This is a genomic window from Nonomuraea sp. NPDC049158, assembly GCF_040648335.1.
In the GTDB taxonomy this organism is placed as follows: Bacteria; Actinomycetota; Actinomycetes; order Streptosporangiales; family Streptosporangiaceae; genus Nonomuraea.
In genome coordinates this window covers 1-85,104 of sequence record NZ_JBEZDM010000044.1, presented here as the reverse complement: position 1 = coordinate 85,104, position 85,104 = coordinate 1, and the positions used below count along the sequence as shown (strand labels likewise).

Annotated in this window: 78 protein-coding genes and 1 tRNA gene; 41 read left to right on the top strand and 38 right to left on the bottom strand. The window is 67.4% G+C overall.

Annotation, left to right across the window (positions count from 1 at the left end):
* The 3 genes from AB0B61_RS50015 to AB0B61_RS50005 all read right to left on the bottom strand — a co-directional run.
* On the bottom strand, nt 1-1,067 hold a 1,067-nt coding region (locus tag AB0B61_RS50015), incomplete at its 3' end, for a GTP-binding protein (protein ID WP_358448180.1).
* On the bottom strand, nt 1,067-2,461 hold the full coding sequence (gene selA / locus AB0B61_RS50010; RefSeq protein WP_358448178.1) for an L-seryl-tRNA(Sec) selenium transferase: 1,395 nt from the start codon (nt 2,459-2,461) through the stop codon (nt 1,067-1,069). The genes AB0B61_RS50015 and selA, both read right to left, overlap by 1 nt.
* Nucleotides 2,462-2,476: 15 nt before the next feature.
* A tRNA-Sec gene (locus AB0B61_RS50005) sits at nt 2,477-2,569 on the bottom strand.
* 72 nt (nt 2,570-2,641) lie between these two features.
* On the opposite strand from AB0B61_RS50005, the gene selD reads away from it, so the two are divergent.
* The 5 genes from selD (at nt 2,642) to AB0B61_RS49980 (ending at nt 6,781) form a co-directional block, all read left to right on the top strand.
* A complete protein-coding gene (gene selD / locus AB0B61_RS50000; protein WP_358448176.1) occupies nt 2,642-3,646 on the top strand; it encodes a selenide, water dikinase SelD in 1,005 nt (334 codons plus the stop codon).
* 593 nt (nt 3,647-4,239) lie between these two features.
* Nucleotides 4,240-4,782, top strand: coding sequence for a UTRA domain-containing protein (locus AB0B61_RS49995; protein ID WP_358448175.1), 543 nt, complete (start codon nt 4,240-4,242; stop codon nt 4,780-4,782).
* Between the two features lie 14 nt (nt 4,783-4,796).
* Nucleotides 4,797-5,513 (top strand): GntR family transcriptional regulator, encoded by a 717-nt coding sequence (locus AB0B61_RS49990; protein ID WP_358448173.1) that lies wholly within the window; start codon nt 4,797-4,799, stop codon nt 5,511-5,513.
* Nucleotides 5,514-5,599: 86 nt separating this feature from the next.
* Nucleotides 5,600-6,433 (top strand): TIGR02452 family protein, encoded by an 834-nt coding sequence (locus AB0B61_RS49985; RefSeq protein ID WP_358448171.1) that lies wholly within the window; start codon nt 5,600-5,602, stop codon nt 6,431-6,433.
* Between the two features lie 84 nt (nt 6,434-6,517).
* Entirely contained in the window at nt 6,518-6,781 is a 264-nt protein-coding gene (locus tag AB0B61_RS49980; RefSeq protein WP_358448169.1) for a hypothetical protein, read from the top strand.
* Nucleotides 6,782-6,842: 61 nt separating this feature from the next.
* Here the strand turns inward: AB0B61_RS49980 and AB0B61_RS49975 are convergent, their stop codons facing one another.
* From AB0B61_RS49975 to AB0B61_RS49955, 5 genes are all read right to left on the bottom strand, one after another.
* A complete protein-coding gene (locus AB0B61_RS49975) occupies nt 6,843-7,517 on the bottom strand; it encodes an SDR family NAD(P)-dependent oxidoreductase (protein WP_358448167.1) in 675 nt (224 codons plus the stop codon).
* A gap of 129 nt (nt 7,518-7,646) precedes the next feature.
* Nucleotides 7,647-8,558, bottom strand: a complete 912-nt coding sequence (gene nrfD, locus AB0B61_RS49970) for an NrfD/PsrC family molybdoenzyme membrane anchor subunit (protein WP_358448165.1) — start codon at nt 8,556-8,558, stop codon at nt 7,647-7,649.
* A 37-nt stretch (nt 8,559-8,595) separates the two neighbouring features.
* Complete coding sequence (locus AB0B61_RS49965; RefSeq protein ID WP_358448163.1) at nt 8,596-9,414, bottom strand: 4Fe-4S dicluster domain-containing protein; 819 nt, start codon at nt 9,412-9,414, stop codon at nt 8,596-8,598.
* A complete protein-coding gene (fdh, locus tag AB0B61_RS49960; RefSeq protein WP_358448161.1) occupies nt 9,407-12,673 on the bottom strand; it encodes a formate dehydrogenase in 3,267 nt (1,088 codons plus the stop codon). The genes AB0B61_RS49965 and fdh overlap by 8 nt, the downstream gene beginning before the upstream one ends.
* Nucleotides 12,674-12,702: 29 nt before the next feature.
* Nucleotides 12,703-13,884 (bottom strand): cytochrome P450, encoded by a 1,182-nt coding sequence (locus AB0B61_RS49955; protein WP_358448159.1) that lies wholly within the window; start codon nt 13,882-13,884, stop codon nt 12,703-12,705.
* A 166-nt stretch (nt 13,885-14,050) separates the two neighbouring features.
* On the opposite strand from AB0B61_RS49955, the gene AB0B61_RS49950 reads away from it, so the two are divergent.
* Nucleotides 14,051-15,301 carry a P-loop NTPase fold protein gene (locus AB0B61_RS49950; RefSeq protein WP_358448157.1) on the top strand — a complete coding sequence of 417 codons (1,251 nt, stop codon included), beginning with the start codon at nt 14,051-14,053 and terminating at the stop codon, nt 15,299-15,301.
* A 3-nt stretch (nt 15,302-15,304) separates the two neighbouring features.
* On the top strand, nt 15,305-16,372 hold the full coding sequence (locus tag AB0B61_RS49945; protein WP_358448155.1) for a hypothetical protein: 1,068 nt from the start codon (nt 15,305-15,307) through the stop codon (nt 16,370-16,372).
* A gap of 3 nt (nt 16,373-16,375) precedes the next feature.
* Here AB0B61_RS49945 and AB0B61_RS49940 read toward each other — a convergent pair whose 3' ends face one another.
* On the bottom strand, nt 16,376-17,560 hold the full coding sequence (locus AB0B61_RS49940; protein ID WP_358448153.1) for an MFS transporter: 1,185 nt from the start codon (nt 17,558-17,560) through the stop codon (nt 16,376-16,378).
* A gap of 310 nt (nt 17,561-17,870) precedes the next feature.
* Here AB0B61_RS49940 and AB0B61_RS49935 point away from each other — a divergent pair, with 310 nt between their 5' ends.
* The 6 genes from AB0B61_RS49935 to AB0B61_RS49910 all read left to right on the top strand — a co-directional run bounded on the left by AB0B61_RS49935 (nt 17,871) and on the right by AB0B61_RS49910 (nt 22,970).
* On the top strand, nt 17,871-18,302 hold the full coding sequence (locus AB0B61_RS49935; RefSeq protein WP_358448151.1) for a hypothetical protein: 432 nt from the start codon (nt 17,871-17,873) through the stop codon (nt 18,300-18,302).
* Nucleotides 18,302-18,661: a hypothetical protein gene (locus tag AB0B61_RS49930; protein ID WP_358448149.1), complete on the top strand. Its 360-nt coding sequence runs from the start codon at nt 18,302-18,304 to the stop codon at nt 18,659-18,661. The genes AB0B61_RS49935 and AB0B61_RS49930 overlap by 1 nt, the downstream gene beginning before the upstream one ends.
* Nucleotides 18,662-19,083: 422 nt before the next feature.
* Entirely contained in the window at nt 19,084-20,337 is a 1,254-nt protein-coding gene (locus tag AB0B61_RS49925; protein WP_358448147.1) for an ATP-binding protein, read from the top strand.
* The gene (locus AB0B61_RS49920) at nt 20,337-20,636 is read left to right on the top strand and encodes a hypothetical protein (RefSeq protein ID WP_358448146.1); all 300 of its coding nucleotides are present in this window, start codon (nt 20,337-20,339) and stop codon (nt 20,634-20,636) included. Before AB0B61_RS49925 ends, AB0B61_RS49920 begins: the two co-directional genes overlap by 1 nt.
* Before the next feature lie 508 nt (nt 20,637-21,144).
* Nucleotides 21,145-21,624 (top strand): SDR family oxidoreductase, encoded by a 480-nt coding sequence (locus AB0B61_RS49915; protein ID WP_358448145.1) that lies wholly within the window; start codon nt 21,145-21,147, stop codon nt 21,622-21,624.
* Between the two features lie 206 nt (nt 21,625-21,830).
* Nucleotides 21,831-22,970, top strand: a complete 1,140-nt coding sequence (locus AB0B61_RS49910; protein WP_358448143.1) for an RICIN domain-containing protein — start codon at nt 21,831-21,833, stop codon at nt 22,968-22,970.
* 60 nt (nt 22,971-23,030) lie between these two features.
* Here AB0B61_RS49910 and AB0B61_RS49905 read toward each other — a convergent pair whose 3' ends face one another.
* Nucleotides 23,031-23,417 carry a hypothetical protein gene (locus AB0B61_RS49905; RefSeq protein WP_358448141.1) on the bottom strand — a complete coding sequence of 129 codons (387 nt, stop codon included), beginning with the start codon at nt 23,415-23,417 and terminating at the stop codon, nt 23,031-23,033.
* A gap of 181 nt (nt 23,418-23,598) precedes the next feature.
* On the opposite strand from AB0B61_RS49905, the gene AB0B61_RS49900 reads away from it, so the two are divergent.
* Nucleotides 23,599-24,816 (top strand): hypothetical protein, encoded by a 1,218-nt coding sequence (locus AB0B61_RS49900; protein ID WP_358448139.1) that lies wholly within the window; start codon nt 23,599-23,601, stop codon nt 24,814-24,816.
* A gap of 163 nt (nt 24,817-24,979) precedes the next feature.
* On the top strand, nt 24,980-25,945 hold the full coding sequence (locus AB0B61_RS49895; protein ID WP_358448137.1) for a nitronate monooxygenase: 966 nt from the start codon (nt 24,980-24,982) through the stop codon (nt 25,943-25,945).
* Between the two features lie 161 nt (nt 25,946-26,106).
* On the opposite strand, the gene AB0B61_RS49890 is transcribed toward AB0B61_RS49895, so the two are convergent.
* Nucleotides 26,107-27,567, bottom strand: coding sequence for an alpha/beta fold hydrolase (locus tag AB0B61_RS49890; protein ID WP_358448135.1), 1,461 nt, complete (start codon nt 27,565-27,567; stop codon nt 26,107-26,109).
* A gap of 82 nt (nt 27,568-27,649) precedes the next feature.
* On the opposite strand from AB0B61_RS49890, the gene AB0B61_RS49885 reads away from it, so the two are divergent.
* Complete coding sequence (locus tag AB0B61_RS49885; RefSeq protein WP_358448134.1) at nt 27,650-27,820, top strand: hypothetical protein; 171 nt, start codon at nt 27,650-27,652, stop codon at nt 27,818-27,820.
* Here the strand turns inward: AB0B61_RS49885 and AB0B61_RS49880 are convergent.
* Nucleotides 27,813-27,998: a hypothetical protein gene (locus AB0B61_RS49880; protein ID WP_358448132.1), complete on the bottom strand. Its 186-nt coding sequence runs from the start codon at nt 27,996-27,998 to the stop codon at nt 27,813-27,815. The two genes, AB0B61_RS49885 and AB0B61_RS49880, sit on opposite strands and share 8 nt — an antisense overlap.
* 390 nt (nt 27,999-28,388) lie before the next feature.
* Here AB0B61_RS49880 and AB0B61_RS49875 point away from each other — a divergent pair, with 390 nt between their 5' ends.
* Nucleotides 28,389-28,817 (top strand): hypothetical protein, encoded by a 429-nt coding sequence (locus AB0B61_RS49875; protein WP_358448130.1) that lies wholly within the window; start codon nt 28,389-28,391, stop codon nt 28,815-28,817.
* Between the two features lie 71 nt (nt 28,818-28,888).
* On the opposite strand, the gene AB0B61_RS49870 is transcribed toward AB0B61_RS49875, so the two are convergent.
* Nucleotides 28,889-30,424, bottom strand: coding sequence for an alpha/beta fold hydrolase (locus AB0B61_RS49870; protein ID WP_358448128.1), 1,536 nt, complete (start codon nt 30,422-30,424; stop codon nt 28,889-28,891).
* Nucleotides 30,425-30,549: 125 nt separating this feature from the next.
* On the bottom strand, nt 30,550-30,939 hold the full coding sequence (locus AB0B61_RS49865) for a PPOX class F420-dependent oxidoreductase (RefSeq protein ID WP_358448126.1): 390 nt from the start codon (nt 30,937-30,939) through the stop codon (nt 30,550-30,552).
* A gap of 130 nt (nt 30,940-31,069) precedes the next feature.
* On the opposite strand from AB0B61_RS49865, the gene AB0B61_RS49860 reads away from it, so the two are divergent.
* Nucleotides 31,070-31,195 (top strand): hypothetical protein, encoded by a 126-nt coding sequence (locus AB0B61_RS49860; protein ID WP_358448125.1) that lies wholly within the window; start codon nt 31,070-31,072, stop codon nt 31,193-31,195.
* Between the two features lie 144 nt (nt 31,196-31,339).
* Nucleotides 31,340-31,870, top strand: coding sequence for an AfsR/SARP family transcriptional regulator (locus AB0B61_RS49855; RefSeq protein WP_358448183.1), 531 nt, complete (start codon nt 31,340-31,342; stop codon nt 31,868-31,870).
* A gap of 53 nt (nt 31,871-31,923) precedes the next feature.
* On the opposite strand, the gene AB0B61_RS49850 is transcribed toward AB0B61_RS49855, so the two are convergent.
* Both AB0B61_RS49850 and AB0B61_RS49845 read right to left on the bottom strand, forming a co-directional pair.
* Nucleotides 31,924-32,385: a hypothetical protein gene (locus AB0B61_RS49850; RefSeq protein WP_358448123.1), complete on the bottom strand. Its 462-nt coding sequence runs from the start codon at nt 32,383-32,385 to the stop codon at nt 31,924-31,926.
* Between the two features lie 97 nt (nt 32,386-32,482).
* A complete protein-coding gene (locus AB0B61_RS49845) occupies nt 32,483-32,839 on the bottom strand; it encodes an antibiotic biosynthesis monooxygenase family protein (RefSeq protein ID WP_358448121.1) in 357 nt (118 codons plus the stop codon).
* A gap of 139 nt (nt 32,840-32,978) precedes the next feature.
* On the opposite strand from AB0B61_RS49845, the gene AB0B61_RS49840 reads away from it, so the two are divergent.
* Nucleotides 32,979-33,701, top strand: coding sequence for a TetR family transcriptional regulator (locus tag AB0B61_RS49840; RefSeq protein WP_358448119.1), 723 nt, complete (start codon nt 32,979-32,981; stop codon nt 33,699-33,701).
* 15 nt (nt 33,702-33,716) lie between these two features.
* Here AB0B61_RS49840 and AB0B61_RS49835 read toward each other — a convergent pair whose 3' ends face one another.
* Nucleotides 33,717-35,090 carry a serine/threonine-protein kinase gene (locus AB0B61_RS49835; protein ID WP_358448117.1) on the bottom strand — a complete coding sequence of 458 codons (1,374 nt, stop codon included), beginning with the start codon at nt 35,088-35,090 and terminating at the stop codon, nt 33,717-33,719.
* A 187-nt stretch (nt 35,091-35,277) separates the two neighbouring features.
* Here AB0B61_RS49835 and AB0B61_RS49830 point away from each other — a divergent pair, with 187 nt between their 5' ends.
* The gene (locus tag AB0B61_RS49830) at nt 35,278-36,102 is read left to right on the top strand and encodes a hypothetical protein (RefSeq protein WP_358448115.1); all 825 of its coding nucleotides are present in this window, start codon (nt 35,278-35,280) and stop codon (nt 36,100-36,102) included.
* A 209-nt stretch (nt 36,103-36,311) separates the two neighbouring features.
* Here AB0B61_RS49830 and AB0B61_RS49825 read toward each other — a convergent pair whose 3' ends face one another.
* The 14 genes from AB0B61_RS49825 to AB0B61_RS49760 all read right to left on the bottom strand — a co-directional run bounded on the left by AB0B61_RS49825 (nt 36,312) and on the right by AB0B61_RS49760 (nt 51,313).
* Nucleotides 36,312-37,073 (bottom strand): ABC transporter permease, encoded by a 762-nt coding sequence (locus tag AB0B61_RS49825; RefSeq protein WP_358448114.1) that lies wholly within the window; start codon nt 37,071-37,073, stop codon nt 36,312-36,314.
* Nucleotides 37,074-37,082: 9 nt separating this feature from the next.
* Nucleotides 37,083-37,826 carry an ATP-binding cassette domain-containing protein gene (locus tag AB0B61_RS49820; RefSeq protein WP_358448112.1) on the bottom strand — a complete coding sequence of 248 codons (744 nt, stop codon included), beginning with the start codon at nt 37,824-37,826 and terminating at the stop codon, nt 37,083-37,085.
* A gap of 100 nt (nt 37,827-37,926) precedes the next feature.
* Nucleotides 37,927-38,820, bottom strand: coding sequence for an alpha/beta hydrolase (locus tag AB0B61_RS49815; RefSeq protein WP_358448111.1), 894 nt, complete (start codon nt 38,818-38,820; stop codon nt 37,927-37,929).
* A gap of 510 nt (nt 38,821-39,330) precedes the next feature.
* The gene (locus AB0B61_RS49810) at nt 39,331-39,657 is read right to left on the bottom strand and encodes a DUF1048 domain-containing protein (protein WP_358448110.1); all 327 of its coding nucleotides are present in this window, start codon (nt 39,655-39,657) and stop codon (nt 39,331-39,333) included.
* Between the two features lies 1 nt (nt 39,658).
* Nucleotides 39,659-40,015 (bottom strand): DUF1048 domain-containing protein, encoded by a 357-nt coding sequence (locus AB0B61_RS49805; RefSeq protein WP_358448109.1) that lies wholly within the window; start codon nt 40,013-40,015, stop codon nt 39,659-39,661.
* Nucleotides 40,012-40,338, bottom strand: a complete 327-nt coding sequence (locus AB0B61_RS49800) for a PadR family transcriptional regulator (RefSeq protein ID WP_358448181.1) — start codon at nt 40,336-40,338, stop codon at nt 40,012-40,014. Before AB0B61_RS49800 ends, AB0B61_RS49805 begins: the two co-directional genes overlap by 4 nt.
* Before the next feature lie 1,004 nt (nt 40,339-41,342).
* On the bottom strand, nt 41,343-41,633 hold the full coding sequence (locus AB0B61_RS49795) for a hypothetical protein (RefSeq protein ID WP_358448107.1): 291 nt from the start codon (nt 41,631-41,633) through the stop codon (nt 41,343-41,345).
* Nucleotides 41,634-42,157: 524 nt separating this feature from the next.
* On the bottom strand, nt 42,158-43,582 hold the full coding sequence (locus tag AB0B61_RS49790) for a serine hydrolase domain-containing protein (protein WP_358448105.1): 1,425 nt from the start codon (nt 43,580-43,582) through the stop codon (nt 42,158-42,160).
* Nucleotides 43,583-43,836: 254 nt separating this feature from the next.
* Nucleotides 43,837-45,816 carry a sugar transferase gene (locus tag AB0B61_RS49785; RefSeq protein ID WP_358448103.1) on the bottom strand — a complete coding sequence of 660 codons (1,980 nt, stop codon included), beginning with the start codon at nt 45,814-45,816 and terminating at the stop codon, nt 43,837-43,839.
* A gap of 616 nt (nt 45,817-46,432) precedes the next feature.
* Nucleotides 46,433-47,152 carry a zf-HC2 domain-containing protein gene (locus AB0B61_RS49780; protein ID WP_358448101.1) on the bottom strand — a complete coding sequence of 240 codons (720 nt, stop codon included), beginning with the start codon at nt 47,150-47,152 and terminating at the stop codon, nt 46,433-46,435.
* Complete coding sequence (locus tag AB0B61_RS49775) at nt 47,152-47,673, bottom strand: sigma-70 family RNA polymerase sigma factor (protein ID WP_358448099.1); 522 nt, start codon at nt 47,671-47,673, stop codon at nt 47,152-47,154. Before AB0B61_RS49775 ends, AB0B61_RS49780 begins: the two co-directional genes overlap by 1 nt.
* A gap of 12 nt (nt 47,674-47,685) precedes the next feature.
* Complete coding sequence (locus tag AB0B61_RS49770; protein ID WP_358448097.1) at nt 47,686-48,462, bottom strand: enoyl-CoA hydratase-related protein; 777 nt, start codon at nt 48,460-48,462, stop codon at nt 47,686-47,688.
* A 32-nt stretch (nt 48,463-48,494) separates the two neighbouring features.
* Entirely contained in the window at nt 48,495-49,775 is a 1,281-nt protein-coding gene (locus AB0B61_RS49765; protein ID WP_358448095.1) for a hypothetical protein, read from the bottom strand.
* The gene (locus AB0B61_RS49760; RefSeq protein ID WP_358448093.1) at nt 49,772-51,313 is read right to left on the bottom strand and encodes an amino acid adenylation domain-containing protein; all 1,542 of its coding nucleotides are present in this window, start codon (nt 51,311-51,313) and stop codon (nt 49,772-49,774) included. The genes AB0B61_RS49765 and AB0B61_RS49760 overlap by 4 nt, the downstream gene beginning before the upstream one ends.
* A 229-nt stretch (nt 51,314-51,542) precedes the next feature.
* Here AB0B61_RS49760 and AB0B61_RS49755 point away from each other — a divergent pair, with 229 nt between their 5' ends.
* Both AB0B61_RS49755 and AB0B61_RS49750 read left to right on the top strand, forming a co-directional pair.
* Entirely contained in the window at nt 51,543-51,965 is a 423-nt protein-coding gene (locus AB0B61_RS49755; RefSeq protein WP_358448092.1) for a DUF3592 domain-containing protein, read from the top strand.
* A gap of 116 nt (nt 51,966-52,081) precedes the next feature.
* A complete protein-coding gene (locus tag AB0B61_RS49750; RefSeq protein WP_358448091.1) occupies nt 52,082-52,960 on the top strand; it encodes a DUF1963 domain-containing protein in 879 nt (292 codons plus the stop codon).
* A 174-nt stretch (nt 52,961-53,134) separates the two neighbouring features.
* Here the strand turns inward: AB0B61_RS49750 and AB0B61_RS49745 are convergent, their stop codons facing one another.
* The 3 genes from AB0B61_RS49745 to AB0B61_RS49735 form a co-directional block, all read right to left on the bottom strand.
* Nucleotides 53,135-57,289: a discoidin domain-containing protein gene (locus AB0B61_RS49745; protein ID WP_358448089.1), complete on the bottom strand. Its 4,155-nt coding sequence runs from the start codon at nt 57,287-57,289 to the stop codon at nt 53,135-53,137.
* Between the two features lie 83 nt (nt 57,290-57,372).
* Nucleotides 57,373-59,577 carry a glycoside hydrolase family 36 protein gene (locus tag AB0B61_RS49740; RefSeq protein WP_358448087.1) on the bottom strand — a complete coding sequence of 735 codons (2,205 nt, stop codon included), beginning with the start codon at nt 59,575-59,577 and terminating at the stop codon, nt 57,373-57,375.
* The gene (locus tag AB0B61_RS49735) at nt 59,574-59,744 is read right to left on the bottom strand and encodes a hypothetical protein (protein ID WP_358448085.1); all 171 of its coding nucleotides are present in this window, start codon (nt 59,742-59,744) and stop codon (nt 59,574-59,576) included. The genes AB0B61_RS49740 and AB0B61_RS49735 overlap by 4 nt, the downstream gene beginning before the upstream one ends.
* A 286-nt stretch (nt 59,745-60,030) precedes the next feature.
* Between AB0B61_RS49735 and AB0B61_RS49730 the strand changes: the two genes are divergently transcribed.
* Nucleotides 60,031-61,050: a LacI family DNA-binding transcriptional regulator gene (locus AB0B61_RS49730; protein WP_358448083.1), complete on the top strand. Its 1,020-nt coding sequence runs from the start codon at nt 60,031-60,033 to the stop codon at nt 61,048-61,050.
* Between the two features lie 57 nt (nt 61,051-61,107).
* On the opposite strand, the gene AB0B61_RS49725 is transcribed toward AB0B61_RS49730, so the two are convergent.
* A complete protein-coding gene (locus tag AB0B61_RS49725; protein ID WP_358448081.1) occupies nt 61,108-61,821 on the bottom strand; it encodes a hypothetical protein in 714 nt (237 codons plus the stop codon).
* Nucleotides 61,822-61,987: 166 nt separating this feature from the next.
* Between AB0B61_RS49725 and AB0B61_RS49720 the strand changes: the two genes are divergently transcribed.
* From AB0B61_RS49720 to AB0B61_RS49700, 5 genes are all read left to right on the top strand, one after another.
* Nucleotides 61,988-63,973 carry a histidine kinase gene (locus AB0B61_RS49720; protein WP_358448080.1) on the top strand — a complete coding sequence of 662 codons (1,986 nt, stop codon included), beginning with the start codon at nt 61,988-61,990 and terminating at the stop codon, nt 63,971-63,973.
* Nucleotides 63,970-64,608 (top strand): response regulator transcription factor, encoded by a 639-nt coding sequence (locus AB0B61_RS49715; protein ID WP_358448078.1) that lies wholly within the window; start codon nt 63,970-63,972, stop codon nt 64,606-64,608. Before AB0B61_RS49720 ends, AB0B61_RS49715 begins: the two co-directional genes overlap by 4 nt.
* 424 nt (nt 64,609-65,032) lie before the next feature.
* Nucleotides 65,033-65,584 (top strand): sigma-70 family RNA polymerase sigma factor, encoded by a 552-nt coding sequence (locus AB0B61_RS49710; protein WP_358448076.1) that lies wholly within the window; start codon nt 65,033-65,035, stop codon nt 65,582-65,584.
* The gene (locus AB0B61_RS49705) at nt 65,581-66,441 is read left to right on the top strand and encodes a hypothetical protein (protein WP_358448074.1); all 861 of its coding nucleotides are present in this window, start codon (nt 65,581-65,583) and stop codon (nt 66,439-66,441) included. The genes AB0B61_RS49710 and AB0B61_RS49705 overlap by 4 nt, the downstream gene beginning before the upstream one ends.
* Before the next feature lie 121 nt (nt 66,442-66,562).
* Nucleotides 66,563-66,955, top strand: a complete 393-nt coding sequence (locus tag AB0B61_RS49700) for a hypothetical protein (protein WP_358448072.1) — start codon at nt 66,563-66,565, stop codon at nt 66,953-66,955.
* Between the two features lie 205 nt (nt 66,956-67,160).
* Here the strand turns inward: AB0B61_RS49700 and AB0B61_RS49695 are convergent, their stop codons facing one another.
* The gene (locus tag AB0B61_RS49695; protein WP_358448071.1) at nt 67,161-68,207 is read right to left on the bottom strand and encodes a class I SAM-dependent methyltransferase; all 1,047 of its coding nucleotides are present in this window, start codon (nt 68,205-68,207) and stop codon (nt 67,161-67,163) included.
* A gap of 622 nt (nt 68,208-68,829) precedes the next feature.
* Between AB0B61_RS49695 and AB0B61_RS49690 the strand changes: the two genes are divergently transcribed.
* Genes AB0B61_RS49690 through AB0B61_RS49680 form a run of 3 tightly spaced genes read left to right on the top strand, consistent with a single transcriptional unit; the run spans nt 68,830 to nt 71,715 of the window.
* Nucleotides 68,830-69,063 (top strand): hypothetical protein, encoded by a 234-nt coding sequence (locus AB0B61_RS49690; protein ID WP_358448069.1) that lies wholly within the window; start codon nt 68,830-68,832, stop codon nt 69,061-69,063.
* Nucleotides 69,060-71,126, top strand: a complete 2,067-nt coding sequence (locus AB0B61_RS49685) for a hypothetical protein (protein WP_358448067.1) — start codon at nt 69,060-69,062, stop codon at nt 71,124-71,126. The genes AB0B61_RS49690 and AB0B61_RS49685 overlap by 4 nt, the downstream gene beginning before the upstream one ends.
* A 1-nt stretch (nt 71,127) precedes the next feature.
* Complete coding sequence (locus AB0B61_RS49680) at nt 71,128-71,715, top strand: hypothetical protein (RefSeq protein ID WP_358448065.1); 588 nt, start codon at nt 71,128-71,130, stop codon at nt 71,713-71,715.
* Nucleotides 71,716-71,889: 174 nt separating this feature from the next.
* Here AB0B61_RS49680 and AB0B61_RS49675 read toward each other — a convergent pair whose 3' ends face one another.
* Entirely contained in the window at nt 71,890-72,171 is a 282-nt protein-coding gene (locus tag AB0B61_RS49675; RefSeq protein WP_358448063.1) for a hypothetical protein, read from the bottom strand.
* 1 nt (nt 72,172) lies between these two features.
* Nucleotides 72,173-72,355, bottom strand: a complete 183-nt coding sequence (locus AB0B61_RS49670; protein ID WP_358448062.1) for a hypothetical protein — start codon at nt 72,353-72,355, stop codon at nt 72,173-72,175.
* 165 nt (nt 72,356-72,520) lie between these two features.
* Between AB0B61_RS49670 and AB0B61_RS49665 the strand changes: the two genes are divergently transcribed.
* From AB0B61_RS49665 to AB0B61_RS49625, 9 genes are all read left to right on the top strand, one after another.
* On the top strand, nt 72,521-72,775 hold the full coding sequence (locus AB0B61_RS49665) for a GntR family transcriptional regulator (protein ID WP_358448061.1): 255 nt from the start codon (nt 72,521-72,523) through the stop codon (nt 72,773-72,775).
* An 886-nt stretch (nt 72,776-73,661) separates the two neighbouring features.
* A complete protein-coding gene (locus AB0B61_RS49660; RefSeq protein ID WP_358448059.1) occupies nt 73,662-76,142 on the top strand; it encodes a Z1 domain-containing protein in 2,481 nt (826 codons plus the stop codon).
* Complete coding sequence (locus AB0B61_RS49655) at nt 76,139-77,125, top strand: PD-(D/E)XK motif protein (protein WP_358448057.1); 987 nt, start codon at nt 76,139-76,141, stop codon at nt 77,123-77,125. The genes AB0B61_RS49660 and AB0B61_RS49655 overlap by 4 nt, the downstream gene beginning before the upstream one ends.
* Entirely contained in the window at nt 77,122-79,032 is a 1,911-nt protein-coding gene (locus AB0B61_RS49650; protein WP_358448055.1) for a hypothetical protein, read from the top strand. The genes AB0B61_RS49655 and AB0B61_RS49650 overlap by 4 nt, the downstream gene beginning before the upstream one ends.
* Before the next feature lie 139 nt (nt 79,033-79,171).
* Entirely contained in the window at nt 79,172-79,909 is a 738-nt protein-coding gene (locus AB0B61_RS49645; RefSeq protein WP_358448053.1) for a hypothetical protein, read from the top strand.
* 125 nt (nt 79,910-80,034) lie between these two features.
* Complete coding sequence (locus tag AB0B61_RS49640) at nt 80,035-80,622, top strand: hypothetical protein (protein ID WP_358448051.1); 588 nt, start codon at nt 80,035-80,037, stop codon at nt 80,620-80,622.
* 404 nt (nt 80,623-81,026) lie between these two features.
* Nucleotides 81,027-82,127 carry a DNA cytosine methyltransferase gene (locus AB0B61_RS49635; protein ID WP_358448050.1) on the top strand — a complete coding sequence of 367 codons (1,101 nt, stop codon included), beginning with the start codon at nt 81,027-81,029 and terminating at the stop codon, nt 82,125-82,127.
* A gap of 139 nt (nt 82,128-82,266) precedes the next feature.
* Nucleotides 82,267-83,568: a restriction endonuclease gene (locus AB0B61_RS49630; protein ID WP_358448048.1), complete on the top strand. Its 1,302-nt coding sequence runs from the start codon at nt 82,267-82,269 to the stop codon at nt 83,566-83,568.
* Nucleotides 83,569-83,825: 257 nt separating this feature from the next.
* Complete coding sequence (locus tag AB0B61_RS49625; RefSeq protein WP_358448047.1) at nt 83,826-84,806, top strand: NaeI family type II restriction endonuclease; 981 nt, start codon at nt 83,826-83,828, stop codon at nt 84,804-84,806.
* Nucleotides 84,807-85,104 lie beyond the last annotated feature (298 nt).

Sequence of the window (85,104 nt, the reverse complement as noted above, 5' to 3'; positions counted from 1 at the left end):
CGGCCGAGCGCGGGCGGGCGCACGTCGAGCACGCTCGCCCCTGCCAGCACCCGCACCTCGGCCCGGTCGCGGCCGGGGTCACGCAGCAGCAGCACGTCTCCGAGATGGAGCGGGAGCGGGCGGGCCAGGCGCAGCCGTACGACGCACCCGCCGAGCGTCCGCACCTCACACGTCACCGCCGCCGATCCGATGTGCGCGGTCAGACGCCGGGGTAGCCGCCACTCCTCCCCGCCCGCCGAAACGACCCCCCTTTCCGGCCCCACAGGGGAGATCCGGACGTCGACCAGGTCCGTCCACGTCCACCGGCCGGGTGTGACCAGGGCCCGGCCTCGCTCGGGGTAGCCGTGGCCGCGCAGGTTGACCGCCACTCTGGCGACGCCGGTCACCGAGGACACCGGCTCCTTCAGGGACTCCAGCGCCCGCACTCGTACCGGCTCGCCGTCCAGCGCCAGCTCGTCGCCCACCGAGATGGTGCTCGCGGGCAGGGTCCCGGTCACGACCGTGCCGCTGCCGATCACACTGAACGCCCGGTCGATCCACAACCGGACCGGCGCCGCCGGATCGGGCGCGGGCAGCGCGGCGACCAGCCGGTCCAGCGCCGCCCGCAACTCATCGAGTCCCTGCCCGGTCAGCCCGCTCACCACCACCGCCTCGACCACGCCAAGACCTGCGGTCAGGCGAGTGCGCGCCTGGTCGAGGGCCGGGGCGGGGTCGGCGAGGTCGGCCCGGGTCACCGCGAGCAGGCAGTGCCGTACGCCGAGCGCTTCCAGCGCCACCACGTGCTCCTCAGACTGCGGCATCCAGCCCTCGTCCGCCGCCACCACGAACAGCACCGCCGGCACCGGACCAACCCCCGCCAGCATCGTGCTGAGAAACCGCTCATGCCCCGGTACGTCCACAAAGGCGAGGCGCCGCCCCGAAGGCAGCGTGGTCCACGCGTACCCCAGCTCGATCGTCAGCCCCCGCCGCCGCTCCTCCTCCAGCCGATCGGGCTCCATCCCGGTGAGAGCCCGCACCAGCGTGGACTTGCCGTGATCGACATGACCCGCCGTGGCCACGACGTACATCAGCCACCCGCCCCGAAGCCACTCACCCCGAAGTCGCTCACCCCGAAGTCGCTGGGCCCGAGACCACTCACCCCGAAGCCACTCCCCTCGCAGCCGCTTGCCACGGGGCCGCTCGCCCCCAGGATCGCGCGGGCCACGTCACCGTCGCGATCACCGGGAACGGTGCGCAGGTCCAGCAGCAGCCGCCCACCCTCGATCCGGCCGACCACCGGGGGATCACCGACGCGCAACGGTGCGGCGAGCCGTTCGGGCAGGCTGACGGCGGCGCTCGGCAGCGTCACCCCGGGCGCCCCGCCGCCCCCGACGGCGGCCTGGCTCGGCACCGCCCGCGCGTCGACTCCCGCCTCGGCGAGCCGCCCGGCGAGGGCCGCGGCACGATCGCCCAGCGCCGCCGGGTCGGCATGCAGCGCCAGTCGGACGGGGACGACAGGACCGCGGAGCGTGGCCTCCAGTGCGGCCAGCGTCAGCTTGTCGACCCGCAGGGCGCGGGCGAGCGGGTGCCGCCTGCAGCGTTCGACCAGGTCACGGCGTCCGAGAAGGAGACCCGCCTGTGGTCCGCCGAGCAGCTTGTCGCCGCTGGCCGTCACCAGGTCCGCCCCGGCCGCCAGTACGGTCGCCGCGTCCGGCTCCTCGGGCAGCAGCGGCTCGCGCGCCAGCAGCCCCGAGCCGATGTCGACGATGACGGGCACACCGAGCCCGGTCAGCTCGCGTACCTCGACGGAGCCGGTGAAGCCCTCGATCCGGAAGTTCGACGGGTGCACCTTGAGCACGCATCCGGTCTCCGGCCCCACGGCCGCCGCGTAGTCGCGATAGGAGGTGCGGTTGGTCGTACCGACCTCGCGCAGCCGCGCCCCAGTGGAGACGAGCAGGTCAGGGATGCGGAACCCGTCGCCGATCTCCACGAGCTCGCCCCGGCTGATCACGATCTCCCGACCGGCGGCGAGTACGGTCGCCACCAGGACGAGCGCGGCCGCGTTGTTGTTGACGACGTGCACGTCCTCGGCGCCCGGCACGGCACGCGCGAGCGCGTCCAGCGCGCCCCGCCCGCGCCGGGCCCGGGTGCCGGTCTCCAGATCGAACTCCACGTCGGCGGCACCGGCCGCGGCGACCATCGCCTCGATGGCGGCGGGCGACAGGGGCGCCCGGCCCAGGTTGGTGTGGACCAGCACGCCGGTCGCGTTGATCACCGCACGCAGGCTCGCGGCCCGCGGCGGGAGCGCCGCCACCGCCGCGTCGGCGACCTCCTCGGGACCGATCTCACCGCTCCGCGCCCGCTGCTGCGCCCGCGCCACCGCCTCCTTGACGACCGAGCGACCCAGCCGCCCGCCCGCCGCGACCAGCCGTGGATCGGCGAGTACGGCATCAGTACGGGGTACGTGCCTGCGTGGGTCCACTCTTCGAAAATAGAACGGAGGCGGACGGGAATCGAACCCGCCAGGCCGAGGACCTCGGCCTCGTCGGTTTTGAAGACCGCGGGGGCCACCAGGCGCCCAGACGCCTCCAACGCAGAACCTACCCGTCACAGCGGGTATGACCTCAAACGCCACACCCGTCGCGAGCCACCCGAGGGCGCCATGACACGCACCACCGAGACGGTCCGGCTGACGCAGTACGCGCACGGAGGCGGCTGCGCCTGCAAGATCCCACCAGGCGAACTGGAGGCCGTGGTGGCGGACCTCCACACACATGGCCCCGGAGCCACAGGGGAGCTGATCATCGGGTTGGACGACGGGGACGACGCCGCCGTGGTCCGTATCGACGGCGGCCGGGCGATCGTGGCCACCGCCGACTTCTTCACGCCCGTGGTGGACGACCCCTACGACTGGGGCCGCATCGCGGCGGCGAACGCCTTGTCGGACGTCTACGCGGTCGGCGGGGAGCCGCTGGTGGCGGTCAATCTGCTCGGCTGGCCAAGGGAGAAGCTGCCCATGGAGCTGGCCAAGGAGGTCCTGCGCGGCGGCCTGGACGTGGCCCGCGCGGCGGCCTGCCACGTCGCGGGCGGCCACAGCGTCGACGACCCGGAGCCGAAGTACGGCATGGCCGTCACCGGCCTGGCAGACCCCGCCCGGCTGCTGCGCATCGACGGCGGCCGGCCCGGGCTGCCGATCTCCCTCACCAAACCGCTCGGCATCGGGGTGCTCAACACCCGGCACAAGGCGACCGGCGAGGTGTTCCCCCAGGCGATCGCGGCCATGACCGCCCTGAACCGCGACGCCTCCCGGACCGCGCTGGCCACCGGAGCGAGATGCGCAACGGACGTGACCGGGTTCGGCCTGCTGGGCCACCTCTACAAGCTGGCCCGGGCGAGCGGCGTCACGGCCGTGGTGGACGTGGCGGCCGTACCGTACCTGGAAGGGGCCCGGGAGGCGGTACGCGACGGCTACGTCAGCGGTGGCACCCGCCGCAACCTCGACTGGGTCCGCCCCTGGCTCGATCCCGGCGGCTACGACGAGGACGACCTGCTACTACTCGCCGACGCCCAGACCTCCGGCGGCCTGCTGGTGGCCGGCGAGATCCCGGGCGCGCCGATCGTCGGTGAACTGGTCCCCCTGGCCGGCCCGCACCTGCGACTCCGCTGACCACACCGGACGGCGGCTTCTCAGGCCCGTTCACCCCGAGTCGATCTGCAGGTCGTCCCAGTGGACGGACCGAGGAGACGACATCGGCGATCAGCCTCGGGGGCGGGTAGTGCTGGAAAACCTCTTCGTACCGGAAAGCCACCCGCCGAGCGGCTCTAACGGGTTCGTCCGCTGGATGCCGGGCGTACAGGACTCGCTTGCGCTGGTCGTTCCAGCCCACCCGCCACCAGAACCAGTTGCCGTCGCACCACACAACGAGGCCGACCCACACCGACACCAGAGCAAGCCCGTAGCCGACGTGAATGTCAGAGGCGATGTCCTGATCAGCCAGGGCATCCCGAAGGGCATGTGCGCTCTGAGCAGGACTGAACGCGATTACCGACGGCTTGAGAAGCATGCATTCCCCATCCCTTCGGCCTCTTCGAGGGCCGCCGATCCCAGACTCGATCGACTTGCGATAACCTTACTGTGATTCGCGAAAGGCAGCAAGGATCACGGCGTCCGCCAGCCATAGCTTCCCTTGATCGGTCCGGGCTGCCACCGACCCGGTACGGTGGCTCCTGAATGGCCTTTCGTGACCGAAGGAGGAGCGCATGGAAGACGCGGGCTGGGTCAGCGTTTCCGCGCCCTACGTGCGGCCGCGGCGTCCCGGAGAGCCTGATGCATGGGCGGAGGAAGCCGCCCAGCACGGCAAGGTTGGGACGCATCGCCTTCAAGCAGTGGAAGAGGTCCATCCGCCGAAGGAAGTCGTGCGAGCCTTCGGACTGGCGGCGGATCAGACCGCCTTCGTCCGCCGCCGTCTCGTGCTCGCGGACGACCGGCCAACGGAGCTCGCCGATTCCTACTACCCGGCGACGATCGCCCGTGGCACTCGGCTTGCCGAGATGCGGAAGATCCCTGGCGGGGCTCCCACCCTTCTCGCCCAGCTCGGCTATCACCCACACAGCGCGGAAGAAGCCGTCCAAGCCCGCCCCGCGACCGAGACAGAGCGACAGGCTCTCGGCCTTCGACCAGAGGACTGGGTTCTGCTCCTGACCCGCATCGTTCGAACTGACGACGGAACGCCGATTGAGGTCAGCGTGATGACGATGGTGGCCCACGGTCGCGAGTTGCGCTATCAGATGATCATCAAGTGAGGAGACCCGCAATCGTGGGTACGCGGCTGGATTCTCGTCCGCGCCATCAGCAGATCGCAGCAGAACTACGCGCGGAGATCATGTCTGGTGACCTGAAGGCGGGCGAGCAACTCCCTTCCACGCCACACCTGGTGGCACGTTTCAACGCGGCGAACGCGACGATCCAGCGGGCCCTTCAGGCACTGAAAGACGAAGGATTCGTACGCGGCCACGCGGGAAAGGGCGTGTTCGTCCGCGACAGACGGCCGCTCGTCGTCAACGCCAGCACGTATAAGACCCCAGGTCCTCGCGAATACAGCTATGAGCTGCTGAAAGTCGGGGAGGTAACGCCTCCCAGCGATGTCGCCGCCGCGTTCACCATCAGCGGTGACGATCTAGTCGTCCTGCGCCACCGGCTGCTGTTGCATGACGGCGCTCCCGTTGAGTTGTCATGGTCTTACTACCCGGTGAGCATTGCGGCAGGAAGCCCGCTGGCCGCCAGGGGAAGAATCCGCGATGGTGCGCCACAGGCGTTGGCCGACCTCGGGTTTCCGCAGCGCCACTTCACGGATCGCATCTCTGTTCGGCAACCCACCGAGACGGAGGTGCAAGGTCTGGATCTCCCACCTGACGTGCCGGTGTTTCGGCAGTTCCGGGTTGTCTACAGCGACGGTGAGCGGCCGGTCGAAGCGTCGGTGCTGATCAAGGGCGGACACCTCTACGAGTTGTCGTATCACCAGACCGCAGACTGACGGACCCCGGACGCGAGTCGACGGCAGGGACTCCGTGGACAAGCCCCCACGCCGTTAAACAGCGGTCGCGATTTACGATGGGGCGCGTGAGCGGAAGATTGCGTCAGGTCGCGATCGACAACGAGCGGATCGCCGCCGAGAGTTGGTACTCGGCCGCCGACGGCGCGGCCGTGGATGTGGGTCCCGCGCTGCGGGCCGCGGTGGCCGCAACCGTGAGCCACCCACCAGACGGCCCCATCGAATGGCCGAGAGCCGGTGCGTACCGGACGGTCTTCGAGGTCACCGGCGAGCGCAGCCTGCGGGCAGCGCGGCGGCTGCACCTTGACGGGGCGGCCGGGATCGCCGTGCTGAACTTCGCCTCTGCCCGCAACCCGGGAGGCGGCTACCTCGGGGGCGCCAAGGCGCAGGAGGAGGACCTGTGCCGCCAGGCCCTGCTTTATCCGTGCCTCCTTCAGGCACCCGACTACTACGCCGCGCACCGGGCCTCGTCCGACCTGCTCTACAGCCACCGCGTCATCTGGTCGCCCGGCGTGCCGGTGCACCGCGGCGAGGACGGCCAGCTGCTGGCCGAGCCGTACCTCGTCTCCTTCCTCACCTCACCGGCGCCCAACGCTGGGCAGGTGCTGCGCCGCGACCCGGGAGCGGGCGAGCGGATCCGGCAGGCGCTCCACCAGCGGGCGGGGCGTGTCCTGGCTGTGGCCGCACATCACGGTGCTCGCACGCTGGTACTTGGGGCGTGGGGCTGCGGCGTGTTCCGCAACGATCCGCGCGAGGTCGCCGGGGCCTTTCACGCCCACCTGGTCGGGGATGGAGCCTTCGCGGCGGTGTTCGAGCGAGTGGTGTTCGCCGTGTGGGATCGGATGCCGGACTCGGCGAATCGCGCCGCATTCGCCGATCGGTTCGCGATGCCGCGGCCTTGAAGGCGCCAAGGTGAACGGTGAATCTGGGCTGGCGACGACGTCGTTCTCGTCACGTACTCCGAAGCCGATCATTACTATCCTGGCATGCCACCGGACCAGAACCTCCAAGCCATCATGAACCGGGCCGGATACCTCAAGCGCGAAGGACACATCGACGAACAGCTCGGGGACGACGGAGCGCCACACATCGATTGGACGGCCGACTCGCTTCCATCTTTGGCACTGTCGGGCGAACCACTTCCGCCCGGTCACCCGGTCACCGACGCGTCACGGATGACAGTCATCCCTTACGGCCACACCGATGGCGCTTCCTCTGGTTGGCAGTTCGGCACGATCACTCCCGCTTGAACCCGGGAAGCGATCTTCGTGGCCGCATGGAAACCCAGGCCGGGCCTACTCGTGAACACCTCTAGAGAGAATCTCCCGGCGGAGTTGGGCCGGCGTGCAGTATTTCCTGCTGCCACTGGTGTCGCGGCTGTGTGTGCAGCTGCCAGTAGTGCTCGGCGATGTCGTCCGGGTCGAAGTCGGTGCCAGGGGCGACCCGGCCGGCCACGGTGATGCTCGCCACGTGTACTCCGGAAGGTCCGTACTCCTCGTCGAGCAGCGTGACCAGGGCTCGGACGCCTGCCTTGCCCAGGGAGAGGCTCACGTACCGGGGCTTGGGCTCGGGCATGCCGCCCGTGATGAGGAACGTTCCGCTGCCGCGTTCTGCCATGGCGGGCGCGATGTGCGCCGCGGCGTTGACCGCGCCGACCACGTTCACCGCCCAGGCCTCCATGTGACCGCGTACGGACAGCTCGCCCGGCGCGTCCGCCTGGATGATCGCGGCGTTGTACACGACGGCGTCCGGCACGCCATGCTCGCTGACGGCCTGGTCGAGGGCGGCGTTCAGCCCGGCCTGGTCGGTGCTGTCGACTGCCAGCGTGACAATCGGGACGCCGCTGGGAGCAACCGCCTCGGCCGCGGTGCGCAGCGTCTGCTCGCTGCGGGCGATCAGCGTGATCGGCAGTCCCTCCCTGGCGAACCGGCGGGCCACCGCCTGCCCGATCCCCGGACCCGCACCAATGATCACTGCGCCTGACATCGGCATCTCCTCGCTTTTCTTGATCAGCAATACTTGGGACGCTAAGAGTTCACATCCATGTGAAGGTCAAGGGGAGCAGGCGGACGCGGATCGGTGGCCTGGCTCACGTGACCGGGTGAACACGCGACATCAACGCGGCTGCCCTTGCCGCTGCCGCTGGGGGACGATCGTGTACTTCGGGTCGGCGGCCGAGGCTCTGCCCGCCTCCAGGACGCCGAACCGGGTGCACAAAGCGCCCGCCGTAAGGGCCAGACCGGACAGGGCGGTGAGCGTACGGCTGCGCCCGGCGACCGACGCGAGCAGCCCGCCACCGGCCGTCAGTACGCGGGCCGCGCGCATCCGACCCCCCGCCTTCCCCAGCCGGTACGGCTCGCCCACCAGGCCGAGCCGCCGTTCCATCACCACGCTCGCGACGCTCTCCACGGCGGCCCCCATCACCGCCATCACGCGAGCCGGCCCCGCCTGCGCTCTCGGGGTGGCCAGCATGCCGACTGCCCCGGCGCTGGCCAGCGCGCTGCCGGCAAACAGGAAGGGCAGTTCCCGGTATGCCTCGTGCCAGGCCGGCACGGCGGTGTCGGCGACCACGACGGCTGTGTAGGTGGCGGTCAGCGGGCCGGTCAGGCCCGTGGCGAGGGCCGCCGCGTCTCCCACGGCGGGCAGGATCCTGGTCAGCTCGGTCGTGGCAGCGACCGCCGACAGCCCGCCCTGTGCGGCCAGGAGCCAGGAGCCCATGCTCATCGGCGATGTGGGCTTGAACACGCGGAACATGTTGAGGAAGCGTTCGGGCCTGCCCAGTTCGGCGATGAGGAACCCGGTTCCGGCGGCGGCGCCGATCGCCGCCGCGACCCGGGCGGTGCGCTCCAGCCGGTCGTTCCCGGTGAACCCGGCCATGACCGCCATAGCCGACGAAACCCCCGACAGACCTCCAGCGTAGAGATATGCCGGCATATGGGGTTCGTGCCAGACGGGGGCCTTGATCACTGGCCGCCCGTAGTAGGACCGGAACTCCGCCTCCGGCACCATCGACCGCTCCCGCGTCACGGCCCCATCTCCTTCGGCATCGTCGGTCCCTCCCGCGTCACCGCCGCCTCCCCTTCCGTGAACCGGTGAAGGCGCCCGAGCCCGCGAATGCCACCACCACCGCCCCGGCCACGGACAGCGCCGCCGCCCCCGCCCAGCGCCACATGGACGGCAGGTCGCGAGTGGTCACCACGGGATCCGGCGGCAGCCCGTACACCTCAGGCTGGTCCAGCAGCAGGAAGAACGCCCCCGCCCCGCCCACCCCGTCGTCCGGGCTCTCGCCGTACAGACGGGCCTCGGCCTGCCCGTCGGCGTGCAGCCGCTCCACCCGCTCCTCGGCCCGCTCCCGGAGCTCATCCAGCGGGCCGAACTGGATCGAGTCGGTCGGGCACGCCTTGGCGCACGCCGGTTCGAGGCCGCCGCGCTGCCGGTCGTAGCACATCGTGCACTTCCACGCCCGCCCGTCGTCCTCACGCCGCTCGATCACGCCGTACGGGCAGGCCGACACGCAATAGCCGCAGCCGTTGCAGATGTCCTCCTGGATCACCACCGTGCCGAACTCGGTACGGAACAGCGCACCGGTCGGGCAGACGTCCAGGCAGGCGGCGTGCGTGCAGTGCTTGCACACGTCCGACGACATCAGCCACCGCTCGACGCCGTCATCACTAGAGCCTTCCAGAGGCACCGGGCGGGACTGCTCGATGAAGGCCACGTGCCGCCAGGTGTTCGCTCCGAGCGCCCCGGTGTTGTCGTAGGAGTTCGCCTCGAACACGAAGCCGTCGTCGGGCAGCTGGTTCCACTCCTTGCACGCCACCTGGCAGGCCTTGCAGCCGATGCACACGCTCGTGTCGGTGAAGAAACCCATCCGCTCAGCCATGGCGGTACACCTCCAGCAGGTCGAGCATCGCCTGCCCCCTCGGCCGTCTACCGGGCCGTACGTCGCAGGTCACGGCCTTGCTCTCCTGAATGTAGACATTCGGGTCGAGCACCAGCGGGAGCAGGTCGTTGGCGACGTCGCCGGTCACCAGGCCGCCGCCACCCCACCCCCAGTGGTACGGCAGGCCGATCTGATGGATCACCCTGCCCTGGATCCGCAGCGGCCGGACCCGGCCGGTGACCAGCACCCGGGCCTCGATCACGGTACGGCTGGTCACGATCGTGGCCCAGCCGCCGTTGACCAGCCCCACCTCGGCGGCGAGCTGCGGCGACACCTCGCAGAACAGCTCCGGCTGCAGCTCGGCGAGGTAGGCCAGCGGCCGGCTCATGCCACCCGCCGTGTGGTGCTCGGTGAGCCGGTACGTGGTCAGCACGTACGGGTAGCGCGGCGACTCCGGCGGGTTGTAGGGGCTCTCCGGTCTCAGGTAGATCTTGCGCGCGGGGTTGGCCTGCTGGCCGTACAACGGGTTGCCGACCGGCGACTCATGCGGCTCGTAGTGCGCGGGCAGCGGGCCGTCGGCCAGGCCGGCGGGCACGTACAGCCAGCCCTTACCGTCGGACTGCATGATGAACGCGTCGGTCCCCGAGAGCGCGGCCTCGGCCCGGGCGCCCTCGGGCGGTACGTAGTCCGGCGGCTTGTTCGGCTCGAAGTCGGGCACGTCCTGCCCGGTCCACTTCCCCTGCTCCGCGTCCCACCAGACGTACGCCTTGCGCTCGCTCCACGGACGGCCCTCGGGGTCGGCGGAGGCCCGGTTGTAAAGGATGCGCCTGTTCGCCGGCCAGGCCCAGCCCCATTCGGGCGCCACGGGCGACTGCTCCTGCCCCGGCCGGCGCCGGGCGGCCTGGTTGACCTCGTCGGCGTACACGCCGCAGTAGATCCAGCAGCCGCAGCGGGTGGACCCGTCCGGTTTGAGCTGGGTGTAGGCCGACAGCGCCCGCCCGTCCGGGCCGACCCCGTTGATCTCGCGGAGCACGGCCGACGCCGACGGGTCCCGGTGCTCGCCCAGCTCGGGGTAGTCCCAGGTCAGCTCGCGCAGCGGCCGGTCGATCTCGTCGTCGGTCAGCCGGCGCCTGACCAGCTTGCCCAGGTGGTAGTAGAACCACAGGTCGCTGCGGCAGTCGCCCGGCGGGTCGAGCGCCTTCTCCCGCCACTGCAGCAGCCGCTGGGTGTTGGTGAAGGTGCCTTCCTTCTCCACGTGGCTCGCGGCGGGCAGGAAGAACACCTCGGTGGCGATGTCCTCGGTACGCATCTCCCCGGTCTCGAGCTCCGGGCCGTCCCTCCAGAACGTGGCCGTCTCCACCAGCGTCAGGTCGCGTACCACCAGCCAGTCGAGGTTGGCCAGGCCGAGGCGCTGCGCCCGGCCGCCGGAGGAGCCGACCGCGGGGTTCTCCCCCACCACGAAGTAGCCCTTCACCGTCCCGTCGATCTGGCCCATCACGGTGGTGTAGTGGCTGTGGTCGCCGGTCAGGCGCGGCAGGTGGTCGAAGCAGAAGTCGTTCTGCTCGGTGGCCGCGTTCCCCCACCACGCCTTGAGCAGGCTGACCAGGTAGGCGCGCCGGTGGCCCCAGAAGCCGACGTCGCCGCCCTCCCGGGCGAGGTAGTCGTCCAGGCCTTCGTGCCGGTGGGCGTGCGGCATGGTCAGGTAACCGGGCAGGAGGCTGAACAGCGTCGGGATGTCCGTGGAGCCCTGGATGCTGGCGTGCCCGCGCAGCGCCAGGATGCCGCCACCGGGCCGGCCCATGTTGCCCAGGAGCAGTTGGAGGATCGAGGCGGTGCGGATGTACTGCGCGCCGACGGTGTGCTGGGTCCAGCCGACGGAGTACACCCAGGCGGTGGTGCGCTCCCGGCCGGAGTTGGCGGTGATCGCGTCGGCGAGCTCGGCGAAGTGCGCCCGCGAGATGCCGCACAGCTGCTCGACCAGCTCCGGGGTGTAGCGGGCGAAGTGCCGCCGGAGGATCTGGTAGACGCAGCGCGGATGGCTCAGCGTCGGATCCGTCGCCGGGGTGGGATGCGCGGCGGCGCCCCCGGAGCCGTAGGTATCGGCCCCCGCGGCCTCGGCGTGGACCCGTCCGCCCTCCAGTCGCTCACCCTCCACCGGCTCACCCGACGCCTGCTCGCCCTCCAGGTCCTCGCCCGGCGCCTGCGCGCCAGGCGCCCGCGCGCTCGGCGTCTCCTCCTCCGTCCCCTTGCCCGTCGCCTCGTACGCCCAGCTCCGCGGATCGTACGAGCCCGTCTCCGCATCGAACCCGGAGAACAGCCCGTCGAGATCCTCGGTGTCCCGGAAGTCCTCGGACACGATCACGGCGGCGTTGGTGTAGGCCAGCACGTACTCACGGAAATCCAGCTCATTGGCGAGCACGTGGTTGATCAGCGCCCCGAGCAGCACGATGTCGCTGCCCGCGCGGATCGGCAGGTGCCGGTCGGCCAGCGCGCTGGTCCGGGTGAAGCGCGGATCCACGTGGAACACCTTCGCGCCCCGCGCCTTGGCCTCGACCACCCACTGGAAGCCCACCGGGTGGCATTCGGCCATGTTCGAGCCCTGGATGACGATGCAGTCCGCACCCGCCAGGTCCTGCTGGAAGGTGGTCGCGCCGCCACGCCCGAAGCTGGTCCCCAGACCGGGGACGGTGGAGGAGTGTCAAATACGCGCCTGGTTCTCCACCTGGATCGCGCCGAGGGCGGTGTAGAGCTTCTTCATCAGGTAGTTCTCTTCGTCGTCGAGCGTCGCCCCGCCCAGTCCGGCGATGCCCATGGTGCGGCGCACGACCTTGCCCTCATAGGTCTGCTGCCAGGTCTCCCGCCGGGTCCGTATCACCCGGTCGGCGATCATCTCCATCGCGGTGTCGAGGTCGAGCCGCTCCCATGCGGTGCCGTGCGGTCTGCGGTACAGCACCTGGGTCTGGCGGCCGGGATGGGTGACGAGCTGCTTGCTCGCCGAGCCCTTGGGACACAGCCGCCCGCGCGAGATGGGCGAGTCGGGGTCGCCCTCGATCTGCGTGACCCGGCCGTCCTTGACGTAGACGAGCTGGCCGCAGCCGACCGCGCAGTAGGGGCAGATCGACCGGGCGACCGTGTCGGCCTCCTCGGTGCGCGGGGTGAGCGCGTCCGTACGGGCGGAGCGCACGGCGTCACTCCTGCCGTCCGCTCCCTTGAGCTGCCGGATCACCGGCCACCGGGAGAACCACCCCTTACCGGACACAATGCAGGCCCTGCCCCGATCGGTCGAAGCTAACCACCCCGGCGGTCGAAGGTCAGGTACAGCTCGGAAGGGCTGCCGAAGGGCTCCCCTGCCTGGCGCGGGATGTCGGCGCCCGCTTGGAGGCGGAAGTTCGTCGCCTGCTTGAGCAACTCCTCGAAGGCGATCACGAGCTGGATCCGGGCGAAGTTCTGGCCGATGCAGCGGTGCACCCCGGCACCGAACGCCAGGTGCGGGTTGTTGCGCCGGTCGAAGACCAGCTCGTCGGGCCGGTCGAAGCGCTCGGCATCGCGGTTGGCCGAGTAGAACTGCAGGACGACCCGGTCCCCCGCTTTCAACGGGGTGCCGGCGAGCTCGGTGTCCTCAGTCACCGTACGGGCCATGAACGCCACGGTCGTCTCGAAGCGCAGGAACTCATCCAGCGGACCGCGCCACCAGTCCGGGCCGCGCAGGATCGGCTCGACGTCCGCGCGGGTGGCCAGATGGTAGGCGATGTTGACGATCACGCCGCGCGTGGTGTCCAGGCCGCCGAGCAGCAGCGTGGTGACGATCGCCACCTGCTCCTCGGCCGTCAGGGGCCGCCCGTCGACGCTCGCCCTGGCCAGGGCGCTGAGGACGTTCTCGTGCGCCGCGGCCGGCCGGTCGCCGGCCTCGGCGATCGCCTCCATCGCGAGCAGGGCGACCGCCTCGAACGTCTCGGGCGTGCTCTCTATGGCGCACCGCTTGACCGCCGCCACCCCTCGGCGTATCAGGTCCATGTTGTCGGTGGCGAAGACGACCCGGGCCAGCGAGCCGGCGCTGAAAGGCACGGAGTAGTCGCGCACCATCTCCACCTGGCCTTTGTCGATGAACCCCGCTATGGCGTCCCGGGCGATCTCCCGCATCTGCTCGGCGTACCGGAGCAGGAACGAGCGCGAGAAGTACGCGTCGAGGAATTTGCGATATTGACGGTGGTCCGGCGGATCGACGTCCAGCGGGATGAGACGGACCGGCACGCCGCGCACGCCGGGCTGCGCCGAACTGAAGATCGCCGGTCGCATGCACACCGTGCGGACGTCCTCGTAGCGGGTGACCATGTAGTAGCCGCCGTCGGTCCGCGTGTGCACGACCGGGCATTCCCTGCGCGCGATGGCCAGCGCGTCGAGCAGGTGCTCGCGCTGGTCGTCGGCGAACAAGTCGACGTTCGCCAGGATGTCCGCGGCCGGTGTGTCCATCTGTCCTCCATTCCGAGAAGTCCTCACAACCGTCATTTGACCTCGCCGCGGCTGTTTGACCAAAGGACCGACCAAAGGGACACAAGGGACAGAGGGCGCACGTCACATTTCGATAACCTGAAGTATCAGGCGGCGCCAAGGATGCATCCTCATCCTTGGAGGGACTATGCCCGATATCGCGATGCTCTCGGATGCCCCGGCCAATTGGCGTGGAGATCTACTCCAGTTTCGCCGCTACGTCGATCCCCTCGTTTCGATCATCACCAATCCCGACACCGAGACGCCTTTCACGATCGGCGTTTACGGCGCGTGGGGAAGTGGGAAATCGACCCTGCTCGAAATGGTCGACAGGCGCTTACTCGATCGGCATGGCGAGGAGTTCGTCCGGGTGCGGTTCAATCCCTGGGTGCACCGCCGCGAGCCGGACATGCTGCTTCCCCTGCTGAACGCGCTCCACACCGAGCTCGACGAGGACCCCGAGCATCGTTTCGCCGGCACGGTCCGCCGTCTGGGCACGATCGTGGCGAAGCTGGCCGCCGACGAGATGCTGAAAAGGCTCACCCTGAGCTCCATGAGCGTGGAGAAGATCGACAAGCTCGCCCAGCAGTACGCCGCGATGCGCGGCCAGGTCGACAGCCAGACCGGCCGCCTGCGCGGACTGCTGCAGCAGGAGGCCGACCGCCTGGCCGCGCAGGGCAAGAAGATCGTCTTCTTCGTCGACGACCTCGACAGGTGCGAGCCCGACCAGATCATCGACCTGCTGGAGTCGATCAAGCTCTTCCTCGACCTGAAGCACGTCTTCGTGGTGATCGCCCTGGCCAAGGACGTGGTCGACCGTGGGGTCCTGGTGAAGTACCAGCCGTTCGGCTTCCCCGACCACGTGGCCATCGGCGACGACTACCTGGACAAGATGATCCAGCTCCCGCTGCACCTCTACCCGCTCGGCCCCGCGGAGGTGGGCCGCTTCATCCGCGCGTCCCGTCCGGGGGAGCTGGCCAGGAAACACGTCGGCACGCTGGAGAGGGTCCTCACGCCCAATCCCCGGAAGATCAAGCGCGTGCTCAACCTGCTGCGCGTCACGGAGGCCATCATCGAGGGCACCCCCGGCCTGGCCGGCCTGCGTACCGATCTGGTCGTCCGCCTGGTGGTGCTGCGGGTGCAGGCCCCGGAGCTGTTCGCTAGCGTGCTCCGCCAGCCGGCGTTGCTGGTGGCGCTGGAGCTCGTCCACCAGGACAAGCTGGCGGCCGACGTGCTCCAGGGTTTCCAGACGCGGTTCAAGACGCGGGCGGAGGCGCTGCCGAAGCTGACCCTGGCCTTTCGCGGCAAGCACGACTTCCTGGCGCCGATCTTCGCCGACTCCGCCTTCGAGGCCGCCGCGGACGACCTGCCCGTCTACCTGACGATGATCGGCGGGTGAGGCATGTCCGACGACCTGCGTTACGAGTTGTACGGGCTGTCCGCCGGAAATCCCTACGCCGCTCGCCCGCTGGACCCCCTCGCGCTGCCGGCCGATCGCGAACTCGTCCTCGAACTGGCCGGGATCAGCAGGGCCACCGTCGCCCTGCTGGTGACCCGACGCCTCCTCCAGGCCGACCAGCACATGGGCGAGAGCTCGTACGAGCTGGCGTACGACCGCCTCTTACAGCCGCCCGCGCAGGAGGACCACCAGCCCCGCGCCTACCCGGACCGGCTGCCGACCGAGGACCACCTCCGCGCGGCCGAAAGCGCCCTGCGCGAGGGCGATCTCGTGCTGGCCGAGAGGCACGGCGAGGAGGGCCTGGCCCGGTCCGGGCATGACGATCTCCGGGTGCGAGCGCGGATCGAGTCGCTCCTGGGCAACATCGCGCTCGAGCGGGGAAAGCTTGGTGACGCCGTCTCCCGCTACAGCGCGGCCGCCAAGAGCTTCGAGACGGCCGGCGAGGTGGCCGCCGTCGGTCCCATGCTCACGGCCATCGGACGGCTGCGGCTCACTCAGGGGTCTCCCATCGAGGCCGTACGCCACCTGCGGGCCGCGATGGTGCGCGTGCCCGCCGATCTCACGATCCAGACCGAGCTGGCGTGGGCGCTGTGGCACGGCGGGCATCCGGACGCGGCGGTGGGCGTACTCAACGACGTGCTCGACCGTGAGGGCAACAACGCCGACGCCCTGCTCGGCCGGGGCCAGATGCTGGCCGGCATGGGCCGGGCCCGCGCCGCGCTGCGCGACCTGGACCGAGCCCGGCCGCTGCGGTGGCCGTTCGCCAAGATCGCGCACGCGCTGGCCCTCGCCCAGACCGACAGTCTGGAGGAGGCCCAGCAGGAGATGATGGAGGCGCTGGCGGAGGCGGTGGACGATGGGCCGCTGCTGCTGTACGCGGCCCGGGTGGAGGAACTGGCGGGCAAGACCACCTCGGCGATGGACCTGGCCAAGGCGGCGATCCGCGCACAGCGGCCTGGGCTGCCCGAGCACATGAAGCAGGACGCGCACCGGTTGGTCGGCGCCCGGTGACGGTCATGCCATGTGGGGCTCACCGACAAAGTCAGGTAGCGGCGGAGTCAGCCATTTGCGCACTTGCGGGATCAGAACCGACAGCGCCAGGACCAGCATCGCGACGAACAGCAGCATCGACCCGCCCGTCACGCCGTGCCAGGTGACCAGAAAGGCACCGAGCGGCGCGGCGAAGGAGAGCGCGCCATAGGACGACAGTCGCGAGACGCCGACCACACGGGCCAGTGTTCCCGGGTCGATTCTGGCGACCTCCACGGCCCTGATCGCCACATTGCTCATCGCGCCGCCGATTCCGGTGGTGAAGAAGGCCATGGCGAAGAAGAGCGGTTGCGATCGGAGCACCGACCCCAGCATCGCGAGGAACATGGCCACCAGAAAGATCCACGTGTGGATCAGCAGGGTCAAGCGCAGCGGCCGCTGGAAGAAGGTCAGGGTGGCGCCCAGCGCTCCGCCCACTCCGCCGGCCGCCAGGACGAGCCCGATCGTCAGCGACGGCATACCGTCGGACCCCGCGACGAAGATCATGATGAGCGTGTTGACCATCAGGTTGGTGATGGTGACGAGCATGATCGCGCCCCGCAGGAAGTCCTGCTTCATGAGCACGTGGAACCCCACGGACAGATCGCTGAGTTGCAACGAATGAGCGGGCCGCCGCCCGGAGCCCGGGCTCCCCTTCCAGAACAAAACCCATGAAACGGGGAACAGTACGGCGTTAAGCACAAAAGGGATACAAGCTCCCACTCCAAACAGATATCCGCCGAGCGGCCGGCCGGCGAGCGAGGCGAGATGGCTGGCCCCCTCGCTCTTGGCCAGCGCGCGCCGCATCATGACCGGCTTGACCAGCGACGGGAGCAACGCCGTCTCCGCCAGGTTGCACATGACCCAGAACGTGCCCTCAAGCAGAGCCGCCGCGATGAGATGGCAGAGCGACGGCCCACCGAAGGGCATCGCGAACGCCACACTCGCCACGGTCACCCAGCGGCCGAACTCCGCCCAGAGCATGATCGAGCGGTTGGACATCCTGTCGACCAGCAGCCCACCGGGGATATAGAAGACCAGGATGGGGATGGTCAAAGCGAACCCCGCCCAGCCGGCGGCGGCCGGCGATTTGGTCTGCGCGAGAGCGAGGAGCGGGTAGGCGACTCCGAGTGTCCGTGTGCCTACCGTGGAATGGTCGAACCAGCCCATACAAGGGCAAATCTAGTTGTCTTCGGTGGGCCCGATTTGTCGCCCGGCAAGCTTTGTGTCTTAGTCAACTCCCCCGCCCTGGCCGGTTCTTCCTGGAGCCCGACCTTAGGGTCACAAGTGGGGATGGCCACGGCGAACAGTCTGCCTCTTATGCATGGATGGAAAGCGCTGTACCGACTCTTGGGGCTTTTGAGACCCGTCGGAGTATAGCCCGGCTCCGGTAGACCCATCAGGGCTTGCGACCACGCGGCGGCGGAACGATTCCCTACGGGGAATCGCAAAGTCGCAGGCCGCACCGGACACTACTCACATGAACCAACTAGATGTGAAGCAGTGGGCCGACCGTTATATCGCCCAGTGGAACGAGCCCGATCCGGCGACGCGCAGCGCCCTCATCCGCGAGCTGTGGGCGCCCGACGGGATCCAGGTACTGGTCGACCCGCCCGAGGAGATCCGCGCCGCCGCCAAGGCACTCGCGTTTCCCGTGCCGCCCCTGGAGGCCCGCGGTCACGACGCCTTGGACGCCAGGGTGACCCGCGCTTATGAGATGTTCGTCGAGCCGGGCGAGCACGTCTTCGAGGCCGCCGAGGAGGCCTACCCCCTCATGCCCAACGTGCTCGCCATCCGGTGGTCGATGGTGTCGACCCGGACGGGCGAGGCCGTCGGCGGCGGCCTGGACATCCTGGCGCTGGACGGCGATGGCCGAGTGCGTACCGACCACCAGTTCATTGGAGCGAGCTGATGCGCTTCACCCGGATCGCCCGCACCGAGGAAGGCGGATCGGCGTTCGAGGACGGCGAGATCGCGCTCGCCCGCCGGCAGGTCGCCGATGGAGTGCCGGCCATGGAGGTCGGCGGGCTGCCGTCGAAGGGCGGCGTGCAGTTCGTCCGCAGCGCCGCGTTCGACAGCGCCGCTCATCCGGCGCCGCGCGAGCAGTGGGTGATGATGCTGCGCGGCACGATCGAGGTGACGGTCACCGACGGCAGCCGGCGCCGCTTCGGCGCGGGCGACCTGGTGCTCGCCGCCGACACGACGGGCCTGGGCCACATCACCACCGGCGTCGGCGAACCGCCGTTCGAGGCCCTGTTCATCCCGCTCTGACCGCCGAGTACTCGGGGATCTACGGGCAGGTCTCCCGGGTACGCCACGTCACCCAGGTACCGGCTCCACTCCGCCTCGGTGAGCCGGCGGCCCGCGCTCCCGCACACCAGCGCGGCGACCCGCTCGGCGCCCACGGGCATCTCCAGGATGTCGCCGCCAGCCGAGAAGTACAGCGTGCCGCCGTCGGCGCTGAAGGTCAGCGAGTCGACGTCCTGGATCGTCCGGGCGTCGAAGGAGCCCCCGATGTGCTGCGGATCTCCCCCGCTGAGCGATTCCACGGCGAACCGCAAATGGCCACCAGTGAGTTGCGACACTTCTCGCCTCACCCTCCAACACCCGAGGATCGCGTCTCGCCATGCTGCGTAGATAATCTTCATGCATTAACCTAGAATCGATCCAGACCATGGATTAGAGGGTGTGCGGTGCTTCTTAGATTCAGAGGGGCCAACCATAGATCGTTCCGTGACGAGTTCGAGGTCTGGCTGGCGGCGAGCAAGTTCAACCAGGGGGCAAGCCGCCCTGCCGGTCTGACCGAAGACCCCGACTTGGCCTATCTACCGGCGACCGCGATCTACGGCTCGAACGCGTCCGGCAAATCGAACGTCCTGCATGCCATCCGCTGGATGCGTCAGGCGGTGCTCAACTCCGTCCACGGCTGGTCCACCCTTGACGGCATCCCGCGCGAACCGTACGAACTCGACCCGGACGCCCGTGCGGACGCCTCCCTCTTCGAGGTCGACATCGTCCTCGGCGGTGACCGGTATGTCTATGGTTTCGAGGTCTCCGACCAACGAGTCGAGACCGAATGGCTGCACACATACCCCGGCGGACAGGCCCGTCGGCAGGTCTGGTTCGAACGCGACGCCGACATCGACGAGCCCTTCGCCTTTCCCGGCGAAGGGCTGAAGGGGCCGAAGGAAAGCCTTGTCTCCCAGACCCGGCCCGACGCGCTGTTCCTGACCGTCGCCGCAGCCTTCAATCAGCCCTACCTCAAGCCGATCCACGACTGGTTCCGGCACAACCTCTGGTGGATCAGCCCAGGTCGCGACTTCGAAGATCGGCAGAGCTTCACGCGCAAGATGCTCGACGACCCACGGCAGCGGGACCGCATCATCGCGCTTCTCAAGGTCGCGGACCTGGGGGTCGTGGGAACCGAGATCGACAGCCTGACCGGCGAGCTCCGACTCGTGCACCAAGGGCCCCACAGCCCTGTCGCGCTGAGCTACGAACGCCAGGAATCGATGGGCACCCGATCCTGGTTCGCCTTCCTGGGCCCCCTCCTCACCACCCTGGACCACGGGGCGGCCCTCCTCGTCGACGAACTCGACACCAGCCTGCATCCCCTCTTCGCCGCCGAAGTCCTCCGACTCTTCCAGGATCCCGCGGCCAACCCCAATAACGCGCAATTGGTGTGCACGGTCCATGACGCCACCCTGTTGGGCCGCACCCACCTCTTCCAGCCGCTGGAGCGGGACCAGGTGCGCATCACCGTCAAGAACCGGGACGGCGCCTCCGAGATCTATCCCCTGACCGACGCCCGCCCCCGCAAATCCGAAGCCCTCGACCGCAACTACCTGGCCGGTACGTACGGCGGCGTACCGAGGCTGACCGTCGGCGAGATCGCAGAGACACTCGCCGGCCCACTCACGGAGCCGACACCGGAGGTGCCTACCTGATGGCCAAACGCGGGGCACCCAGAGGAACCACGCTTCCGCGTCCAGGCCTGGGCAGCCACAGAAAGAACAACGTCCTTTTCCTAGTCTGCGAAGGGCAGACCGAGCGGAGCTACTTCCACCATCTCAACCACCGCTACGGAGCGGAGCACAACTTCCAGATCCAGCTCACCCCGCGCAAGGTCACCGAGGGGCAACAGTTCAACGGCTACAAGCCCGTCCCAGCGGTACGAGAGGCGATCCGGCTCAAGAAGTCCTCGAAGGGGATCCAGAACACGGTCTTCTGGGCGATCTTCGCTTGAGGTCCTCGGCATCGTCTCCTAACGATCTTTGTTCTTGGTACGACTGCTCTCTCCGGACAACGCGCGCCCGGCGGTACGACACCTCCACGGTGGCCGACCGCCCAGGCTGCGACGACTGTCGCGTCATCGATCTGGACCACCGCATATAAGCCTTACGGGCCCAACTTCCCGATCCGCGCTGGCCTGACCCGGCCATCCCGGTTCCGCGCCGCGTCGAAGAGGTCGAAGAGCGGGAAAACCCGCCAACCGACAGCCGAAGGGAACTCGCATGCGTACTGCCCTCAGGTTCGTGATCATGCTCGCCGTAGCGCTGGTCACCGTCGCAGCCGTACAGGCCGCGGCCTCCGCCGCCACGGCCATCGAGTACGGGCTCCTGCTCTAGGTGGATCAAGACCAACCCGGTGCGTGCGACCTGCGACCCTGTTGGGCCGCACGCACCTCTTCCAGCAGTTGCAACCAGACCAGGCGCACATCACCGTCAAGAACCGGTTCGCTCCTTCCTGCACGCATGGTGGGCTCACAGCCTCACCGCACCCAATGCCGCCACACCCGCACGAGCTACTCACGGTGTGCACCGAGGCCATTGCCATGCTCGACTTCGGACTCCTTCAGCAGCTCACGCCTCGCCACACGCGCGTTCTCCAACTGGTCGGTGTACGCCGCCACCAAGGGGGCCCTCCTCTCGATGGCACGGGCGCTGGCCATCGAGCTCGCACCCCGCGGCATCCGGGTCAACACCGTGAGCCCCGGCCCCATCGACACGCCCGCCCTGAACAAACAGGGTCTCCCCGCCGCCGCACTCGCCGGCTTCCGGGCGGATATGGCGTCCCGCGTGCCTCTGGGCCGCATCGGATCCGACGACGAGATCGCCCGTACGGTCGCGTTCCTCGCCTCCTCCGGCGCCGGCTACATCACGGGAGCGGAGATCGTCGTCGACGGCGGCATGTTCGCCGGCCTCGCGGCCGCACAGAGCGCCAACGACCGCTGAACCGGCGGCAGTGCCCGTCTCATCTCTCAGCAGTTTCCGAAAAGCATTTCGCAAGCTGCTCTGGCGTACGCAGTGCTGTCGCCCCCGTGACCTGCTGTCCTCGCAGCTCTCTCTGTAACGTTCACAAGATCTTGCCGAAAACCTTTTCGCGCGTCATCGTATCCACAGGCCTGCCCTCGCTCTCAGGACTCGGAGGACGCGTGTCGATGAAACGATTAGCCGCCGCCCTTACCTCGCTGACCACCGCCCTGGTCTTTGTGATCACGATGGTGGGCGCCCCACCAGCCAACGCCGCGACGACCTTCACCTCGACAGCCGTCAACCAGAACGGCGCCAACTGCCTGACCCTCCCCAACAGCTCCACCACCAACGGCGTCCAGCTCACGCAGGCGTCCTGTAACGGTGGCGGCAACCAGAACTTCACCTTCACCCCGGTGAGCGGCACCACCGACCAGTACACCGTCGGCACCTCGACCAGCGGCAGATGCGTGGACGTCTACGGCGCGTCCACCGCCGACAACGCCACGGTCATCCAGTGGAACTGCTCAGGCGCCAACAACCAGAAGTTCCGCCTGGTGACGGTCAGCGGCACCGACAAGACCTTCAGGCTCCAGGCGGTGCACTCCAGCAAGTGCGTCGTCCCCGCCGGCGGCTCATCGGCCGCCAACACCGGGCTCGTCCAGCTGCCCTGCGACGCGGTGTCCTCACGGACCTGGCGGCTGCCGAACTACACCAGCGGTGGCGGCAACCCCACCACACCTCCGGAAAAGACCATCCGGGTGTACTGGCTGAAGCCATCCGACGTGGCCTTCGACCAGCGGTGGCCGGACGGCATCGCCAACGTCCTGCGGGAGGCGCAGCGCTACTACAAGCAGGAGCTGGGCAAGACCTTCACCCTCAACAACCCCGTGGTGGAGGTCGTCAACGGCGACCACGTGAAGAACTGGTACGAGACCACCCCCAACGGGAGCGACCCGTACTGGTGGACCGTCTTCAACATGCAGCAAGAACTCCTCAGGAAGCTGAACCTGAGGGCACCCGACCCGCGCTGGATCAACGTGGGTGAGATCAGCGCGGAAGGCAACGGCGCGGGTGGCGGCGGCGGAGGTGGCTGGGTGATCCTGAACCAGCACGACGCCGATGGCGCCGCGGGCGTCAACGGCCCGATGAACCGCTGGTACGGCGGGATGGTCCACGAACTCGGCCATGCCTTCGGCCTGCCCGACTCGTCCTCCACCGACGGGACACCGATGTCCGCGTCGTTCTACGACTACCCGAACACGCATTTCAACCAGAGCCAGAAGAACCAGATCTTGTCCGGTCCGTACGGCAGCTTCCTGAGCTGACCTCGGCCAGACGTACGACCGGCCCGTCCCCGCTCGATCGGGAACGGGCCGGACCCACGATCACGGGCAGACCTCCCGGTACGGCACACCGGGCAGATACCGCTGCCAGTCGGCCCGCGTCAGCCCCCGCCCGGCGCGGGCGCAGATCGTGGCGGCCGTCGCCTCGGGCCCTACGGACATGTCGCGCAGCACGCCTTTGTCGTCGAGGGTGTGCAGTACCGCCCCATCGGATCCGAAGGCGGCTGACACGGAGTCCCCCTCCGCCGCCATCGATGGCCCGAGCTTGCGCGGAGCGGCGACGTCCCACAACTGGACCTCCCCGGCGCCGATGGACGCCGCCACGTCCCCCTTCGGGGAGAAGACGATCTGGGTGATCCCGACGCCGTCGTTGGGGTTCGCCCGGAATGTCGGGCCGCGCTTGCCGCCCGTGGCCACGTCCCAGAACACGAGCCTGCCCGTATGTGGGCCGACCTCCAGGAACGCGAACCATGTAATTGATCTATGCCGGATGGTCAATCCTTACCCTTCTCCGTCATGTCGATCAGCGTTCGCCCTATTGCGGTCCGTAATCATCGCAGTAGTCCGGCAAGGCTGCCGGATCACCTGTGCGCACCGGAGAGGGAAACGGATGAGCGAAGAGCAGGCAGTAAAGGCAGAGCAGGCCATCGGGCCGATCAGGCTGATCGCGCCACTGGAGGTCTCCGCACCGGCACCCACACCGGACAGGATGTGGGAGCTTCCCGGTGGCACCGCTTGGGTGTACTACGGAGAAGGCCACCAGAGCCTGGTCAATCCGGTCATCCTCGCCGACGGCTTCAACACAGGTCCGTCCAACCTGCACGAGTCCTGGCATTTCCTGGAGCGGGGTGACTACCCCCTCATCAGCGAGCTGCGCCGCCGTGGCCGCGACCTCGTCATCCTCGGCTTCGCCGAGCGCAGCGCGTCGATCCTGGACAACGCGCAGACCGCGATCGCCGCCATCACCCAGACGCTCGCCGAACGGTACGGGAACACGCCGCTCACCGTCGGCGGCTTCAGCATGGGCGGCCTGGTCACCCGCTACGCCCTGGCCAAGATGGAGCATGACGGCCTCGACCATCAGACGGCTCTCTACGTCTCCTACGACAGTCCGCATCGGGGTGCGTGGATCCCGATCTCCTTGCAGGCGTTCGCGCACTTCCTCAGGCCGGCCAACCCCGTCTTCTCCCGCCAGATCAACAGCCCGGCCGCGCGCCAGCTGCTGTTCCGTCACATCTCCGAGGTCGGCAGCGAACCCCAGCAGGACACGCTGCGTACCGAATTCCTCGACCACCTCCGCGCGGTCGGCTCGTGGCCCAGCGTCCCGAGAAAGATAGGGGTCGCCAACGGTATGGGAAACGGCACCGGCAACGGGGTTCCGGCCGGCGTCGAAGCGCTCAAGTGCACCGGCCTGGTGTTCAACGGCACCGTGCTCTACACCCAGTCCGCCGGAGATGACCAGCAGGTGGCCGTGCTCAGAAGCATCCTCGGCGCCAACAAGGACATCCGTACCAGCGGGCTGCCCGAGCTGGACGGCGCACCGGGCGGGACGCTGGAGTCCTTCGGCATTCTGGCCGACGCCCTGAACAAGCACGGTCAGGCCGAGGTGTACTACCGCTCCATCTGTTTTGTCCCCGCGGTCAGCGCCGTGGCGATCCGAGACCTCGACAACCAGGACGATGTGTACGCCAACATCGGCAGCCTGCGCCCGTCGCAAAGCGAGCTGGACGAGTTCCTGTGCGCGTCCGACAACGAGGCGCACACCCAGATCACCGCAGAACTCTGCACCTGGATCCTCGGTCGGCTCCCGGAGCCGGCGTCACCGTGAGCGATGCAGCCCACATAAGCCCTTTCTCCTGGCTGAGCATGTACTTGGTCAGGTGAATCAACCCTTCGCCGGCGCTGGCACCGCGGCGATCGTCTCCTCGTCCTGCGCGGCATGCGCAGGACGGTCGCCGCGTACAAGCCAGTAAAGGGTGATCATTGTAGTTATGGCGCTTTCGACAGCATTCACGAAGTTGTTCGGCGTGCAGCACCCCCTTGCCCTGGCGCCGATGGGCGGGTCGGCCGGTGGTGCGCTGACGGCGGCCGTCTCTCGCGGTGGCGGGCTCGGACTGCTGGGCAGCGGCAACGGCGATCCGGACTGGCTGGCCCGCGAGGTGCCGATCGTTGCCGAGGGCTCCGGCGGAAGGCCGTGGGGCATCGGTTTCCTGACCTGGCAGATCGATGTTGGGGCGGTCGAGCGTGCCCTGGAGTACGCCCCCCGGGCGGTGATGCTGTCCTTCGGAGACCCGAGCCCGTTCGCCGAACGCATTCGCCGGGCGGGCACGGCGCTGATCATTCAGGTCACCGATCTGGAGGAGGCCAGGCGGGCGGTGGACCTGGGCGCCGATGTCATCGTGGCGCAGGGGGTCGAAAGCGGTGGGCATGGCGCTCGGCACGGGCGCTCCACGTTGCCGTTCGTGCCGGTTGTGGTGGACCTGGCGGCACCGGTGCCGGTGCTGGCGGCCGGCGGAATCGCCGATGGCCGCGGCCTGGCCGCCGTGCTGGCCCTGGGGGCCGCCGGGGCGCTCATCGGCACCCGATTCCAGGCCACGACCGAGGCTCTGGTGGCCCCCTCGACCGCCAAGGCGATCGTCGAGGGACGCGGGGAGGACACCGAGCGCAGCAGCGTACTTGACATCGCCCGAGGTTCCCAGTGGCCGTCGAAATACACCGCGCGCACCCTCGGCCACCCCTTCCTGGATCAGTGGCGGGGCCGAGAAGCCGAACTCTCCACAAATGTTCAGGCCAAGCAGGCGTACCAGGATGGCGTGACACGAGGCGAGATCCCCGCACTGCCGATGTGGGCCGGGGAGGCCATCGATCTCATCAACGACCTGCCCTCCGCGGCCGACCTTGTCGGAGCCCTCGCCGCGCAGGCTGAGGACGCACTGGCCCGAGCGGGAAGCCGCTGACCGAAACGGAGCCGGACCACGGCGTGTGCCGTGGCCCGGCAACTCTGCTTACCTACTGGACCGTGGCGGGTGCCGTGGTCCGGCGGCTCTGGTTACCTACCGGTGCTGTTTGTCCGTTGGCCACGTCTTCCACGGCAACTGCCGCTGCTTGAGCTATGAGGTCACGACTTCGCCCAGCCGGGAAGGCCGGGAACGGGGCCGGGGAGTGGCTTGTACCTGGAAACTTTGGATGGGGTGGGCGGGATGGCGGGGCATCTGGCGCCCGCGGCCGGCAGTTCGAGGGAGACCAGGTAGCGGTCGATGCCGTTGACGGCGCACTCGCCATGGTCGTAGATGCGGTGGCCCCAGCCTTCGTAGGTGAACAGCCGTCCCGCGCGGCCAAGCTGCGCAGCCGTGCTGATCGCCCAGTTGTAGCCGGTGGCCGGGTCATGCAGGGCGTTGGCCACCAGGATCGTGGGGCTGGACACGCGCAGGCGGTGTTGCGGATTGGGGATCGGGGCCCGCTGTCCCAGGCACGCGGCCATCGTGGCCAGCGCCTCAGGACCGGCCCGCATGTCGGGAGCGATGCGGCGGGAACTCGCCAGGTGCGCCGCGTACTCGCGATAGTCGCGAACCGGCAGCAGGTAATCCAGGCAGAAGACCTGGGTCGCGTCGTTGACCACCTCCTGGTCGGGCAGAGGCGTGAGCAGCGATTTCGCCTGTCCCTCGCCGCTGTCGACCGCCACCAGGAATTCGGCCAGGTCGGACCAGTCGGGACCGAAGAACGCGCCCGTCGCCTCATAGATGAGCAGCAGCTTGGTGAGGGGGGTGTCCGGCTGGCCCGGGTAGTGCAGTTCGCCGCGATCGGCGCGCGCCAGCAGGTTAGCCCAGAAGGTGCGGATGTTCTTGCCGTGCAGGGCGCACGACGCGGTCTTGTCGCACCATTTCACGAATTCGTCGAAGGAATCCTGAGTCGTCCATGCCTGCGTGTCCAGGAAGCCCCTGGTGCCCAGGCTGTGGTCCATGTTGCTGTCGAGCGCCAGGGCGCGCACCCGGTTGGGGAAACGCTCGGCATAGATCTGGCCGATCAGTGTGCCGTACGAGATGGCGTAGAAGGAGAGTTTGTCGTCGCCGAGAGCCTCCCGCATGCTGTCCAGGTCACGCGCGACGCTGACGGTGTCCACATGGTCGAACAGCGGGCCGGTGCGGGCTCGGCAGTCCTGCTTGTACCGCTGGTTGAAGGCCAGCAACCGCTCGAAATCGGCCTGGCTCTTCAGGAACGGATCAGGCGCCTGCGACGCCAGTTCCTGCGAGCACAGGATGGGATGGCTGCCGGCCACCCCGCGCGGGTCGAAGCCCACGATGTCGAACCGGCTGGTGATCTCGGAGGAGAAGGGGAGCCGGTCACGCAGCACTATTTGCTTGCCCGAGCCGCCGGGTCCGCCGGGATTGACGACCAGCGAGCCGATCCTGGCCGAGGGGTTGGTAGCCTTGCGCCGCGCCAGCGCCAGCTGGATCTGCTCGCCACCGGGGTCGCCCCAGTCAAGGGGTACGCTCAGCGTTCCGCAATCGACCGCTGGATCTTCCGTACAGGGCTGCCACGAGATCGAGGTCGTGCCGGCCGCGGCCGACGCCGTGGGCACGACTGAGACGGTGAGCGCGAGTAAGGAAATCAGGAGTGCGATGTGTCTCCGCACAGTGCTCCAATCAGTGGGGATCTGATCGTTGATCGCGTTTGATGTCCGGGACATGGAACGCAGCCCCGATCCGGCCAAGCGCGGGGCGACATTCTTGATCAACGATCTGACGGCAAGCTTCGCAGCCGAGGCTTCCGTTTCTCTTCTCCTTCGCCGCTTCAAAGCGAAGGGGAATGCCCGAGGACGGGTGGTCAGCTGATGAGGCTGGTGAGAACCTGTCGTGCGATCCGTGCGAACAATGCCTCGGGATGGCGCGCGCCGGGCCTGCGTTCGGTTCGCGCGAACAGGGTCGCCAGCGCGTTCATGACGGCGACGGACGTCGCATCGCGGCCCGCATCCCCGGCGCGCGGTTTGTCCCCCTGCCGGGCGTCGCCCACGAACTCCCCGAACCCGTCTGGGACGAGGTTGCCGCAGAGGTTCGGCTCCTGGCCTCAGGCAGCCATCGCGAACCCGCGACCTGACTCATTCTTCGCGAGCGCGAATCAGCGGAGATGCCGCACAAAGAGGCACTTCCTTTACCGCCCCGATGACCACGCATCAATAGCCTTGAGCCTCACGTTCTGTTTTGCAGTACGTGATTATCGCGGTCGGCGAGGTGAGCCGGCTGGCGTCGCAGTACATTAAAGCGCCGCTCTTCCGTTTTTCTTCCGCTTGCCTTCCGTCGCAGGTGAGCGATGAGATATCCACCTGGAAAGCCGCTTTCCGCCGCCGATCGAGCGGAGCGCGCGCCGCCAAGGCCCCCGAGGCCGGCGAACTTAACCCGAGCGGTGTACGCGGCCATCGCCGCCGCGGCGCTCAACGTGATCAGCGCCATCGGACTCCTCGTCTCCGGCGCAGAGGCGATCAAAGAGCAGATCGCCGCGAATTCGAACGGGGGCTCTGCCCCCGTAAGCCTCGACGAGGTCGACATCCACAGCGACCGGTTCGAGTCGCTCCAGATGATCTACTCCGGGCTCGCCTACAGCACGATCTTCTGGTCGCTCGTGCTCGCCTGGCTGGCGCTGCGCGGCGGCGGCGCCGTCCGGATCTTCGCCACCATCATCGTCATCGTCTCTGTCCTGTTCAAGCTGGTGGACCTGTTCATCACCCTGCCCACCCTCACGCTGGTCGCCGACGTGCTCGTCGTCGTGCTGGGTCTGACCGCGACCGTCTTGTTCTTCGGCGCCGGTGGCAAGGCCGCCCGCCAGGGAAGGTGACGAGGTCCCACCCCCGCATGAGAAGGCCGCCGGACCGCGGCGTGTGTCGTGGTCCGGCGGCTCTGGTTTTCCTACCAGTGCTGTTTGTCCGTTGGCCACGTCTGCTGCGGCGACTGCCGCTGCTTGCGCATGCTCTCCTCAGGCGTGCCCACGGCGCAGCGGGTGCCGGGCGGAGGCACGGTCAGCGCGATCAGGTACTGGTCGATGATGTCCGTCTGGCATTTGTCCTTGCCGTAGATGCGGTGCCCCCAGCCCTCATAGGTGAGCAGCACAGCCTTCGGACCGAGTTGCCGCGCCGCGTTGGCGGACCACATGTACGGCGTCGCGGGATCATGCAGCGAGTTCCCCAGCAGGATCGGCGCGTCGCCCGTGTACTTCAGCTTGTGCGGCGGGTTGGTCGGCGTGGAGTTGAGACAGATGGGCAGGTCATCGATCGGGTACGGGTGGTACCGCACGTCGGGGGCCAACCGCTTGGAAACGCCCATGTAGAAGGCGTACTCGGCGTAGTTCCGCACCCGGAGGTTGTAGTCCTGGCAGAGGATTCGGGTGGGCAGTTCGGCGGTGTCGCCCTCCACCGGCCCCCGGCCCGGCAGCGGCGGCACCCACGACGGCTCGGGCCCACCGCTCAGCCAGTTGATGACCTCGCTCAGCAGGCGCCAGTCGGGCCCTTCGGTGCCGAGCGCCGCGTTGTAGATGACCTGCAGCTCGGTCATCGGACGATCCGGGGCGGTCGGGTAGTACAGCTCGCCGCGCCGGGCCTTGGCCCGCAGATCACTCCACATCTTTCGGACGTCACGCCCGTGCAGGACGCAACTCGTGTCGGCCTCGCACCAGCCCACGAACTGGTCGAAGGCGTCCTCGATGGCGATCGCCTCGGTGCTGAGGAAGCCCGCGACGCCGAGACTGTGGTCCATGTTGCTGTCCAGCGCGAGGGCCCGGATCCGGTTCGGGTACATCTCGGCGTACATCTGACCGATCAGCGTCCCGTACGAGATGCCGTAGTACGTCAGCTTCTCCTCGCCGAGGGCGGCGCGGAGGGCGTCCATGTCGCGCGCGACGTTGCGCGAGTCGACGTGGTCGTACAGGGGGCCGGTGCGTGCCCGGCAGTCCTGGTGCAGCTTCTTGGTGAAGGCGTCCCAGGCGTTGTAGTCGGCCTGGCTGGACATGACGGTGTGCGGCATCTGGTTGTACACCGAGGCCGAGCAGATCACCGGATGACTGCGGCCCACGCCCCGGGGGTCGAAGCCGACGATGTCGAAGCGCTTCCGCAGCTCCTCGGTGTAGGAGTCGGGAGCGCCGTACACGGCCTCGACGCCCGACCCACCCGGCCCGCCAGGATTGATCACCAGGGAGCCGGCCCGAGCCGCCGGGTCGGTGGCCTTGCGCCGGGCGATGGCCAGGTCGATGGTTTCGCCGTTCGGCTTGGACCAGTCGATGGGGACGGTCAGCTTGCCGCACTCGGCACTGGGTTCCTCCTCGCAGGGTGCCCAGGTGATGCTGCTCTGTCCTGCGGCTTCCGGCTCAGTCGCCGCGCCGGCCGCGGGAACAGGGAGAACCGCGGCCAGTGCTAAAAGCGCGGTAGCGAGCAGGGTCGTCTTTCTTCGCACGTTGCTCCAATCGTGGACGGCCTGCACGCCCCCCGTTTAACGAGCGTGCGGCCAGCCTCGATCATGGCTTGTGCGGGACTTTGATGAGACTTGCACTCATAAATTGGCACAAAGTCGACCTCCTCTCACACCTTGCGGCTCGACCTGGCCCCGTCAAGCCCCCAAGAGATGATCTGATGGGGGGTGATCGTGATGATCTCCCGTGAGAAGTACGGCACCGGCGGCTCGTGATCGGTCAGGGCCACCGCCGAGCCCCGGATCTCAATGCCGCGCACTACCCACGGGTCAACCGAGGCCAGGTCATCCACGACGAAGGACACGGTGCTGCCCTGCTGGACGTTCCTGAACTTCTTCGACGCCCCCAGCGCGTGCCCGCCGATGGTGATCGTGCCCGAGGCGGCGTCCAGGAAGAACCCCACGGGATTGTTCTGAACGTGACCGGCGGGAGAGACGGTGGCCAGGCGGCCAAGGTGCTGTCCGGTCAGATAGTCGAGTTCTGCCTGCGTGAAGATCATGCGGCCAGTATGCGACCTTGACATTGACGTCAGTCAACGCGAACAGCCTGCACGCCCGCCACACCGGGCCCACACCCGCGCTTCGTAGATTCAAGAGCGCCGAGTGATCCACCGCACGAAGGGAAACAGCATGCCGACTCAGACCGTGGAATTGCCGCAGTTCCCGCTGGCAGAGAACACCGCCCCCAGCGTGACGACCGACGCCGTGCACGAGCGCGCGTGGTACCCGCCGTTCTCGTCACCCCGCGCCCAGTAACGGAGAGCTAGCCGGCGCGCCGAGCTTCCAATGGCTGAACGAACACGCATGGCTGATCTACGCCCTGTGCGACGGCAGAGACCTGTCGTCGCTGCGCGACCGATACAAAATACGCTGCAGGGGTACATCTGGCGGTTGCGCCGGGTGCTGGGCGAGGACGTACGCACCCGAGGGGGGTTCTACGAGCTGGGCGGCGCCGCGCTGGAGACCGACGCGGCCCGCTTCCAGGGGCTGCTCGCCGAAGCCCAGCAGGCCGTTCGAGCACGTCAGCTGGAGCCGGCCCGCGGGCTGCTGGGCGCGGCGCTGGACCTCTGGCGCGGGCCCGCGCTGGCCGACGTACCCGCCAGCCCGATGATCCAGGCGTACGCCGACCGGCTGGAGGAGGCGCGACTCCTGGCCGTGGAGGTCAGGCTGAAGGCCGACGTCGAACTCGGACATCAGGCGACGGTCCCCGAACTACGCGAGCTCACCGCCACCCACCCACTGCACGAACCGCTGCACGCGCTGCTCATGCTCGCCCTGTACCGGTCGGGACGGCAGGCCGAGGCCCTGTCCGTGTACACCGGGTTGCGCGCGGCGCTGATCTCCGAACAGGGACTGGAGCCAGGGACGACCATCCGGGAACTCCACCAGCGGATCCTCACGACCGATCCCGCCCTCGATCCCGCGGCCTAGGCGACGCTTCACCGGATACAGCCAGGCAGGGCCCGCGATCGGCACCCGGCGGGTCAGCTGGCCGTTCCGTACGCGACGGCGAGTACCGCGAACAGGAACGCGGCGGTCGCCGCGGTCGATCGAAGCACGTCGATCCGCGCCCAGTGGTGGATCACGGTCTTCCAGTCGGCCGGTGGAGCATCCACCCGCCAGTCGTTGACCTTGATGTTGATCGGCACCGTACCCAGGAACGACAGCAGCAGGAACGCCACCATCGCGATCAGGGTCGCCCACCGCAGAGCCAGACCGGGACCGGTGACGGTGACCAGCCCGACCAGGGCGAGCGCTGCCGCCGGGAGCATCACGATCGGCACCAACACCCGCAGGCGGCGTATGAGGGCTTGCCGCGCGAGCAGATGCGCACGGTCGTCCAGACCGGACAGTACGGGATGGACGCCGTAGCGGACGATCAGCTCCTCGCCCGCGAGAACGCCGAGCAGGAACAGGCCGACGTACTGCACCACGTCACCGCTCATGCCGCACCGTCGGAGGTGAGCGGTTCGACGCGACTGCCGTCCGGGGCCCGTTGTTCCCACTCCGCCACGGTCTCCGCGAACAGTTCGCCCGACGGCGTCACGAGTGCGCGTCCGAAGAGGCCATCGGATCCGGCGTCACATGCGCGACCGAATACAGCGCCGGGTGCGCGGAGACCGCGCCCCAGCCGCCGTCCGCCTGCTCGGCGTCGTCGCGCCGGCCGGGGCCGGAGAAGTACTTGTCGAATGCGGCCTGCCAGTCCTCGACGCTGTCCCACCGGGCGATGTTGACGACGGGATAGGGGGCGTCGGGGTCGAGGGACCGGTGCAGGCGGGTGCCGCGGAAGCCTGGGGCGTTCTTCGCCGCGGCGATGCCGGCCTCCCATTGGCCGACGAAGTCGTCGACCATCTCGGCGGGCATCGAGAAGAGGTTGATCAGGACGAGGGGTTCACTCACGAGACAGCTCCGAGCGTCTTCAGTCGCAATATCTACTGGCGCTGAAAGATTATGGCGACTGAACTTATTGCCGCAAGGGCGTACCCGGCACTACTTTCGGCGACTGGAAGATTGCAGTCGCAGTAACTAAAGTTCGGGCATGAGCTCACCCACCGTGGACTGGCAGGCGCCCGACAGGTCCGGCGTGGTGGAGGGGCTGCGGGAGCGCAAGAAGCGGCTCATGCGCCAGCAGTTGACCGACACCGCCACCGCGATGTTCCTGGAGCGCGGATTCGACGCGGTGCGCGTCACCGAGATCGCCGCGGCGTGCGGGGTGTCCGAGAAGACCGTCTTCAACTACTTCCCCAGCAAAGAAGCGTTGATCGTCGACCTCCCCGAAGCGACGATGGCCGCGCTGCGCACCGGGCTGGCACGAGCCGACCGAACCCCCACCGACGCGGTGCTGGACATCCTGGCCGGCGAGTTGGACGCCCTGGTGTCCTGGTTGGGCGGGCAACCAGACCTGGCTCAGGCCAGCGCGAGAATCCAGGACTTCAACGCTCTGATCCTGTCCACGCCTTCACTGCGCGCGTACCACCGGGACATGACCGAGCAACTCGTCACGGTCGCGGCGGAGGCGCTCGCCGCCCGAACCGGGCGCGGCAGTGACGATCCGCTGTGCCAGATCGCGGCCACCGCGCTGCTTGGGCTCTGGCGTGTCCAGTTCAGCGCGTTGCGCCGGAGCCTCAACGGCGAACACACACCCGAACAGGTCCGCCACGCCGTCATCACCGACGTGCACAGCGCGGCCCGGCTCATCGACACCGGACTGGCGGGGTTGGGCGACGCGACGCAGGGCGGCTCTGCCGTTCGTTCCCGGTAAGAGTGGTCGCGTCCGTCAGCAGACCTTGATCGATATGGTCCTGGAGCGACGCGTGCCCGGCCTGAGCAGCCAGAAGGTGGCCGTGTGGGTGCCGGGTTCGGAGAAACCTTCACGGGTGACGACCTCGAAGGGCCCCTTGGGGCTGTAGCTGGTGGTCATGCCCATCTCACGACCGTCGAGCACCCAGCGGTGCCCTATCGGTTCGACGTCGTCGAGGATCCTCCCTCGGAACCGAACGCGGACGCCGCTCTCGTAGCAGGTTCCGTTCTTGCTGCCCTGCGCGACCAGGCTGCCGAACACGATGGCCTCCGGCGTCGGGGGCGGCGTGGACTCTGTGGGAGAAGGCCTCGTGGGGGAACTCGTCGAGGAATCCGGTTCCTGTTTCCCCTGGGACTCGGAGGCTTCGGCGCCCGGTGAGCTCGTGGCGCCGTCCGCGGCCCGGTTCGGGCCTCCCCCCGGAAGACCGAGCAGCAGTGTCACCGTGACGGTGACGGAGGTGACGACGACGGCGGTGCCGCCAACGAGCAGGCCGGTGCGCAGGGGCGTGGAACGGACCGTGGGCCTGGTGTCCGCGACCAGTTCGGACGGGGCGATCGGCCGTACGCGCTGCTGCCCCAGCAACTGGAGCAGCACGTCCTGCATGGTAGGGCGGCGGGACGGTTCCTTGGCCAGGCAGCTGGTGACGATGGAGCGCAGGGGCTCGGCCATGTCACCGAGGTCGGGGGCGGCGTACAGGATGCGCGAGATGACGGCGGGCAGGTGGTCGACGCCGAACGGCGGGCGGCCGGTGGCGGCGTAGACCATCACCGAACCCCAGGCGAACACATCGGTGGCAGGTCCGGTGTAGTGGCCGCCGAGTTGTTCCGGCGCCATGTAGGAGGGGGTGCCGACGATGCTGCTGGTGACGGTGAGGGATGCCTCGGTGTCGCGGGCGATGCCGAAATCGATGACGCGGGGCCCGTCCTTGGCGAGCAGCACGTTGGCCGGTTTGAAGTCGCGGTGCACGATTCCGGCCCGGTGGACGGCGGCGAGCGCCGTCGCGGTGGACACCGCCATCCGGTGGAGCGCGGGGCCGTGGTGTACGCCGGCCTGCTGCAGCGAGAGCCCTTCGACGAACTCGGTGACGATGTACGGTCGCCGGCCCTCGAAGGAGGCGTCGAGCACCTGGGCGACGCAGAACGGCTCAACCCGCCGGGCGGCGGCCACCTCCTTGGCGAACCGCTCGAGCACCTGGTCGGAGACCGCGTCATGCAGCACCTTGACCGCCACGTACCGCCCGTCCCTGGCCTGGCCCAGGAAAACGACACCCTGCCCGCCGGCTCCCAGGCGGCCAATCAGCCGATATGGGCCGATTGCTGGTGGGTCATCCGGATAGAGAGGCTCGGGCATGATCCAGGACCTTATTACAGGCTTTGTCGGACCGAAGGTCGTTCAAGGTGTTGGAGGAACGAGCGGTCGTAATGGAGGCGTGATCTCCTTCTGTGACGATCACTCCCGGAACGCCCCACGCCGTACGGCTCGGGCCTGGAGCAGGAGGAGACGAGCCGCAATGAGCCGATGGAGGGTGGCCCCGGCCATGGCGCTGACCGTAGCGATGCTGGCCACCGGCACTCCGGGCAGCGCGAACGCCGCTCTCGACCAGCACATCACAGCAGGCCAAGCCGCTGTCGCGCTCGACCCGGTCGCCGCGCTGAAACGCCAGTTCGTCAAGAGACATGGCGCGCGGATCACCGTCTATTCCGCCTCAACCACTGTCGCCTCAGACTCCCGCAAGCCGACCAAATGGTCCACCGGCGTCGTCGAGTTCGACAAGGGCGGGGTCATGGCGACCGACCTGACCTATCCATCGCCTGGAACCCGCCATATACAAACGCGCAAGCGCTTCTACGAGTACGACAAGGATCCAGCCCTGCGGCATCCCAAGAAGAAGTGGGTGTTGATAGATTTACAGCCGCCCTTCCTCATCGAGGTAGGGCACATCCGTGTCACCGATCCCGCCACGCTCAAAGCCGTACTCGCCACTACCGCCCGCACGCAGCCCGGCCCGGTTTATGACGGCACCCGCACCACGCTCTACGAAGGCGTGATCACCTTCGCTGAGTTGGGCAAGGCGTATCCCAAGATGAACATCGGCTTTGGCGCCAAGCCTGAGGACTACCCGGACTGGACGGTCTCCTGGAAGTTGTGGATAGGCCAGGACCAGCTCGTCCGCAGGGCGTGGAGCGCATGGCGTGAACCGAACAACACCAAGAATAAGAGCTTCCCGGACGAATACATCTCTGCCGAAATCGTCGACATCCGTCTATCCAGATGGGGTATGAAGCTGCACATCAGCCAGCCACCCGCCGACCAAGTGATCACCGCCAAGGAGTACACGAAATGGCGGGACGCTCACTCCTGACCGCTCTGCGGTGGTGAAAGATGCTGGGATGTCGAGCCCTCCGTTCGTCCGGAGTGACGGCAATTCCCGTGCCAAACGGCCATCGCAAGCGGATGAGCGTACGACGTTGGTGGCATTCCTGCGCTGGCATCGGGAAACCCTGGCACACAAGTGCGCCGGCCTGGAGCCGAACCAGCTCGCGGAGCGGGCGGTAGGTCGATCCGATACGCCTAGGAGATCTTGCGGCGGTAGGTGCTCATGGCGACGAAGTACGCGACGACGAGGATGCCGACGCACCAGCCGAGGGCGATCCAGATGTCAGTGCCGACCGGCTGCTGAGTGAACAGGCCGCGGATGGCGTTGACGATGGAGGTGACCGGCTGGTTCTCGGCGAAGACACGCACCGGGCCGGGCATGGTGGCGGTGGGCACGAAGGCCGAGCTGAGGAACGGCAGGAAGATGAGCGGGTAGGAGAAGGCGCTGGCGCCTTCCATGGTCTTGGCGGACAGGCCGGGGATGACGGCGATCCAGGTCAACGCCAGGGTGAACAGGATCAGGATGCCCGCCACCGACAGCCACGCCAGCACTCCCGCCCCCGAGCGGAAGCCCATGAGCAGAGCCACGAGCATCACGACCACGAGCGAGATCAGATTGGCGACCAGCGAGGTCAGCACGTGCGCCCACAGCACGGCCGACCGCGCGGTCGGCATCGACTGGAATCGCTCGAAGATGCCGCCCTTCATGTCCATGAACAGCCGGTATGCGGTGTAGGCGATGCCCGAGGCGACCGTGATGAGCAGGATGCCGGGCAGCATGTAGTTCACATACGAATCCGACCCTGTTCTGATCGCGCCGCCGAACACGTAGACGAACATCAGCATCATGGCGATCGGCATGATCGCGGTCGTGATGATGGTGTCCGGGCTGCGCGTGATGTGGCGCAGGGAGCGTCCCAGCAGGACGGCGGTGTCGGTGAAGAAATGCTTGCTCATCGTTGTTCCTTATGCCTTCGTGCCGACGAGGGTGAGAAAGACGTCCTCGAGGGTCGGCTGCTTTTCGACGTATTCGACCTTGGCGGGTGGGAGCAGTTGCTTGAGCTCGGCCAGGGTGCCGTTGACGATGATCCGGCCTTCGTGGAGGATCGCGATCCGGTCGGCGAGGTGTTCGGCCTCGTCCAGGTACTGCGTGGTGAGCAGCACCGTTGTGCCGTGGTCGGCGAGTTCCTTGACGGCCTGCCAGACCTCGATGCGGGCCTGGGGGTCGAGGCCGGTGGTCGGCTCGTCGAGGAAGATGACCGGCGGATCGCCGATGAGGCTCATCGCGATGTCCAGGCGGCGGCGCATGCCACCCGAATACGTCGACACCTTCCGCGCGCCCGCATCCGTCAGCGAGAAACGCTTCAGCAGGTCATCGGCGACCTTGCCCGGATCCTTGAGGTGCCGCAGCCGGGCAACCAGCACCAGGTTCTCCCGCCCGCTGAGGATTTCGTCCACGGCGGCGAACTGCCCGGTGAGACTGATGGACTCCCGCACGTCCGCCGCCTGCGTCGCGACGTCGAAGCCGTTGACGCCGGCCGTGCCCGCGTCGGCCTTGAGCAGCGTGGAAAGGATCTTCACGACCGTGGTCTTGCCCGCCCCGTTCGAGCCGAGCAGGGCGAAGATGCTGCCCCGCGCCACGGAGAAGTCCACGCCGCGCAGCACCCGCAGCTCCTTGTACGACTTCTCCAGACCCTGCACGTGGATCACAGGCCCTCGGACCTTATTGGCTGTCATTCGGATATCCGTTCTCTGTTTGGTCACGGCTTGTCGCCCGTGGCGCGATCGATGGTGTTGGTCAGCTGGTCAATCAGCGAGGATTCCCTTCGCGGTCGAGGGCGGCGACCTCGCGGACAGCGTCGGCGACAGCGCGGAAGTCTTTACGCAGGATCGAGCCGTGGTTGCTGGGGACCTTCGCGCTGATCTTGATGTTTGGGTTGCGCTCGACCACCTGAGTGAGGCTGGCGCGGATCAGTTCTTGCTCATCACCCTTGCTTCCGAGGGACGCCCCCGACGCGACCACATACCGGGTCGGGACGGTGATGTTGTCCAGCACGGGGCCCAGCTCGCGCTCGCGGGCGATCCGGCCGATCTCGATGTTGCTGTTGGCGATCTGTTCAGCGCTCATCCGCGGGGTCAGGCCCGTCGGGCGCAGCAACGGCAGGAGCCAGCTCATCCGCCGAAACAGCTTCCGGATCCGCTGCTCGATGGCGTCGTCGAGCCAGTCGTACGGCTGCGCGCCATCGACCAGGACCGCGCCCACGGTACGGGCGGGATTGCGGCTGGCCCAGTGCGCGGCGGCGAACGCTCCGTAGGACCAGCCCACCAGTAACGCCCGGTCCACACCCCTGGCCGCCAGAACGGCATCGACATCCCGCACGTTCGTCTCGAACGAATAGTCCGCCGAACGCTTCGATTTGCCGCGGGCCCGCATGTCGTAGGTGATGTGCCGCCACCCCGTCCCCAGGTCAGCGATGACCCGCCGCCAGTACCCCTGAGTGGCGGTGTGGCCATTGAGGTAGACCACAGGGATACCGCGGCCGCCGGTGTCGGTGACGGCCAGGGCTGTATCGTCAACCGGCATCATGCCGGTCCACTTCGCATGGGTCATGGCTCTTTGTTTCTTTCTTCGTTGTCCTGTGGGTTCGTCGGAGCTCTCGCGGATGTCGACCTCGCGGTTTCCGGCGCAGGCGAGGAGGAACACTCTCCGATTCGGATGGCGCCCGAGGCGGTTTTCGCGGTGAGCGCGCCGTGCGCGTGGTCGACGACGATGTCGCCTCTGGGCGGGTCGCCGGTTCGGGGTGTCCGCTGCAGTTCATTGATGGCCCCGCAAGCGCCGATCGCGCGGATGAGGAGCTCGCCGCTGCCCGTGGAGATGTCGATCGGGCCGCGCCAATGAGCGGGACGGTGAGGGGCTAGAGTTCAGATTCGATGATCGAGGTCGCGCTGGAGGCACCGACCGATACGGTCGAGGACCGCGGTGCCCGGCGGCTACAAGACTCTGGTGAGGCCGCTGCACGAGTAAAAGGCCAAGGGATCTTCGTACCGGCAGTACAAGCAGCGCGTGTTCAAGGCCTCCCGCACCAACCACTACCCGCACGGGCTTGATTCAGATCATCGAGGCGCTGGAGTTCGGGTCGACCAGCACCGTGCATGCGCCGTTGATGCAGACGCTGGCGCTGATCAAGTGGTACTCGGCCGGGGTCGAGGGGTGTTACTTCTCGGCCGTGCCGGATTCCCCTCTGATGGACTCCTGATAGACGTCCGCGTAGGTGCGCGAGTCCTTGATCAGGTCATCGCAGAAGGCGGCGACGTCGTTGCCGATGAGTTCCAGGACTCCCTTGCCGGCCGCGGCGCCCTCCTCGAAGAAATCGACGATCCCTGACAGCAGGGACCCGTCGAGCAGGTCGATCGGTCCGACCTTGAAGAAGTACCTCTGAATCTCCTTGTAGACGATCTGATAGTCCGGCGGGAGCGCCTTGACCCGCGCCTTGTGCGCCCGCCACTGCTTCTTGCCTTCGATGATGTCCTGGATGCCCACGTCAGCCTCCTAGCCGGCCCAATTTCCTGGCGACGTTCCTGTTCAACTGCTCGCGCCACCGGTCGCGATATCCTCGGGCCCTTTCTCCGCCGGCCAGCGCCGCGCAGAAGCCCGCGATGTCGTCACCCAGCACGTCGTGAATGCTCTGCCCATCGGCCGCTGTCTCTTCGAGCAGCCCCAGAGCACTGTCGAGAATCGGCATCAGGTTGCGACCCGTGAAGTCCGCGTAGAGGGAAAGATGACCCTTGATCTCTTCCCACGCCGCCCGGTAGTCGGCCGGCAATACCCCGGCCCGGACTTCGAACGCCTTCCATTCCCTGGTGAGATCGCTGCCCGTCATGGTCTCCCAGAAGTTCATCTCCCGCCCTCCTTGAGCTTGTCGATCCGTGATGTGATGTACTCCCATTTCGCCCAGAACGTTGCGAGCTCTTCGCGCCCCGCCTCGTTGAGCGCATAGAACTTGCGCGGCGGCCCCTGCCCGGACGGTCGTTTCGTCACCTGGACGAGCCCGTTCTTCTCCAGCCGCAACAGGATGGTGTAAACCGTCCCCTCGACGACGTCGGCGAAGCCGAGTTCGTTCAGCCGGCGCGTGATGGCGTACCCGTAGGTCTCCTCGCTACCGATGATTTCCAGCACGCAGCCCTCAAGCGTGCCCTTCAGCATCTCTGTCAGGCCGTCCATCATGGATCCTCTTCCGTCACCCGGTACTTTGTAGCACCGAGTACTTCTACAACGTACCACAGAGTAGTGGACAACGGAACGGGCGGCACGCCAGCACCACCGCATGGTGTAGACGCCTCGCCGAGAGGGGTCGTCTCCAGTAGGCGCGGAGGTCCCGCGAACCTGCACCTGACCGGCGATTATGGTGGTTTGTGATGCAGAGCGCTGCGGACACCATCCCCGTTAACGGCGCGCTGATCGACTGCTGGTACGGGTCCAGGGCCTGGCGGCGGACATTCGCACCACGGCGTTCCATCGAGTGGAACGCTGAGGAGCGCCCTCCAGGTGTCATCACCGTGACGGCGGCCCGCGTTCGCCGGCAATTGCACGCTGACCATCATGAAGAACTCCAGCGGCAACTATCAGGTGTTCGTCTCGTGCGGCAGGGACACCCCTCAGGGCTTTTCCCTGTGGGGCCAGGACGAGGTCTTCGACGAACTCCGGGGGCAATAGCCGGCGGGCGGGGACGCCTGGACTGCGAGGTGCTGACGGCGGGCGGGTTCATGGACTCCCCGCCCGAATCGCGCGGCGCGGACCACGCGCCGGGCGATGAGCACCGCGCAAGCCTTCCCCGGGACGCTCAAGCAGGATCTCGCGTCCTGGACGAAGAAGGACGTGACCACCTCGACCGGGCAGGTGTTCACCAACACGGCCTATCGCACGTGCACGACGACGACCTGGTGCCTGACCTACGCCCAGCCGTCTTCGGCGAGCGCGTGTCAGGCGAGCGGCGGCTGCCCCAACTACGGCGGCGGTACGGCCACCAATGACAGCTCGATCCAGTACTACTTCGGGCAGCGATCCGCGCTACTCCGACATGCTCGGCGTCCTCCGCCTCACCGACACCCGGTAGCGGCGAGAGACACCGAGTGGCCCTGCGGGATCGGTCACATACCGTCAGATATGCCCGCTATGGCCAGCAGTAGGGCCGATCCTCGCTCCCCCGGGCCTGGACGAGAGCCCGCCTACGCCCCGTCACGCAGCGCTCGGATCGCCGCGAGCACCTCGGCCCGGTTACTGGCCGCCTTCATCCACGCGGGCAGTCGCTCCAGCAACGTCTGCGACCCCGCCGGGCTGGGCCGCTCCCGCTGAAACGCAGCCACGTACGCCCCCAGCAGCTCCAGATGCGGCACGTTGTACGCCCACAACACCCGCCCGCAACAAGCCCGCCGCAACCACAACGGCAGCCGGAAGTAGGGGTCATCCGGCCCGCCGAACGTCGGCACCACGAGCGCGCCACGACCGCTGAAGTACACATCCCCAACACCACTACTCCACCGCCGCGGCACCCACTCGGCGACGTGCCCACAGCCAAGACAGGTCAGCCGATGCGGCGCCGTCAACCAGCCCATCGCGTACGCGTGACCGTCGCGATGATCAGGATGTACGGCCACCAACGCACGTCCGTCGCACTGCGGACACCGAACCAGAATCTCCTTGGCGAAATGCCACAGACGCACACCGGGATCCCGAAACCGACCCGCACCGGCTCCCTCGACTTCCACAGCACACATCCTGCCCCGCCCGCCAAAAGGCGCACACGGGGTCCGTTTCCCCGTTGAGGCCGAGCTGCTGGAGTTCGAGGAAGGCCTGGACTACCACTGCGGCCGGCGGGCTTCAGCGGGCCGACCCGACGAGGCGGCCGGCACCTCGCTTACGGAGCTTTCATCACACACGTGACCAGGCTGACGACGCGTCGGCCAGGATGCTGCCCACTCGATCAACGACTCCTGCCAGTCTCAACCCCGGCATCCGCATCGGCTACGCCCGCTGCTCCGCCTCATTCAGGATCTCCGACCCCCCGCTGGCCCACCAGCGTCAAGGTGAGCCGTTTCGCAAGATCTTGGAGATCCCATTTCCCGGCTTGGACGGCCTGGTTACTGATCCAGAACACCATCAGATCGCTGTGCACACCGTGCACGTTCACGCCATAGGACCAGCCGTTGCCGCCGGAGTGTGTCGCGAGAGCGCCATCGGGCGTGATGACCCACCCGTAGCCAGTGGCGTAGCCGTCATACCCCGGCAGTCCGATGGGGGCGTAGGCCTTGAACATCTTGGCCTTTGCGTCGCGATCCAGAAGCGTGTCGCCAGCCAGCGCACGGTGGAAGCGGTACATGTCGTTGGCAGTAGAAAGCAGGCCGCCGTTGCCGCGCAGATTCCAGTACGGGCCGTCTGCGGCCCACCGGTGGTCCAGCGGCCGACCCTGGGAGAGGCCCTTTTCGTTGTATTCCACCGCGATCCGGCCGGTGTCCCAGCGGGGCAAGATGTAGCCGGTGCGGGTCATTCCGGCAGGAGCAAGGATCTCCTTCGCCAGGAAGTGCTCGTAGTCCGTGCCGGCCGCTATCTCGATGATGGCGGCCAGCAGGCTGTAGCCCAGGTTGGAATAGGCGAACTTCGTGCCAGGTGGAGCGACCAGCTTGGACTTGGCGGCTCCGGCGATCATCTCCTGGCGGGAGATCGGATCGTAGTCGTCGCCAAGGCCCTCCGGCAGCCCGGATGTGTGGGTGAGCAACTGGTGAATTGTGATCTTGCGCTTGTCCGCGGGTACAGGGCCGACGTATGTGCTGATCGGGTCGCTCACCCGCAGCTTGCCTGTCATCTGCAGCTTCATGATCGCCACGGCGGTGAACGACTTCGTCATCGACATGATGTCGTACACCGTCTCGCAGTTCGCGGAGATGTGGTGGGCCCGATCGGCCATGCCGTAGCCGGCGCAGTGTACGACCCTTCCGTTACGGGCGGCGATCACCGTGCCGCTCCCGCCGCGGGGCAAGGCCTTGTCGAGGATCGCCTGGATCGACCGATCCACGACACCAGGCGTTGCCGAAGAGGAGCCAGGATCTGCCGGGCGGGTGTCGCTGTTGCTGCTGCTGCAGGCGGCCAGCACCAGCATCGACACCAATGTGAGCACGACAGGAACACGGAATTCGGGCAGCCGCATGAAGAGTCCTTGCGTAGCCGCCGACAACGGGCCCGCGAGTTCGCCACGGGACGTCCATGAGGCCGACCCGCAGATCATACACACGACGACACGGCCGACCGTCAGGACCGCATCGCCACCCGGACCCGGGAGCGGCATGCCGCCGTTCACGCCCTGCTGGAGCAAGGCCGAGGGCTGCGGGAGATCGCCCGCCCGCTGTCCCTGGGCGGCAACACCGTCCGGCGCTTCGCCCGTGCCGCCCATCCCGACGACCTGCTCGTTCACGGCAGCACCGGCCGACGGCCCAAGAATTTGGAAGCCTACGACTCCTACCTGCGCACGCGACATCCGTCCACCACGCGGCACCCCCGCGAACAATCGGCGCAGATCTTGCTGACGCCCTCGGCGAAGTCGTCGCGGAGGCTCGAGGTGGACAGGTCGATGTCTTCGCTGGGCCGTTGGAGTACGCCATAGGCCTGCACCGCCTAGCCGCCCGCCAGGGCGAACCCGTGTCCTGCTGGGCGCACGGAAGATCGAGCCTAGAGAATGCGCTTCCAGTAAGTGGAGAGGAATTTCCGGGCGATCTCCCGGTCCAGTTTCAGGCTCGCGTGCTGGTCATGCCAGAGGCCCGTGAAGCCTCGTTGAAGGTCGTATGCGAATGTCCCCTGCTTGAGATTGAGCTCAACGGTCTTGTTGGGGAAGGCGCCGAGCCACCCAGGCTTTCCGGCCAGATCCGCTTCGTTCCAGCGCGGCCCCAGGATGGGCCCGAGCGCCGCTACTGTTCTCTGTCTGTCGGGGGTCAATAGCGGTCGGTCGTTCACGACCGACATGTTTCCCTTGATGATGACGTTGTAGAGCATTTGGACGGTCTCGTCGAGAGTGGTTCGCGACCACCCGTTACCGACGCTCGTACGTTCGCCGCTACCGCCTTTCATGCCGTCGGTCATCTTCATCGTACGGCCCTTGGCCATGTCGAACTCGTGGTCGAACTGGCCAACCCGTTTCTGGAAGAAGAAGGGATTCCTTCCGTCCTCAGCGAACTTTGCGAGCGCGAAGATGGCGTTCGCAGGAGTGGTGATCATGACAATCCCGGTGGCCCATTTGACGTCATGCCACCGCTTGGCCGGGCTCTGCTTCCATTCTCTGCCCCTCAGGCTCGCATAGGGTGGGGCAGGCCAGGACCGAGCGGCGATACCCGCGCCGGTGCTGAGAGCGGCCATGCCGAAGCCCATCTCAGCGGCGTGCTTCCAATCCCAGCCGGCGCCGCTCGCCCATCCCGTGGTTGCCAGCACAGTTGAGCTCACCGCACCGCCGACCATGATCCGGGAGAATGCCCGCTCCCATGTGGCCGACTCCATGGCCTCGGCCAGGCCGGTGAGCGCGGGTCCGCCTCGGCGCAGCAACGCGGGCAGCGCGCCGTGCGCACCGGCCATCAACCCGCCGGCGAGCGCTCCGTGCACCATATCCCGAACCAGCTTCCCGACATTGATGGTGCCGGTGGCGAACAGCTGGTTGATCGCGCCCAGTCCGCCGGAGTACATCGCGCCCAATGCCGCCTGACGGATGATCAGCAAAGTGATCCGCAGTACCTGGCCCTCGGTTCGGAGCAGCTTTTTCACCACGGCGTCGAGGAGCGGGCCGAGCCGGGGGGCCAGCAGCTTCGCAATGAGCATCAGTGCCACCACGAACGCCGCAGATGCCAGGAACCGCCGTCTGGCCTCCACGATCGCGTCGTAGCCGATCTGGCCGCTGTCGGCGAGATGCGCGCACCGCCGATGCAGGTCAGCCAACTGCCCATTCTCGCCGTGCACCACCCGCGTGGTACGTCCGAACACAGCCGTGGCCAGCCCGGACCCGGCCCCGGTCACCCGCCCGGCCTGCCCGGCGACCTGCTCCTGGACGTCAGCGACCACGCGTCCCACCGCCGTCGCGGCATCCCGCAGCCGCGCCACACCGTCGAGATCACCATCCGGCCACGCGGACCCGACTCCTACAGATTCGAGGAACCAGATCGCCTGGCTCACGAGGTCAGGCGCTGGTGTGGTCGTCGGCAGACCGCTCGGGCTCAGCCCGGGCTTGTAGACATCCGGATCCGTCAGCCATCCCGGGTATCCCTGCGCGTACGGGATCTCGGTGGTCGCCTCCCCGGCCTCGGCGTACTTGCCCCCGGCAATCATCCTGGCGTTCAAGTCCTCGGTTGCGGCATACCCGCACCCGGCGACGACCATCCCGGCCGCCATCGCGCGTAGCAGGTTAACCGCTCCGACCAGGTCTTTCAGCAGGTCGTCACGTAGTCGGGCGAACCCCGGCATGCCCGCCTCGGGATCGCCCTCGAACAGCGCCCGGCCTAGATCGTCCTGACCGAAAGGGCGCTCATCCACCGCCCGGCAGAACTCGTCCACGCCCTCGGCCAGATCATCAGCGGCCTTCCGGACGCCTTTCCCCGCGCTGAGCCAGTTCTCCGGGTCGAATATCAGTATCCCCGCATGGGCCAGATCGTTGGCGGCGATGTTCCTCATCTCCATGATCTACAGCAACCGCTCGCAATCACTAACGGAGCATCTACGCCGACGGATGGCGGGACCGCCTTCACTGCCGGCCGGCAAGGCTCGATGCAGTGGTGGTCGATGCGCGTTCGGCAACGTAGCGCCCCCGCCGATGGCGAGCGCCTTGCGGGCCGGACGAAGCCGCGACTTACATTGCCCCCGCTGAACAAAGACCTCGTTCGACCAAAAGCCGATGCATTCGCGATCCCCATATCGGATGTCGATGTCGCCACCTGGGACGAATACCACATAAATACACCATTTATACAGTCAGCAAGATCACGAGTCAATGCCCACTTGGTCCGGTCGCTACTTGGCCGTGGTCCTCACCCATATGACCGCCCAGATGCCTTTGGCCAACCACGCCCCGTCAACCTATCGGACCACCGTCGACGCCGATTCGGTCACGTCCACGGGGGTATCACTTCGCGCCGCCGACCGGTAGATCGGCCAGGCAGCGCAGGTGGTAGCCATGCAAGCCGGATGAACTGCGCGGATGGCATTATCGGCCGGCCCGGAGCCATCGCCCCGGGAGCCTCGGGGCGAGGCTCACTGGAGCGTCGTCAAGCGTCGCCCTCGGAGTCGGCCGCTACAGGTGCCTGTCGAGTAGGACGCGCCCGTTCTTGGTAAGCCGGACGTCGATGCTCCTGATTTGCTTCATGGTCAGCCCGGTCGTGCCGACGGGCATGGTCGTGGTGCCGGGCGACGCCATCCAGGTGGCCAGTTTGGTACTGCTGCCCAGAAGGTCAGTGACGTACATGGCGTACTCGAACGTCTTGGGCGGGGCCGGGTCGGCGGGCACGGCGTAACGGCAGGTCAACTCCACTCGAGTGCCCCAGGGTTCCTGGATGACGCGCACCTCGGCGGTGACAGGGCTGGGAATCGTCTGCAGCATCGGCAGGGCGGCCTGCTGCCGCTCGGGCGGGAGCGGGGACGCCTGCATCGGCAGGGCTGCCTCCTGCCGGTCGAGCAGGAGCGGGGACACCATCACCCCGGCAAGGGCCGCCGCGATGGCGACCGCGGCGGCACGTACCCTGGCCCACCGCCGGGCCCGCCGGCTGGAGTCCATCAGCTCGGGCAGCAGGCTCGCCGGCACCTCGGCAAGCGAGGGGTCGGCGTGCGGCGGGCGCAGGGCGCGGTCCGCCGGGACGGTCGAGAGGATGCCGGGTATGCCGGCGAGCGAGGCGACCGCCTGCGAGCAGGCGGCGCATCCGCTCAGGTGCTCTTCGTACTCGAGTCGTTCGCGGGGTGACAGGGCCCCCATGACGTACGCCGCGTCCCACTCCGCGTACGGATCCGTTGAGGACATCAATGAGTGGTAACCCCCCTTTCCTGCAGCGCGAGTCGCAGGGCCCTGAGAGCGTAATGCAGTCTCGACTTCACCGTGCCGGGCGGCAGATCGAGCTCGTCGGCGAGTTCGGCGACGGATTCGCCGCCATAATAGGTGCGCACGATGACGGTTCTGTGGTTCTCCGACAGTTGCGCGAGGGCGTCGGTGACCAGCCAGGCGTCGAGTGTGGCGTCTATCTGGTCGGCGCTGGACGTTTCGGGAAGCCGGTCGGTGCCGACCTCCCGGCGTACCCGAGCGCTGCGGCTATGGTCGATCACCACGTTCCTGGCCACGGTGTACAGCCAGGCGCGCGACGCCGTCTCACCCTTGTGGAAGACCTCCGGGCTCTTCCACGCTCGTAGCAGCGTTTCCTGGACGACGTCATGGGCGAACTGGTTGTCGCCGGTCAAGCGGACAACGAAGCGCCACAGCGCGGGCGCGTGCTCGTCGTACAGTGCCCGCAGGAGTGCCGCATGCGCATCGGTCATGTCCACACCCATGTGAGAAGGGGGTTACTTTCCCGGGAAGACGGGCCTTCGCTTGCTCAGGAAGGCTTGGGTGCCCTCGCGCATGTCCTCACTGGTGAACGTGCGGCGGAAGGCGTGCGCCTCGATGTCGAGCGCGGCGCCGATCTCCCGGCCGCGCGAGTCGTTGACGGCCTCCTTGCACAAGGCCACGGCGATCGGCGAGTTCGCTGAGACCAGCGCCAACGACTCGTATGCCGCCTCCAGCATCTCCTTCCTGGTCACGAAGACCCGGTTGACCAGGCCGATCCGCAGGGCCTCCCCGGCATCGACGTTGCGGCCCGTGTAGATCATCTCCCGGGCCCGGCCGGGGGCGACGTGACGTTGCAGCCGCACGCATCCGCCGAAGGCGGGGATCAGCCCGAGCCGTACCTCCGGCTGGCCGAATACGGCGTCCGCCGTCGCGTAGATGTAGTCGCAGGCCATGGCCAGCTCACACCCGCCCCCGAGCGCGTACCCATTCACGCAGGCGATCACCGGGAACGGCGCCGCCTCGATCAGCCGGGTGACCTCCTGGCCCAGCCTGCCGAATTCCTCGCCCTCCTCCGGCGTCATCGCCGCCATCTCCCGGATGTCGGCACCGGCGACGAAGGCGCGTTCTCCCGAACCGGTGAGGATCATCCCGCGGAAGCCGGTCAGGCCGGTGAGGAAGCGTCGCAGCTCGGTGAGGGTCTGCCGGGACAGGGCGTTGAGCACGCCGGGCCGGTCAATGGCGAGCGTCACGATCTCGTCATTGTCGTCGACCGTCAGTGTTCGGAAAGCCATGGATCGTCCTCCAGAGATCACGCGCTGTCAGGTCAGGAATCCCAGATCGCTCCGTACGCGGGGACACCCCGCATCTCAAGCTGTTCGACGAGGTGCCATGTGGTCTTCTTGTTGGAGATGCAGATGATCGCCTCGGCGTCGAACTCCACATACACCCGGTAGGCCAGGGCCAGAAGGTCGGGCTTGCCGTTGGCATCGGTGTCCCAGACGACCGCGTCCGGCTGCACGGCGAGGATCTCCTCCACCAGTTCGTCGCCGTATGTAGTGCGGGGGCGCCGTGTCGACCAGACCAGCCGCGACGGCGTGTCGCGCGACAGCAGGTGCGGCAGGCACGGGCCGATGCCGCTGCCGGTGGCCACCCAGACGACGCGCGCGAACAGCTTGTCGATGTTGCCGACGCCGGCCGTCGGTATGCCCTTGACCCACAGGTGAGAGGGACTGTCGTCGATCAGCGACCCCGTCCAGTCGCCGGCCCGCGAGACGGTGAGCCGGAAGCCGTTCCTGCCGGGGGCGGGCACATTGGCGAAGGAGTGCCACTCGATCAGCGGGTTACGGCTCACGGTGGTCGACGAGCCCGCGAACGGCGTGACGCCGTAGTCGAACCCGAGCAGGGCCACGTGCGACGACGGCCTGGAGATCCGGACAGGCACGCGCCGCAGGCGCAGCCACGGCAGCGCGACGCTGAAGGTGATGGCCGTGAGCGCCCAGAACGTCGCCTGGTGGGCCGCGGTCAGCAGCGCATGCGCCCAGAACAGGGCGAGCACCGTCCAGCCGCCGAACCGGTGCACGACCTCGAACACGTTGTGGAGCCGCGCCCGCAGCGAGGGCAGCGCGAAGACCACCATCGCGAGCAGCAGCGCCAGGATCACGTACGCGAGCGTGAGCAGCCCCGCGGAGACCCCGGCGGGGCGCACGGTCATCACCCCGGTGAGGAAGGCGAACCACAGGGTGGCCGCGACCGCCCCGCCGACGTGTAGTCCACCGAAATGGTAGACCTTGCCCAGAATGCGGCGGACCGCCAGCGGCCAGCGGACGGGGGCATCGGTGGCCACGTGAAAGAGCAGGTTGATGACGTACTGCTGGCGGATCAGCACGGCCAGGGTGACATTGGCGACCACCAGGAGGGACAGGGTGCTCGGGTCGGCCCACCAGCCGGCGGTGATCGCGTGGACGAGGAACCCTGTGTTGACGGCCAACACGACGGCGGCGAGCCGGTTGTAGTGCATGCAGCGCCGGCCACTGCCGAGGATCCTGATCGCCGAGCGCGGCGGAGGCAGTTCGAGCGCATCCGGCAAGGAGCGCACGACCGTCATGCGACCACGTCGATCAGCGGGTCGATCAGGTCGGGCAGGGCGTTCTTGTCGACCTTGCCGCGGTCGGTCATCGGCAGCTCGTCCACCGCCACGACGAGAGAGGGCACGCAATAGTACGGCAGCGCCTGCTCGACGGACTTCCTCGCCGCCTCGACGTCCACGCTCGCCGGGCTGACGAAGCCGATCAGCTCGCCCTCGCGCAGGATCGTGGTGGCGCGGGCGCAGTCCGCGGTCAGCTCCAGTGCGCCGGTGACCGCGTCCAGCTCGACCCGGAAGCCTCTGACTTTCACCTGGTCGTCGGTGCGGCCGTGGTGTTCCAGCTCACCGTCCGGTGTCCAGCGGCCCAGGTCGCGCGTGCGGAACATCATGTGGCCGCCGCCACGGAAGGGATCGGGCTGGTACCTCTGCATGGTCACGACGTCGTTTCCAAGATAGCCCGCGGTCACGCAAGCGCCGCCCGCCCACATCTCGCCGATCTCGCCGATCGGGCACGGCCTGCCGTCCTGGTCGAGGATGTAGACCATGGTGTTGGGGAGCGGTCTGCCGATGGTCAGGACGCGGCGCCGCGGATCGTAGCGCTGAATCGTGTTCACGATGGTGACCTCGGTGGGTCCGCACGCGTTGTGGAAGGCGCTGAAGCGAGACCAGGTGTCCGCCAGATGCTGGGGGCAGCGCTCGCCCGCGACCGCGACCACCTTGACGTTGCGGCACCGAGAGGCGTCGAGGGAGCCCAGGATTCCCGGGGTGGCGATGACGACGTCGACGTCGCGCACGGTCTCCTCGATGTCGTCGCCGCGGATGACGACCGTGGCGCCGTGCGACAGGGCTCCAAGGATCTCCCAAACCGCCATGTCGAAGGCGATGTTGAGGATCTGGGCCACCCTGGTGCCAGGGCCGATTCCCAGGGAGCCCGGCTCGTTCAGCAGGATGTTGCACAGGTTGGCGTGGGTCACGCTGACACCGTTGGGATGGCCGGTCGTCCCAGAGGTGAAGATGACCACCGCCACGTCGCCCGACCCGCCCGGGACTCGCGCGGACCACTCGCCCGAGCGCGGGACCTCGTCCACCGCGATGACCTCGTGACGATCGCCGGCGGGAATCCTCGGCGCCGAATCAGAGGAGGTCAGGATCACCTTGACGGAGGCCGTGTCGATGATGTGGCGAAGGTGGACGGCCGGGGTGATCCGGACATCCTGCGGCACGTAGGCCGCGCCGACCTTCAAGATCGCGAGGATGCCCACGACCATGGGGATCGACCGTGTCATGAACAGGCCGACGCGGTCGCCGGGACGCACGCCACGGTGGGCGAGCGAGGCGGCGAGACGGTCGGCGCGGCGGTCGAGTTCCAGGTAGGTCATGCTCTCGCCGAGATGAGTGACGGCGGTCGCGGTCGGCGTGGCCTTGGCGTGGGCCTCGAAGGCATGGTGAATGCGGTCGAACGCCGGGGCGGCCTCCGGGCCGGCGCCGAAACTCTGGAACAGGATCCGATCCGCAGAAGGAAGATCGACGAGAGCCGAGCGATTCAGACGCAGTGTCACTGGAAGTCTCCCGCTGAGTCGACGTGAGCTTGCTGTCCGCGTTTGGCTGATCTTCGAAACGATGTAGCCGCCGACCCGGTTCAACGATGGGGTGAACTTTTCACCATCGATTCGCCCTGGCTGCGACGGGATCTCGGCAACCACCCGGCGCCTGCCGGGTGTCACACACGGCGGGAACCTTCGGTCCTCTAGGACGTTCTACGATGCAGCCGACCCAAGGAGATCCACGTTGGAAGATCTGTTCCCGTACTTCCCGCTGCTGTTCGTGGCGTTTGGAGCATTGATCATTCTGAGGTCGATCAAGGGAATCATCGACGGCAAGCAGTTCGTCCGGCAGGCGCAGCGGGTGCCAGGCGTGGTCAGCGACGTCCGGACCACGTTCGTGGGGCGGGGGGAGCACTTGAGGGCGTTGCAGCGGCCAGTTCTGACCTTCACGACCGTGGAGGGGCGGGAAATCACCACCGAGGCAGCCACCACCTCCGACCTTGGCATCGGCAACGAGACCGAGGTGCTCTACGACCCGGAGGACCCGACCAACGCCGTGCCTGCGGACGACGTCGGCGGCGGCTACAGCGGAATCGTCGTCGGGCTCATCGCGGTCGTCATCGGCCTGGCCTTCTTCTCTGCTTTCTCTCGTTTCTCTGGCTTCTGAGAGTGCAGCCGAAAGGCCCGGTGCTAGATCCAGCGTGCCGATGGCTTGGCCTTCCCCTGATCTGAAACGTTCGGAACTGGTGATCTTCAGGGGCATTGTGCTGCTTTCATGGTCGGGTGAGGTACGAAGAGGCGCTGTCCGGCGTGCGTGAGCTGTGCGTTGAACATCTGGGTGAGCACGTGGGGGGCCAGCTGGTGGCGTTGGCGCGGCCCGGGTTCGATCTGAAGCCCGCGGATGATGACGCCGCGGCGACCGGGTTGTGCCGGTGGGGCGGCCCGGCGCTGCTGGAGCCGGGCACACAGTGGCCTGTGTACGCGGGTGTGCCGCTCAGCCTGTACGCCGTGCTCGATGTCGGCGCGCTCGGCCCATGGCTCGGTGATCAGATCCCGTCGACCGGGTCCGCGCTGCTCAATTTCTTCTTCTTGGATCCATGGACCGGATCCAAGGAGGTTCCGAAAGATGCCGGCAGCTTCAGCTATGACGATCCCCGGGTATGCCGGGTCGTGCCTGCCGACCCGCAACGCGCGGTCGAGGTCCCGGCACCGGATCCGGCCCCGAGGTTCGACCGGGTTCGGATGCGCGCCAACCCTGCCGTCACTTTGCCCTCGATGTCGTCCTACGACTGCGATCCGGTACTCAACACCCTCGACTACGGAGATGAGATCGAGCCGTCATCGCTTTACCGCGTGAATCCGGGCTGGCTGGTGGTCGACAAGTTCGGCGATGATGCCTGGCCGCGGTACTGCGTGGACGAGCAAGGCATCGAGTGGGGTGGCATGAGCAATCAGGCGTTCGGCTGGCCGCCGATCCGCAGCTACGGCGTTGACCTGTTGCAGGAGCTGTCGCAGGAGGAGCCTTATGCTCACCTGCTCACTCTGGCCGGCACCGACATGTGGGAGTGGGGCGACGGGGGCATTGTGCGGTTTGTCGCCCCGGCCAAAGCACTCCGGGCAGGCGACATGAGCCAGGTGCGAGCCAACCCCGACGACTGGTAGAACCGCGATCTCGTGTCCTTTCGCGGGGGCGGTCTCCTCCCGAGGGATGGGTTGATCAAGCGCTGGCCCGCCGGGCAAGCGTGTCGCCCTCCGTGAGGGCTGGGAAGCCCGATCGGCTCTCCAGCCCTCCACGTGCTCGAACAGGCCCCGCGAAGTGGCGGGCGGCCTTCCCGGTCAGCGGATCTTCACGACGATCTCGCGAGTCCGGGTGACGCCGGCCGCGTTCTCCAACTCGGCGCGGTAGGTGTGCTCGCCGGCGGCCCGGCCGGTCAGTGCGGTGGCCACGTGCTGGGCAGCGGGGGTCGCCGCGGTCAGCGTCCGGGTGTCGATGAGCACGCCGTCTTCGTACAACCGGTAGGCCGTGCCGTTGGTCCCCCACCACAGGTCGAAGGAGACGGTGTACGAGTCGTTCTTGTCCCAGTTGTCGTGGGAAAGCACGCCGACGCCGGGTTCGGCGTCGGTGACGCGAACGGTCAGCGGCTTGGTCGTGCTCTGCCCGTTCCGGTTGATCAGGACGGCCACGTACTCGTAGTCACCGTTCGGGCGCGCGGTGACCGGAACGGAGACGTGCTGGGCCTTCGGGGTGTCGTCGGTCAGGTCGCGGGTCGCGATGAGTTCGCCGTTCTCGTAGAGCTTGACCCGGGTGGCGTTCGGGCCCCACCACAAGCTCATCGTGACAGTGTGGTTGCCATCCGCGAGCCCGTCGGCCCAGCCGCTGTCGCTCGACAGGACGCCCTGGCCGGGCGGCTCGGTGGTGGTCCCGGCGGGGACCGCGGGCTCCAGGGCGGCGACGGCGTTCGCGAGGCCGCCGGCCGCCGCGTCGACGGCCTGCTGGGTCGGTTCGGCCCCGTCGGCGACCAGCGCGGAGGCGGACGTGCGTGCGTTGGTGAGCGTCGCCCAGCTCTCCGGCGTCCAGTCGTCCTTCGCGAGTCCGTCGGTCTCGGCCAGGTAGAGCCGCACGGCCGTGGTGTCCACGATCGTCCGTACGAGCTGGACCTCCGCGAGGTTGGTGTTGCCCGACGGCGCCAGGACGCGCACGGCCCCGTAGGTCACCGGCTGGTCGAGAGTGATCTCGTTCCAGGAGGCGCTGGTCACGGTGCCGGCGGTGGCGAAGGTCTGCCAGGTCTGCCCGCCGTCGCCGGAGCCTTGGAACTGGACGCCGCTCGCCCGGGCGGCGAACCCGTCCCTGGGCAGGAATCGCACGGACTCCACCGTGAAGGTGGCGCCGTTCTCCGGGATCACGCTGACCCATCCGGAGGACTGGGTCGTGTCGGTGAAGGTCGTGGCGTTGCCGTCGAACATCGACCAGCCGTTGGCGGCGGCGTCCTTGCGCCCGTCCCAGGACGGGCTGCTGGCGGTGACCCACGGCTGCTGGACCTTGGCGACCCCGACCGGGGCGGGCTCCAGCAGCTCCCAGGCGTCGAGGAGGCGGACGGCCAGCGCCCGGGTGTCCGCGCCCTGCTCCAGCGCGAGGGCCCGCACAGCGCCGGCCTCACGGGTGAACAGGATCGCGGACGCGCGGGAGTACGGGGCGAGGTCGACGGCATCGGCCAGGTCCAGGACGGTGTCCAGGCCCACCTCGGAGCGCTCGCCGTCGATGCGGAAGTCGGCGAGGGTCCAGATGCCCGGGTAGGCGGGGTCGGACGGCACGCCGGGTTTGTCAACCTGCAGTTTGAGATACCGGTAGGCGGTGTCGCGCAGGTCGGCGCGGACCGGGACCCGCTCGATGCCGACGTCGTCGCCGGCGTTCGGGTGCTCCGTGAGCAGGGTCCAGGTCTGACCGTCGACGGAGCCGTAGACGTTGGTGCCCTCGGCACGGTTGGGGAAGGTGTCCCGGGCGAGGAACCCGAACCCGTCGGCGCGGAGCCGGTAGCCGACGCCGAAGTCGAGCACGACGCTCAGCACGCGCTGGTCGCCCCAGGTGGTCTGGTTGTCGCCGTCGGTCAGGGCGACGAGGGTCGGGGTGGGCAGCGGGGAGGTGACGATCCTGGAGAAGTCGAGCGTTCGGTCTTCCAGCCGCGGGTTGAGCAGCGCGAGACCGTCGACGGCGACGCGCAGGTCCTCGAGCAGCGTCGCGAACTCGGCGGAGCCGGCGTCGGCGACCGCGGCCAGGGCGGCGTCCCGAGCGGCGGCGACGTCGGTCCACGTGGCCGTCGTGTACGTCTCGGGCGCTTTGAGCCCGTCGAGGCTCGCCTCGACGGCCGCCGCCCGGTCTTTGGCGACCGTGACGGTGATCGGCAGCGCGGTGTCGGTCTCCCCGACGGAGGCGACGACAAGGAACGTGTGGTTTCCGGTGTCGCCGGCGGAAGGGGTCCAGGTGAGCTTTCCGTCGCTGGACAGGGTGGCCGACGACGGCGAGCCCTGCATGCGGAACGTGATCGGGCTGCCGCCCGTTGCCAACAGCATGCGGGTGAACGGCTCGCCGGTCACGGCCACGGCGGCCAAGGAGTCGCCGGCGGCGAAGACGGCCGGGGTCAGCGTCCCGTTCGCCTGCGCGAGCACTCCTGCGACGTCGACGTGCCCGTTGCCACCGGTGGCGCGCAGGAACACGATGTTGTCGCCCACCGGGGAGATGGGGTGCCTGGCCTGGTCGATGTCGAGCGTGACGTAGCGCCACCGCCCCCCGGTGTCGGGGAGCTGGACGGTCGCGTGCGTCTGGGCGCCCGGCGCGGACCGGACCTCGAGGGTCGCGACCGCATCGGTGCGGACCTTGAACCCGATGAGCGCGGTGCCGGCGCGGCCGGGCCACACGGCCCGGCGCACCGCGAGCCGCCCCTGGTCGGCGGCGGCGTCGAGGCGCACGTACCGGGTGCCGTCCTCGTCGGCGCCCGGCTGCGCGCCGTCGCCGACGGCGTGGCCGAACTGGGCGACATCGAGCTCGGGACCGTCCTGAACCGGTGGCACCGAGTCGCTGGAACCGGCGAGCTCAGGCGGGAACGCCACCCAGTACTCGGCGGCGTTGAAGTCCGAGCCGCGCAGGTTCCAGAAGTTCGCCACCCCGGTGCCGTTGTAGTAGAGCGGGCCGTCGCGGTGCGCGAAGACCTCGGCGACGTGCGGCGCCTTGGCCTTGACGTCGACGCCGGCGACATAGGTGTACTGGTAGTACAGCTCACTGACCGAGTCGATCAGCCGCCCGCGGTAGGCCCCGGAGAGCTTGCCGGATCCGCCGGAGGTGTCGACGTAGGGCACGTCCTCGCCGAGCATGAACGCGTAGAAGACGTCGCCGCCGGCCAGGGTCCGGTTGCCGAGGAACTCATACGGGCTGACGGCGTTCCCGGCGGTGGACACGGTGCCGGCCACCGGGTCGAGCCGGGTGCCCTGGTTGTTCACGATCCGTGCGAGCGTCGTCAGGATGTCGACGTCGCCCTGCGCGTGCGCCTGGTCGCGCCCCATCTCCATGTGCTGGACGAAATCGTGCCCGTACGGGTTGATTTTGTCGTCGGCGGAGATGACGCGGAAGAGCGAGGCGAGGGACCCGTTGACGTCGCCGCCGTTGATCGTGTGCTCGCTGGTGTAGGTCGAGTTGACGGTGTACCACTCGACGCGCTCGGCGTACAGGTCGGCGTCATCCAGGAAGATGGCGGCCGCGATCATGCCGACCACGCCGTACAGGTGCTGGTTCCACAGCCGGTTCTGGGAGTACAGGAACGTGTTCAGGACCGGGTGGATCAGGTTGTCCTTGATCCGCTGCTGGTCGCGGTCGGTCCAGCGCAGGTCGTACCCGTCGAGGGTGTCGTTGACCGGGGTGGTGGACCGGATGATCTCGGCGGCCATGAGCATCTTGTACAGCGGATCGCCGGTGTGGATGTGCGCGTCGGCGAAGTAGCGGTACTTGGCCGGGTCCAGGCTGCTCCACGTGCGGATGACGTGCAGTGCGTTGGCCCGGTACACCTCCTCGCCGGTCACGACGTACCGCAGCGCCTGCGTCAGCGCGCCCACGCCGTCGTTGAGCGCGCGGGAGCGCATCGAGACGGCGTTGTAGGCGTCGCTGAGCGGCTGCTCGTCCGACGTGCCCGCGTTCTGCGCCTTGAAAGTCCGTGAGGCGAACCCGGTCTGGATCATCGCGTCGTAGTAGCCGGCCCACGGCTTGGTGCCCGCGAGCACCTGGGTCCGCATGTTCTCCAGGTTGCCGGCGGTCAGTCCGACGCCTGGGTGGACGAACCCGGCGTCGCTCGTCGTCTCGACGATCTTGGGTAACGCCGTCCCGGTGACCTCGGCGGCCGCCGCGTCGGCTGGTACGGCGAGCGTGGTGCTCAGCGCGACCACGACCACGCTGGCTGCGGCCATGCGCCGCCAGTGTCGTAGCCGGCCGAGCCTCGTGGTGATCATCGTCGGTCTCCTCTCTCGTAGGACGCAGCCGGCCGGCCGCGCTGTACCTCTGCTCAGGGACGAGGGCCTCCTGGTCGCCTTCATCACGAAGGGCCCGGCCGGTCGGCGACCTGGACCCGCAGGAGCCGGGCGGACAGCGGTGCCGGCAGCTTGACCTCGACCACGGTGCCGCCGTCGACGACCGCGGCGGACTCACCGCCCCACGTCGGATACAGGACCTGCACGCCCCCGGTGGCGACCATCCCGGGTAGCCGCAGGTGCACGCTGTCCCCGCCCCGGATCTCGCGGCCCTCGTCGTCGGCACGGCGCCAGATCGCCAGGTACAGGTCTCCGCCGTCGCGCGCGCCGAGTGCGACCCACGGGTCGCGCCAGCCGGGCAGGCCGAGGGGCCATACGGGCACGGATCTCGCCGCGGCGTGGCGGACGGCGTGGTGGACGGCCAGCGCCTCGCGGACGGCGGCCTGCTGCCCGGGGCGCAGGGTGTCGATCCGCCCGGCCAGATGGACCCGCGAGAGCAGGGCGGTCACCAGGGAGAACGCCGTCTCCTCAAGCGTCATCGTCCCGTCGAGGGACGCCCACACACCGGCCTGCTCGGGCGGGATCGCCAGGGGCGCCGCGACCGCGATGGGGGGTGTGAGCCGGAAGTCCTGCTGGTCGGTCAGCGACTGGATCGGGAACACGGCCCCGGTCGCGGCGTCGGTGCGTGAGCCTCCGGCGGCACAGCCCTCGACGACCAGGCCCGGGTGCCGGTCCATGACCGCGCCGACCCAGTCGAGCAGGGCGCGGTCGTGGCCGAGCAACCCGTTGCCCAGCGGCTCGCCGCGCCCGGCGTCGGTCCCCGGGCCGATGTCGACGTTGTAGTCGAGCTTGAGGTAGGCCAGGCCGAACTCTCCCACGAGGCGGTCGACGACCGCGTCCAGGTGGCCGCGGGCCGCCGGGTGGCGCAGGTCGAGCTGGTGGCGGCCCCACTCGGTGACCCGGTGCCCGCGCCGCTGGAAGAAGGCCTCGGCGGGCAGGCTCCGGGCGACCGGGCTGCGCACGCCGACGACCTCGGGCTCGAGCCACAGCCCCGGCTTCATCCCCAGGTCGCGGATCCGGTCGAGCACGGCCCCGAGCCCTCCGCCAGGGAACCGGTTGATGGAGGGCTCCCAGGCGCCGACGGAGTCCCACCACCCGCCGAGCTCGTCGTCGTACCAGCCGGCGTCCATGACGTAGTACTCGGCGCCCAGGTCGGCGGCGGCCTCGACCAGGGGCAGGACCCGCTCGGTCGTCGGGTCGGACATCAGGCCGTTCAGGAAGTCGTTGTAGACGACGGGCAACCGGTCGTGGTCGGGGTGGGGGCGGCGGACGCGACGGCGGTGCGTGGTCAATGCGGCGGCGACCGCGCCGAGGGTGGTCTCGCGCCCGTCCGGGTGCCCGGGCACGACGGCGAGGCTGACCGGCACGGTCCGCACCTGCGTTCCGGGTCCCACGGCGCCGGCCCATTGGTGCTCCAGGGTCGTCGGTCCGGTGGCGAGCAGGTAGACGTCGTCGTACCGGTCGCCGAGCTCGGCGTGCCAGGCGCCGTTGGTCTCGACCTGCCAGGCGAGCATCCGTCCTGTGCGGGTGTCCTCGACGATGCCCTGGGCGAGGTACTCGGACGTGGACCAGGCGCCGGTGGAGGTCAGGCTGACGCGGTTCTTGGATCCGACCTGGCCGTGGCGCACCATGCCGACGTCGATCAGCCCGCGCTCGGCGAGCGTGGCGCGGCACCAGCGGAACTCGCCGCTCCAGGGGTTGGCCGCCGCCCAGAGCACGAGCTCCTCCTCCCAGCGTGCGCCATGGCCGAGGCCCGAGAGTACGCCGGTGGTCGCGTGGTCGAGGACCGCCGGGCGGACCGCGGTGACCGTCGCCGACGACCGCACCACCGGCACGCCGTCGTGTACCTCGTACGTGACGCAGGCGCGCAGCCCGGCCTCCTCCTCGGCGAGGTCGAGCTCCAGGCATGTGCGGTCGCCGTCGCGCCGCTCGCGGTGGCCGGTGAGGCGCAGCCGCTGGGCGGCCGCGCCGTCGACGTGCCGCTTGCCGGACGTCCCGGACCGGCCCTCGCCCAGGACCGCCGTCTCCAGCACCGGCAGTGCCGAACGACGCAACGCCATCAGGTCCGGCCCGCCTTCGGCGGCGTGCCAGAGGGCCACGAGCCGGGGGGCGGTGTCCGGCCCGTGGGCGATCACGAGCCGGAGGACGTCGTTGCCCCACTCGAGGTGCTGCTCGTCCTCCTCGGGCAGCCCAGGCAGCGTGACGGTCACGCGACCGCTCCGGTGACCGGGTCGATCGTCCACTCGTCGCGCCACTCACTCCACGGCCCGGCGGGGGACGGGGCGGCGGTCACTTGAGTGAGCCGACGGTCACGCCCGAGCGCGGTCGCCACGGCGGCGATCCCTGTCGTCACGGAGCGGGTGCGCTTGATCCTCATCAGCTCTCTTTCGAGACGGCCTGTGCACGCTCCCGAATCATCTCGACGGGAAATCGTTGTCCCCCGGGCGCGTGGACACATCCCCGCCGGTGGGCCCGGCGAGGAATCGATCTGACATCCCGCACCAATTGACCCACCTCTGAGCCCCTGTCTGGGATATCGTTATCCTACATACGCCCAACATCCTGACAAGAGCCCGTAGCAAATTCGCTACCTCCAGGAAATCTGCTGCCGTACGCCGGTGGGAAAACGATGATCCGACGAGTGCAGCGCATATCCTCGGTGCATGACCACGCAGAAGGGCTACCGCGCACCGGTTCTGGCCGATGTCGCCCGTGCCGCCCGGGTGTCCGTGCCGACCGTCTCGCGTGTCCTCAACGGGACCAAGTACGTCGCTCCCGAGCTCGCCGGCCGCGTCCACGAGGCGATCGAGCGCCTGGGCTACCGCCCGAACGGCGCCGCGCGCTCGATGCGCTCCGGTCGGCGCACCCTCGTCTCGGTCTTCGCCGGAGCGACGGCCAACTACGGTTACGCCCGCACCCTCCAGGGCATCGAGACCGCGGCCCGCAAGGCGGGGATGTCGGTGACGATCACCGTCGTGGAGTCAGGCGAGGACGACGACGTCAAGCGCGCCATCGATCTCGCGCTCGCCCAGCCGACCGCCGGTGCGATCGTCCTGGAGTTCGATCGCGCCGGGATCAACGCCCGGCACATGCTCCCCGACGGGCTCCCCGTGATCGTGGCAGGCGGTGGCTCGCGCCGGCCCGGCGGCGTCCCCGCCGCGCTCATCGACGAGCGCACGGCCGCACGGAAGGCCACCGAGTACCTGCTCCGGCTCGGGCACCGGACTGTCCACCACATCGCGGGCCCAACCGCGGGAAAGCACTCCGGGCGCACCGACGGCTGGCGCGCCGCACTGACCGACGCCAAGATTCCCGTCCCCGCGGTGATGAACGCCGAGTGGGACGTCACCTCTGGATTCCGCTGGGGCGAGCGGATCGCCGGCCGTGACGACGTGACCGCCGTCCTGTGCGGCAACGACGAGATCGCCATCGGCCTCATGCGCGCACTGGCCGACCGCGGGATACACGTACCCCGTGACATCTCTGTCGTCGGGTTCGACGACCAGCCGCTGGTCGCCATGTGGCAGCCGTCGCTCACCACCGTCGATCAGGACTTCGAGGACCTCGGAGAGCGGGCCTTCACCATGCTCGAACAGCTCGTCGACGGCGACATGACCGCGACCTCGAGCGTCGTGGTACCCCAGCTCGTGGTGCGGGAGTCGACCGCTCCGCCACGAGGGTGACACGACGGATCGGTGCAATGCCGCTTCAGGCGATCAAGAGCGGGCGTGACGAGCGGATCATCGGACGCTGCCGTCATCGCGCCTGTCCTGTGGGCGGATGGACCCACCCTGGTGGCGGGCGAAGGCGAACGCCGCGGCCGCGAAGCCCACCGCGGTCAGCCCCCAGGCCAGCCCGTCGAGCGCGGCGTTCGGCACGACGGCGGCGAACACGGCGTGCAAGGGCTGGGAGACGATCAAAGCCATCCCGGCCCAGGCGGGAACAGTTCCACCTCGCCACAGCGCGGCCCCGAGCAGCACCACGCCGAGGATGTGGCCGAGGACGAACAGCAGGGTGGCCGCCGAGACGGCGGGCAGACCTTGCACATCGTCGAGGAGCCGTGCGGCCGAACCGAGGTCGAGGCCAACGCGGACCGTTGACAGCGCGACGTGGTCGCTGACCCCTACGGCGTACAGCGAGGAGAAGCCGGCGACGGTCAGCACCATCCCGGCCGTCCCCAGCCGGGGGGCGCGCCGGACCGCGAGCAGGCCGATCGCGATCGTCCCCGGCACCAGCGTGAGGGTGGCGGCGAAGGCGAGCCACAGCACCACGCTCTGGGCGTCCTGGTGGGCGGCGACCTTGCCGACGAGTCCGGCTGAGTCGTCGGTCGTAGAGTACGGCAGGATGGCCCGCAGGATCGCGACGGCCAGCGGGCCGACCGGGATGAGCAGCGCGAGCGCGGCACGCAGCGGCGGGACGGCCTCGCGCGTGGTCGTCGGCATGGCGGTGGTCATGCGAGAGCCTCCGAGATCGTAGGGGTGGAGGTCAGATGCCAGAAGCGTCCGCCTTCGCCGTTCCCAGGCGCATGGGCCATGGCCGCCGAGAGGCCCGAAGGATTTCCCGGCCGTCCCAGGAGCGCACACCCACGACAGACGGGCCTGTGCACCTCATCATGTGCTCATGACACCGGGTGATTCCGCCACATCGCCGACGCGGGCACGGTGGCCGGTCGTACTGGCCGCCGGGCTCTTCGGCATCGCCGTTGCCGAGGTCGCCGTCGCCGTGATCGGCAGTGCGATGGCCGGGATGACCTGGATCGAGGCATGGGACCACTTCGTCGTGACCAACGCGGCGATGGGCCTGTCGTTTCCGATCGGCGGTGTCCTGGTGGCCTGGCACCGGCCTCGCAACCCGGTCGGCTGGCTGTTACTGGCCGCCGGGATCGGGCACGCGACGACGGCCGCGATCGTCCCTTTGGCCGAGACCGGTGTGCGCGACGGTTGGCCCAGCGGACTGATTCGCACGCTCGTCACCGTCGCGGCGTGGGCGTGGCCGTGGTCGATCGGGTTGTGCCTGCCGCTGATCCTGCAGCTCTTCCCCGATGGTCGTCCCGTCTTTCGGCGGCTGATGTGGGCCACCGTGGTGACCTCACCGCTGTTCGCGCTGGAGATGGGCACCAGCCCGGATCCCGTCGTCGACGGATTTCCCGGTTACCTGATCATCCACGCCGACCTTGACCCGCTGTGGACGGCGGTCGAGGTGCGCGGCCTGGCCGCCATGGCGGTGGGCCTGGTGGCGCTGGTGGTGCGTTACCGGCGCGGAGACGAGCGGCGGCGCCGTCAGCTGCTGTGGCTGATGCAGGCGGTGCTGCTCGTCCTGATCGTGCTGGTGCCGTGGGGGGTTCTGCAGAACGCGCCGGTCTACGTCCTGCTCGCGATCCCGCTCATTCCCGCCGCGATGACCGTGGCGATCCTGCGCCACCAGCTGCTCGACATCCGGCTGGTGCTCTCGAGAACGGTGCTGTACGCGCTGCTCACGGCCGTCGTCGTCGCCTCGTACGTCGGCCTGGTGGCTCTGCTCGACAGCGTGATGCGGCGTGAGGCCGGGCTGGGCAGCTCGGCGGCTGTCACCGTGCTGATCGCTGTGGGGTTCAACCCGGTGCGCGTACGCCTCCAGCGCATCGTGGACCGGATCGTGTACGGGGACCGCGCCGATCCCGTACGGGCGGTGTCACGGGTCGGGGCGCGGCTGGACACCGGTCTTCCCGGAGTACTGGAGGCCGTACGGGAGGCGCTGCGCCTGCCGTTCGCCGCCCTCCGCACCGATGACACCGAGGTGGCGGCCTGCGGCGCACCGCCTGAACTGCTGCACACGATCCCGCTCACCTACGGCGGGGTACGGGTGGGTGAGGTGGTCATCGGCCTGCGTGCCGGTGAGAAACGCCTCGGCGGCCCGGACCGGGCGGTCCTGGAGCTGCTGGCGGCGCCGCTGTCGGTGGCGGTGCACGCGGTCGCCCTCTCCGAGCAGCTGCAGCGTTCCCGCGAGGCCCTGGTGGTGGCCCGCGAGGAGGAACGGCGGCGCCTGCGCCGCGATCTGCACGACGGCCTGGGCCCGGTGCTGACCGGCGTGACGTTCAAGGCCGATGCCGCAGGCAACCTCCTGGCCACCGACCCCGGCTCCGCCCGGGCGCTTTTAACCGAACTTCGCACCGAAACCGCTCAGGCCATCGACGACATCCGGCGGCTCGTCTACGATCTTCGGCCGCCGGCCCTGGACGACCTCGGCCTGGCCGGCGCGATCCGGCAACGCGCCGCCCAGCTCGAACGCCCCGGCTTGACGGTACGCGTCGAGGCCGCCGGCCTTCCCGCCCTGCCCGCGGCTGTGGAGGCGGCGGCGTACCGGATCGCGGTGGAGGCCCTCACCAACGCGGTCCGGCACTCCAGCGCCAGCCGAGTACGTATACGGATCCACGCTGACGGACAGCCGGCCGCCCACCACCTGCATGTTGAGGTAGCCGACGACGCAGCTGGATCCGGCGCGTGGCGGCCGGGAGTCGGCATGCGATCGATGCGCGAGCGCGCCGCCGAACTGGGCGGCACCTGCATCGCGGGCCCCGAGCCCACCGGCGGCCGGGTGACGGCCACGTTACCCTTGGGGGCAACATGATCAGAATTGTGCTGGCCGACGACCACCCAGTGGTGCGCAGCGGCCTGCGCGCGCTACTGGACTCCATCAGCGGCCTGACCGTCGTGGCGGAGGCGGCCGACGGCCACGCCGCCGTACGCGAGGCGGTGACGCACAAGCCCGACGTCCTGGTCATGGACATCCAGATGCCGCGTCTGGACGGCATCGAGGCCACCCGCCAGATCGCCCGCGCGGCACCCGAGGTCGCGGTGCTCATGCTCACCATGTACGAGGACGACGACTCGGTGTTCTCCGCGATGCGTGCCGGTGCCCGCGGCTATCTGCTCAAGGGCGCCCAGCAGGACGAGATCGCCCGCGCCATCCACGCCGTCGCCGCCGGCCAGGCCATCTTCGGCCCCGGCGTGGCCCGCCGGGTACTGGGCTTCTTCGCCACCCCGCCGGCCGTCCAGGACCCCTTTCCCGAGCTCACCGGCCGCGAGCGGGAGATCCTCGATCTCATCGCCGCCGGCCGTCCCAATGGCCAGATCGCCCGCCACCTGGCCATCGCTCCGAAAACGGTCGCCAACCACATCTCCAGCATCTTCACCAAGCTCCAGGTGGCCGACCGCGCCGAAGCCATCATCCGCGCCCGCGACGCCGGCCTCGGCCGCCCCTGACGGACGTCTTCTCCCGAACGTGCTTTTCAGCTTCATATGAAGGGCGCGCGGCCGCATACCAGTGTCGTTGGTCAACGCCCTGGAACCAGCCCTGGCGCATCATTGAGCCGCTGCCGTAGCTCCTCACGCAATGCCGGGTCGTCGAAGGGCGGGCGTTTCTTGAGCGTCCCGAAAGGCGCGGACCCGCGCTGGCCGACGTACCCGCCATCCCGATGATCCAGGCGCACGCCGACCGGCTGGAGGAGGCGCGAAGAGGAAGTCCTGCACGGTCTGCTCAGGGACGCGGAAGCTGCGTAATCGCACGAGAGCCGGCGTGTTCTCGATCTCTCGGGGTTTCCGCGCCGGGCCTGAAATTCTGCCGTCACCCGCGGACACGTAGAGAACGAAACCCAAAAGCGTTCGGAGGGTCGGATGAGGATGACGCGTGGATGAAACAAGCAGCCGGCACCGGTTCGAAGCCATGTACCGGCAAACACATGAACAGATCCTTGGTTACGCCATGCGGCGGTGTTCCTCTCCCGAGGACGCGGCCGATGTCGTGGCCGAGACCTACGTGGTCGCGTGGCGGCGGATAGCGGAGCTTCCGCGGGGCGAGGCCGGCAGGCTCTGGCTTTACGGCGTGGCCCGGCGGGTCCTGGCCAACCACCGTCGTGGCGAACGGCGCAGAGCCACCCGGCACGCCGAACTCACGGCCGAGGTTGAAGTCCTCTACGCCCTGCCTTCTCCTCAGACCGGGGCTGACGAAGTGGGCGAGGCCATGAACATGCTCTCCGACGATGATCGTGAGCTGCTGGCCCTGTCTGCCTGGGAGGAACTCGACCCCGCAGAGATCGCCGCAGTGCTGGGCTGCTCACGCAACGCCGCCCGCATACGCCTGCACCGGGCCCGCAAGCGCTTCGCCAAGGCGCTGGAGAAGACCCGCCCATCCATGCCCCGCCTCGAAGCGCGGCCCCTCATCGAGAAGGAGTCACGGTGAACAACGACCAGATCTTCAAGAACCGGGCCAGGGTGCTGGACGAGGACCTGGCCGGCCGCGCGTCCACCGCGGGGGCGGACGCGCTGCTGGCGGAGATCGTCCTGCTGGAGCAGGAGCCGGCCCGGCGGCGGCTCACGCCGTCACCCCGGCGCGCGCTGGTGGGCCTGGCCGCTGCGGTTGCCCTGGCTGGAGCCATTGTCGTCGTGCCGTCCCTCTTCAAGGGGGCTGAGCAGGTGTACGCCAGCCAGGCCGTGACCATCGACCGCGACGGTGACCAGTACAACTTCTACATCACTGACGGCGATCCCGATCCTGCCGAGTTGGAGAAGGCCTTCCGAAAGGTCGGGCTGGACAACATCACGGTCAAGCTGATCCCCGTCTCGCCGCAGCAGCGCGAGCCCGTCGTCGGGTTCGACAAGACCGATCCCGACGCCCGCATGTCGTCCACCCTGTCCAACTGTGGCGAGCGTGTCGAAGGGTGCCTGACGGCCTTCGGCGTCACCGCTGACATCAAGGGGTCCGCGGAGTTCCACCTTGGCCGCCCGGCGAAGCCCGGCGAGAAGTACGCCTACCCTGCTGATGCGAGCTGGCCAGGTGAAGCGCTGGCCGGAGTGAAGCTTCAGGGACGTTCGGTGGCCGAGGCGGTACAGGTCGTGCGCGAGCACCACCTGAAGGTGGCTTACGAGCTCGACTGGCCGCTCAGGGGCGGGGACAAGGGCGTCCGCTCCGAGAAGGACGTACTCGCTTCTCGCATCGATTCGAGCTGGAAAGTGGCGACTGCCGAAACCTACAACGACGGCGCGATCACCCTGCACGTCGAGCCAGGGGCAGGCGCGACTCCACCGCCCGGATTCTGACCAGGGAAAAATCGACATTCCTACCTCGGCGTTCCATCAAATGGAACGCCGAGGAACGCCCTCCAGGTGTCATCACCGTGACGGCGGCCCTGAGTGGGCGCCGTATCCATCGGGAGGGTTCATGGCAATAAACCGTTCGCTCCTTCGTCGGATCTCAGTTCCGGCGCTCGCGCTCGTGTTCGGTACGGCCCTGGTCACGGCGGTCGCGCCTCCCGCGTTCGCCGACAATTGCACGCTGACCATCACGAAGAACTCCAGCGGCAACTACCAGGTGTTCGTCTCGTGCGGCAGGGACACCCCTCAGGGCTTTTCCCTGTGGGGCCAGGACGAGGTCTTCGACGAACTCCGCGGACAATACACCGGGCAGGTCACCACCGTGACCCGCGATGTCCTCAACGAGGACGACTCGATCTTCAACCGTGAAGATGACATCTACGCCAAGGTCGGCGGGGTGGACTTCTTCGGCCAGCAGTTCAACGGCAGGATGACCAACGTCATCCATCGCGAATTCTGACCTGTCGCCTCGCGTGACAGGGCTGGCGGCTGACGGGCGCTCGGGGGATCGAAGAGTGCCGTTCGTCCCCCTGGCCTCGCTTTCGCGCCGACGTACGGGATAACTGGGTGCGTCTGAGCACGTACCAGTCCGCGACCAACGGCACCGTCACGGCACGCACGTAGGATGTCGAACCGTTCCCTGAACCTTCGGCGCGCTGACCCCCCTACGGTCGGATCTCGTAGACGAGGTTGAACGGAGTCTCCGCGGCCCTTCGGAACCGGGTGAAGCCCGCCTCGCGACTCAGCTCGCGGATCCTCGCCTCGCCCGCCTGCGCGCCCAGCGCATAGCCGCCCGGCTGGGACAGCGCGTTGGGCACGCAAAGGAACGTGGACCCGCTGTAGTACAGCCGCCCCACAGGGGTGAAGTTTTCCTCCACCGCGTCGGCGGCGTACGGCTCGACCAGCAGCCACGCGCCCTCCGGAGCCAGCGCTCCCCGCACCCGCCGGGCGACCCCAAGCGGGTCGCCCATGTCGTGCAGGCAGTCAAACATCGTCACCAGGTCGTAGTCGGTGCCGGTGAAGGTGTGCGCGGTGGCCACCTCGAAGTCGACCCGGTCGGCCACCCCGGCCTCGGCGGCACGCTCGCGGGCCAGCTCGATGGACTCGGCGTGGTAGTCCGAGCCGACGACCGTGGTACGCGGGTACGACTGCGCGAGGAGGATCGAGGACGACCCGAGGCCGCAGCCGACGTCCGCGACCACGGTCCCCGCCTCCAGCTTCTCCTCAATCCCATCGAGCGCCGGGATCCAGCTCGACACCAGCGCGGCCACGTAGGCCGGCCGATAGAACGCGTCGCACCCGACGAAGACATCCTCCACGTGCTCGTGCCAGCCGAAGCCGGCACCCGTGCGGAACGCCTCGGTGATGCGCGGCTCGGCGCGCAGCATGCCCAGCGCGATGAGGTACGCCGCCGGTATGTTCGGGCCAGCCGGGTCGGCCAGGCAGTACGCCTGCTCCTCCGAGAGCGAGAACCGGCCCGTCGCCGCGTCGTAGCCGACGTACCCCCCGGCGGCCTGCCCACGCAGCCATTCGGTGAGGTAACGCGGGTGGCACCTGGTGCGCTCGGCGAACTCCTCGGGAGTCGCGGGCCCCTCGGCGAGGGAGCGATACAGGCCGAGCCGGTGACCGATCACGACGGAGCCCGCCGCCTCGGTCGCCCCCAGGTCGCTCACGGCCCTGCCCAGGAACTCCGTCACCTTGTTCTGGTCCATCTGTGGCCTCCTCCCCGCAAGAGGACCCGACAGGGGTGAGTCTGCCCTGCTCACAGGCTTGTTATCCGTGCGGGGCGGCTGGCAGCCCAGGAGGTTCGGACGGGCTCCGGCCGGGAGCACACACGGTCCACCTGGACGTGGCTGAGGTCGTGCGCCCGGAGCTCGCCGCCAGCTCACTCATTCGAAGCTGGACCAGTTTCCTGTCCAAGGTTGTGTGACAGGCCACCAGATCGCCCGGCCGGTCAGAGCCGGTGGCGTTCTTGCTTTTCTCCTTGGCCTGTCTTGTGGCGTCACGTGCTCGTTGTTCGCCTTCTCTGCGCTGAGCCGCCTGACACCCCTCCCACTCACTACGACCGCTGGGGACCGCGATCGGCCCTCCGTTCCCTGCGGGTATCCGTGTTCATGGCTGCCGACAAGCAGAACAAAGCGTACGAACTCCACGTGATCGAGAGAAAGTAGACGTCCGTCGGATCGAGCGTGCTGCTTCAAAGGTGTACGCACGGAAGAGCCATTTGGCTCGAATTGTCCGGAAAAATTCCGAGTTTGTTGGATACCAGGGAAATCGTCTCGGAGGAGGTTATGGTTTCTTGGGGGCTTGGGAGTCGTACGAGGAGAGATCGGCATGCCTGATCTTGATCGCGAGGCGATGCGGGCAGCTGCGCAACGCATCCAGAAGCTGTCCGACGACCACTGGTGGGCCCTTCATCCTTCCTGCGAGCTCATGGATGCCGGAGCATGGGTCGGCCCGACCGGCGGTCGCTTCGGCCAGACCGTACATGGCCGCGAGCGGGAGCTGCGCGCGGTGCTCGCCCGGGCCGTCGCCGACGCCAGCGACAAACTGGCAGGTACGAGGTGAGCTTCACCGGGGTCAAGCAACCCGAGTTCGACAGTCTGGTCTCCAGGCACAGCACGGCGGCCCAGCAACTCGAGGGACTGGCCGCGGCACTGTACGGCGAGCTCACGGCCGCGGGGCTGGACACCGGACCGGCGCTGCGCATCCGCGACATGGCCAAGGAGGTCGGAGCGGAGGTCGAGGACCTGCGACGGCGGCAGCGACTGATCAGCGAGATGGAACGACTGAAGGTCACTTTCGGCACGCACACGCCGACCGGGACCATGGTCACCGTCCCCGATTCGCTGGCAGCCGCCGAGGGATTGCTGAACGGAACACTGGCCGCGAACGCCGCAGTGGCCGCAGGCCGAGGGGACGCCACAGCGCTGGCGCAGCTGCGAGGGTTCGCGGGCAAGGCCTCTGACCCGGAATTCGTCAAGGCCTTCCTGGCCAAACTGGGAGCCAAGGGCGTCACCGAGGTTCCGGCATCGCTGGCCCTTCAGATGCGCGCCAACGTCATGATGCGGACCGCCAAGGGCGACCAGGTGTCCCAGCAGGTCAAGGAGGCCATGAAGCTGCTCGCCACCGCGGTGGCCAAGGGCACCAATCCCAAAGACCCGGCCTTCATGGGCGAAGCGTTCCTCTCCCAACTGGTGAAGGAGGGGCGGGCACAGCACAAGGCCAACGAGGTGGCTTACGTCGGGTATCAGGCGCAGGCCCTGATTTGGCGGGCGAGCGACGGTAAGCCACCGTTCTCCAAGCGATTCATGGAAGTGGTGGGCCGAGACGCGATCGTCCATCAAAAGGAGCTGTCGGACGCCGGGCCGCCTTACGCCAACGCCATGGACTTGGCCACCGTGCTCGGGCTCAGCGATTCGATGCAGCCCGGCGGGCCCAACATGGGGGAACCGGGCAAGCCGATAAAGGCCAGCGTCATCGACGATCTGTCCCAGGCGGCGAGACACACGCCGGAGGCAGCGCAGGCCCTGCTCTTCCATACGCCACAGGGCTGGAACAAGAGCATCATGGAGTACTTGCTCACGGATCGGCTGGACGGCTTCAACCACACGAAGAACTACGCTCCTTTCGCCGGCCTTCTGCAGACGGCGTTGAGCAGCAAGGACGAGGAATCGCTCAAGTTCACGAACGACGCGCTCGTCCTCCTCAAGAATGAACTCGACGGTGTCTTCAAGCGAGGGGACGACGGGAAACTCACGATAGTCAATCCAGCGAAGCTGGAGCGGCTGTCCTTCCTGGATGGCCCAATCGGGACGGTCATGGCCGCGCACATCGACGAGATTTTCAGTGTCTTCGAGGGCGAGGAACCTGCGCTGAAGAACATCGACCGGGCCGAGATGGATCGGGTGCTGACCTTCGTGGGCCGCCACGAGGGCGTGGTAAAGGCGCTGCTGGGAGCGGAGACCCAGAGGATGCTCAACAAGACCCAGGAGTCCTACAAGCGGGCTGACGGGGAGAACATGGAGGAGGTGCTCATCCCGGAGGCGCGCTTCATGGGGCACCTACTCGAACCCCGCCGGCTGGTTCTGATGGCGCAAGCCAAGGACGATGAACAGGCGAAGGCAGAAATGAAGAGCCTGTTCAATGACATGCTCAGCGAGCTGACTGGGCCCGTGGGCAAGCTCGCCACGCGGTTCGGGTTCTGGGGTGACAAAGCACACGAGAAGCTCACGCCGATGGTGTTCGAAAAGCTGTCGGCAGTCCTGGCCGACCGACTGCTGGGCGTCGGCCTGACCACGGACTCAGCCTTGCAGCAGGCAAGCAACGACCGCGAGATGACCATGTGGATGGTCCGCCAGATGATCCTCGGAACAAGAATCGCGCACGGCGAATGGAACGCTCAGGCGCAGAAGGACCTTAAGGGCAAGCTATTCGCCACGGACGGCCACCCGCCCGCCCTCAAACCGCTCGACGATATCGTCAACGACCCGGCCGCCTTCGACCAATTCATCAAGTGGGCACGCTTTCACACCAAGACGGAAAGCAATACCCAGACCATCCAGGAGGCCATGGATAACAGCGCAGGCGTAGCTGTCCATGACAATCTAGGCATCGACCGGAACTACTGACATGCCCACACGCGTTTCCGCTGCCATCCTATGCACGCTGCTCCTACTGTCGCTAAGTTCCGGCTGCGCCAACCCAAGCAGTAGCCCTACACAGCCAACACCGAAGGTCATCGCCGACACCAGCCCCATCACCGACACCAGCCCATACTGGTGCAAGATCTTCCCGCAGCAGGCGATACGCAAAATCAGCGGGCTAACAATACCGCTAGAGGAGAGCATCGACGGCGTCCCCACTACCCATGGGGGATGCATACTCAAAAACGAGTACATCCGCTTCTCCCTCAACTGGTCCACCAGCGGAGGAGACGAGGCCCTTAAGCTCGCCCGCGAGAATTTCGGCAGCCATCAGCTAGCCGAGCTACCAGCCGATCTCGGGAAAGGCTTGATCGCATACACACACGACCTTCCCATAACAAGTCCGCACGTCGCCTTCATGCTGTTCCGATGCGGCGACAAGCGCCCCTGGATGGGCATCGACTTTTCCGAGGCAGCAAAGGGTCGAAACATGATCACGGACTCAGTCGAACTGCTTCGTGTCGCCCGCACGCGCTTCGGCAAGATACATCACTGCACCCCGAACGCGACGTAACGCGTTTCTGTGTAGCTCGCGGCGCGTGGTGAGCAGTCTCGACCCAAGGCCCATTACCGCGAGGATGACCCCGACCATGGCCGGGGCTGAGACAGACAGTAGTGATCTAAAAGGTCGAGGGCGTCGTTGATCATGTCCGGCACACACATCGGGACACCGTCCGCAGTGCCAGTCTCATCGTGCCTCGCCGCGCAGGATCCGTTCGTAGAGAACTCTCGCGGCCGCAGTCAACATCCACGCGGTTTCGTGGGTGGTGCCCTCGGCGCGATCCGTCCGGCGTACGAACCCTTGGCCGCCGGCGGCGCACAGCTCGTACAACGTCCGGTTGCACTCGCAAGAGTGTGAGATTACGCGGATCCACCGCGCCCGGCTGGTCGGTTCGTACCAGGTCAGCTTGACGTGGTCGGCCTGGGGAGGCCCGAAGTGCGGGCCATGGAAGTCAGGGATCTCCGTCATGTCACGCCGTCCTCCCCTCGAAGACCTCGACGAGGTTCCTGAGCGCGATGTCGACGCGGGCCATGACGAGTTCGTGGATGTAGTCGCTTCCTGGCGGCATCCGATAACCGTGCTTCTCCAGCACGGCCTGGATCTCAGAAACAAGGTGCGGTGCGAATCGCTCATCCGTGGTTGGGTTACCCATGGGTCGGACCTCCGGTGTCCGGTCAAGGGCCCGCCTCGGCGCTTGCATCGCTGGGGCGGGCTCGTTGTTTCTCAGAAGCGTACGTGCAACTCGTTCATCCCGTCTAGAACGTCTAGCCCGTACCAGGCGTAAGCCTCATGACTGCTCGTCTCTAACGTGTTGTCTGTGACAGTCGACCAGCTTGACCCGACGCCTATCTATGAGCAGTTGGCGCGGATCATCAGGGAGAAGATCAAGGCCGGCGACTTGGAGGAGCGGCAACTGGTGCCTTCCGAGAGTTCGATGCAGCAAGAGCACGGGGTTGCTCGCGGTTCGGTCCGGCGCGCCATGGAGCTCCTGCGAGAGGAAGGCTGGGTTGTCACGATTCAGGGCCGGGGAACATTCGTGGCACCCCGGGAGAATTGGCCTGAGACGCCGTAGACCCACTTCGAGAATCGCTCTCAGGTCGATCCCAGAGAGCATCCAGCCAAACGCTGCCCGCGTTCCGCTCTCAAGTGTGGTCGTTCACGAGACGCCTCACCTTCCCGAGAAGACAGCAGGTGACATCGCAGGGGCCATGCGCACGAGCCCCAGAAAGCAATCGCATACCGGCTTCGGTAGCGACATCTCACCCCGCGGCACCCCCCTCGCCGACGAGATCAGCCCAGACGACGCACCCGGTTTCGTCTCCCGTGACGTCAAAGACCTGCTCGGTCTGACGCAATACCAGGTCCGCAAGTGGACGCCCTAGCATCGGCACGTCACCACCGTCCTGCTCGCCCTGGCCTTCCCCTCCACCTTTCAAGCCGCCTTACCCCAGAACACGAGAACTCGATGACCAGGAAAAGGTCCCCGACAACGGAAGCTAACCGGCCGTGACTGGCGCCCCATCCCGCCTGCTGCGACCCTCGCTCACCGAGATCCGCCGCGTCTGGCCTACCTATTAAGCCATCGAACACGTCCTGGCCTGGCCAGCCTTCCGCCGCCTCCACCAAACCCGCGCCCAGATCAGCCACCACCGTCGACGCGGCGACCCCAAGATCTCTGAGTGCAATACCGGCGTCCCACGCACCGTCGTTACGTACGACCTCTTCAGCCGGGCGAATGCTGGTATGGGACCTTTCGACACAAACCACATCGTTCAAGGCGCTTCTCATCGGGAACTCTGGCCCTCTTGCTCTTCTCGAGTTAAATTTCTTCCCTTTCTCGGCTAAATTTCTTTCCCGAGACAAGGAAAGGGTGATGAATCTTGAGCCTGTACACCGTCTTCGCGGACTGGGCCAGGCGCCACGGCGTCAAGGCGGCCATGGCCAGTTTCTCGGACTCGTTGCCCGAGGAGGTCGTCGACAAGTTCCAGCGTCAGTTCGAAGCCGACAAGGCGAAGATACAGAGTGGCGGTCCACCGATCATCACGGCCGGATCTGACGACTGGTACAGCGGCCCAGGCGAGTCCGACCGCTACTGGTTGGCCCTGAAGGACCAGTTCGAGGCCGAAGGGTGGCCGGACGAACGCACAGGCTCCGTGGACCTCTCGTCCAGCACCGTCGTCGCCCATACCCCCCGACCGGAACGTTCCACATGGGATTCGAAAGGTCTCGTGGTGGGCTACGTGCAGAGCGGGAAGACCACCAACTTCACCGCAGTCATCGCGAAGTTGGCAGACGTGCGGTACCGCCTCGTCATCGTGCTCTCCGGCATTCACAACGGGCTGCGCCGCCAGACACAGGTGCGGCTGGATCAGTACCTGAAAAACCTCAACCCCGACCGCTGGATGACGCTGACGGGAGAATCCCGCGATTTCGTGGTGCAGACGCACGAGGTGTCGGCCGCGCTCAGTGAGGAGAAGACGGTCCTGGCGGTCGTTAAGAAGAACGCTGCGGTACTGGACAAGCTCATCAAGTGGTTGGACACGCCCAACAGTCGGAAGGCACTCGCGTCCGCGCCCGTACTGATCATCGATGACGAGGCAGACCAAGCCTCGGTGGCCACAGGCCGGATCAATCCACTCATCCGGAAGCTCTTGAGCCTGATGCCGCGATGCACCTATGTCGGCTATACCGCAACCCCCTTCGCCAATGTCTTCGTGGATCCCGCTCAGGACGATCTGTATCCGAAGTCGTTCATCCTCAACCTGCCGCGTCCCGACGGCTACTTCGGCCCCGAGAAGATCTTCGGCCGCGATGCCGTCGAGTCGGAGGCGGCCGACGAGCAGGGTCCACCGGATGGCTATGACATGGTCCGGCTGGTCCCCGAGGACGATGTCCCCCTGCTGCGGCCTGGCAGCAAGGAGCCTGCGGACGGATTCACCCCCACCATGATCGATGAGCTGGTGACGGCCGTCCGCTGGTTCTGGCTGGCCACAGCCGCCCGTCGGATGCGTGGTGACAGCGGGCACAGCACGATGCTCATCCACACGTCCGTCAAGATCGCGGTTCATGAGAGCTACCGCGAGCCCTTGCAGAAGCTGCAGCGACAAGCCAAGGACGGACTCGACTCTGGCCGTCCCGAGGTTCTCGACGAGTGGCGAAACCTCTGGGAGAAGGAGTCGTCACGGGTCCCGGCCGAGGACTTCGGCCGGACGCAGAACACGTTCGACGACGTGCTGCCGCACCTGAGCGAGGTCATCTTCACCACGCGGATCGTCCTCGACAACTACCGAAGCCAGGACCGACTCGACTACTCCGACCCCTCCGTGGTCGCCATCGCTGTAGGCGGGAACACCTTCTCCCGAGGACTGACGCTGGAGGGGCTCGTCGTCAGCTTCTTCGTCCGGGGAGCGACGGCGTACGACACCCTGCTCCAGATGGGCCGCTGGTTCGGGTATCGAACCGGGTACGAGGATCTGCCCAGGATCTGGATGACGCCGAGTCTCTCCGCGGCGTTCCGACACCTGGCAACCGTCGAGCATGAGATGCGGGACGACATCGACCGCTATCAGCGAGAGAACCTGACGCCGTCCCAGGTAGCAGTGCGGATACGGACACATCCGTCGCTCCGGATCACGGCCAAGATGGGCGCCGCCCAGCCGGCTTTCATCTCCTACGCCGGACGTCGGTTGCAGACCCGGTATTTCAGGCACCGGGATACCGAGTGGCTGGACAGCAACCGTCAGGCCGCGGAAAGCCTAGTCCAGGAGGCGGTCCGGCACGGTCAGGTCGAGGACCTGGGCGGTGCCCGGCTGATCCGGGACGTTCCTGTGTCGCTCGTGAAGACCTTCCTCTCCCGCTACCAGGTGCACGAGGAATCGCCGGACCTGGAACCGGCGCTCATGGTCAAGTACATCGACCGACAGCTCACGAGCGACCCGCCGAGCCTGGCGATGTGGTCCGTCGCGGTCGTCACCGGTGAGGGCGGGGACGCGACGCTCGGCGGCCTGGACATCAAGCACTCGATCCGGTCCCGCCTGACCGACGGCCATGCCGAGCGGGCTGACATCAAGACGCTGATGAGCAAGCAGGACCGCGCGCTCGATCTCGGCCTGACGGCCGCACAGGCGAGGGCGAAAAGCGAGAGCGAACTCGTCGCGCTGCGCAACAACCACCAGGTCTGTCACGACCGCGGGTTGGTGATCCTTTACCTGATCGAACCGACGAGCGAGCCTGTCAACCCGCAGCAGAGCACCGACGGGGCCCGCCCGCTGCGTACCGCGCTCGGCGCAGCGCAGGCGGTGGTCGGCCTGGGCATCACCTTTCCCGGGGACGTCCAGACGAAGAGCATCCAGGCCACCCATGTCGCAGTGGACCTCACCGATGTCGAAAGCGAGAACGTCGACGAGGCCCTCGGCGTCGACACCGAGGGCATTGCGTGACGGACATCGAACCGACGATGCTGGAGCGTGCGTGGGCGGTCCTGACGCGGCCGCGCGCGAAGGAGCTCGCGTCCTTCCCGCTGGAGGTGGTGTGCCATGCCGAGCCGTGCCGCGTGGCGATCGACGGCACGGGTGCTCGTCACCTTCTCATCCCCGCGGGTGACGAGGCCGTGTCCGTCGATCCCAAGCCAGCGGTGCTCGGGACATCGATCCGCAAGCTTGGCTTCGGAGGTTCTGCTGTCACGTACGTGAACGTGTCGTGTGCCGAGTCGGACCTCTTCTCGGAGTTCGACGAGGTCGTGACCGACGTGTTGGAGGCCGTGGCGGGCGCACGGCGACCGGCGTCGACGGCGGTCGACGCCATCGCGCGGTGGCGGCGGCTTTTCCGGAGCAGTCTGCTTCGCGGGCTGTCGCGTCAGGCCAAACTGGGTCTCTTCGCGGAGCTCACTGTGCTCTCGTCCCTCGTCGAGGCGGATCCCGGGTTCCATGTGGACGCGTGGCGGGGACCGCTCAACGAGCCACATGACTTTGAGGCCACCGCCCGGTGCATCGAGGTGAAAGGACTGAGCTCTGCAAGCGACAGCATCGTCGTCCATGGCTTGGAGCAGCTGGACACCCACAATGGACGGCCTTTGGACCTGATCCTTCTGCGCGTGGTGGAAGACCCCGACGGGCGAACCGTGAGCGAGCTCGTCGAGCAGGTCCGTGGCGCAGTGGCCTCATGCAGGGACCTCCGTGCGCGGCTCTCGGCGGCAGGATGGTCGGAGTACCCGGATCGCCCCGACCTGGACGCGTTCGCGATCGAGGAAGTGCGTAGGATCGTGGTCGGCCAGGACACACCTCGCGTTGTCCCGTCGTCCCTCGTCGCGGGCTCGCTTCCGAGCGGTATAGGAGGCCTCAGTTACCAGCTCGACCTCGCCGCCGTGCTTCCGTTCAGCTCCGGGGCATCGCTCGCCGAGATCGCAGAGGAGGCCGTTCGTTGAGCATTCGTTGGTGGTCACAGCCGTTCGCGCCGGAGGGCTCCGCCGCGGCGGAAGGCATCGTCAAGCAGTTGGGGCGACCCGCGCTCGATCCGTTGACCGTCCTGGTACGGGAGGCGGCGCAGAACAGCTGGGACGCACACCTGCCCGACAGCGTGGTGAAGTTCCGCATCGATGTCCGCGTGCTCGGCGACGATGTCGGTACTTGGCGTGAATTACTGCTTCCCGGACCATTGAGCGAGACGAACGTCGACCTCGACAAGGCTCTGCGACCCGAGGCCGTCGTGCTGGTGGTCTCCGACCGGAACACCAGCGGGCTGGGTGGTCCCCTCCGCGCTGGTGAGCGGGCGCACGGCGAGGAGACACCGGACTTCGTGCAGTTCATCCGGAACGTCGGAGAGCCCCGCGATCATCAGTTCGGCGGGGGCACCTACGGATTCGGGAAGGGCATCTTTTACCAGCTCAGTCGAGCTGGCGCAATCCTTGTGGACACCCACACCACCGCAGGCGATCCCACTGCCCGTCGACTGATGGGTGCCGCGCTTGGACACAGTTGGTACCTCGGCGAGCGCCGTTTCACCGGCCGTCACTGGTGGGGACTCGTGGCAGCGGACGACGTACCGGACCCGCTCCTCGCCACACAGGCCGACACGATCTCGAAGGCCCTGAGGTTACCGGGGTTCGATGACGGCAGCACCGGCACGGACATCGTCATCCTGGCCGCCGACCTGGGAACCATCGGGTCCCAGTCGGACGCACGTGAGCGCACTCCCGAGGAGGCCGCAAACTTCATCGCGTCCTCGGTCCTCTGGAACCTGTGGCCGAAAATGGTCCCGGACGAGCACGGGCTCCACATGAGCTTCGTTGTGGGCGTCAACGGTTCGGACGTTCCCGTTCCCGACCCACGCACCTTCGACGAACTGGCACCCTTCGTCGAGGCTCTGCTCGAGGTCAGGGCAGGTGACGGAATCGCCTTCTCGCGTACTGTCCCGCCCAAGCACGCCGGTGCCTTCGGGATGGCCCTGGGAGCTGCCGACAGTGCGGGCACCAACCTCCTGATCGGGGCGGGGAAGCCGTTCGAGGGCCCTTCCCATCACGTCGCCCGTATGCGCGTCGCCGAGCTTGTGGTGGACTACCTCCCCGGTCCGCCCCACTCCGACCGCCGCCTGGCCTATGGGGGCGTGTTCAAGGCGTCCGAGGACGCCGACGCGCTGTTCGCGTCCGCCGAACCGCCCACGCACGACGACTGGATCTCCAAGGGCCTCACCGGAACCGCACGAGGGGTCGTCCAGGGAGCACGCACCTTCGTGCAGAAGCAGTTGGACGAACGACTCGGACTTGGACCCCAGACCGGCGGCTCAGGAGGCCAAGGGCTGGGACAACTGTCGGCGCTGCTCGCAGGCATCGTCCCCGCACGGTTGAGCGCGGAGCAAAAGGACGGTGAGCCGGACAACGACGACGACAGTAGCGGAGGAACTGGAGGAATCGGTGCCAACGGCGGCAGCAGTTTTGGCAGCGGTGGCGGCGGCTGGGGTGGCGGCAGCAACGGAGGCGGTTCGTCACCACGACGAGGAGGAAGGGCCCGGTTGCACGGAAGCCCCGTGTTGCAGGTAAATGAGGGACAACCGTACCTGGTCGCCACCGTCAAGGTCCCTGCGGCGGACGTTACGAGAGTCCTGTCCGCGGACGTCGAGGTCGTAGTGGAAGGAGGCGGCCGCGAGAACGAGCCCCCACTCGGTGCTGCCGTGCCGCAGATCATGCAATGGCAATCAGCTGCCGGGGACGTAGAGCGAGGAAGAACCGTCCGGATACCTGCAGGACAGGAATTGGACTGGTTCGTCTACGCCACACACGTGCCCGACGCTGTTGTGCGATTCCGGGTGAGCCAGGTGACGTCCGATGCCGACTGACGTCCGACCCTACCTGATACCGCGTCCGGGCACTGTCGTGTGGGATCCATGGTTTCTGCTGGACGCAGAGGAGTGGAGGTCGTTGCCGGACACAATCGACGGGTGGGATCCAGGCACGGATCTGCGAGCAGCACAACGAGTGCGGATCGACGTCGCACGCTTCGTCCAGGAAACAGGACTCGACCTTGCGGACGTGGCGCTGACCGTCTCCTGGACCAGTTCGACCACCGACATGACTGAGGCCGCGCCAGCAGCGAAATTCGATCCGAGCGGCATGGCCATGGTCGACACGACACTCGTCGGTGAACGCCTGTCCGGAACCCTGTCGCTCCGGAGCACCATCAGCCTCGTCCGCCCCTCCGTCGGGCGAGGAGTCGGCGTGGCCACGGTCCCCGGCTCGGTCCTTGCCGAGCGCATCCAGCGAGTCGTGCTGGAGAGCAGGTCCTCCATGTTCCCTGTACACGAGATCGACTTCTCCCATACGCGGCTCTCCCCCACTGCCAGTTGGCATCTGGAGACGAGCACGGATTTGACCGCACCCTTCTACGGAACGTTCCGTGTGCTCATCAACAAACGCGACCGCGAGTTGCGTACAGCAGTGGCTCGTGGTGCCAAAGACAGGCGGCAGCAGGCTCTGCTCGACGAGCTTCAGGCGGGCGTCGCAGCGTTGCTGCTGGAGCTCGCCCTTCACCTCCGTGCCGAACTCGCGGAACGTGAGGAATGGCCACCAGACAGCGTCGGGGACGTCCTGGCGAGAACTGTCGCCGCGTCGCCGTTGCATGTTGTCGCGCCATCGTCGGCCGTGGACCTCGCGGATCTCAGGACTCAGATCTCAGGTGCGGTAAGGAAGCTCGGCAGGGGGCGGATCTTCCAGTGAGCGAACTATGGCCTCATCTCCCCGCAGTCGTTGGGGCAACCGTGTACGCCGAAGTCGCCGCAGGACGACCTCCCGCACCACGGGACAACCACCCGGACCAGACGTGGGCCCCCGTCGGAGGTCGTGTGTCGGCGAAGCGAGTACGGGAGCTAATCGACGCGGTCTCGACGTTGGCCGGGGAGTATGGCTTCCCCGAGGCGGCTGGCAACGATGCGCGGATCTCCTTCGACCGGGACGCGGCCAAGGTGATCCGCGGCCAGCTGGATCTGTCATGGGCGGAGGCCGGCAACCGGGATCTCTGGTCCTTCCTCTCTCTTGTGGCCCTTCCTCACGTGACTATGTGGCGCTTCGGTCCGGGCAACAAGGAACGATGGATCGCGACCGACCTCACCCGACACACCTGGGCCCGACTGTGGTGGCAGGCCGTGGTGTTCGCCGGCCACGACCACATCCTGGCCGCGCTGAGTGAGAGCGACCTTAACCAGCTTTTGGAACGCCGCAGCATCGGCGGTGATCCTCGTCTCGTACGGGAGATGGCTCGGGCAGTCACCGAGCTCGGCGCAAACGCTCCCCGGAGAGCAGTGATCCGCGACATTACCGCCCGGCTGCGCCGGTACCTGGCGTTCCTGGACATACGAGCCCTCTCCGACCAGCAGGTCCGGGACCTGTGTCGTGCGTTGACAAACGAGACTGTTACACGTCTGGACAGATGAACCTGGGTCACGAGGAGAACCCCAGACCTGACCGGGAGAATGTGCCCGACACAAATCAGGCCGACCGTTACGGTCGAACATCGGATGTGGGACGCGTCAGTGATCGACCCGCAAACGCGTGACCTCCTCGACGGCCTCCTACCGGATATCGACCACGCCACCTGGTACCTGCGTCCCGCCACCACGTCATGTCGGCAGGAGAAACCGAGATACCCGTCTTATGTCACCTCGACCGAGAGCAGATCCTTCGAGCCCGTCATGCACACAACTGCCGTCCGCGACCCCTGATACTGTCGGTGGCCGCCAGTACGCTGCGTGTGCGTCGGCCGGCTTGCTGCCTCCGGGACAACCGACCACAGGAACTGTGGCAGCATCGTCCCGAACGACACACCCCTGGAGATCAAGTGCACCCTGTCAAGATTATTGACTTGTTCGCAGGTCCTGGCGGGCTCGACGTGGCAGCGGAGAAGCTCGGTGTTGCGACGGTGGGTGTGGAATGGGACGCCTCAGCTTGTACGACGCGCCGGGCCGCTGGCCTGGCCACGGTGGAGGACGACGTACGCCACTACGGCCCTTCCGACTTCCCTGAAGCGGATGTACTAGCGGGAGGACCACCCTGCCAGACCTTCACTGTCGCTGGCACAGGAGCTGGCCGAAAGGCACTCGACGAAGTACTGCGCTTCGTCAAGCGCATGGTCGCCCGAGAAGACCGAGAAGAGATCGATCGGGATCTCGCCAAGCTGGAGGACGAGCGAACCGGCTTGGTGCTGGAACCTCTCCGCTGGGCCCTCGAAGCGATCGACGACGAGAGGAACACCGCTTATCGGGCGATCGTTCTTGAGCAGGTCCCCGCAGTACTCCCGGTATGGGAGGCTTACGCAGAGGCATTGGACGACGAAGGCTATTCCGTGGACTGCGGCATCCTGCGTACAGAGGAATACGGTGTTCCGCAGACCCGCAAGAGAGCGGTACTGATCGCTCGCAAGGGCGGTGAAAAGGTGCCGCTGCCTCAGCCTACGCACCGGTCCTACCGGAAGGGCGTCCCGCGCGAGGCTGGCGACGAGGGGCTTCTGGAATGGCGGACCATGGCAGACGTGCTTGATCGACGGTCGCCGTTTCTCGTGATCTCGAACTACGGAACCGGCGGGGATCCCAAAGCTCGCGGTCGCCGCGCCTCTTGGGAACCCTCAGCCACCGTAACCGGAAAGATCTCCCGCAACCGTGTTGTCTCTCTGGACGGCGCCGAATTGGAACGCTTCTCCCTCGCAGAAGCTGGCTGTCTTCAGACTTTCCCTGTCGACTATCCGTGGTCGGGACGAGACGTGGGCCAGCAGATCGGAAATGCTGTCCCCCCTCGGTTGGCCATGCACATCCTTTGTGCTGCATTCGGTTGGAACCGTCCTGACGAGAGTCTGTTGCAGAGTCTCAAGACGTGGAGATCCGAAGGGGCTTCAGAGCCAGCAACTCTCGACCGCGCGGCCGAGGCGGACGTGGAATACGCCTAATACTCATCGGACGCGTTTCTGAAGATTGTTCATGCTTCTCAATGCACTTGGAACCGACGACTTGAGCTGAGTCGCAGTTCGAGCGGATTGCCCTACTCGCATGGGACCGCCTCGCGCTTGATGCATATGGAAGGACGCTATGGCCGGCGGGAAACTGCGGGTGGGACAGGTATTCCGCTACGCCAGCGGCAAGGACCCAGTACCTGCACTGTTGGACGGCTACGACAATTTCCATCATGCGACCCATTCGCCGGGTTTACGGCGTGCGTTGTTGGAGGCCGGAATCAATGGGATGGCCAAAGTGGCCGGACCTGAAGGACTGCGCAGGCCTGCGATCTTGATCCGGTCCAGTCCGTGGAAAGCGGGCTCATCGGAGACGCCGTGGCATGACGTGTTCGATCTGGATCACGGGCATGTCCGCTACTTCGGCGATCACAAACCAGGGTTGAAGGCGGCGCCCGGGACGACGACGGGCAACGCCGCGCTCCTGGAAGCGTTCAACGGTCATCAGGCCCCGACGCCAACAGAACGTGCACCGGCGACGCCGCTGCTGTTGTTCCGTGCTGTGTCACGCAACGGCAAACCAAAAGGGCATGTGGAGTTCTGCGGGCTCGGGTTGGCCGAACGGGCAGAACGCGTGGTGCAGTGGGGAGGGCGGGAGCACACGACATTCACCAATTACGTCTACGACATCGCGCTGATCGACCTCACCGACGAAGACGATTCCGTGTCCTGGGACTGGATTCACGCGCGGCGGGATCCATCGCTGACACCAGCCCAGGCTCTTGCATCAGCTCCACGTGCATGGCGGGCTTGGGTCAAACACGGCAACTCAGCGTTGCCACGACTACGACGGCGTGTGGCCAAGGCTCGGATCACTAAGGTCAGCGACCAAAGAGCGGCTGCAGGCAGCCCCGAGGCGGCCGACCTAGAGGCGGTCTACAAACGATTCGACGGCAACAAGCATCATTTCGAGGCCGTCGCAGCCACCGTGGCCGCTCGTGTGCTTCGAGGTTCCGGCCGACGCTACACCGAGGGCTGGCTGACCCGTCGATCCGGCGACGGCGGCGCCGATTTCGTCGGACGCCTCGATCTGGGGAGCGGACTTGCTGGCACCAGCCTGGTGGTGCTCGGACAGGCTAAATGCATCAAACCAGACAGTTTGGTTTCGGCGGAACAGATTGCCAGAGTGGTGGCAAGACTGCGCCGCGGCTGGATCGGCGTCTACGTCACCACCGGGTCATATTCTGAGCCCGCCCAGGTGGAGATGGTCGAAGACCAGTACCCCATCGCCCTGATCAACGGCATGGACCTGATCAGGGAACTCCGCGCCATAGCTCGCGACGACCACGGCGGCGACCTCTTTGCATGCCTCGACCACATTCTTACAGGTACCGCCACCACCACCAACCGACGTCCCGAAGAGATTCTCCTCGAGTAAACGTGTAACCGGCGTACAACACTTCATGCATCACGTGCAGCGTCGACCTACCGGGGAAGGGTTGTTGGGCTGAGCCCACGCTGCAGCAGTCACAAAGGGTTGAGAACGGGACGATCATTCATTGGACTCCTCAGCCAGAGGAAGGGAGCTCCTTCCGCCCAAAATTGCCGAATCATCCGTTCGCGACCATGAGCGTCGTATCTTCAGGCGATCAGCATCATTTGGATCACCTCACGCAAGAGGCATAGACTCCGCCGGTGGACGACACTCTTGATCTCCAGTTCCCGGAACCAGCGCCTTCCAGGAGGGGAGCCACAGTCGGCTCAGCCAACGACCATGCCCTCGACGCCGTGGAGTCTTGGTTCCGCAGCCAGTCGAAGATGGAGGAACGCTTCGGACAGATCTTCCGCCAAGCAATCGACGAAGTCCTCGACGGACAGCGCACGGCGCGGTTCGACATCTATGCCGACGAAGTCGTGACGAAGACCGAACGGACATACCTCGGCACCAAAGTGGAGATCATCTGCCAGGACGAGTTTCATCTTGACCGCGGGCAGGAGATGGACTATTCGGTCGCCGGGCATGACGTGGATGCCAAGTTCTCCATGAGCTCACTCTTCGGACAGGCGATTCCTCGCGAAGCGGTAGGTCACATCTGTTTACTTATGCACGCGTCCGACAAGACAGCAGAGTTCTCAGTCGGTCTCGTGCACATAACACCAGAAATTCTCAACGCATCATCGAATCAAGATGGCAAGAAGACCATAAGCGTGGCCGGCCGTTCACGAGTTCGATGGCTTGTACGCAAAGGGGATCTCCCGGAGAACCAACTACTACGACTGCCACCGAGCACACTAAAGGCAATCTTCAATGGAAAGCTGTCAAAGCAGGAACGCGTCAATGAACTCTTCCGTCTGGTACAGGGAAGAATCATCTACAGGCGAAGCGTGACCACAGTAGCCCAACAGCAGGACGGCCCGAAACGCGTACGTGACGCAAGACTGGCACTAGCCAATCAAGGAATAGTAATCCTGGGCTACCGCGACGGCCATCCCGAGATTGCGCGAGCTCTCAAGCTGCCGATTCCCAGACAGAGCGAGTGGATCAGTAGACGCGTGGTGCCTCGCCCGCTTGGAGATCCTCGTCCTGCGGCCTCGATCCAGGGCGTTTATTACGTCCCGGCACACCCTGATGAGGCCTTTCATCGCATACCCCCTCGGTACGGCGTTGGGGAATGATCCCCAACCGGTGCAACCGCTGTCGCAGTGGAAATCTATTCGACCTACGACATAATCCTCTGCTGCTGACAGAGGAGCCCACACACGATAGACGTGATGGACCAACAGGGAACGACTGGGCGCCCTAGCCAGAATGAACCCCTGACCGAGCGGGCTTGTTAATTCGGAAGGTGAACTCCGCCAGGAGAACCCTGAGCCATACCGGCTCTTCGATCTTGAGGGGGAAGGGCGTCGGCGTGGCCTGACACGCGAGAGCTCGTGACCCCGTAACACTGGCTGTTGATCAAGGACAGTTAGT

What these genes read in the sequence shown, in the direction of transcription:
- selD (WP_358448176.1), top strand. Translation starts at nt 2,642, where the DNA reads ATGACACGCACCACCGAGACGGTCCGGCTGACGCAGTACGCGCACGGA.
- AB0B61_RS49995 (WP_358448175.1), top strand. Translation starts at nt 4,240, where the DNA reads ATGGAAGACGCGGGCTGGGTCAGCGTTTCCGCGCCCTACGTGCGGCCG.
- AB0B61_RS49980 (WP_358448169.1), top strand. Translation starts at nt 6,518, where the DNA reads ATGCCACCGGACCAGAACCTCCAAGCCATCATGAACCGGGCCGGATAC.
- AB0B61_RS49975 (WP_358448167.1), bottom strand. Translation starts at nt 7,517, where the DNA reads ATGTCAGGCGCAGTGATCATTGGTGCGGGTCCGGGGATCGGGCAGGCG.
- AB0B61_RS49965 (WP_358448163.1), bottom strand. Translation starts at nt 9,414, where the DNA reads ATGGCTGAGCGGATGGGTTTCTTCACCGACACGAGCGTGTGCATCGGC.
- AB0B61_RS49955 (WP_358448159.1), bottom strand. Translation starts at nt 13,884, where the DNA reads ATGGACACACCGGCCGCGGACATCCTGGCGAACGTCGACTTGTTCGCC.
- AB0B61_RS49950 (WP_358448157.1), top strand. Translation starts at nt 14,051, where the DNA reads ATGCCCGATATCGCGATGCTCTCGGATGCCCCGGCCAATTGGCGTGGA.
- AB0B61_RS49945 (WP_358448155.1), top strand. Translation starts at nt 15,305, where the DNA reads ATGTCCGACGACCTGCGTTACGAGTTGTACGGGCTGTCCGCCGGAAAT.
- AB0B61_RS49940 (WP_358448153.1), bottom strand. Translation starts at nt 17,560, where the DNA reads ATGGGCTGGTTCGACCATTCCACGGTAGGCACACGGACACTCGGAGTC.
- AB0B61_RS49935 (WP_358448151.1), top strand. Translation starts at nt 17,871, where the DNA reads ATGAACCAACTAGATGTGAAGCAGTGGGCCGACCGTTATATCGCCCAG.
- AB0B61_RS49930 (WP_358448149.1), top strand. Translation starts at nt 18,302, where the DNA reads ATGCGCTTCACCCGGATCGCCCGCACCGAGGAAGGCGGATCGGCGTTC.
- AB0B61_RS49920 (WP_358448146.1), top strand. Translation starts at nt 20,337, where the DNA reads ATGGCCAAACGCGGGGCACCCAGAGGAACCACGCTTCCGCGTCCAGGC.
- AB0B61_RS49915 (WP_358448145.1), top strand. Translation starts at nt 21,145, where the DNA reads ATGGTGGGCTCACAGCCTCACCGCACCCAATGCCGCCACACCCGCACG.
- AB0B61_RS49910 (WP_358448143.1), top strand. Translation starts at nt 21,831, where the DNA reads ATGAAACGATTAGCCGCCGCCCTTACCTCGCTGACCACCGCCCTGGTC.
- AB0B61_RS49900 (WP_358448139.1), top strand. Translation starts at nt 23,599, where the DNA reads ATGAGCGAAGAGCAGGCAGTAAAGGCAGAGCAGGCCATCGGGCCGATC.
- AB0B61_RS49895 (WP_358448137.1), top strand. Translation starts at nt 24,980, where the DNA reads ATGGCGCTTTCGACAGCATTCACGAAGTTGTTCGGCGTGCAGCACCCC.
- AB0B61_RS49865 (WP_358448126.1), bottom strand. Translation starts at nt 30,939, where the DNA reads ATGATCTTCACGCAGGCAGAACTCGACTATCTGACCGGACAGCACCTT.
- AB0B61_RS49860 (WP_358448125.1), top strand. Translation starts at nt 31,070, where the DNA reads ATGCCGACTCAGACCGTGGAATTGCCGCAGTTCCCGCTGGCAGAGAAC.
- AB0B61_RS49850 (WP_358448123.1), bottom strand. Translation starts at nt 32,385, where the DNA reads ATGAGCGGTGACGTGGTGCAGTACGTCGGCCTGTTCCTGCTCGGCGTT.
- AB0B61_RS49840 (WP_358448119.1), top strand. Translation starts at nt 32,979, where the DNA reads ATGAGCTCACCCACCGTGGACTGGCAGGCGCCCGACAGGTCCGGCGTG.
- AB0B61_RS49835 (WP_358448117.1), bottom strand. Translation starts at nt 35,090, where the DNA reads ATGCCCGAGCCTCTCTATCCGGATGACCCACCAGCAATCGGCCCATAT.
- AB0B61_RS49830 (WP_358448115.1), top strand. Translation starts at nt 35,278, where the DNA reads ATGGCGCTGACCGTAGCGATGCTGGCCACCGGCACTCCGGGCAGCGCG.
- AB0B61_RS49825 (WP_358448114.1), bottom strand. Translation starts at nt 37,073, where the DNA reads ATGAGCAAGCATTTCTTCACCGACACCGCCGTCCTGCTGGGACGCTCC.
- AB0B61_RS49805 (WP_358448109.1), bottom strand. Translation starts at nt 40,015, where the DNA reads ATGAACTTCTGGGAGACCATGACGGGCAGCGATCTCACCAGGGAATGG.
- AB0B61_RS49800 (WP_358448181.1), bottom strand. Translation starts at nt 40,338, where the DNA reads ATGGACGGCCTGACAGAGATGCTGAAGGGCACGCTTGAGGGCTGCGTG.
- AB0B61_RS49785 (WP_358448103.1), bottom strand. Translation starts at nt 45,816, where the DNA reads ATGAGGAACATCGCCGCCAACGATCTGGCCCATGCGGGGATACTGATA.
- AB0B61_RS49780 (WP_358448101.1), bottom strand. Translation starts at nt 47,152, where the DNA reads ATGTCCTCAACGGATCCGTACGCGGAGTGGGACGCGGCGTACGTCATG.
- AB0B61_RS49775 (WP_358448099.1), bottom strand. Translation starts at nt 47,673, where the DNA reads ATGGGTGTGGACATGACCGATGCGCATGCGGCACTCCTGCGGGCACTG.
- AB0B61_RS49770 (WP_358448097.1), bottom strand. Translation starts at nt 48,462, where the DNA reads ATGGCTTTCCGAACACTGACGGTCGACGACAATGACGAGATCGTGACG.
- AB0B61_RS49765 (WP_358448095.1), bottom strand. Translation starts at nt 49,775, where the DNA reads ATGACGGTCGTGCGCTCCTTGCCGGATGCGCTCGAACTGCCTCCGCCG.
- AB0B61_RS49745 (WP_358448089.1), bottom strand. Translation starts at nt 57,289, where the DNA reads ATGATCACCACGAGGCTCGGCCGGCTACGACACTGGCGGCGCATGGCC.
- AB0B61_RS49735 (WP_358448085.1), bottom strand. Translation starts at nt 59,744, where the DNA reads ATGAGGATCAAGCGCACCCGCTCCGTGACGACAGGGATCGCCGCCGTG.
- AB0B61_RS49730 (WP_358448083.1), top strand. Translation starts at nt 60,031, where the DNA reads ATGACCACGCAGAAGGGCTACCGCGCACCGGTTCTGGCCGATGTCGCC.
- AB0B61_RS49725 (WP_358448081.1), bottom strand. Translation starts at nt 61,821, where the DNA reads ATGACCACCGCCATGCCGACGACCACGCGCGAGGCCGTCCCGCCGCTG.
- AB0B61_RS49720 (WP_358448080.1), top strand. Translation starts at nt 61,988, where the DNA reads ATGACACCGGGTGATTCCGCCACATCGCCGACGCGGGCACGGTGGCCG.
- AB0B61_RS49715 (WP_358448078.1), top strand. Translation starts at nt 63,970, where the DNA reads ATGATCAGAATTGTGCTGGCCGACGACCACCCAGTGGTGCGCAGCGGC.
- AB0B61_RS49700 (WP_358448072.1), top strand. Translation starts at nt 66,563, where the DNA reads ATGGCAATAAACCGTTCGCTCCTTCGTCGGATCTCAGTTCCGGCGCTC.
- AB0B61_RS49695 (WP_358448071.1), bottom strand. Translation starts at nt 68,207, where the DNA reads ATGGACCAGAACAAGGTGACGGAGTTCCTGGGCAGGGCCGTGAGCGAC.
- AB0B61_RS49690 (WP_358448069.1), top strand. Translation starts at nt 68,830, where the DNA reads ATGCCTGATCTTGATCGCGAGGCGATGCGGGCAGCTGCGCAACGCATC.
- AB0B61_RS49680 (WP_358448065.1), top strand. Translation starts at nt 71,128, where the DNA reads ATGCCCACACGCGTTTCCGCTGCCATCCTATGCACGCTGCTCCTACTG.
- AB0B61_RS49675 (WP_358448063.1), bottom strand. Translation starts at nt 72,171, where the DNA reads ATGACGGAGATCCCTGACTTCCATGGCCCGCACTTCGGGCCTCCCCAG.
- AB0B61_RS49670 (WP_358448062.1), bottom strand. Translation starts at nt 72,355, where the DNA reads ATGGGTAACCCAACCACGGATGAGCGATTCGCACCGCACCTTGTTTCT.
- AB0B61_RS49630 (WP_358448048.1), top strand. Translation starts at nt 82,267, where the DNA reads ATGGCCGGCGGGAAACTGCGGGTGGGACAGGTATTCCGCTACGCCAGC.